This is a genomic window from Faecalibacterium sp. OF03-6AC (genome assembly GCF_003478175.1).
In the GTDB taxonomy this organism is placed as follows: domain Bacteria; phylum Bacillota; class Clostridia; order Oscillospirales; family Ruminococcaceae; genus Faecalibacterium; species Faecalibacterium taiwanense.
Map to the genome: position 1 here is coordinate 237,691 of NZ_QUEN01000002.1, position 100,521 is coordinate 338,211.

A 100,521-nucleotide genomic window follows, 5' to 3' on the forward strand; every position below is an offset into this window, starting at 1 on the left:
TGTGCGCTTTGATTAAACGTAGCGTACAAGCAGAAAACATAGAAGCTGATTTTTGTAATACCGGAAAAGAGGGCTTACAAAAATTAAGAGAGCACGAATACCAGCTTGTGGTGCTGGATGTGATGATGCCCGGCATGGATGGTTTTGAAACGCTGGAAGAAATTCGCAAGGAGTACAGCTTACCAATTTTGATGTTCACATCTAAAAATGACAGCATTTCTAAAGTACGGGGCTTACGGGCCGGAGCGGACGATTATCTTACAAAACCGTTTGATATGGATGAACTGATTGCCCGTATTGCGTCTCTTATTCGCCGCTACACTCGCTTTAATCAGCAAGCTGGAGCCATACAAAAGCTAAATTTTGACGGATTGCAGATTGACCTTGAAAATCGTTCTGCTACTACATCAAACGGCACTTTTGAACTGCCCCCAAAGGAATTTGATTTGCTCCTGTACTGTGCAAAACATCAAGGGAAAATTTTGACCAAACAGCAGATTTATGAGGAAGTATGGGGCGAAGAATATTTCTATGATGACAGTAACATTATGGCGATTATCAGTCGGCTTCGTAAAAAATTAGAAGTCAATCCTTCAAGCCCAAAGTATATACAAACGGTCAAAGGGATTGGCTACCGGTTTAATAAGGAGGTGTAGTCAACATGGAAATTATCGTATTCTTGTCCATTGTGATTGCTGTTGTGGCTGTATTGACTTCCATCGTTCTCGTTCGGCGTGTAAAAAAACAAATAGCAGAAATGACCGATGTGCTGGTTGATGTAAAAAACGGAAATGGCAACCGGCGTATTCTATCTGCAACAAATGAACTGACAGCACCTCTTGCCTATGAAATCAATGAGATCGTTGTGGCCTATGAAAGCAGACTTTCAACTGTACGGCAGACAGAAGAAACCAACCGCCAGCTTATGACGAGCCTTTCCCATGACGTGCGAACGCCCCTTACTACTCTGCTTGGGTATCTTGACGCTACACACAAAGGACTGGTCACAGGAAAAGACCGGGATGATTATATTGAAACCGCCCGTCGGAAAGCCCATGATCTGAAAGAATACATTGATGTACTCTTTGACTGGTTCAAGTTAAATTCCAACGAGTTTGCTTTGGAGATTCAGAGCGTTGAGGTCGCAGAGCTGACAAGAAATATTCTGATCGACTGGATACCGATTTTTGAGGATAAACAGGTTGATTATGACATTGATATTCCTGAACAGCCCGTCCGGGTAAGATTGGATATGGATAGCTATATGAGGATCATCAATAACCTTATTCAAAATGTAATCGCTCATAGCCATGCGGACAAAATTAAAATTTCCCTATCGAAGAAGGAAAACAGCATGGAGCTGTTGCTGGCGGATAATGGAGTGGGCATTGAAAAAGAAGATTTGAAACACATATTTGAACGGCTTTATAAGTGTGATAAAGGACGCTCTGAAAAAGGCAGCGGACTTGGTCTTTCTATTGTCCATCAGCTTGTAGAAAAGATGGGTGGAAGCATAACAGTTGAAAGTTTTCCGGGAAAGGGAACTGAATTTGCGTTGCGTTTTCCTTTGGATATTTAAGCGGGTTCCCGTCCTTACGGCGGGAACTCTTGTCATTTTAGCCGAATTTCAAATTGCAAGGTTAATGCAAGGTTGCGGCAAGGTTAATGCAAGGTTGGCGTGATAGAATACCTTACAGAACAGGAGGTTTTGAATATGGATTCAAATTATATTATTGAAACAAAAAATCTGACAAAGCAATACGGCTCACAAAAGAGTGTGGCTGACTTAAATATCCATGTGAAGCGTGGGAGAATTTATGGTCTGTTGGGTAGAAACGGAGCCGGAAAAACCACAACTATGAAAATGCTGTTGGGTTTAACGAAGCCTACTTCCGGTGAGGTCAAAATCTGGGGAAAGTCTTTGCAAGGAAATGAAAAGAAGTTGCTGCCCCGCATTGGCAGTTTGATTGAGTCCCCTGGTTTTTATCCCAATCTGACCGGTACGGAGAACCTGCGTATCTTTGCTACCCTGCGTGGAGTACCAAACAATCATGCCATCAAAGACGCTCTGGATTTAGTCGGGCTACCTTACAAGGATAAAAAGCTGTTTTCGCAATACTCTCTTGGCATGAAGCAGCGGTTGGCGATTGCCCTTGCAGTCATGCACGATCCGGAGCTTTTGATTTTGGATGAGCCGATCAACGGCCTCGATCCCATCGGTATTGCAGAAGTGCGATCCTTTATCCGTGAGCTTTGCGACACAAGAGGAAAAACCATTTTAATCTCCAGTCACATTCTTTCGGAGATTTCCTTGCTGGCTGACGATATTGGAATTATTGACCACGGTGCATTGCTGGAAGAAGAAAGTCTTGCTGAGCTGGAGCAAAAAAGCAGTAAACATATCCGGTTCACGCTCTCTGATACTGCACAGGCGGCAAGAATTTTGGAACGCAATTTCCATGAAACCAATTTTTCCATACAAGACGACCACAATCTGCGTCTACACAATATGGAGCTACCCGTGGGGAAAATTGTAACTGTTTTTGTAGAAAACGGATTGGAGGTATCAGAAGCACATACCTGTGAAGAAAGTCTTGAAGATTACTTCAAGCGTGTGACAGGGGGCGAAGGAATTGCTTAAACTAATCAAATGCGAATTTTTGAAATTGAAACGGAAGCCATTGGTATTTATTTCCCTACTGCTTTCTGTTTTCATGCCATTGGCTTATGCTTTCTTTCTGGCAGATGTAAACACTGATGTGGATGCTGTAAATGGAGTGATGTCCAGCCTATTCCAGCTTAGTGCATATTTGCTTTTGATGCCGCTTCTTGTGATACTGGCTTCGAATCTGTTGTTTGAGGAACTTGATAATGACACACTGAAAAACCTTGTTACCGTACCGGTAAATAGAACCAAGCTGGTGCTGTCCAAGATGCTGGTTTTACTGTTGTTTGCCGTTGGCTTTATGGCAGTTGGAGGATTGGTAAATCTTGCGGTTTTGCTGTTTCAGGGCTGGGAGCCGGTTGGGTTTTGGATCTTGTTTGGCGTTGGGATAGAAGAAGGGCTGATTATGTGGGTAGGCGCACTTCCATGTATCCTGCTCGTTGTTCTTCTTAATAAAAACTATATCGTGTCGGTCGTGATTACCTTTTTCTATACGACTGCAAATTATATCCTTTCGATGAGCGATGCGTTCCTCACACAGCCTTTTGGTTTGAATATCGGAACCCTGTTTCCGGGACCGCTGGCTTTCCGCTGGACCTTCCAATTTTATGACCAAAGCCAGACCAGTGCGGAATTGGCAGACTTGTTGGAACGGATCAGTCCGTATTTTCTGAATGGTGTTCAGGTGTTCGGTGTGATTGTTGTGGAAGCCGTTGTATTTCTTGCGCTGATTGCGTTGGTTTACCGGCGCCAGGAAATCTAAGGGGGTGTAATTATGTGGGATTTATTAAAAGCAGAATTGCTCAAGCTACGCCGGTGCCAAATACTTTGGGTGGGGCTGGTGGCGCTTGCACTCTGTCCGTTGGTGCAATATGGGAGCCAGCTGATTGTGGAGGCGGAGTACCGAAATCCAAACTATGATTTTTCCACTCTGTTTGAGAATGTTGTCTGGGGCAATACGCAGATGTTTTTTCCGATTTCACTGGTGATGATTGGCAGCTGGCTGATTGACAGAGAATCCACCCATGATACGCTGAAAAACATCATGACAATTCCTGTTTCCATGCCGAAAATGCTGGGAGCTAAGCTCTTTTGGGTCGGGATTTTTGCAGTCCTGCTGGGAATATACAGCGTTGGCGTTACCTTGATTACTGGATTGACGGTTGGATTATCGGGACTGACAGTGGAAGTGTTTTTTCATGGAGGTACACAGATCGTGTTGGCAGCTCTGACGACCTATTTGGTCTGTATGCCGCTGATCTTGATTTTTGGGCAGATCCGAGGGGCATATCTGGGAGGTTCCATTCTGGCGTTTTTCCTTGGATATAGCATGCTGTTCTTCAAAGGCGGTATCCTTGCCAGCATCTATCCGTTTTCTGCTGCGCTGATTTTAGTGGGCTTTGACATGAGTGGATATGCCGGAACAACCACAGCCCCGAATCCTTTGCTGGCAGTCATTGGGGTTGGCATCATGGTTCTCTGGGCGGTGCTGTTGTTACTGATGTCCAGTAACAAAAAAGAAATAAAATCCCGTAAACAGGCAAATTCCAAGGGAAAAGGAAAGCGTGCTGTACGCAGGAAAGGAAGGTGATACCTGTGAAGAAAATAGTTCTATCATTATGCTTGATACTGTTGGGCGCTTCTGTGCTTTCCGGTTGTACAAAAGATGAAGTTCTCGATCAGTATAACAATATTGTTCAGTCTGCTGGTTCCATAGCACTTACCGGAAATTCATCCTTACAAGGTACGAAAGAAAAAGGAATTGATGATTATACAGGAAGCTATACAGCCAACTATGAGGATTTTTCAGATACAGAGTATTTGTTCGGCGGAACTTCCATAAAGCGTGAAGCGGGTAAGGATCTGTCTATTGACTGCGCGCTGGAGGTTACGGATGGAACTGCAAAAGTATTTTGGATTTCTGGAGCTGATGAAGAAGTCACTTTGCTTGAAACAACCGGAACATATAGTGATACAATTACACTCCCTGAAGGTGGAAACTATATCGGCATTGAATGTGAAAATTTCACTGGAAGCATTGAATTGAATATGGAGTAACATTCTGCCGGACGACGGCAAAAGAAAAAAAGCCGTCGTAAAGCAGACACATTTCCACGCGCCTATGAAGCGGCGGCTTTGATTTGCAGAGCCGCCGTTTCTTTTCGTTTATCCTAAACCAACGACGACCTAACACCGTGTAAATCCACGGCGGCACATAGGAGGATTGCCGCCGTGTCTATTTTTGCCTTTTTTCACAGTGCCCGTGATCTGCACCAGCTAAAAAAAGCCTGTTCCCAGCAGCGGAGCAATGCGGTCAGCAGTATGCACTATACCATGTAACTGAACAACAAAATATACTCTATTACGCTCGTATGGCTTTATGCCGTCCGGGCGCTTTTTTGTCCTTATGGAGCCGGAACATCGGGTCAGCATGGCCCGAACTTTATCCCCGGTGCCGCTCCCCGCCGCCTCATTCAGATTTACCCAAAAAATCTGAATGGAGGAAAGGCAGATGGAAGTTACCATCAATTATAACGGACAAGTTGTGGCCGTGGAGGTCACGCTGGAAGTCTATGAATTTCTTGACCGGGCCGATCACAAAACGGAGAACCTGTTTCATGAACAGCGGCGGCATTGGGATGGCCGGGAGTTTGACGAGTACATCATTACCACCGAGGGTGTAGGAGCCTACGGTGAAACGCCGGAAGAATACCTTTGCCGCATGGAAACGCTGCATGAGCTGATGGCGGTTCTGGACACCTGTACCGAGGCTCAGCGCCGCCGGTTCCTGCTCTATGCGCTTGACGGGCTGAGCCTTGCAGAGATCGGTGTGCTGTGCGGCTGCTCCAAAGTGGCTGTGTATCAAAGTGTGGAGGCGGTCAGAAAAAAATTTATAAATTTCTTTGAGAACAGGCTTAACGAATGACCTGTTTTCTGGCTACCAAGTGAAAGGGATCATTTCCCTTATCTCAGCGAGGGGCGGACAGCGGACGAGCTGCCCGCCTCTCCGATTTTCAGGAGGTAAGCCTATGAAAACAATCAATCTGCGGTGGATGTATCCCCACTACCGGCATGACGAGTTTGTGGATGTTACGGACGAGGTATGGGCAGCGATGTATCAGGCCCAGCGGGAGATGGAGAACTATGAGCGTCGGAAAGTCTACCACCGCGCCTACTACTCTCTGGACGCATACAGCTGGCTGGAAAATTACGCACTGGAACACAGCAGATCGCCGGAAGATATTTTGCTGGAACGAGAAGAAATGACCACCCGCCTGCACCTGATAGCAGCTCTGCTGGTGGCTCTGACTCATGCCACTCCGACACAGGCCCGCCGTGTTCACGCCTACTACATTGCCGGTATCAAGCAGCCGGAAATCTCCCGGAGAGAGGGCGTCCACAGCAGCAAGGTCAGCGTTTCCATCCGTCGGGGTCTGCGGAATATGCGCCGCTGCTATGATGACCTTTTTCAAACAGAGTGAGGGCGTGCCTATGCAGACCATCAATCTCAAACAATATTATCCATTTTGCAAAGAGGACATTTTTGTGGAGGTGTCCGATGAGATCGTCGAAGCGTTTCTTCTGGATAAGAGAGCCGAGGCCGCCAGAGAGCGCAAGATGTTCCGGTATAAGGCGTTTTATTCCCTCGATTGTAACGACGGAATCGAAAATGCCGCAATCGGCTGGGCACAGCCATCGCCGGAGGATCATCTGATAGAAAAAGAAGAATTAGCCGAATACGAAGAACTGATACGGCGATTGTATGAAGCCATTTCTTCCCTGCCGCCTATGCAGGCCCGCCGTGTCCACGCCCGCTATATGCTGGGTATGAAAGTGAAAGATATTGCCGCAATGGAGGGTATCACGCCATCACAGGCGGGAAAATCCATCCATGCCGCACTGCGGAGGCTGCGCCGGTACTTTGTGCGTCAGAAATGGACGGTCAATCTATGAGTATTTCCAAAGAAAAGAGGTGCATGACATGAACGAACAGAATACAGCCCAAACAAAAAGTGAGGAACAAGAGGAAGTTCTGAAGGAGATTCGGCAGCTTGAAAACCGAAAGAAGATTTTGGAGAACAAGCAGCGAAACGAAGAACGCAGGGTTCGCACCCGCCGCCTGATTGAGCGCGGAGCCATTTTGGAGGGGATTTTTCCGCTGGCTCCCAACCTTTCCGGCGCAGAGGTCAAAGCATTTCTAATTGCCCTGTCCCATCTTCCAGGGGCTGTGGAATTGACTGCAAACCTGCCAAAATCCGGGGACACGCCATAAGTCCCTTGTTTACAAGGGCGCACTTATACACCGTTGCCGGTGCTGTGCGCCCTGCCGGGGGGCGTTGCGTACTTCGTCCGCGATGGGAAGCTACGCTCCCCAAACCCCTTGTGCGCTCTGCGTAGCCGGACACCCGCTTTGCGTTTGTCCGGCTCCACAGAGCCTGTTATCCCTCACTGAAAGGAGGTGTTCCCCATAGATTTCTGTCATATCCCCGTCAGTATTATCAAGCGCAGTGCAGGCCGTTCAGCCGTTGCCGCAGCTGCTTACCGCAGCGGAACCAAGCTGACAAATGAATGGGACGGAATGCCCCACGACTACACCCGGAAAGGCGGCATTGTCCATGCGGAGATCATGCTGCCTGCCCACGCCCCGCCGGAATTTGCAGACCGTTCTATCCTCTGGAACAGCGTGGAGCAAATTGAGAAAGCAAGGGACAGCCAGCTTGCCCGCGAGATCGAAGCAGCCCTGCCCCGTGAACTGTCCGGCGAACAGCAGCTTGCCCTTGTGCGTGCCTATGTGAAGGACAACTTTGTAGACAAAGGAATGTGCGCCGACTTTGCCATCCATGACAAGGGAACCGGCAATCCTCATGTCCATATCATGCTGACGCTCCGGCCTCTGAAAGAAAACGGGCAGTGGGGCGCCAAGTGCCGCAAGGCATACGATCTGGACGAAAATGGACAGCGTATCCCGGATGGGAAAGGCGGCTGGAAAAATCATCGGGAGGATACGACCGACTGGAACGATAAAGGAAATGTGGAGATTTGGCGGGCAGCGTGGGCGGCCTACACCAACCGGGCACTGGAATCTGCCGGTAGATCGGAGCGTATTGACCACCGCAGTTACAAGCGGCAGGGCATTGATAAAATCCCCTCTGTCCATCTGGGGCCAGCCGCCAGCCAAATGGAAAAGCGCGGTATCCGCACCGACAAGGGAGAAGTAAACCGGCAGATCGCCGCCGACAACAAACTGCTGAAAGAAATTAAAGCCCGCATTACCCGTCTTTATCGCTGGTCGAAAGACGAAGCGGAAAAACCACAAACACAGCAAAGCAGCTTGACCGCTTTGTGGGAGGCTCAGCAGCAGTTGAACACTCCCCGCACCCGCACCGGAAAAATCCGGGCTTTGCAGGAAAGCGCTGCACTATTCAGCTTTTTACAGGCAAATGGCATCCAGTCTATGCAGCAGCTTCATGAAAAAATCGCTGATATGAACAGCCGTTACTATGACCTGCGGGGAAAGATCGTCAAGGCTGAGCGCCGGATCGCCACTCTTACCGAACGCGGGGAGATGTGGGAACAGTACAACCAGTACAAGCCCATCCACAAACAGCTTGCCAAAGTAAAGCCGGAAAAGCGGGAACAGTTTGAGCAGCGCCACAGCCGGGAACTGATCCTGTATGACGCAGCAGCCCGGTATCTGAAAGAACTGAAAGACAGCGGCGAGGGGATCACCCCGAAGGCATGGCAGCGGGAGATCGACCAGCTGACCGCCGGAAAGCAGACGGACACGCTTGCCATGAAATCCATGAGGGAGGAGTTGAAAGCAGTGGAACGGCTCCGCAAAACCGCCGAGCAGCTGTCCCGACAGGAAAGGGACAAGTCTCACGACCGTGGGCCGGAGCGGTAAAGGCTACCGCGTTTTGGCGTACCCCTGTCAAGTGTGTCGCGTTTCACGACATACCTTTGCATACAGAAAAACCGCCGTACAGGTTTCCCCATACGGCGGCAGACTGTTTATTTGCCGAACAAGTCGCTGTGTGTGCCGGTGCGGGCCAGCGTCAGCACCAGAACATCATCCTCTATGCGATAGACAAGCAGCCAGTCCGGGAGAATATGACATTCCCGATGACCTGCCCAATCGCCGGACAGGTCATGGTCACGGTTCTTATCCGGCAGCGGTTCGCCCATTGCCAGCAATGCTACGACCTGCTCCAGCAGCTCAATCTTCAAGCCACGCTTTATGGCTCGTTTGTAGTCTTTTTTGAAACTGGTCGTGTACTTGACGGTATATTTGGTTTCTTTCATCTTTTCAGGTCAGCAAACAACTCGTCAAGGTCATTGTAGCCCTTTACAGACGGGTCTTTTGCAATCCTTTCCGCTTCCAGCATGGCAGCAACCGTTTCTTTGTTCGGCTGTTCCAGCCTTACCTCAAAGGGAATGCCGCCTTCACGAAGCGACTGACGCACAAAGATGTTAAACGCCGTAGTCAGGTTCATGCCAAGTTCAGTAAACAGTGCGTCCGCCTGCGCTTTCAAATCTGCGTCCATGCGGATACTGATGTTTGTGGTATTTCCAGCCATACGATCAACCCCTTTCTGCTGGCAATCATAGTATATGCCATTTGCACGAAGAAAACAATACTTTGCACGAATATTTAACAATAAATTCATTCAAGGAGGTTGCCGGCTTTATGAAAGAAATCATTTATGAAGAACAACAAGACTGAACCTATCCCTGTCATGGATTACCGCCAGTACCGCAGAGCGCGGAGGCTGGTGCATGAGTGCTGCAACTACATCGACGGAAACTGTATCGCTCTGGACGATGGGGAGGAATGTGTCTGTGTCCAGTCTATTTCCTACTCCCTGTTGTGCAGGTGGTTTCGGGCGGCGGTATTACCGCAGGATAAGGAACTGGAAACGGCACTGTTCCACCGGCTGAATGCTAAGAAATGTGCCGTATGCGGGGCGCTGTTTACTCCCGGCTCCAACCGAGCCAAATACTGCCCGGAATGTGCCGCGCGCATGAAGCGGATCAACGCCGCAAAGCGCAAGCGGAAACAACGAGAGAAATGTCACGCTTTAGGGGCTGAAAAACCCTTGTAAATCAAGGCTTTTTTCGAGGGTGTCAAAGGCAGGCTGATAGATTTATCCTCTGACCCCTAAAACGGCCTTAAAATGCGTACAGAATCCCAAGAGAACCCCAAAGGAGGAACCCTATGTCAGACAATCGAAAATATTATTACCTGAAACTCAAAGAAAACTATTTTGATGATGATTCCATCGTGCTGCTGGAAAGTATGCAGGACGGTGTGCTGTATTCCAACATTCTGCTCAAGCTGTATCTGAAATCGCTGAAACATGGCGGGCGGCTCCAGCTTGACGAGGACATCCCTTACACGGCGCAGATGATCGCCACCATTACCCGCCAGCAGATCGGCACTGTGGAGAGAGCCTTGCAGATCTTTTTGAAGCTGGGTCTTGTGGAAGTGCTGGACAGCGGCACATTCTACATGAGCAACATCGAACTTTTAATCGGCCAGTCCTCTACCGAGGCCGAGCGAAAGCGGGCTGCAAGGCTTCAAAATAAGGCTCTTTCTGCGCTACGGACAAGTGGCGGACATTTGTCCGACATTCGTCCACCAGAGATAGAGATAGAGTTAGAGAAAGAGATAGAGAAAGAGATAGAGATAGAGAAAGAGATAGAGATAAAGAGAGAGATAGAGAAGGTACGCCCCGCCCACACCTATGGCCGTTACCAGAATGTTTTCCTGACGGATGAAGAACTGGCAGACTTGCAGTCCAGCTTTCCTGCTGTATGGGAACAGTACATTGAAAAGCTGTCCGAGTACATGGCTTCTACCGGCAAGCGTTATCAGAGCCATGCAGCAACCATCCGGCGCTGGGCTGGTGAGGACGCTAAAAAAACTGTCACACCCTCACGCAACCGGGATTACAGCGTAAAGGAGGATGAAACTGTATGATTGAGATTACCGCAGAAATCCGGGCGTTCATCGACAAGGCAGCTGCCGGTGTGGAATTGGCTGAGGACGAGTATATAGACCCGTCAGATGGTCTCATTCACTGTAAGAAATGCGGCGGCCAGAGGCAGACCGTTGTGCCATGCTTTGGGAAATCCGGCTACTTTATGCCGCGTTGCATCTGCCAGTGCCAGCGGGAGGCTGAGGAGCAGCGCAAGGCTGCTGAAGAACGGCAACGCCGTATGGAGCGTATCAAACGCCGAAAGGCACAGGGCTTGCAAGACCGTTATCTGTACGACTACACCTTTGCCAACGACAACGGCCAAAATCCTCTGATAGACAAGGCCCGCGCCTATGTGGAGAACTGGAAGGAGGCATGCCGAAACAACACCGGCCTGCTGCTGTTCGGGGATGTGGGAACCGGCAAGTCTTTCTTCGCCGGATGTATCGCCAATGCTCTACTTGACCAAGATGTGCCGGTGCTGATGACGAACTTTCCCACCATTCTGAACCGCCTGACCGGGATGTTCTCTGAGGACAGGTCGGAGTTTATTGCCAGCTTTGATGAGTACGACCTGCTTATCATTGACGATTTGGGTGTAGAGCGCAGTACCGAATATGCTATGGAGCAGATGTTTTTCGTCATCGACAGCCGCTACCGCAGCCGCAGGCCCATGATTATCACAACAAACTTGAAACTGTCCGAGCTGAAAAACCCGCCTGATCTGGCCCACGCCCGTATCTATGACCGTATTCTGGAACGGTGTGCGCCGATTCTTTTTAACGGGAAGAATTTCCGGGAAGAAAATGCCGGTGCTACCCGACAGACAGCAAAAGACATTGTAAACAGTAAGCAAGACTGATTTTTTACCGGGCGGCACAGACCCGTTCGGAGAAAGGAGCGCCATGAACAGAGAACCCCGTACTATGCAGGTGGCAGACGCCGCTACTGCGTCCAGAGCGCCGGAAAACACGCCAGCGATGGTAAAGAAAATCGGCAAGACAACCTACAAGGTTCATGTCCATTTCAGCAATACCAGCACAGAAACCATGAGCGATAAAATCAAGCGTATGCTCAAAAATGAAATTCAGCAGATGTGACAGACTGATAAACGAAGCCGCCTTGTGCTAAACTGATGATGGTACGCACCAAAATTTTTGTCAAGGAGGACACGAAAATGCTTTACACAGAAAAAGAGAAGCATGAAATTGAACGAGTAAAGGAGGTCTTTGCGGAACATCTGCGGCAAAGCCCTGATTTTGAACTGTTCTGGTCGGACAAGGTAGGCTATGTCTGGCTGGCGATTGGCGTAAATCCAGTCTATGTGGATACCGGTATCAGAATCGAATCTGCCGCCGATCTCTGTTACAGGTGTTTGGACGATGTAGCTACGGATGTTTTATATATGACGGGCAACGATCACGCGCTGGAAGCAGCCGATCCGCTGGAATTGGCCGAAATCAAGCGGCGCTGGGAACCATATATCAACCAGCTGCCGGAATATGCGTATATCTGCGACGATTTACTAAGTGGACGCCAATAATTCACATGCAAACGTGCCAGAAGCAATAAAATGCTTCTGGCACGTTGTTACGAATTTTAGAGCTTTCTATGGTTTCGATACTCTATTATTCCCCAAAACAGTCCGAGAATAAACAGCGTGACCACAATAATAAAGCTGTATTTGAATGGTACACCAAAATGTGCTTCTATGACATCAAGAGTTCCGATAGCACTGAGTAAAGAAATAATGTATAGCAGAACATTCAAAATCGCAGAGTTTCTGCTTTTCTTTAGTTCATTTTGTGCAGTCAAATAGGATATTTTTAGGTGAAGAGCTTCTGCATGTTTTTTGTAAGGCTCGCTTTCCTTAATGTAGTTCAATAAATTATGAGTTTCAATTGGAAGATTAGGAGAGCAAAAAAGATTCTGCAAGTAAATATCATTTCGTACCGACCGCCGAAGATCTGTTTCATTTTCAAGGTTAGAGTTTTGAAAAATATGAATATAGAGTTTTAGCGATTCCAATATAATGGCCGAATATAAAATTGGTTGAAAGTTATCACAATCAAAGTCAGAAACTACACTACAACCAGCTTGTGGATAATATTGGTATATTTCCACTGTACTAATGTCCTTAATTGGTTCAGCAGGCGCTTTCGTATCAATGAGTTTGCAAAAGTAATCTGAAATATTTTCAATATTATTCGAAAAGACCAATGTGTCATGCACAAAGAAATATTCTTGGGAACGATAACACTTATTTGTCAATTCCCAGATAAACTCAGAAATATTTTCATATATTATTTCAGAAATTTTCATTCCTGCCTCGACAGGTTTCTCTTCATCAAAGAATTGATATTTCTCCACAGACAGTAGGTTGTAGTTTTCTGCTTTTGCCCCGACATCATCTTTGGCAAGTGGTTTTCCTGTTTTGTAGTTTATGACTTCAAAAACAATGAACAAAACACTGTTCATCATAAAGGCACCGGCATCAATTTGATACATCTGACCATTTATCCAAACTAAAAATGGCTCTAGCCAGAAAGTAAATTCGATTTTGAAATATCGTTCATCAACTAAGATAGATTGTGCGTGCCTAAGATTGATATAGAAACCGGAATCTTTCAAAGAGTCACTTGCATTATTTTCTTTTTCAGCTGAATCTTTTGATTTGAAGGAAAATGTAGTCGCTTGATGTACATAATCATATTGGGCCGTTACCTCCATTTTCCCATCAACAGAAGTAATAGTCTCGTCTGTTGCCACGAAAGAAAGATGATGCTTTTCCAGTAAGGATTGCATCTGCTTCTTTTTGTGCGGGATAACATTACGAAGTTTTCGTAAAAACCAGTTTGTCGCTTTATACTGTGTCGAATTATATGCGCTTAAAAATAAAACAGTATCATCCACTTGCAATGACCTCCGATCTCGTCAGTAAAATTTATATTATTAATTATACAGCCAAATGACATACACAACAAGCATAGTGCAACAGATAATACTGTTGCTTATTTTTTTGATAAAAAGTCCTTGACAACTCGTTTCGGGCAAGACAGCCAAAAGCATTTTGATTTCCTGCGGTGCAAGGCTGGCTCCCTTTGATATTCCCCAACTTCGGGAGATCATGTCTTATGACGAGCTGGAGCTGGATAAGCTGGGGGATGAAAAATCGGCGCTGTTCTTTCTTATCAGCGACACGGACACCACCTACAATTTTTTGGTTGCCCTCGCTTTTTCGCAGATGTTCAACCTTCTGTGTGAACGGGCTGACAACACCTATGGCGGGCGTCTGCCCTACCATGTGCGGGTGCTGTGGGACGAGGCAGCCAATACCGGACAGGTGCCGGGGCTGGAAAAGATCGTGGCCGTCATCCGCTCCCGTGAGATCAGCCTGACGCTTTTTTATCAGGCAATGAGCCAGTGCAAGGCATTGTACAAAGACCATTCCGAAACCATCATGGGCAACATGGACAGTATCGTATTCCTCGGAGGCCGGGAGGCTTCCACCCTAAAGGATATTTCGGAAAACTGGCTGGGCAAGGCCACCATCTCTATGCAGACCGAGGGCCGAAGCCGTGGACAGTCTGAAAGTTACAGCCAGAATATGCAGCGGCTTGGCCGGGAGCTGATGACCACCAGCGAGATCACCACCATGCCCGGGGATAAATGTATCTTGCAGCTTAGGGGGCTCCCGCCCTTCCTGTCCCCGAAGTATGACTTGAAAAAGCACCCGAATTACAAGTACACAGCCGAATTTGATAAAAAGAAAAACGCCTTCCGCTTGGAAAGCCTGTTCCGCCACCGGCCATTGAGACTAAAGCCAGAGGACGAATACACGGTGTACGAAGTGGACGGCTCTGACACGGACGAAGAAGCTGACCTGTTGAACTTCGATGATCTGGACAGCGACGAGTTTGTGTAACTTCGGGCCATGATGACCCGAAGCGCCGCCGATGTGGGCGGCTTTTTTTGTACCCAAAACCATCAAACAAAATGGAGGAACGTATATGGAATTTTTCAATCAGGCAATCGACATTCTCAAAATTCTGGTCATGGCTCTTGGCGCCGGTCTGGCGGTATGGGGCGTCATCAACCTTCTGGAAGGTTACGGGTCGGACAACCCTGCGGCAAATGCTCATGTACGGTAGAGAAGCACAAAGCAAAACAAAGACAGCCAGCCCTGCCACTATTCCGAAGTCAGGGGAACGCAATAGAAAAATTCATAGCTGTGTGCTATACTTAATTAGCATTTGAACATATCAAGCTGACACAGCAATCTCTTTGCTTGCCGTTAATGCGCGTCTACCAATAGTCCGCAGAAAGCAAGAGTATCGTAAAGGTATAAAAATTTCAAACTTCTTTGTAACGAAATTCCGATTTCTCCGTCTAACCTATGAAGCTGAAGGAGGTGATGACAAGTATGGACTATGAAAAGCTCTATAAAGCCTACTATTTACAGGTATACTCGTATACTATTTCTCTTGCCAAAAATCGTGAGATAGCAGAGGAAATCACGCAGAACACATTCTATAAGGCTGTTTCTACAACATCACAATTCAAAGGTAAGTCAGATGAATTGACATGGCTCTGCTCCATAGCAAAAAATCTTTACCATGATGAAATGCGAAGCCGTCAGCGAGTAGCTGATGTGAGTGAAATCAATGACTTGCCATCAAATGAAAATGTTGAGAACTCAGTTGCAGATTCTGACATGGCGTTCCGCATACACCTCGTTCTTCACCGTTTGGAAGAACCATACAAAGAAGTCTTTCAGCTTCGCGTATTCGGGGAACTATCTTTTTCACAAATCGCTGCAATTTTTGGAAAAACAGAATCATGGGCGAGAGTTACTTATCATCGTGCAAAGCTAAAAATTCAAGAAAGGATGGATGAAAAGCATGAGTAAACAATGCGATATTGTTCGAGATATTCTTCCGCTGTATGTTGACGGTGCTTGCAGCGAAGCAAGCGCAGAGATGGTAAAAGAGCATTTGAACGCCTGTGCTGACTGTAACGCAATTTATCAGAAATTGCTTTCTCACACGAACGAAGATGTTCTTCACGAAGAAAGCGAAAGCGTTATTATGCGCCATGAGGCAAAAGAAAAGCAGAGAGGCAAAAAAAAGATAACGATTGCTGTTCTCGTTTCCATCGCTCTTTGTATCATTGCAATTTTTGCAGCTCTCTTTCTGTTACCTATAAACATTGCTTATGAGCCTGTCAAAATCGACTTCCCATTTGAGGTTGAAGATGTCGAAAGCGTTGAAATGTACCACTATGACGAAGTGCCTGCATCAGCAGAAAAGAAAGTAGTTGTTGCTGAAAATGATATAAAGACCCTGTATGATAAGTTCAAGGGCTTATCCTTAAAAGACAAAACAACTGAGGAAACTGCCGGAGCAGCTGTGACCAGCTTTAGATTTAACCTCTCAGATGGAACAAGCTACGATTTGATTTACGCCTGCTATGGAGTTAAAAACGGCGAATTGAAGTCAGCAGCAGGCGGTTTTAAGTATTTCACAAGTGCGGATATCGGCTCTTATTGGAACAATTTGAATACGGAACTTGAAGCAATTCCTATCAATGAGAGTGAATTGCCGTGAGCAGATAGCAAACCCAGCCGAGCCTGTCAACGGTCAAGATGAACGGCGGAAATGCGCCGCTGTTGACAGCCCCGCCCGTCTTTGCTGTTCGGTAATCAAGAGGGCGACAGCACAAGATGCTGCCGCCCTCTGCCATTATTCAGAAAGGGGGATTTTCCATGACCGAACACGAAAAGTATCAAGAACATATCCGGCATACACACGATGCCTTTTGCAAGACTGTTATTCGCCACGCTGCCATAGACGCAGCCCGGAGCATACGGAGCCGCCGCAAGCGGGAAATCTCGCTTGAATATCTGATAGAAGAAAAACACTATCCATTCAGTACCACAGATAAATACTTTGCGGAGCAATCCGGCATGACCAGCTATCCGCTTTTCGTCTGTGGTCAGATGGTGCTTTTGGAAAGCCCAGAGCTTGCCGCAGCCCTGTCCGCACTATCACAGATGGAACAGGAAATCATTTTCTTGTACTACTTCCAACGATTGACGCATAGGGAGATTGGACGGAGATATGGACGGGCTGGCAACACAACCGGGCGGCGTATTCAGATGATTTTACGGCGGCTACGGGCAGAGTTGGAGGGTTTGTCCTATGAGCCAGCTACTTCCCTATGAGACAATCGTTAAGGCAAGCGAGGGCGACCCGGAAGCTGTTGCCGCCGTCCTATCCCATTATGCGGGATATATCCGCTCTTGTGCGAAAATGGACGGACAGATTAACATGGATATGCAGGAGCATATCGTCAGGCAACTGATAGAAAGCCTGTTGAAGTTCCACTTTGACCGCTAAACAGAAAAGTTGTATAATTAGAGCCTAACAAATTAAACTTCAATGAGGGTAGAGCAAATGGAACAGATTATCAATTATAGAGACATACCCACAGATAAAAGGATTGACATATTAAATGCTCTTGAGCGAATAGGTTTTTTTCCGGCATACGGCGGCGTGAAAACAATGCAGCAAATTATGGAAAAGTCAGTTCCAGGTTCAGGCCCACAATTCTATTTCGTTTTCCGTGAAAATGAGTTGATAGGGTACAATTTTCTCATTGGGGACACTAAGAAATATAAAGCGTTCCCATGGCTTGCTATTAGCAATATGGATGAGCAGAAGTTGACTGTTTGTGAAGAAATGATGAAAATACAAATTGCCTTTTTTGAAAAACTCGGAATGCAAAAGATAGCAGATCATTGCGTTAGGATTATGGAAGATTACAGAAAAGGAATTGGAAAGCAGAAAGAAAGCGATTGCAGATAAATTCCATTTGAAAAACGGCTGACAATTTAATACCGCCGCCCATCACAGCGGCAGATAAGCAGTAAATCTTGAAAAGGTTTACTGCTTTTTTTGCGCCCATTTTCAAAAATCTTTGGCAAACCACACCGCCGGATTGTTGTAGGGAGCAGACAGGGAAAATAAAAAAATTTTTGCTGCGTTTGCCAAAACGCCCCCTTTTCACCGTTGTAGTGGTGAACAGCGGGCAGAACACGCCGCCGCAATCGCTATATTGGTGGAGCAAGCCAGTATATCCGCAAACCAGAGCCGCCGAGGAAAGCGGTAGTTTTTTAGAGCAAGATTCTACCACGGTGCCAAAATCCGCATATCTGCGGTTTTGCCCCTTTGGTAAATCTTGTTGGGGAGTGCCTTCCCCAAACCCTGCTCATGCGCCCTGTCGGGCGAGAAAGGAGGTCAACGCTTGAAGAAAAAATACAACACACCCCACCGCTGCCATGTGGTCAAAACCCGCATGACCGAGGAAGAATACGCCGACTTTACCGAGCGGCTGAAACACTATGACATGAGCCAAGCCGAATTTATCCGGCAAGCCATTACACGGGCGACCATTCGCCCCATTGTTACCGTTTCCCCGGTCAATGATGAACTGTTGTCCGCCGTTGGCAGGCTGACCGCCGAATACGGAAAAATCGGTGGCAACCTCAATCAGATTGCCCGCGCCCTCAACGAGTACGGCACACCATACAACGCCCTGTCCGTTGAAGTCCGCGCCGCCATTTCTGACCTTGCTGCCTTGAAGTTTGAAGTCCTGCGAAAGGTAGGTGACGCTGTTGGCAACATTCAAACATATCAGCTCTAAAAATGCGGATTATGGCGCAGCCGAGCAGTACCTCACCTTTGAACATGACGAGTTTACCATGAAGCCCACCCTTGATGAAAACGGGCGGCTCATGCTCAGGGAGGACTATCGAATAGCCACGCTGAACTGCGGCGACGAGGATTTTGCCGTTGCCTGTATGCGCTCCAATCTCCGCTATGGGAAGAACCAGAAGCGGGAAGATGTAAAAAGCCACCACTACATTATCAGCTTTGACCCACGGGACGCGGTGGACAACGGTTTGACCGTAGACCGGGCGCAGGCGTTGGGCGAGGAATTTTGCCGGAAGCAGTTTCCCGGACACCAAGCCATTGTCTGCACCCACCCGGACGGACACAACCACAGCGGCAATATCCATGTGCATATCGTTATCAATTCTCTGCGGATAGAGGAAGTTCCGTTCCTGCCTTACATGGACAGACTGGCAGACACCCGCACCGGGTGCAAACACCGCTGCACAGACGCGGCGATGGAATACTTCAAAGCCGAAGTCATGGAGCTGTGCCACCGGGAAAATCTCTATCAAATCGACCTTTTGCATGGCAGCAAAAACCGCATTACCGAGCGTGAGTATTGGGCGCAGCGGAAAGGGCAGGCAAAGCTGGACAAGGAAGCTGCTGCCTTGCCAGCCGAGGAGCAGCCAGCCAAGCCCACGAAGTTTGAAACAGACAAGGAAAAATTGCGGCAGACCATACGCACCGCGCTGTCCTCTGCCGCAAGCTATGGCGAGTTCGCCGCCGTTCTCTTGCAACAGGGCGTGACTGTCAAGGAGAGCCGAGGGCGGCTATCCTACCTCACGCCGGACAGGACAAAGCCCATTACCGCCCGCAAGCTGGGAGATGATTTTGACCGCGCTGCCGTTCTTGCCCTTTTGGAACAGAACGCCCACAGAGCCGCCGAGCAGACCGCAACCGTACCCGAATACCCCCGCAACATAAGGGAGCGTTTGCAGGGTAAAAAAGCTGTCCAAACCACCCCGGAAAAGGACGGTATTCAGCGCATGGTTGACCGGGCGGCAAAACGAGCGGAGGGAAAAGGCGTGGGCTATGACCGCTGGGCGGCAGTCCACAATCTGAAACAAATGGCGGCTACCGTTGCCGCCTACGGGCAGTACGGCTATTCGCCGGAGGAGCTGAACGCAGCCCTTGTATCCACCAATGCGGATTTACAGGACAGCACCGCCAAGCTGAAAGCCCTGGACGCTGCTATCCGGGAGAAAAAGGAGCTTCAGACACAGGTGCTTGCCTATGCCAAGACCAAGCCTGCCCGTGACGGTCTGAAAGCGCAGAAAACGGAAAAAGCCCGCAGCGCCTACCGGGAACGGCACGAAAGCGATTTTATCATAGCGGACGCAGCCACCCGTTATTTTCGGGCGCATGGCGTTTCCAAGCTGCCAAGCCATAAAGCCCTGCAAGCGGAAATCGAGCAGCTTACCGCCGAAAAGAACGCCCATTACAACGAATACCGGGAGAAAAAAGCCCGTGTCAAGGAGCTGCATACCGTGAAAAGCAATCTTTCTCAAATCCTGCAAGGCGAGAAAGACAGAGAGAAAAAGCACAAACATGAGCGTTAAAAACCGCCCCGAAACGATACCAAAACGGGGATATGCCCTGCACCCTATCCGCAATACTGCCCACCTTTGAAACGGGGCGCACAGCGCAGGAAATCCCCGAAAATGACACCGAGAAACTACATTTTTACCGACCTATCCGCTTATACCAGCGGAAACGGCAGAAAGGAGCGAGAAATGCCACGCATGAGCAAAAAGCGGCGGTTGGAATGGAGCTTTTTCCTCAACCACCGAAACCGTATTACCTACAATGACCTTTGCCGGGGCTGCACACACGGCTGCAAGCAGAGCTTCCGGGCGATTATCGTCCTCTGCCCCCGGTATTTCTCTAAGAGATGGAAACACAGGGAGGACACCGCCAATGGCAGATAACCGCAAATATTACTACCTCAAACTGAAAGAAAACTTCTTCGACAGCGATTCCATTGTGCTGTTGGAGGACATGAAAGACGGGATTTTGTATTCCAATATCCTCTTGAAGCTGTACTTAAAATCGCTGAAAAATGGCGGCAGATTGCAGCTTGACGAGCATATCCCCTATACCGCCCAGATGATAGCCACGCTGACCCGTCACCAAATCGGGACGGTGGAACGGGCATTAGCCATCTTCCAGCAGTTAGGGCTTGTGGAGCAGCTTGACTGCGGGCTGCTTTATATGACCGACATTGAGCTGATGATTGGTCAATCCTCTACCGAAGCGGAACGGAAACGCGCCGCAAGGCTTGAAAATAAGGCACTTTTGCCGCCGCGGACAAATGGCGGACATTTGTCCGACATTCGTCCACCAGAGATAGAGATAAAGAAAGAGATAGATATAGAGTTAGAAAAAGAGGGAGAGTTAAAGGGACAAGCCCTCGCCCGCAGCTATGGCAGATATGAGAATGTATTTCTGACTGATACGGAGCTTTCCGAACTGCAAGCGGAGCTGCCCGAAAAATGGGCGTACTACATTGAGCGGCTTTCCGGCTATATCGCGTCCACGGGCAAGAAATATAAAAACCACGCCGCCACTATCCGCAGATGGGCGGCAGACGATACCGCAAAGGCTGCCCCGAAACAGGGCATACCCGAATACACCTGCAAGGAGGGCGAGAGCTTATGAGTAATCTGTTTACAGAACGAGTTTTGAATATGGCGGCTGTTACCCCACAGCCGGAGGACTACACGGGCGAGGACGGACTGCTTTACTGCGGCAAGTGTCACACTCCGAAAGAAGCCTACTTCCCGGAAAAGCAAGCCGCCCTGTTTGGGCGTGACCGCCACCCGGCAGAATGTGACTGCCAGAAAGCCCAGCGTTTGGAGCGTGAAGCCGCCGAACAGCGCAGAAAGCACCTTGACACCGTGGAGGACTTGAAGCGCCGGGGATTTACCAATCCTACCATGCAGGAATGGACTTTCGCCAACGACAACGGGAAATGCCCGCAAATGGAGATTGCACACTTCTATGTGGAGCATTGGGAAACCATGCGCGAGGAAAATATCGGCTATCTGCTATGGGGCAAGGTCGGCACAGGAAAAAGCTATTTTGCCGGGTGTATCGCTAATGCCCTCATGGAGCAGGAAGTCGCTGTCCGCATGACGAACTTCTCTGCGATTTTGAATGACCTGACCGCCAGCTTTGAGGGGCGCAACGAGTATATCGAGCGTCTTTGCCGTTTTCCTCTGCTTATCATTGATGATTTTGGAATGGAGCGCGGCACAGAGTACGGTTTAGAACAGGTCTACAATGTGATTGACAGCCGCTACCGCAGCCGCAAGCCCTTAATCGTTACCACCAATCTGACATTGGACAGCCTGCAAAATCCGCTGGACACCGCCCATGCCCGGATTTATGACCGCCTTTTGGAAATGTGCGCCCCTATCCTCTTTACGGGAGAGAACTTCCGCCGTGAAACGGCGCAAGCCAAGCTGAACAGACTAAAAGAATTGATGAAATGAAAGGAGTTGCCTATGGCAGAGAACAAGCAGAACACCACCCCGGAACGCCGCCCGGACTGCGTGACAGAGATCCGCATGGGCAACACCGTCCTTGTCGTTTCCGGATTTTTCAAAAAAGATACCACCGACACCGCAGCCGATAAGATGATGAAAGTGCTGGAGGCGGAAGCCGCCGCAGGACACAAAGCCCAGCTTTCGCCCTAACGCTACAAGCCGCACAGAAAAATCGTCATTTTACCGGGCGGTAAAGAAGCAGAAGCCGCTATACAGACAGCCGCCCCATGTGGTATAATCGAAATACGGAATAGTGGGGCTGGCTGTCGGAAACGGAGGATTTTATGTTAAGACAGACCACCCAGAAAATCACTGCCCTTTATCCAAGACTATCCCATGAGGACGAGCTGCAAGGCGAAAGTAATTCCATTTCCAACCAGAAGCGTATCCTTGAAACCTACGCAAAGCAGAACGGCTTTTCCAATCTGCGCTGGTACACGGACGATGGCTATTCTGGTGCGAACTTCCAAAGACCGGGCTTTCAATCCATGCTTGCGGACATTGAAGCCGGGAAAGTGGCTACCGTTATCGTAAAGGATATGTCACGGTTAGGGCGAAACTACCTGCAGGTGGGAATGTATACCGAGATGATTTTCCCACAAAAAGGCGTCCGCTTTATCGCAATTAACGATGGAGTGGACAGCGCACAGGGCGATAATGATTTTGCCCCTCTGCGGAACATTTTCAACGAATGGCTGGTGAGAGATACGAGTAAGAAAATCAAAGCTGTAAAACGGTCAAAAGGCATGAGCGGCAAGCCTGTTACGAGCAAACCCGTGTACGGCTACCTCATGGACGAGGACGAAAACTTCATCATTGACGAGGAAGCCGCACCCGTGGTCAAGCAGATATACCGTCTGTGCCTTGCCGGGAACGGTCCGACCAAGATAGCCCGTATGCTGACCGAGCAGGAAATCCCAACGCCGGGAACGCTGGAATACCGCAGGACGGGCAGCACACGCCGCTATCACCCCGGCTATGAGTGCAAATGGGCGACAAATACCGTGGTGCATATCCTTGAAAACCGGGAGTACATGGGCTGTTTGGTGAACTTCAAGACGGAGAAACCGTCCTACAAGACCAAGCACAGCATAGAAAATCCCATTGAGAAACAGGCAGTTTTCGAGAACCACCATGAGCCTATCATCGACACCCAGACATGGGAGCGTGTGCAGGAATTACGCAAACAGCGCAAGCGTCCGAACCGCTATGATGAAGTGGGCTTGTTCTCTGGTATGCTCTTTTGCGCGGACTGCGGCAGCGTCATGTATCAGCAGCGTTACCAGACCGATAAGCGGAAACAGGACTGCTATATCTGCGGAAACTACAAGAAGCGCACCCATGACTGCACCGCACATTTTATCCGCACCGACCTTTTGACTGCGGGCGTTCTCTCCAATCTACGGAAAGTGACGAGCTATGCGGCAAAGCATGAAGCCCGTTTTATGAAGCTGCTGATCGAGCAGAACGAGGACGGCGGCAAACGCCGGAACGCCGCCAAGAAAAAGGAACTGGAAGCTGCCGAAAAGCGTATCGGTGAACTTTCCGCTATTTTCAAGCGGCTGTATGAGGACAGCGTAAGCGGTCGCATTTCTGACGAGCGTTTCACGGAGCTTTCGGCAGACTATGAAGCCGAACAGCAGGAATTGAAAGAGCGTGTTGCCAGAATACAGGCGGAGCTTTCCAAAGCACAGGAAGCTACCGTAAACGCAGAAAAGTTTATGAACATTGTCCGCAAGCACATGAACTTTGAAGAACTGACCCACACCCTCTTGCGTGAGTTTGTAGAGAAAATCGTTGTGCATGAGTGCAGCTACGATGAAAACGGCACACGCAGACAGGATATTGAGATTTACTATTCTTTCGTCGGCAAAGTGGACTTGCCCGAATGACCGCCCGCCCTATCCGATATCAAAGGCAAGTATCGGATAGGAAAGGCAAAATTTTTTACACTTCTATTACTTCTTTATCACACATAAGCAAAAAGCCAGGGCATTAAGCAGCTCATGGCGGGCGGCGGTGTCGTTCTGATCGGCCTTCAGCTTATCCCTCTGCTGTCCGGCCTGTTCAGCTAAGTGTCACCCGTTGTCCCTTTTTCCAGAAAAGGAGCTGATGTATGGACTTTATCATCGACGCAATCGTTGAATGGCTGAAAGGTCTGCTCGTCGATGGTATCATGGGAAATCTGGACGGCCTTTTCGATAACGTCAATCAGAGCGTTGGCGAGATCGCCACACAGGTAGGCACGACCCCGGCGGACTGGAACGCCGGGGTCTTTTCCATGATACGACAGATCTCCGAAACTGCCATTCTGCCAATCGCCGGGGTCATCCTCACTTTTGTTATGACCTATGAACTGATACAGATGCTCATAGAACGCAACAACCTCCATGAAGTTGACACATGGATGTTTTTTAAGTGGGTGTTCAAAACCTTTGTGGCTGTGATGATCCTGACGAATACCTTCAATATCGTGCTGGCGGTCTTTGATGTGAGCCAGTATGTGATCCAGCAGTCAGCGGGCATTATCCAGAACGGGACAGAAATCACGCCGGATGTGCTGGACAGTCTGCGGACAGAGCTTGAGGCGATGGAGTTAGGCCCTCTGTTCGGACTCTGGCTCCAGTCCTTCCTGATCCAGCTTACCATGATTGCCTTAAACATCGTGATTTTCGTCATCGTATATGGCCGTATGATTGAAATTTATTTACTCACAAGTTTAGCGCCTATCCCGTTTGCCACAGTCCCCAACAGGGAAACCGGACACATGGGGCAGAACTATTTCCGCTCCCTCTTTGCGGTGGGCTTTCAAGGTCTATTGATCTTAGTCTGTGTTGCCATCTATGCGGTGCTGATCCAGAGTATCGCCGCCGACGGCGACCCCATCGGGGCGATCTGGGGATGCGTGGGATATACGGTGTTGTTGTGTTTTACCCTGTTCAAAACGGGCAGCCTTGCAAAATCCATCTTCGGCTGCCATTAAGAGACTTCGGGCCATGCTGACCCGAAGCGGAAAGGAGGCGGTATGCCCCGGCGTTACAAACAGGGTGCGGACGGACAGTCGCACCCGGCTTTCTACGGAAAGCTCCCCGAAGAATTTTCTAAAGCAGACACCATGCGCTTTATGGTGGAAACCGATCTGAAACTGTCCGGGTGCGTATCGGCGGACACGCTGGCGGCACTCCGGGCGGAAGGCTATGACTACAAGGACGGGAACCTTGTTCCCGCCGGAAAGGAGGAAACCATGCAGGAAAAGGTTGCAAACACCACCCCGGCCGCACCGTTGAAGCTGGATGTAAGCGTGCGGGTCATCGAACCTGTGAAAAACCTCATGGGCTTTGCCAGCGTGAAATTCAATGACTGCTTTGTGGTGGAAAATCTGAAAATCGTACAGGGCAGCAAGGGGCTCTTTCTTGGGATGCCCAGCCAGCCAGACGGCAAAGGCGGCTACCGGGATATGGCCTACCCTGTCACAAAGGAGTTCCGGGAACAGCTCAACACCGCTGTTCTGCAAGCCTATGAGGCAAAGCTGGAACAGATGGCGGAGCGTGGCTCTGTGGGGCGTGCGTCCATCAGCGACCAGCTCAAAGCCGGGAAAGCGGCTGCCGAACAGGCAAAGGCAGAACGGCCTCCGAAGGAAAAGCCCAGCCGCAGCGCAGAGCGTTGACCTCGGGCCATGCTGGCCCGAAGCAGAAAGGAGGCGGGAACCATGCCACGCAAACGGACGGGCTATGACGCGGCCTGCTATTACGACGGAAAACTGCTGGGCCGCTGTACCAAAGCGGACAGCGACGCCTATACCCTGTTGATGAACGCCTGCGGCGGGGAGGCCGCCCGGGTCCTGCGGGAATATGCCTATTTTTCCCCGGAACTGAAAGCCATCTTAGAAAAGGCGGCGCTCATGCAGGCGGACCGGAGCCGGACGGGCGGAATGTTCCATGCGCCGAAAAGTTCCCCGTGGGGCGAGGTGCAGAGCTGTGAAACCCTCTGTCCGGGGGTGTTTCTGGTATCTACCGCCAGCCACGGCGGAACGATGGTGGCAAATGAGGTAGCCGCCGTCCTCTCCCCAGCGGCGAAAAAGTGCGGCTTCAAGGATAAGGGCTATATCTGCTATGAGGAGGACGCACAGGAAAGCGTAGTGCTCCGGGAGCTGCTGGACAAAAAACTGTGGAACATCCCTGACCGCATTAAGGACAAAGGACAGTTTGAAGAAAAGCTCAATCAGTCCATCCGGCAGTATAACCCCGAATACTGGCGGGCAAGGCAGAGCGGACGAGAAGCCGTCGAAGCTGCCCGCAGCACAACCCCGGCCAAAGAAGCCGCAAGATAACCTCGGGCCATGCTGGCCCGAAGCAGTAAAGGAGGTGTACCAAAATGGCCTATGTGCCAGTACCAAAAGACCTTTCCAAAATCAAGACAAAGCTGGCCTTCAACCTAACGAAGCGCCAGCTTGTTTGTTTTTCCAGCGCGGCGGCGGTGGGCCTCCCGGCTTACCTGTTTTCCCGTGGCAGTATCGGGAACAGTGCCGCCATGTTCCTGATGATCGGCCTCATGCTCCCGTTCTTCTTTCTGGCTATGTATGAACGAGACGGTCTGCCGCTGGAAAAAGTGCTGAAAAACATCATCCGCACCCGGTTCCTCTATCCCCGTGTGCGGCCTTACAAAACCGAAAACTTCTATGCGCTGCTTAGCGCCAGAAAGGAGGCGCAGCCGATTGCGAAACAGCAGAAGGGCCGGAAAGCCCGCAGGCAAAAAGCCTGAAAAGCAGAGCCTTCTCGGCCTGTTCACAAAGGGAAAGAACATTCCCACCACCGCCCAGCAGACCCTCCCTTACCGGGAAATGTACCGGGACGGGGTGTGCCGGGTAGCGGACCGCTATTACACCAAAACCATTGAATACGAGGACATCAACTACCAGCTCGCACAGTCCGAAGATCAGGCAGCCATCTTTGACGGGTGGAGCGCCTGCCTCAACTACTTTGACAGCAGCCTTCCGTTCCAGCTTTCCTTCCTCAACCACCGGAGCCGCCCGGGCAGCCGGTACAGCGTGAACATCCCCATGCAGGACGATGATTACAACAGCGTCCGGTGTGAGTATGTGGAAATGCTGGAAAACCAGATCGCCAAAAGCAACAACGGCATTGTCCGCACAAAGCTCCTGACCTTCGGCGTGAACGTGGACGACCTTCCCACCGCCAGGGCAAGGCTGGAACGTGTAGAGGCGGACATTTGCGGGAACTTCAAAAAGCTGGGCGTCAAGTGCCGTTCCCTTTCGGGGCTGGAACGGCTGGAGCTTCTTCACGGGCAACTCCACCCCGGCAGCGGCTCCCCCTTCCGGTTTTCATGGGATATGATCCCCAAAACCGGGCTTTCCACCAAAGACTTTATCGCCCCGGACAGCTTCGATTTCCGTTTCAGCCGACTGTTCCGGGTGGGGACGACCTGGGGCGCTGCCTCCTACTTGCAGATTTTGGCCTCGGAGCTCTCGGACAAGCTGCTGGCGGAGCTTTTGGAAATGGATGCGGAAATGACCATCACTCTCCATATCCAAACCGTCGATCAGGCCGCCGCCGTAAAATCCATCAAGGCCAAAGTCTCTGACATTGACAAGATGAAGGTGGAGGAACAAAAGAAGGCAGCCCGGTCAGGGTACGACATGGACATACTTCCACCCGACCTTGTAACGTACAGCAACGACGCAAAGACCCTCTTGGAAGATTTACAGAGCCGGAATGAGCGAATGTTCCTTCTGACCTTCCTTGTGGTAAACATGGCCCCGACCCGCCGGGAGCTGGACAATGACCTGTTCACGGTGTCGGGTATCGTCCAGAAATACAACTGCACCTTGAAGCGGCTGGACTTCCAGCAGGAGGATGGTTTTCTTTCCAGCCTTCCGCTGGGCCATAACGGCATTGAGATCAAGCGCGGCATGACGACCAGCTCCACGGCCATTTTCGTTCCCTTTATGACGCAGGAGCTCCGCATGGATGGCGAAGCCGTCTATTACGGGCTCAACGCACTTTCCCATAACGTCATCATGGCAAACCGGAAAAAGCTCAAAAACCCCAACGGCCTGTTCCTCGGCGTGCCGGGCTCCGGCAAATCCTTTGCCGCAAAGCGGGAGCTTGTGAACGTGTTCCTTGCCACCCGTGACCGGATCATTGTGGTTGACCCGATGGGCGAATATTCGCCCCTTATCAAGAGGCTGGGCGGTCAGGTCATCGAGATCGCCCCGGACAGCCCCCACCACATCAACCCGATGGACATTGATTTGAGCTTCGACGAGGAAAACCCGATGGCGCTGAAAGCCGACTTTATCCTGTCGCTGATGGAGCTGATCGTCGGCGGCAAGGACGGCTTGCAGCCGGTGGAGCGTACCGTCATTGACCGCTGTGTGCGCCAGATGTACCGGGAACACTTGCAGGACCCGGAAACAAGCAAAATGCCGACCCTCCAAACCCTGTATGACCTGCTCTGTTCCCAGCCGGAGGGCGAGGCGGTACGGCTGGCAACTGCCCTTGAAATCTATGTGTCGGGTTCCCTTAACGTGTTCAACCATGAAACCAATGTGGACCTGAACCGCCGTCTGGTATGCCTTGACTTAAAAAAGCTGGGTGCCGGGCTTCGGACGATTGCCATGCTCATTATGCAGGACTTGGTAAACTCGCAGGTGTCCATGAATTTCCTGCGCGGTATCGCTACATGGTGCTACTTCGACGAATTTCATGTGCTGCTCCGTGACCGTCTGACGGCAAGCTATTGTGTGGCGATCTGGAAAATGCTGCGAAAAAAAGGGTGCGTTCCCAGTGCTTTAACGCAGAACGTGAAGGATTTTCTGGCAAGCCCGGAGATCGAGAATATCTTTGAAAACTCGGACTTCCTTGTGCTGCTCTCGCAGGCACAGGGCGACCGGCAGATTTTAGCCAAACAGCTTGGGATCAGCCCCCACCAGCTTTCCTATGTGACCCATACCAATTCCGGCGAAGGGCTGCTGTTCTTCGGGAATACCACCATCCCGTTTGTTGACCGCTTCCCGCAGAATACCGAGCTGTACGCCATTATGACCACCCGCCCGGAGGACAAAAAACAGGAAATGAACCGGGCATAACGCACTTCGGGCCATGCTGGCCCGAGGTTTGGAAAGGAGGGATACATCATCGGAAAGAAACCGGATAAATGGAATTTTCAAAGGCCGGGGCCGACGGAGGATACCGGGAGCAATCGCCCCGGACCGGCTGAACGGGAAAGACCTTCCCCCGCACCATCCCGACGTCTGCGGTTTGAGGACGAGGATACCGGGCAGGACAGTCCTTCGGGCCATGATGGCCCGAAGTCCAAAAGCGGCAAGTTTCAAGAGGACAGACGGAAAAGCCGTCCCTCTGACCGCATGAGGCAGGAAGATGAAGCGGACGGGCCGCAGGATACCGGCAAGGCACAGGAGCCGGAGGGCTCCGCCGAGAAGGCCGGGAGCAAAAAGGACAAGTACCAGAAAGCACAGGCAAAAGCGGAACACGCCGGGGAAAAGCTGGGAAAGGCCCGGGAGAAACTGGACAAGACCGAGGCAAAACGGGCAGCGAAGAAGCCGCCGAGGCTTGCAAAAAAGGCAGTCCGGGGAGTCCGTACAGAAGCATGGTTCTATGTCCACAACAAGATACACGAGGTCGAGCATGAAAATGTGGGTGTGGAAGGAGCCCATAAATCCGAGCTGGCCGCAGAGGCCGGAACCCGGAAACTGACCCGCTATGCCAAACGCCGCTGGCAGGAACACCCGGCCCGGAAGGTGGCAAAGTGGGAACGGAAGGACATAAAAGCCCGGGCCAATGTGGATTTTCAGAAGATGGCCTCCGAGTACCCGGAGCTTACCAGCAATCCGCTTTCCCGTGTGCAGCAGAAATGGAAACTGAAACGCCGGTATTCCAAAGAGGCAAAGGCGGCTGCAAAACAGGGTGCAAAGGCCGCAAAGAAAACCGCTGCCGCTTCGGGAACTGCGACCCGTCGGGCGGCGCAGTTTGTGACCCATCATCCCGTGGCGGTGCTGGTCCTGCTCCTGCTGTTGCTGCTCTGTTTTCTTGTGTCGGCGGTAAGCTCCATCTTCCCCACGCTTGGCAGCGGCCTTGCCAATGCGTTATCCGGCACCTCCTACGCCTCGGAGGATACGGACCTGCTGGGGGTGGACGAGGACTACACAGCGCTGGAAAACGAGCTGGCGCAGACGGTAGCGAACATCGAAAGCACCCATCCCGGCTATGACGAGTACCGCTATTCCGTGGACGAGATCGGCCATAACCCCTATGAGCTGGCGTCCTATCTCTCGGCAAAGTACCATGTGTATTTCCGTGAACAGGTGCAGGACGAGCTGCGGGAGATTTTCGAGGCACAGTATGAACTGACCTTGACGGAGGAAGTCGAGATACGCTACCGCACCGAAACCAGCACCGACCCGGAGACCGGGGAAACCACCACCGAGGAAGTCCCCTATGAGTATTACATTCTCAATGTGACCCTCACAAACAAGACGCTGCCCGCCGTGATCCTGCCGAGGCTTAACGAACAGCAGCGGGAAATCTACACCGTTATGCAGCAGCTCAAAGGCAACAAGCCCTATCTGTGGGAAGGGATTTACAACGGCGGCGAAGATACCGGTCCCAGCTATGAGATACCCGGCGAGGCGCTGGATGACCCGGCTTTTGCGGCGCTCATGGAAGAAGCCACAAAGTACATCGGCTGGCCCTATGTATGGGGCGGCTCCAGCCCGTCCACCTCCTTTGACTGTTCGGGTTTCGTCTGCTGGGTGTACACGGCCAGCGGCGTCCACAACCTGCCCCGTACCACGGCGCAGGGCATTTATAACCAGTGCGCTATCATTTCCCCCTCCGAGGCAAAGCCCGGCGACATTATCTTTTTCACGGGAACCTATGACAGCCCCGGCCCTGTGTCCCATGTGGGGATTTATGTGGGCGACGGGATGATGCTCCATTGTGGTTCGCCCATCCAATACGCAAACATCAATTCAAGCTACTGGCAGACACATTTCTATGCCTTCGGGCGTTTGTGAGCCAGAGGAAAGGAGTCCTTGCATGAACAAAATCGACAAGCTCGATAAGGAACTGGAAAAAGCCCGGGAGAAGGCTGCCGAGTGGCAGGCCAAAATCCGGGAGCTGGAAAAGCAGAAACAGGAGGAAGAAAACAGCCAGATCGTGCAGGCGGTGCGCTCCCTTAAACTGACGCCCGCCCAGCTTATGGCTTTTCTGAATGACCCCAAAAACAGCCTTACCGCTTCGGGCCATACTGACCCGAAGCCGGAGGCACCCGAAAAGGAGGACACGGCCCATGAAGAAAACTAAATTTCGCAGGCTGGCGGCGATGGCTGCCAGCCTTTTGTGTTGCCTGATCTTTACAGTCCCGGCTTATGCACAGAGCAGCGAGCCGCAGCCGGAGACAGCTCCCTCCCCGGCAGAAACCGAAGCAGAGCTGGAAACCCAGAACCCCTTTACCACGGACGGGACGGGAACCGTGGTGGACAACGCCACCGACGAGGATGGAAAGGAGTTCTACACCATCACCACAGCAGACGAGAGCGTGTTTTATCTGGTGATCGACAAACAGAAAACCAGCGAGAACGTCTATTTCCTCAATACCGTTACCACAGACGACCTTCTGCCTCTTGCTGAACAGGGCAAGGAACCGCCCAAAGAAGTGACCCCTGAGCCAGAGCCAAAGCCCACCGAACCGGTGGAGGAAGTACCGGAACCCAAGCCGGAGAAAAAGGACAGCCCCCTTCTCTCTCTGCTCCTGATCGGTGCGGTGGTGCTGGCCGGCGGTGGGATTGGTTACTATTTCAAGATTTACAAGCCGAAGCATGAGGCCCCGGATTTGGAAGATGATTACTGCGAATATGAGGACGGGGAGCTGGAGGAGATCGCAGAGGAACCCGAGGACGAAAATACCCCGCCGTGGGAGGAAGATACGGAGGAATGAGAATGAATTTTACAAGCAGCCCTTTTGAACGAATGATGAAGGAAGTACCGCACCCCGGCTGGGACAATGACGACCCTTGTAAGGGATGCCGTTATTACAAGGAGTGCAAAGGAAAGAAAAAACAGTGCCGGAAGAAGTTCCGGGCGCTGATCGTGGAGCCCCGCCCTTCGGGCCATCGTGGCCCGAAGTCTTAAATGGACGCCCGGGAGCTGACCCGTGACGAGAAGAAAAAAATCCGTTCTCTGGTCACGGGGATATGCGCCAACTATGACCGGGAAAGCGGCCTGTGCCTTCCTCTTGACTGTGCCTGCTATATGCTGCACAAGTGCTGGACAGGGGCGTACTGCCGTTATTTCCGTGAGGCTGTCCTGCCTCTTAACCCGGAGCTTCAAGCGTCGTTGACAACGGAAGGCATCTCCCCGGAGCTGCGAGCCTGTGCGGTCTGCGGAAAGGCGTTTTTGCCCGAGGGGCGTCAAGCCTACTGTTCCGACGCCTGCAAGGCCGAAGGGAACCGCCGAAAAAGCCGGGAACGCATGAGGAAAATGCGGAAGAAAAGGCCGGGCGGCTGTTACGATTTGCCGCCTCCAAAGGCTTGACATTCCGGGCTTTTTTGAGGGTGTTTCCGGGGTGGGAATATCTTATTACATTTCTCCCCGGTCTGCCCTCTTATTTCGTAACATCCAGCACTTCGGGTCATGTTAGCCCGAGGCACAGAAAGGAGGTATCTCTTGGAGACAGTACAAGGATATGTGATTTTGAAAGCTGCCACCTTTGAAACCGGACACGGCTTTGCGCTGGGGCATAATCCGGGAGCGCCGAGCCCCTTTGTGACCTGGCAGTTTACCGAGGGGGAAAACGGCCATCGGGATTACTACTGGGGCCGCTATGGAACCAGTCAAGCGTGGGCGCAGAGGGACTTTGACCGCCGGGTGGACGACTATCAGCAGCTTTACCATGCGGCGGTCAAGCATACCGAGCTGGAACCGGAGGGCGTTTACCGCTATTATTCCACCCAGCGGCCCGTGGACATAGGCACCTACCCGAAGCCGCCGGATAACCAGCCTCTTTCCATCGTCAACTACGATGACGACAGGAGGCGTCCTGTGGCTGATGGCAGGCTGATGGCATGGGGCGAACTGACCTACGCAAAGCCGCTGACCGAAAAGCAGATGGAGGATTATGAGCTGAAACCAGCACCGGGCAATCCTGACCGGGTGCGCCCATCCATTACTGCACGGCTCAAAGAAGGAACCAGAGGGCAGGAACCCCAAAAGGAGCCCGGTCAGAAGCGGAGCCATAAAAACCATGAGGAACGATAAAGGAGGATCGCCATGCACGAAAAAGACAACTATCTGAAAACCGCCGAGCTCTCCACGGAGCAGAACTGCAATATGATCGACGGCGTACCCAACAACACGCCCATCCAACCCACGCCCCCGGAGCTGGACGCAAAACCGCTTGATAAGGTAAAAGAGCCCAAAGAGCGCCGGAAAGGCCGGGAGCTGGAACGCTGATGGAGAACCGCAAGCGGAATGTCCATCTGCACGTCATGGTAACGCCGGACGAGCTGGCAGCCATCCATGAACGGATGGCCGAGGCGGGCATTTCCAACGCCGGGGCTTATGTACGGAAAATGGCTCTGAACGGGTATATCCTGCACATCGACCTTGCGCCCGTAAAAGAACTGATTTCTCTGCAACGGCGCTGTTCCAACAATCTCAATCAGGTCGCCGTACATGCACACACCTATGGCGTGTACCCGGAGGAAATCGACGGATTGAAGCGGGACTATGAAAAGCTGTGGGGCGAGGTGTCAAAGGTACTGCGGGAGCTCTCCGAGCTGGTGGCAAAGTAAGACGAGGGCGGCAGGCTTCCGTTGTGTGGGGCTTGCCGCCCTGTTCTTTTTTTTACCACTTCGGGCCAGCATGACCCGAAGTTTTGGGACAGGATTTACTAATCTTTCGCAACATTTATGTCCCCGGGCAGGCATGATAAAATAGAGATAGCAAGAATAAAGGAGGTTTTGAAGATGAAGATACTGCTGAAAATATTGGCTGCTCCCGTTGCTTTAGCGTTGTCCCTTCTGGCGGCTCTGCTGGTGTTCCTGTTTGATATTTGTACCGTCCTGCTGACGATTGCCTCTGTGATCCTGGCGGTGCTGGGTGTCGCTCTCTTTTTCACGCCGACGCCCATAGGCGGGATTGTATTTCTGTTTCTTGCCTTCCTTCTTTCGCCGTATGGACTGCAAGCGGCGGCTGGCTCCCTTCTCTGGGCGCTGGACGGAGGCAAATCCGCTCTGTATCGGTTCCTGGCAAGTTAAGCAGCCTCGGGCCATACTGGCCCGAAGTCGGGGCGGTCTGAATGGGCCGCCCCTTTCTCATGGAAAGGAGGGATGATTTCTGGCTACCACAACTTTGTTACAGCGCCATGCGGGCGAAGGCGAAACGATTGCTGAGGCTATCCGGGATTGTCTGGACTATGGTAAGGACCCGGAGAAAACAGAAAGCGGTAAGTATATCTCCGCTTATGAATGTGATCCGGCCACCGTGGCGGACGAGTTCCTTTTGGCAAAGGCCAGCTATGCCGCTATGACGGGCCGGGAACAGAAGAAAGAAAATGATGTGCTGTGCTATCAGATACGACAATCCTTCTATCCGGGCGAGATTACCCCGAAGGAGGCAAACCGTATCGGCTATGAGCTGGCTATGCGCTGGACAAAGGGGCGGCACGCTTTTATCGTTACCACGCACACCGATAAGCAGCACATCCATTGTCACATTTATTACAACTCCACCACCCTTGACTGCACCCGGAAATTCCGAAATTTTTGGGGCTCCAGCTTCGCCCTTCGGCGGCTCTCTGACAGGCTGTGCCTTGAAAACGGGCTATCCATCGTGGAGAACCCGAAGCCCCGGAGCAAGGGCAAGTATCGGAACTATGGAGAGTGGCAGAAAGACCGAAAAGGGCCGCTTTCCTATCAGGACAGGCTGCGCCTTGCCATTGATACTGCGTTGGCGGAACGCCCCGCTGATTTGGACGAATTTCTCAATTTGATGAAGCGGGCCGGGTATGAGGTCAAGACGGTTCGGGGCGGCGGTATCAGCTTCCGGCTGACCGGGCAGGGACAGGAACGCTTCACCCGTCTGCGTGCCTCCACGCTGGGGGACGGCTACGACTTGCAAGATGTTCTGTCCGCCATTGAGGGCAAAGAAAAACGCCCCGGGCGCTCGGAGCGGAAAATCAGTCTGGCGGTGGATATTCAAGCAAAGCTGGCTGCCGGTAAGGGGCCGGGATATGAACGCTGGGCGAAGGTATTTAACATTAAGCAGATGGCCGCCGCTCTTGCTTATATACAGGACAATGGCCTGACCGATTATGAGCAGTTGGCACAGAAAGCCACCGAGGCAGCAGACCGTTTTCATACCATTTCCGAGCAGATCAAGCAGACGGAACAGTCCATGAAAACCAATGCCGGGCTAAAGGCCGCAACGGTTCAGTATGCCAAAACCCGTCCAGTCTTTGAGCAGTATAAGGCGACGAAGTACAGCCGGAAATTCCTTGCGGAGCATGAGGCCGACCTTGAACTGTACCGGGCTGCACAAGCGGTAATGCGCTCTCTGCTGGGCGGGGCGAAGCTCCCCAAAATGGATGTGCTGAAGGAAGAAGGCCGTAAGCTCACAGCAAAGAAAAAACAGCTCTATGGAGAATATCAAAAGGCACGACGGGATATGCAGGAGATCGTCACGATCAAAGCGAACATTGACACTCTGATGGGCTACACCGAACCGGGAAGAAAGCAGGAAAAGGAGCGTTAAGGTTATGAAAACAAGGAGCAAAGCGACGCTGACACTTCGGGCCATGTTGGCCCGAAGATATGGGTTTGGGGCGAGCCCCAACAAGCCGCCTTTGTGCCACTTGTGGCCACAGAGGCATTGCTTGCCACTTAGCGGCACCCCCGAAAATGGCGCAAAAAAACAGAGGCCCTTATTCTGGAACCTCCGTTTCTCTGGCTTTCTTGAGCCCTTCGGCTGTGGCCTCCATGACAACAAGCTCTTTCTCGTTCATGGAGTTTAGGAGCACATCAATATGCTTTCTGCAAGGGCTTTCCTGTTCGCCTCCGTCCGTATGAATAAACTGGTCAACCGAAATGTCAAACATGGTAATGAGCTTTACAAAAAGGTTGAAACTCGGATACTGTCCTTTGTTCTCGATATTCATAATGGTACGGGAGTCACGGTCTACCAATTCCGCAACATAGGCTTGCGTCCAGCCCTTTTCTTCTCTGGCCCGTTTGAGAGCCGCCCCGAGGCCGTGAAAGTCAAACCTTCTTTCATTTTGGTTCATTCTCATATCACCCTATATCATTGTACATTTCGGGTTGGATTATGAGAATGTAATGAAATTTTACATAAAGTAGTATTTCATTTCATCAATGTGCAGCCTCCAACTTGTACTATTCGAGGTAAAGAACTATAATGTATTCTGTGGAGGCGCGAAATGGACTATATGACATTGAAAGGGGCCGCCGAAAAGTGGGGCGTGACACCTCGTAGGGCAAATTATTATTGTGCTGGTGGACGTATCCCCGGTGCTGTGAAAATGGCTGGTGTTTGGCTGATCCCTAAAGCTGCGGAAAAGCCGATTGATGGCCGGACAAAACAAGGGAGGTTGCTGAAACATGAATAGTGTTTTGATTATAGACGATGACAAGAAACTTTGTGCCTTGATGAAAAAATGTGTGGAACAAGAAAATTTATCTGCGGTAGTAGCACATGGCGGCTTAGAGGGTCTGAGGCTACTGGAAAAAAACAAGGATACCTGTTCACTAATTATTCTGGATGTGATGATGCCAGATATGAACGGGTTTCAAGTATTGCAGAAAATCCGAGAGAAAAACAATGTGCCGGTGCTGATGCTGACCGCCAAAAGCGACGAAGAAGATAAGGTTTCTGGTCTGCGGCTGGGAGCGGACGATTATCTGACAAAGCCGTTTGGAATTAACGAACTAATGGCTCGTGTCAATTCTCTAATCCGGCGCTATACCACCTTAAACCCTGTGACCGGAAACGAAGCCGCCACCATGCTTCTGAAAGATATGGTAATTGATAAAATCAACCGAACCGTAACGGTTCAAAATCTCCCGGTAGACTTGACCGGCAAAGAGTTTGATTTGCTTCTATTTTTGGCGTCCAACAAGGGTCGGGTCTTTACTAAAAAACAACTTTATACGCAGGTGTGGACAGAAGAATATGATTTTGACGACAATAACCTCATGGCATTTATCAGTAAACTGCGAAAAAAAATCGAGCCAAATCCAGAACAACCTTTTTATATTCAGACTGTCCGCGGTGTAGGGTATCGCTTTAACAAGGAGGCATGAGCATGGAAATTAACCTTTATCTATTGTTGTCCTTATTGATTGCTTTGCTGGTAATCAGCTATCTTTTGGGAAAACTTCACCGCGTCCGTGGTCAGCTTTTTCTTATTAGGGATGCCCTAAACGATATAAAAGCCGGGAATTTGAACCGCCGTGTATTGGTGCGGGAAAGCGACCTGACAAAACAAATCTGTTATGATATTAACGAGATTGCCATGAGCAGCCAATCTCGGCTTATACAGCAAAAGCAATCCGAACAGGCTTATAAACGGCTTATGACAAGCCTTTCCCATGATGTAAAAACCCCTCTTGCTTCTCTGGTTGGATATTTGGAGGCTGTGGAAAGCAAGATGGTAACAGGAGCTGAGAAGGAAGAATACATTCGGGTGGCTATGGAAAAAGCCCACCACCTGAAAGATTTTGTGACCGCCCTGTTTGAATGGGTGAAGCTGGATGCCGGGGAACAGATTTTTCATTTTGAGGTCTGCGACCTGAATGAGCTTTCCCGTGACATCATGGCTGATTGGGTGCCGCTGCTGGAAAACCACGATCTTAGCTATGAAATTGAGATACCCGAAACAGAATACATGACACGGGTTGACTCTACCGCCTACACTCGTATTCTCAATAATTTACTGCAAAATATTCTGACGCACAGTGATGCAAGCAAAGTTTTCCTGACCGTGACTGAAACTGAGCAGCAGGCAAAAATCGTTGTTGCTGATAACGGCAACGGGATTGCCGCCTCTGATCTCCCGCATATCTTTGAACGGATGTATCAATGCGATCACTCCCGTTCTGCCAAAGGGAACGGGCTGGGCCTTTCGATTGCCAAAGAGTTAGTCAGTATTCATAAAGGAACGATTACAGCCGCTAGTGTTCCCGGAAACGGAACAACCTTTATCATCATACTTCCGAAAGCTCTGTGATCCCACGGAGCTTTTTTTGAAAAAATTTTATCTCGGCAAGGTTATGGCAAGGTTTGCGTTTTATAATTGGAACCATGAAAGGAGGAAACCGTATGACGATTATTACAACTGAAATCCAGAAATGGAAACGGAATAAAATTGTCTGGTGCATTTTGGCTCTAACACTTCTGCTTGGAGCGTTTGCGATTGAAAGGGCTTGCAGCATTTCAAGGAGCAGTCCCTTTATGGATAGTTTTGGCGACCTTTACACACTGGCCTTTAAGAATCTGTCCAGCCTGTTTCTGCCGATTGTGCTGGGAATGTTTGCAACGACACTGTTTTTCGATGAACACAAAAATGACACGATGAAAGAACTGCTTATCATCCCTATTACAAAAGCACAGCTATACTTTTCAAAAGTCGCTGTGGTTATTCTGATGTCCGTAGGACTGTGCCTGATTACTTTTCTTTTGTGTGTTGTCGGTGGGCTGATTGCCGGAGGCTTTCCCGATCTGAACGCCCAAACACTGATGGACGCTGGTCTTTTGTATCTGGCAGGTGGTATTCTGATTCCCATAGCCATGCTTCCGATTGTGTTTCTTTCCACGCTGTCAAAGGGATATATCCTGCCCATTGGCGCAACGCTGCTTTATCTGATTCCCGTAGTCATTGCCCCGGCTTATCTTACGGGAATACACCCGCTGGCAAGCGTGATGGGGATTTATCCCCATATTTCCGAAGCGGCCGCAGCTATGGTAGAAAGCCTGATGCAAGGCGTTTTATTCAATACTTCGCCGCTTGTTTGTGTCGGTTCGCTGCTCTTGATCGGTGCTACATTTGCCGCCGCATCCGTAGTGGCTCTAAAAAAGCAATCTTACTGAAAGGAAAGACCTATGAAACGATTGAGTTGTTTATTACTCGGTATTCTGCTTGTTTTTTCTCTTTGTGCCTGCCAGCAGGCCGCTCCATCTTCCGGCGAGGCTCCCGACCAACAGGCCATTACGGAAGAAGCAACCGAATACTTTAACCAAATGATGGATGGAGATTTTGAAACTTTCTTCAATGCGTTGCCGCAGGGCGTACAGGACAATATTTCTGCGGAGACGATACAGGAAACATGGGAAGAAGAAGTCGATAAGCTGGGCGGGCTGCCGGAGAACACTTCCCCGGATGTGTCCTGCTATGTGCCGGAACACTCTGACCAAATCCGTGTTGAATTTGTCATTCCTTGTGGCAAAGGCAATTTCAAAGTATTCATCAACTATTTCCCGGATGGCAGCCTTTACAACTATGTTATCTGGAAGAACGAAACAAAATGAGAAAGCGAGGCATTTTTATGAGTGATCTTGTGATTGAAACCAAAAAGCTGACAAAGATTTACGGGGAACAAACTGCCGTTAATTCTGTGAATCTTCATGTAAAACCGGGCCGGATTTATGGACTTTTAGGACGCAACGGAGCCGGTAAAACCACAATTATGAAAATGATTTTGGGCCTTACACCAATCACTTCCGGCGAAGTAGATGTGTTCGGACAGAACATCAAAGGCCATGAGAAACGCATTTATCCCCGTATTGGAGCCATCATCGAAACTCCCGGTTTTTATCCGAATCTGACCGGCACAGAAAACCTTGAAATTTTTGCGAAGTTACGAGGGACACCCCAGCCCAATGCCGTCAAGAACGCGCTGGAAGTTGTGGGATTGCCCTACAAGGACAAAAAGCTGTTCAGTAAGTATTCCCTCGGCATGAAGCAGCGCCTCGGTATTGCCAACGCTATTCTGCATGACCCGGAGCTTTTGATTTTGGACGAGCCGACCAATGGACTTGACCCTATCGGTATAGCCGAAGTGAGGAACTTTATTAAGAATTTAAGTGTGGAGCGTGGCAAAACCATCCTAATTTCCAGCCATATACTTTCCGAAATTTCACTGTTGGCAGATGACATAGGCATTATCGACCACGGGGTTCTGCTGGAAGAAAGCAGCATGGAAGAATTAGAAAAGAAAAATCGGAAATACATCCAGCTTCAAGTGTCGGATATTCCAAAAGCCTCTTTAATTTTGGAAAGGCAATTCCATGTGACCGATTATGCGGTGCAGGACGAACACAACCTGCGGCTTTATGACACCGCACTGGATATGGCGGCAATCAACAAGGCCCTTGTGGTGCAGGATGTAGCTGTTATCAGCTCCCAAATCTGCAATGATACCCTTGAGGATTATTTCAAACAGATCACAGGGGGAGAGGGAATTGCTTAAACTGATACAAGTTGAATTTCTAAAACTGCGCCGGAGAAAGTTTATCTGGCTCATGCTGCTGGCGGCGCTCTTTATGCCACTGGCTGCCGTATTTTACTTTTCAAGTGTCAAAGGAACCGGTGTGGACCCCATTATGTTTTACAAATGGACAGCGTTCAGCTATACCCCGTGGATCATCCTACCGGTAGTGCTGGGAATGTTGTGTACCATGCTGATGTATAACGAAAACCAGTATGATATGCTCAAACAGCTTTGGATTGTACCGGTCAATAAAATGGCATACTTTTTCAGCAAGTTTGCTGTGGTGCTGGTGTATTCCATTTGCTTTATGCTAGTTACCGCAACGGCGTCCATTCTGACCGGCATACTATCCGGTTATATTCCCTTTGACAGTGAAAGTGTCCTTTATCTTTTGCGGAAGTGTATGGAAATTTCTCTGTTGACCGCCTTTGCGGTGTTACCACTACTGGCGGTTGCCGCAGCGCAAAAGGGCTATATTCTCCCTGTTTGCCTGACGCTGATTTATACATTCCTCGGCTTTATCCTCTTGATGGTGAATATGTACCTACATCCGCTGTCCAGTATGACCGCTATTGTTATGTATGATATTCCGGGTGTTGTATTCGATCAGCCATTAAATATTCCAGCCGCATTTCTGTGTATTGGTGTATGGGCTGCTGCTTCGGCTGTATTGGCGAATGTGGCTTTGGTTCGGAGAAAGTGAGGTGCAAAAAATGATGAAAGATTTGCTTTGGGCGGAGAGCCAGAAACTCCACCGTTCCAAAATACTCTGGATTGCTGGGTTTGCAACAGTCATGGTAGGGTTGATCGTCTTTGCACAGGGACAGTTTACATTCTATGACCGCCGATATATTGACGGGGCTGGATGGTTTATGACAGCGGCCCAATCCCTTGCTACCTTTTATGTTCTGCCTGCTGTAATTGCCCTATTGGGAAGTTATATGATTTGCCGGGAGGAACAGGAGGATACCTTAAAATCTCTGCGGCTCATTCCCGTAGATGAAGTGAAACTGACACTTGCCAAAATGATACTTGCCTTTGTGTTCAGCGTTCTGATTTACCTTTTACTTTTTGCAATTACCTTTCTTGTCGAGGCAGTTTTGCATTTAGAAGCACTTTCCGTTGGCCTTGTGTTAGAAAATCTGAAAATATATTTTCTGGATGGGGTAGGCGTATTCTTTGCAATTTCGCCTATTATCGCTCTGGTAGCGCGGATGAAAAAGGGGTATTGGCTGGCTCTGGTATTTGCAGAAATTTATTCGTTTGCTGGATTATTTGCGAGTATGTCCCAGCAGTTAAAGACGGTATATCCCATGACAGCCGTTTTCAATATCTCTGGTTATTATAATGCAAATATGTTTCAGGTTTTAATCGGTGTTGTAATTCTGATGGTTTGTGTGATTTTGTCATTGTTAATTTTGAAAGGATTGAACCGCAAGACTAAATAAATGCAATATATCTAATGATCTGCCGGACGACGGCAAAAGAAAAAAAGCCGTCGTAAAGCAGACACATTTTCACGCGCCTATGAAGCGGCGGCTTTGATTTTCAGAGCCGCCGTTTCTTTTCGTCTATCCTAAACCAACGACGACCTAACACCGTGTAAATCCACGGCGGCATATAGGAGGATTGCCGCCGTGTCTATTTTTGTCTTTTTTCACAGTACCCATGATCTGCACCAGCTAAAAAAAGCGTAGCTCCCCCTCCGGGTTATTCCGGCTATGTATGCGAAATTTGTTGGAACCTTAACTATTATGTCATTTCATGCGTCCGTGTGGCTTCATGCCGCCCGGGCGCTTTTGTGTTCTTATGGGGCTGCTTCGGGTCATGTTGGCCCGAAGTCATTCCCCGGTGCCGCTCCCCGCCGCCTTCGTTTCGGTCACTCGTCAACCAACAACCGAAACGGAGGTCAATATGGCTATTATCAATTTGCGGGACTATTACCCATTCTATACATCGGATTGCTTCATGGAAGTATCGGAAGAAGTTGCAGAAATGTTCAAAGAGTTTGATCGTAAAGAGGCTGCTTATCGGCTGCGTACATACCGCCACAAAGCCTACTATTCCCTTGATCGGGATGACGGGCTGGAGCATGAGGCTGTCTTTGTCGCTTTATCTCCCCATGAACTGTATGAGCGGAAAGTGACCATGCAGGAACTTCACGCAGCGATTACCAGTCTGCCAGACAAACAGGCAAAACGGATTTACGCCCATTTCATTCTCGGCATGACCAAACAGGACATTGCCCGGGCAGAGGGCGTCCATGAAAAAGTAGTTCGTGTCGCAATCGAGCGAGGTCTGCGTCGCTTAGAAAAAATTTTGAAAAATTCTTTGTAAGGCGTACCGATTTAGGCCGGAAAATGAAATGGTTTATGAGAGGCAAAACACTTCGGGTCACAATGGCCCGAGGTTCAGACAAGCCTCATGCAGATTGAAAATTGAATAAAAAGACACCCGGATACGAAGGGGAACGCGCTGTGTGACAGACCCGCCATGACCTCAGATTTCAGAGAATACAGTCTTTGTAAAACTGAGCGAGCGAACAGGTCCATGCCATAGGTGGGGCAAGGCTGGCTCCACCGGAACAGGCGCAGAACCCGGATACTTGCGTTTAGTCACAGTCCGAGCGTTGAAGCGGTCTTGCAAGCCGTGAGCCGTCGCAGGCAATGAGAACGCCTTGCCATCAGAATGGGGAGAGTTGAAATACTATGGGGCATGAAGCCTATGTCCGTCCGGTGTGTCTGAAATGAAATGAAAACCTATGGGGAGCCCCCGGCAATGCTGTCTGATGATAGGCCAACCGATCCGGCGTGGCTCCCCATCTTTTCAAAAGAGGAGCACTTTATGGGAAATGCGTTTGGAATGATCCCCGGCTTGGAACCGGACGAATGGAGCAATGACGCCTGCCGTGGTTATGTCATTATGGCAATGGAGAACTGCGGATTTTCAAAGAAGGATATACGGCGAGTTGTGGGGCAACTTTATGAAATATTTGACCTCAACAGCGTGGAGGACGCCAAAGAAAAGTACCTTTCCAGTCCTTGCTGACCTCGGGCCACATTGACCCGAAGTGGAGAAAGCTCAAAGGGCGGCACCTGCTGGGTGCCGTCTTTTGACATTTCCCCACAGGACAAGCGGGAAAGGCTGGCATATACACGCACTTTCGCAAAGGAGGTTTTCAATGACGCAAGCTGTCACTTATGAACGAGAAACAAAGTCTGTCGCATTTCAAGGGAAGATCATTGTGCTGGAAAGCCTCACGCCGGTGCTTCCACCGAAGGAGAAAGAACAGCGCAAAAAAGAAATTGAGCGCTGCCTTTTTGAGGTGTTCAGCAAATATGGGGACAGGTTTCCCTAATCATTCGCAACATTGTTGTCCGGGGCTGCTGATGGTATAATATAGTTGTAAGGTTGGTAGCTCCATTCCAGCAAGGAAAGGAGCCCAATATGGAATTTATCAGAGAAGATTGTATTTACGCAAGACAGTCAGTAGACCGCAAGGACAGTATCAGCATTGAAAGTCAGATCGACTTTTGCAAGTATGAATTGAAAGGCGGGAGCTGCCGGGTATTTAAGGACAAAGGCTATTCCGGTAAGAATACGGACAGACCGGAGTTTCAAAAGCTGCTGGGCGAGATCCGCAAAGGAAAGGTCCGGCGGGTCATCGTGTACAAGCTGGGCCGTATAAGCCGCTCTATTCTGGACTTTGCAACGATGATGGAGCTGTTTCAAGAGTACGATGTGGAGTTTGTATCCTCCACGGAAAAGTTTGATACTTCGACCCCGATGGGCCGGGCCATGCTGAATATCTGCATTGTATTCGCCCAGCTTGAACGTGAGACAATTCAGAAGCGTGTCACAGACGCCTACTATTCACGGTGCCTGAAAGGCTTCCACATGAGCGGGCAGGCGCCATACGGTTATCAGTTAGAGCCTACTGTGGTAGAGGGTATCCGCACAAAGAAAATGGTTGCCGACCCCGTAGCCGCCGACCATGTTCGGCTGATGTTTGAAATGTACGCTGAACCGGAAACCTCCTTCGGAGATATTACCCGATACTTCGAGGAACATGACATAAAAATTTATGGAAAATCCATGTTCCGTACATTTCTTTCCCAGCTTTTAAGAAACCCCGTTTACGCACAGGCCGATTTGGAGCTGTACGAATTTTTCAAGAGTCAGGGTGCAGCGATTGTCAATGACGCTTCTGACTTTGCCGGAACAAACGGCTGCTATCTCTATCAGGGGCGGGATGTGAAGGAGGACAAGGACAGGTGCTTAAAAGACCAGATACTTGTTATCGCTCCCCATGAAGCACTCATTTCCTCTGACACATGGCTGAAATGCCGGAAAAAACTTATGGCAAATACCACCTTCCAGCAGGGACGGAAACCGAAGAACACTTGGCTGGCCGGAAAAATCAAATGCGGGCATTGTGGGTATGCTCTGAAAGCCACCCATGTACCAAACAGCACCGGATATTTCCGCTGTACCAAACGGACGGAAAACAAAGGCTGTCCGGGCTGCGGGAAAATCCGCAAAGAAGCATTTGAGCAATTCATTTTCTCGGCCATGCAGGAAAAGTTCAAAGACTTTCAGATACTCCACGGCAGAGAGGAAAAAGTCAATCCGAAACTGACCGCCTATCAAGTGGAGCTGGCACAGGTGGAGGCAGAAATTGAAAAGCTGCTGGATATGCTAACCGGAGCCAATGCGACCTTGCTTGCCTACGCTAACAAAAAAATTGAAGAACTGGACACCCGACGCCAGACCATTTCAAAGGCAATCGCTGAATTGAGCGTTGAAACCATATCTCCCCAGCAGATAAAGAAGTTATCCTATTATCTCGACAACTGGGACAGCATAGATTTTGACGACAAAAGAAAAGCCGCCGATGGTTTGATCTCTACGATCAAGGCCACCAGCGACCGTGTTCAGATCAGTTCACGAAGTTCCTCAATCCCTAAAGGGTCAAGGCCGTTAGTCGGTTCATCCAGAATCAAAAGCTGGGGACTGTTCAGCAATGCAATAGCAATACCAAGCCGCTGCTTCATACCAAGAGAAAACTGCCCGGCCCGTTTCTTGCCGGTATTCGTGAGATGGACAATTTGCAATACCTCGTTAATTCGTGCATCGTCCAGGCCGAGCAATGTAGTTCTGACTTTGAGATTTTCGTATGCAGTCAGATTTTCGTAAAGCGGGGGCATCTCAATCAAAGCACCGATATGCTCCAGATCATTCCGCTTCCACGGGTGGCCGTCAAACTCGATGCTTCCCGATGTGGGGCGCAAAATGCCGGTGACCATTTTTAAGATCGTGGATTTGCCAGCCCCATTCGGCCCCAGCAGACCATAAACCGAGTTGCGCCGGATGTTCAGTGACACATTGTTTACCGCCATTTGCCCCTTGAAATTTTTGCAGAGGTCAGTCGTTTTCAAAATCATATCCATATAATCAAGTCCTTTCTTTGATTTTACGGATAGCATACCGGGCAATTTTGAAGATTTCATAAAGATTCCCGAAAACAGAATATGAACAATACACCGTAACCGTGGAGCATATCGCAACAAAGCACCAACCTACGCATTTAGGGCCTTAAAAAGCCCTATATTTCAAGGTTTTTCCCGCATAGTCGGCGGGGTATGTGAGTGTTTTATCCTATCCCCGCCATAGTGCCGCTCTAAATGCGTAGAATTTACCAGCAGAAAATCGCCGGTTTCTCTGGCTCCATACTCCCAGATATGGTATCATGGAAAAAATCAATCTGACGGGGGTATCAGGATGGACGGACAAGAAAAGCTGCTGGACTATGAAACAATCAAAGCCGCCGTTGCCGGTGAGAAGTGGGCCACAGAAAAGGTGCTGGCCCACTATGCGGACTACATCGACGAGCTTTCCACGGTGGAGATCAGGCAGCCGGGCGGCAAAGTGAAAAAAGTCATTGACGAGGATGCTCTTAATATCTTCCAAGCATGAAAAGCACCCCTGCCAATCTATGTGTCATCGCACATTTCATTGGCAGGGGTGCTTGTGTTTATTGTAGGCTGCTTTCCGTTTTACTGATGCAAATTATCAAATTTGGTGGTAAGTTGGTGGTAAATCCACGTTGTTCCAGTATCGAACACCACAATTTCAAACGAAACAAAGCCATTTTTTACGTTTTACTGCTCAATCGGCTTCATCGTGGGGAACAGCAGCACATCGCGGATGGAGGCGCTGTCGGTGAGCAGCATCACCAGACGGTCCACGCCGAAGCCCAGACCGCCCGTGGGGGGCAGGCCATACTCCAGTGCGTTCACGTAGTCGTAGTCCACCTGTGCCTTGCAGTCGGGCTCGATGGCCTTGCGCTCGGCTACCTGACGCTCGAAGCGGCCCTTCTGGTCGATGGGGTCGTTCAGCTCGCTGAAGGCGTTGCCGTATTCGGTGCAGTCGATGAAATACTCAAAGCGCTCGGTGAAGGCGGGATCGTCCGGCTTGCGCTTTGCCAGCGGGCTGATCTCCACGGGGTAATCGTAGATGAAGGTGGGCTGGATCAGCTTGTCCTCCACGAAGGCATCGAAGAACTCGGCCAGAATGGAACCCTTGGTGGGCACCTCGGGCAGCTCCACGTGGTGCTCCTTGGCGGCGGCGATGGCATCCTCGTCGGACTTCCAGTCGTTGAAGTCTACGCCGGAATACTTCTTCACGGCTTCCACCATGGTCAGGCGCTCCCAGTGGCCCATGTCGATCTGCTTGCCCTGATAGGGGATGACCATGCTGCCGCAGATCTTCTGGGCAAGGCGCTTGTACAGCTCCTCCACCAGATCCATCATGCCGTGGAAGTCGGTGAAGGCCTGATACAGCTCGATGCTGGTGAACTCCGGGTTGTGCTTGGGGTCCATGCCCTCGTTGCGGAAGATGCGGCCCACCTCGTACACGCGGTCCATGCCGCCCACGATCAGACGCTTGAGGTACAGCTCGGTCTCAATGCGCAGCACCATGTCCATGTTCAGGCTGTTGTGATGGGTGTAGAAGGGGCGTGCGGATGCGCCGATCTCGAAGGGGGTCAGGATGGGGGTGTCCACCTCCAGGAAGCCCTTTTCGTCCAGATAGGCGCGGATCTCCTTCAGGATCTGGCTGCGCTTCACGAAGGTGTCCTTCACCTCGGGGTTTGCAATCAGGTCCACATAGCGCTGACGGTAACGCATCTCGGTGTCGGTCAGGCCGTGGAACTTCTCGGGCAGGGGACGCAGGCTCTTGGCCAGCAAGGTCAGCTCGGTGGCGCGCACGCTCAGTTCGCCGGTCTTGGTGCGGAACACCTCGCCCTTCACGCCGATGATATCGCCCACGTCCAGCTTCTTGAAGGCGGCGTAAGGCTCTTCGCCCAGCTCATCGCGGCGGACGTACAGCTGAATGTCGCCCTTATCGTCCCGCAGGTGGGCAAAGCTTGCCTTGCCCATCACGCGCTTGGACATCATGCGGCCTGCCAGCGCCACGGTTTTGCCGCTGTCGGTCTCGTTGGGCAGGTCGGCAAACTCGGCCTTCAGGTCGGCAGAGTAGGCATCCTGCGGGTACTTGGTCAGGGTGAAAGGGTCGTGGCCTGCAGCCTGCAGGTCGGCCAGCTTCTGGCGGCGCACCTGCACCTGCTCGCTCTCGGACAGGCCCTGCGCCGGGTTCTTCTTTTGTTCTTCCATGGTTTCTCCTATTCGTTTGGCCTGCTCAGCCTGCAGCGTGGGTAATGTTCAGCACGGTGTACTCCACGGTGTGGCCGGTGGGCAGAAGCACTTCGGCCTTGTCGCCCACAGCCTTGCCCAGCAGAGCGTGGCCCACGGGGCTTTCGTCGCTGATCTTGCCGTTCAGGGGGTCGGCTTCGGTGCGGCCCACAATGTCGTACTCCTCGTTCTCGTCCTCGCCGGTCATGAGGATGGTGACGTGGGTGCCCACAGAGACATTGTCCACGCTCAGCTCGCTCTCATCAATGATGACGGCGTTCTTGATCATCTGCTCCAGTTCGGTGATGCGGTTCTCCACCAGACCCTGCGTATTCTTGGCCTCGTCGTACTCGCTGTTCTCGGAAAGGTCGCCGTGGCTGCGTGCTTCCTTGATCTCTTCGGCCAGCTCCTTGCGGCGCACCGTTTTGAGGTATTCCAGTTCCTCCTGCATTGCCTTCAGACCGGCAGCGGACATCTTGATCTCTTGTGCCATTTGAGAATCTCTCCTTGTCTATTTGTTTTGCACAGCCGCAAAGCCGCACAATAATGCCATTTTGACTACATTATTATAATAGCAGGCGGCTGCTTTGTCAACAAAAAAGGCGGTGCTGGGGAGGAAATCCTGCCGTAATGCGCGCCGTCGGCGCGCAGATGATGTGCCTGCGCAATGATGTGCCGCTGGCGCGGCAAAGGCTGACCCGCCCGAGAAGTGATACTTTTGACGATTCACGCGCTTTTCAGGGCGATTCACGCAGGTTTGCTTCCAAAATCCGGTAAAGTGTGAGATAATCAAAGTACTGTAATACATACCCCCCCCCCGTAAAAATACGAGGGAAAAAAGGAGGCAATCTGCATGAAACTACGCAAGCTTGCAAGACAGCTGGCCGCAGCGGCGGTGGCAGGGGCCATGGCCCTGAGCCTTTGCATGCCCGCACTGGCCGAAACGTGGAACATCAGCAATGGCAGTCATGGCTTCAGCAAGGTCGATTCCGTCTGCGTGACGGGCACCACAAGCGGGCGCACCGTGGAGCTGTTTGGCGTAGATGCAAGCAATGACGGCTCTTCGTCCGAGTACACGGAGACCGACGAGACCGTCCTCTCCGGCAGCGGTGCCATCTACACCAGCCTGAACGGGCACAGTGCGCCGGTGAGCGTGGCGCTGAACGAGTTGGACATCATGTTGGAGGATATTTCCGGCAGCGGTGCCTGTATCCGCACCTACGGTGACGCGTCGGTGGACCTGCGCGGCACAAACATTCTCACCATCCCGGGTAATTACGGCATCTGCTCGGATGACGGCAGCCTTACCCTTGGCGGCACCGGCACGCTGAACATCCGCAGCGGCATCGGCATCCGGGTGGGTGGCAGCTTTACCCTGAACAGCGGCATCGTGGACATCGCCGAAACCGAAACGTCCACGAAGGCCCTGCAAAGCGGTGTCACGGCGGACACCATCACCCTGAACGGCGGCCGCATCCATGTCTCGATCGCGCCACCCACTTCGGAAGATTACCACAACGATGCACTTTCTGCTCGCAAAGGCATTTTCATCCACGGCGGCAGTGTGGTAACAAAGACTGCCAGCACCGTCTCCGGCGCCGATACCGTCCAGCACCGCGCCCTTTACAGCCGCGATGGCGACATCGTTATTTCCGGCGGCAGTGTGCAGGCGGAGGGCGGCGAGCTCTACGCCGAGAGCGGCAGCATCCGCATCAGCGGCGGCGAAGTGAAAGCGCATACTTTGTGCGGCACAAAGGGCCTGAACATTTCCGGCGGCAAAGTGACCACCAAGGGCTTCAATGTGTCGGGCCCCATCGTGCTGTCCGGCGACGCAAAGGTGACCTTTGATGGCTATCTGGACGAAGGACCGCTGAGCCGGTTCGACCTTAGCGGCCTGACCACCGACGGCTACCTGCGCTATCAGCCAGACCCGCTTGATACCGATGCAGAGAAAGACAGCGAGGGCTACGTTGTCATTCACGGTACGCTGGAGCCCCAGCCCGGCGGCGACGCGGGCAATGCTTCCGGTGACGCAGGCGGTGCCATTGCCGCCGTGGTCCTTGGCAGCGCAGCCGTGTGGGGCGGCTACGAGGTGGTGACCCGGGTGATCCTGAATGAACTGCTGCCCGAGGGTGCAGCCATCCCCGCAAACCGCGGCCAGCTGGCATTGCTGGTGTGGAACAATGCAGGCAGGCCCGAACCCGCCGCACAGCCCGCGTTTGCGGATGTGGCCGACGCTGACATGGCAAAGGCTGCACAGTGGTGCGTGGAGCAGGGCATTATGGAAGCCAAGAGCGCAGACACCTTCAAGCCCGAAGGCTGGACACCGAAGTTCAACGTGATCGAGACTTGGAATAAGGCATTCCCCAAGGCAAAGTAAATTGTAAATTTTCTCGTACATCCTTGACTTTTGCGCCAAAGTGCATATAGTAGAGATAGATAAGGTGATGAGAACTTATCCATAGGGTTCATGCAATGAACAAAGCAAAGCCCCCCGGTAGTCGGAATACCGGGGGGCTTCGTGTTTAGTGCTTACTGCCCTTGCACATCAGGCTGTCAAGCCACTTACAGAGATAGTATGCAACGACCTCTGCTGCAACAGTCTGGAAAAAGGTGATGAAATTTTCCACAAGGTTCACCTCCTTTCCGCGACAGGGGGATCGGAGAAGGGCCGCAGGCCCGGTATAACATAAGTTTCGACGCAATACAACAAAAAAGCCCTCCCGGAGCTCCTACTCCGAGGGGGCTTTTTGCCCGCAAAAACCCCCGCTGACAGAGGGAAAAGTGTCAACGGGGGTCGGGGTGATGTCGTATTTCGGTGGGAACTCCTTCAGTCAGAACCTGACGGCTCTGACAGCTCCCTCGGTGAGGGGGCTGTCTGCGCAGCAGACTGGGGAAGTTGACGTTTGCCGTTTAATCGTCTGCGCTCTCGTCCAGATTGCCCAGCTTCTTGGCCTGCTCCACAACGGCAGGCACCAGCATCTCGGGCAGAACCTCGTAGCGGGCAAACTCGGTGGTGAACCAGCCGCGGCCCTGCGTGGTCTGCCGGATGAAGGTGGTAAAGTTTGCAAGCTCTGCCAGCGGCACTTCAGCGATGATGGTCTGCAGGCCGTCCTCGTCCGGCTCCATGCCCAGCACGCGGCCGCGGCGCTTGGTCACATCGCCCATGATATCGCCGGTGTTGTCGTTCGGCACATGAGCCTTCAGGGTGTGGATGGGTTCCAGAATGACCGGGCCGGCCTCCGGCATAGCGGCCTTGTAAGCCAGCTTTGCGGCCATAATAAAGGCCATCTCGGAGCTGTCCACCGGGTGGTAGCTGCCGTCCAGCAGGGTGGCTTTCAGGCCCACCACGGGGTAGCCTGCAAGCACGCCCTTTTCGGCGGCAAGGCGCACGCCCTTTTCAACAGCCGGGAAGAAGTTCTTGGGCACGCTGCCGCCGAACACCTTCTCCTCGAACACCACCTGTTCGCTGTCGCAGGGCTCAAAGTTGATGATGACATCGCCGAACTGGCCGTGGCCGCCGGTCTGCTTCTTATGACGGCCCTGCTTCTGGCAGGCCTTGCGGATGGACTCGCGGTAGGCGATGCGGGGTGCTTCCAGCCCGATCTCCACGCCGAACTTGTTCTTGAGTTTGGCCTTCACCACGTCCAGATGCTGCTCGCCCAGACCGCCGATCACCTGCTGATGGGTCTCGGCATTGTTCTCGTAGCTCAGGGTGGGGTCTTCTTCCATCAGGCGGGCCAGCGCGCTGCTGATCTTGCCCTCGTCGCCCTTCTTGGCCACAGTGACGGCCATGAACAGGCTGGGCTTGGGGAACACGGGGGCGGGCAGCTTGACCACGCGCTCAGCGTCGCACAGGGTGTCGCCGGTCTTGGCGCTCACCAGCTTTGCCACTGCGCCGATGTCACCGGCAATGATGCCGTCGGAGTCCACCTGCTTTTTGCCAATGACGGTGAGGGGCTTGGAGATCTTCTCCACATCGCCGGTGCGGGCGTTGGTGAGGGGTTCGCCTGCAGTCACCTTGCCGCTGACCACGCGCAGGTAGCTCAGCTTGCCCACGAACGGGTCGGCCACGGTCTTGAACACGTAGGCGGCGGTAGGCTCTGCTTCGGTGCAGTGCAGCTCCACCGGCTCACCGGCGGCATCCTCGGCCAGCACAGCAGCGTCATGCTCCGGGCTGGGCAGGAGCTTGTGCATGTTGAACAGCAGCATATCCAGTGCCTGCTGGTTCACGGCGCTGCCGCAGAACACGGGGGTGATCAGGCCGTCCTTGACGCCCTTGCGCATGCCTTCCACGATCTCCTCGGTGGTGAAGGCTTCGCCGCCGAAGAACTTTTCCATCAGCTCATCGTCGGTCTCGGCAATGGCTTCGCTCATGGCCTCGATCAGGCCCTGAAAACGGTGGCCGATGTCCGGCAGGTCCACCTGGATCTGCTTGCCGCCCTCGTACTTGAAAGCCTTCTGGCTGAACAGGTTGATGTACACGGGGGTGCCGTCGTCCAGCTTGGCGGGCACCACACAGGGGCAGATGGTGGAGCCGAACTTGATCTTCATATCCTCAAGGATCTTGAAGTAGTTGGCATTCTCCAGATCGCACTTGGAGACGAACACCATGGTAGCCTTGCCATTCTTGCGGGCCAGCTGGAACGCCTTTTCCGCACCCACAGTCACGCCGCTGCGGCCGGACACCACCACCAGTACGCTCTCGGCGGCACGGATACCCTCGTACTCACCGGCCTCGAAGTCGAACAGGCCCGGCGCATCGATCAGGTTGTACTTGATGCCCTCGTACTCCACCGGCACTACAGATGCCGACAGGCTGGCCTTGCGCTTTGCTTCCTCGGGGTCAAAGTCCGAAACAGTAGTGCCGTCCTCAACACGGCCCATACGCTCGGCAGCGCCCGAAAAATAGACCAGCGCCTCGGTGAGCGTGGTCTTGCCGCTGCCGGCATGACCGGCAATCAGGATATTGCGGATGTTGTTGCTTGCGTATTTCATATCGGTTTTTCCCTCATTTCCGCCGCACGGAGCATTCTCTCCGCTTTTGTGGCATATTTTACAAAGATAATACCACACTCAAAATGATTTTTAAATATTTCGTTTGAAAATTCTGACGAATCAAGCGCCAAACTTCGGGGCAAGGTTTTGTGCAAGTTGCACGGCAGTGCCAAAGTTTATTGTAAAACCCACAGCGATACGCTATAATAAAAGGCAGAATACAGGCACAAGGAGCATACCAAAATGAAACGTACCGATTACATCAACTGGGATGAATATTTCATGGGCATTGCGCTGCTCACGGCCATGCGCTCCAAGGACCCCAACAGTCAGGTGGGCGCGTGCATCGTCAGCTCGGAAAACAAAATTCTGTCCTTGGGCTACAACGGTATGCCCATTGGCTGCAGCGACGACGAGATGCCCTGGGAGCGGGAGGGCGCACCGCTGGACACCAAGTATATGTACGTGTGCCACGCCGAGCTGAACGCCATCCTCAACAGCGCCCACAATAACCTGAAAGGTGCGCGGGTGTACGTGACGCTGTTCCCCTGCAACGAGTGCACCAAGGCCATCATCCAGTCGGGCATTGCCGAGGTGGTGTACTACGGCGACAAGTACCACGACAGCGATTCAAGCGTGGCGGCGCGGTTCATGTTCAAAAAGGCCGGCGTGAAGCTGACTGCCTATCAGTCCACCGGACGGAAGGCAGAGCTGGAGCTGTGAACTTTTTTCATAGCATCTTGACTTTTGTGTGGGATTGCATATACTAAGGGTAGGAAGTTGGTTAGAACATTCCATTGTATCCACGCACAAAAAAGAGCCCTCTCAGAGTTGCAGCTCCGAGAGGGTTCTTTTTGTGCTTACTTGCCCTTGCGGTGACTCTCAAGCCACTTGCACAGGAAGTGTGCAGCTACCTGTGCTGCGCAACCCGTACAGGATGCCAGAAGGGCAGCACAGCCAGTATAGCATATCCGACAGGGTATTGCAATTTTTTCAGAATCCCAGTATAATATATAATATAAGTATAAATATACAATGAAATTTGCATAGAGAGGGAAATATACAATGAGTTTGAAGAACCGCAGCTTTTTGAAGCTATTGGACTACACCCCTGCCGAGATCGAAGAACTGCTGGACCTTGCCGCAGACCTGAAGGCAAAAAAGAAGGCCGGCATCCGCCACAATGACCAGCTGGCAGGCAAGAACATCGCCCTGATCTTTGAAAAGACCTCCACCCGCACCCGTTGCAGCTTCGAGGTCGCTGCCCACGATCTGGGCATGGAAGTGACCTACCTTGACCCGTCCGGCAGCCAGATCGGCAAAAAGGAGTCCATTGCCGACACTGCCCGTGTGCTGGGCCGCATGTTCGACGGCATCGAGTACCGCGGCTACGGCCAGCAGATCGTGGAAGACCTTGCCCACTACGCCGGTGTGCCGGTGTGGAACGGCCTGACCAACGAGTTCCATCCCACCCAGATCCTGGCCGACTTCCTCACCATCCGGGAGCACTTTGGCCATCTGAAGGGCATCAACTTCGTTTACTTCGGCGATGCCCGCTACAACATGGGCAACAGCCTGATGGTGGGCTGCGCCAAGATGGGCCTGAACTTCACCGCCTGTGCACCCAAGAAGTACCAGCCGGACGCTGCCCTCGTGGCCGAGTGCCAGAAGATCGCTGCCGAGACCGGTGCCACTCTCACCTTTGAGGAGGACCCCGCCAAGGCCGCCAAGGGTGCCGACGTGCTGTACACCGATGTGTGGGTGTCCATGGGTGAGCCGGTAGAGGTGTGGGCTGAGCGCATCAACGACCTTGCCGCCTACCAGATCAACCAGCAGCTGATGGACATTGCAGGCCCGCACGCTGTGTTCATGCACTGCCTGCCCGCCTTCCACGACCACAAGACCACCGTGGGCAAGGAGATGGGCGAGCGCTTTGGCCGCGATGCCATGGAAGTGACCGATGAAGTGTTTGAAGGCCCCCAGAGCATCGTGTTCGACGAAGCCGAGAACCGGATGCACACCATCAAGGCCGTGATGGCTGCGACCCTTGGCTATGTAAAATAACGGATCACAAACAAAAAAGGGAGGCTGCGTTTGCAGTCTCCCTTTTGCTTTGCCTGTTAGGCTTCCTTCAGCTTCAGCACGCCAGCCTGTACCAGACGCTTGCGCAGCAGTGCACCCACGATGCAGCTCACCACGATCTTGGCGAGGTCCAGCGCAATGAACGGGTACACGCACACCGAAAGCGCATAGCCCAGCTCGCACTGCATCTGGAACACGAACCATGCGGTGCCCAGCACGTAGCAGGCGGCATCGCCCAGCACAAGGCCGATGCCGGAGATCACCGGCTGGCCCTTGCTCTTTTCGATGAACAGACCGCCGATGAAGGCCAGCAGCAGGTAGCCCACCAGATAGCCGCCGGTGGGGCCTGCCAGCTTGGCAATGCCCGCGCCGTAGTCGGAGAACACCGGCACGCCCACAAGGCCGATGAGCAGGTACACCGCCACGCTCAAAGTGCCGAACTTGGGGCCGAGCAGCCATACGGTCAGGCAGATGACAAAGTTTGACAGCGAAATGGGAATGGCCCCGATGGGCACGCTCAGCGGGCCAAGCACGCACAGCGCGGCGGCCATCAGCGCAGTGACAGCCATCTGATAGGTGGTCAGTTTTTTGTTTTTCATAGAATAGAATTCCCCTCTGTTAAAAATTTACAAGGCATCTGTACCCGAGTATAACGCGGCAGAGGGAAGACGGTCAACAATGAAGTTGCAGCAGGGTTTACAATAGGGCGTGTTGTAATGCGTCGTAGAATATGGTAAGATGATAACAAAAAAGATTGACCGCCCTGCTTCCAAACTGTGCGGTCAATCTTTTTGACAAACGGGATGGAAAGCTGACCCTTGCAGTCAGCGCCCTTCTATGTTTAGAATACCGCATCAGCGTTATTTATCAAGGAGGTTCCCCATGGGTGGAGGACATGTTTCGCGGCCGGACTTCGGGATGCCGCAGCCGGACCCGGCCTACCCACTGACCGAGTTCTACCTGCTTTTGCAGCACGCACTGGACAAAGCGGGCCGCTTTGCGCTGCCTGCGCTGTATGCCCGCGTGCAGGCACCGGCCCGGCACATCTATCTGGACGAGGCGCGGGAATATTTGAGCCTTTCGCCTACCGGGCGGGAGGGGGATATCCGCCTGCTGGCCGAGGGCAGTCTGCAGCTGCTGTACAGCACCCTGCACGTCCAGCCGGACGGCACGCCTGCAGCCCTGCTGCTCACCGAGGAGTGCACCCGCGCCACGGTGGCGGTGCAGCTGCTGCCGCCCTTTGTGTGGGAGGACCCGCTGCCGCCGCTGCCGGACACCCCTGCGGCGCTGACGCTGCAGCTGACCATGCAGGATGTGATGCAGGCCGATACCGACCCGGCAGCGCTGGGCAGAAAGCTGGCTGGCACAGCGGCGAACAAGCGCTGGCTGCACCATCCGAAGGCCGAGACCTTCCTTGCAGAGCGGGTGGCCCTGCTGCAGAGAGTATATAAAAGGTGATTTTCATAAATTTTTCCAGCAATGCAATCTTCGGGGGCGTTCAGCCGTGTATAGGGTGAATGTCCCCCGTGGAATACGAATTCCACCAGCCCTGTACAGGCGGTAAAGGAGAGCTTGAAACTATGGGACAGCTGACCAGAAACGAAGTATTTACGCTGGCAGTGCAGAAATACAGCGATGCTGTTTACCGCGCTGCCATACACAACAGCCGATGCACAGCCGATGCCGAGGACGTGGTGCAGGATGTCTACGAGAAGCTCCTGCATTATAATGGTACGTTTGAGAGTGAGGAGCACCTCAAGGCGTGGCTGCTGCGGGTGGCCATCAACCGCTGCCGGGACCTGACCCGCGCAGCCCATCAGAAGGACACCGAGCTGGACGAGAACCTGCCCGCGCCCGATGCGTTTGAGGACGGCAGTGTGCTGGACGCAGTGCGCGCCCTGCCGGAAAACTACCGCAATGCCATCTATCTGCATTACTACGAGGGGTACACGGCGGCGGAGATCGGCCGGATGATGGGCGCACCATCCAACACGGTGCTGAGCTGGCTGCGGCGTGCCCGGGCGCAGTTACATACGATGCTGAAGGAGGAGATCGAAGATGAGGTGGTATGAGTACAAGATGGAGACGGACGACCTCTACGCCCCGGACGATCTGAAGGCAAAGCTGCTGGCCATGACAGACCAGTTGACCGAAGAAGAAAAGGCCCAGCCCATGATGAAAACCGACGCACCGGTACCGGCTCAGTCCGCCCCGGTGCAGCCGAAGAAGAAACTGATCCGCTTCCCCGCAAAGCGGGTGGGCGCACTGGCGGCCTGCCTTGCTGTGTGCGTGGTAGGCTATGGTGCTTTTGCCACCGGACAAATCGGCCTTGGCGCAAAGAGCAGCAGCCCGGCGGTCTATTATTCTGCGGACAGCACTGCGGCGGTGATGGCGGCAGGCGGCGCGGACCGTGCCGCTGTGGACAGCCCCATGGCAGCCGATTACAGTCTGAACACCATGGCGCTGGAAAGCGGCGCAGACAATGGCACCGCTGTTTATTCGGAGAACGACGCGGCAGCAGCGGCCCACAGCACCGACCACGCAAAGATCATCTACACCGCGAACCTCAGCCTGGAAAGCAAGGACTACGACGCAGCCCGCGCTGCTCTGGATGCTGCCCTTGCTGAAGCGGGCGGCTATCTGGAATCCAGCAGTGAATACTCGGATGCCGGTGACAGCCGCAGTGTCAGCCTGACCTACCGGGTGCCGCAGCAGAACTACGAGACCTTTCTTGCCGCCGTGGCCGAAGCAGGCAACGTGACCTACAAAAACCAGCAGGCCGACGACGTGACCGCCCAGTACATGGACGTGGAGACCCGGCTTGAGAATCTCAAGAACCAGCGAACCCGCTTGCAGCAGCTGCAGCAGCAGGCCGACAACCTCTCCGACCTGCTTGAGATCGAGTCCAGCCTGACGGATGTGCAGAGCCAGATCGAGAGCTGGCAGAGCCAGATGGACTGGTACAACGATCAGGTGGAAGAGTGCACCGTGTGCGTGAGCCTGAGCGAGGTGAGCACCTACTCGCCGCCCAGCGAGGGCTTCGGCAGCCGCTTTGTCAGCGCCCTTTCCGCTGGCTGGCAGAACTTTGTGGATGGCCTGCAGCAGGTCATCGTTGCCCTTGCCGGTGCATGGCCGGTGGTGGTGATCGCAGCCGCCGCCTGCGCAGGGTTCGTGGTTTGGAAAAAGAAGAAAAAATAAATCAAAAAATACTTGACATCCGCCCGCCCTTGTGGTATTATACTTGAGCAGTCAGAGAGAACCGCTGAGAGCACAAAGTAAATATCGCGGGGTGGAGCAGTCTGGTAGCTCGTCGGGCTCATAACCCGAAGGTCGTTGGTTCAAATCCGGCCCCCGCAACCACCAAGCGTTCTGAGATATCTCAGAACGCTTTTTTGTTGTCTGTATCCGATACGAAGAAGGGGCTGCGCTCGTTCAATGATGGCGGCAAAATCGTACTGCGCAGCGGTGCTTCTTCTATATTTACCGTTTACAACCTGCCGTCCTCCACGGCACGGGCGTGCTCGGCGAGAGCAAGGGCCTTTAGTGTCTGGATCTCGGGCCGGGTGTCGCCCCGGCGGGTGAACAGGCAGGTGGGCATGGGCGGGAAGGGGAACATGAGGGCATGGAACCACTCTCTCGGGGAGCCATGCCCCCGCACCGGACTGAAGAACAGGCACTTGCCTGCCAGCATCCGAACATACTCCTTCTCGAAGCTGGGCACCATCAGCCAGCGCATAGGCACTTCCTCCATGCAGCGGCGAACGATGGAGACAAAAACGGCATCGCAGCTCTCAAAGCAGACGGTCTGCCCGGTGAGCTGCGGCGGTGTGAGGAAGCTTTCGGCACTGAGGGGGTTGTTGGGGCTTGCCAGCAGGTAGCACCGGGTATCGAACAGGCTCATCACGTCCACGGCACTGCCCACCGGCTCAGCAAGCAGCTGCACCAGTGCATCCACGCCGCTTTGCAGTACTTCCTCCGGCGGGCGAAAGGTGGAGTCGGTGACGACTTCCAGATCGCAGTCCGGCAGCTCCCGGCTCAGAGCCAGCAGCAGGTCGTGATAGAGCGGGTCGCGTGCGGCCATGGTGGCGGGTACCTGCAGCACCAGCTTTTCCCGCTGGCGCTGCCCGGCCGCAAGAGCAGCCTGAAAAGCCTCGTAGCCTTTGCGGGTGCTCTGGGCAAACTCGGCAAACAGCTGGCCGGCCTGCGTTGGCTCCACCCGGCAGGTGGTGCGCACGAACAGCGGGGTGCCAAGCTCCTCCTCCAACGTGCGGATCTGGTAGCTCAGCGTGGGCTGGGTGAGGAACAGCTGCCGTGCGGCGACAGAAAAGTTCAGTGTTTCGTACAGCGCCAGAAAGCAGCGCAGCTGGCGGTCGGTCACAGCAGAAGCCTCCCTTCGGGCAAAAGTGATACGCCAATTGTAACAGCGGGCCGGGAAAAGGTCAAGATAACTGATAGAAAAACTGAATAACTGCAAACGGGAAAATTGAATTTCTCTTTTGGTAAAGATTTAATTATAATGAATATCGTCAAAAAAACATCAAACTGTGTCCTGTGCAGCAAAATGTTTTGAGAAAAGAAGACAAGAAGAGAAAAGAAAGGGTTCCGCACTATGAACAAGATCTCGCGCAGAAACTTCATCCGCGCATCGGCTCTCAGCGCTCTGGGCGCTGCCGCTGCAGGCGCACTGTCCGGCTGCTCCATCAGCGCAAGCAGTGCTGTTGCTTCCTCTGCAGCAGGCAGTGCCGCTGCTTCCGAAGCACCGGCTGCTGCCGCTTCCACCATTACCTGGGACGACATCTTTGCCACCAGCTACTGCCAGTCCAACCGCGGCTCCAACCCGGATGCCAAGGCTCCCGAAACTCCTGAGGAGTACATCGAGCAGAAGGGCAACGGCGACATCATGGGTTCCATGATGGTGGGCATGGTCGATCCTCTGAACATTCCGGAAGAGCAGTTCATGAACAACAAGCCCGCATGGCTGGGCGACGAGCCGCAGCTGGCCGATAAGGTGGAGTACACCAAGGACTGCGAGGTCCTGGTCATCGGTGCTGGTCAGGCTGGTACTGCCGCTGCCCTGCGCTGTGCAGAAGAGGGTCTGGACACCATCTGCTGCGAGGTGCAGACCTGGGAAGAGTACGACAACTACGCCTGCGACCTGACCACCTACAACTCCAAGTTCTTCCTGGACAAGGGTGCCGAGAAGTACGACCCCATGGACATCTTCACCGAGTACATGGTCAAGGCTCTGGGCCACGCAAACCAGAAGATCGTCAAGGATTACGCCACCCGTTCCGGCGAAGCTCTGGACTGGATGCTGGCTGAGCTGGATCCCGACTACGTTGCAAAGTACGCACACGCTGTGAACTACAAGGGCAACAAGCACTTCCAGAACCCCTGCAGCCACAGCTACTACTATGTGGGCATGACCCAGTGGCGTGATACCGGCACCGAGACCAACACCAACAACAATATGTGGCCGTACACCGTCCGTCTGCTGCAGCAGAAGGCTGTGGAGAAGGGCTGTGAGTACATCTACGGCGCACAGGGTCTGACCCTCGTGCACGAGAACGGCAAGGTCACCGGCGCGATCTTCACCGATATCGACGGCAAGTACTTCCAGGTCAATGCCGATGCTGTCATCGTGGCAGCCGGCGACTTCGGCGGCAACCCGGATATGCGTCTGGATCTGTGCGACACCCTGCGCAACCTGGCATGGTCCTACGGCAAGGACCGCACCGACGTGAACAACATTTCTTCCATGGGCCGTGACGGTTCCGGCATCCGCATGATGCTGTGGGCAGGCGCTACCATGGAGGCCGGCCCCCGTGCAGGCCAGGCAGCCGGCATCAACAGCCGCCCGTCCTTCCCCTTCGGCGGCATCTGGCCCATCTTTGGCAACGACGGCAAGCGTTTCTTCAATGAGACCATCACCCGCCACGGCTCCGTGGGCTATCTGGATATGATGCCCGAAGGCCAGAAGATGGTCTGCGTCACCGACTCCAACTGGGATGCATACTGCGAGTATCAGGCCTACGACCATCAGGCCATGGATCGCAGCAACGAGTACATGCTGGAGAAGGTCCGCAAGGATATGGCCAACTACAAGACCGGCCCCGACGGCTTCTCCGTGCAGGCATTTGCCCGCTACGGCAACGACCCCACCACCCTGTATGCTGCCGACACTCTGGAAGAGCTGGCCGACATCATGGGCTATGAGGGTGACGCAAAGCAGGGCTTCCTGGACGAAGTGAAGCACTGGAACGAGATGTGCGATGCCGGTTACGACTCCGACTGGGGCGCAGACGCATCCATGATGCACTTCAAGATCCAGGATCCTCCCTTCTTCGCAGCTTCTGCCGTTACCGGCGGCAACCCCTCCGGCGGCCTGTGCCAGCATGCTGCTGTCTGCACTGACGGTGAGTACCGCGTTCTGACCGGTGCCAAGGCACCCATCCCCGGCCTGTACGCTGTCGGCAACTGCTGTGGCCAGCGCTACGGTGTGCAGTACCACACCCCCACCGCAGGCAACAGCTGTGGCAGTGCATTCGTGACCGGTTACCTGGCTGCTGAGTATGTCAAGAACGATCTGGACAACGGCATTGGCGGCGAGAACTCTGCCGAGGAGCGTACCACCAACGGCAAATACTATGCCGGTACCTACACCTCCTCCAAGAACTCCAGCTACAGCACCGTCACCGTTACCATGACCTTCAGCGAGGATGCCATCACCGACTGCAAGATCACCTCTTCCGGCAACGAGGACCTGATGAAGGACGACCTGCGCTCCAGCATGGCAGCTGCCGTTGTGGAGAGCCAGGGCGATACCAGCGTGGATGCCATCACCTCTTCCACTCTGAGCTTCTCTGTCAAGGCTGTGCAGGAGGCTGTGGCCGACTGCATCGCACAGGCAAAGGCATAATTTCTCTTGCCAAACGGGCTGCTGTCCGATAGAATAAAGCTGTCGGTACCGCAAGCCCATCCTAAACGGTTTTTTCTTTCTTCTCGGTGCCGCGCCGGGGCAGGGCAAACCTCTGCTTCCGGTGCGGCATTGCTGTTGACGGAGGTCATATAATTATGGAAACTACCCCGCTTCACCCGGTGGTGATGAAGCTGAATTTCCCCTTCATCACCCGGAAGCCGTCCTTCAACGGACGCACCCTGATCGAGGGCCGCAACACCGAAATGCTGCATGAATATGTGCTGGCCATGGCGCTGGAGCTTAGGGCCAACGCTGCTGACTTTGCCGACTGCGAGGTGCAGGCCATCCGTCTGGGCGGTGGCTCGGCTTCCATTACCAACGGCAGCGATATCGACCACCTGCTGCGGCTCATCCGCAACTGTTACCATGTGGCCGAGAACGCGCCTGTCACCATGCGCACCTGCCCGGCGGACATCAACGGCGCGAACATGCCGTTCTACAACCGCTCCCACATCACCCGGTACGATCTGGAGCTGTACTCGCTGGAACCGCTGGATTTCTGCACGCTGGATACCCTCAACTATACCCAGCAGATGCCCTACATCACCCACGGCTTCCTGCGGGCGGACAGCCGCAACAGCATGGGCTTCATCCTGCTGTACGGCAAAAAGAACGTCTCCCGCTACGGTTTCCGCCACTCGGTGCTGGAGGCCACACGCCGCCCGGTGTGCCATGTCATCCTGCAGCGCTGCGCGGGCAGGGATCTGCTGGACGATGCCGCTGCCGAGGCCCAGCTGGCCGAGGCGGATGAACTGTTGACGGCTGTGGGCTTTGTGCAGTATCTGCCGCGGCGCTGGGCAAAGCCCGGCTGCGAGGATAAATTCTGGCAGGGCGCTGCTGCCGGCATGGATGTGCTGGCCTTCGGCCTTTGCGCCTGCACAAAGCTGGACGGCATGGAGACCACCAACACCGGTGACCTGAGCGTTTATCTTGCCCACAGTGCGGATTATGAGCAGATCACTGTGTCCACCGTCCCGGCAGAAAAAACCGAATAACAGCTGCAAAGCACAGCTTTTCCCAGCCAATGGGAAGGGCTGTGCTTTTTGTTCCGATGGGTGGAAAGTTCTTCCGCTTTCTTGTGATCGTGAAGATTTTTGCCGGATTTTGTTTACGCACCCGGAAAAAGGTGGTATGATAAACTAGGTATAGTCGGGTGATATGGCAGCCGGAACGTCCTGCTGTGTGAGCGCCCTCAGGGGGGATTTGATGAAAAAATATCTCAAAGCGGTCGTGTCCGGGCTGTGCGCCGCGGCACTGGCCCTTGGCTGCGTGGGCTGCGGCAGCAGTGCCCAGAATGCAAAGACCACGCAGGTGACTAACATTACGGTGTGGACTTATTATAACGGCGACCAGCTGGAATGCTTTACCGATCTTGTGGACAAGTTCAACGAGACCGTAGGTGCCGAGAAGGGCATCGTGGTGTCCACCGAGAGTCAGGGCAGCGTGAACGATCTGGAACAGAGCGTGATGGATGCTGCCGAAGGCAAGGTGGGTGCGTCCGCCATGCCCAACGTGTTCTCGGCTTATGCCGATACGGTCTATGCGCTGGATCAGATGGGTATGGTGGTGGATCTTGCACCCTACCTGACCGATGACGAGAAGGCCCAGTTCATTGACGGCTACCTCTCTGAGGGCGACTTTGACGACAACGGCAGCGTAAAGATCTTCCCGGTGGCAAAATCCACCGAGGTGATGCTCTTCAACGACACCGACTGGCAGCCCTTTGCCGAGGCCACCGGTGCCAGCTACGACGACCTTGCCACCGTGGAAGGTCTGGTAGACACCGCTGAAAAATACTACAACTGGACCGATGCCCAGACCGCTGCCCCGGACGACGGCAAGGCCCTGTTCGGCCGCGATGCTATGGCAAACTACATGCTGGTGGGCGCACAGCAGCTGGGCGGCACCATCTTTGAGGTGAAGAACGGCAAAATGACCGTCAACTTTGAGCACGATGCGGCCCGCAAGCTGTGGGATAACTACTACGTGCCCTTCGTCAAGGGCTGGTTTGCCGCCAGCGGCCGCTTCCGCAGTGACGATATCAAGGCCGGCAACGTGCTGGGCTATGTTGGCTCCTGTTCCAGCGCTACCTTCTTCCCCGCGCGGGTGACGAACGATGCCAACGAGAGCCACGATATCAGCATGAAGGCGCTGCCCAGCCCGGAGTTTGCAGACGGCGAAAAGGTTGCCGTGCAGCAGGGTGCCGGCATGGTGGTGACTGCTGGCAAGGAGGAAGAGATCGAAGCTTCGGTGGAGTTCCTCAAGTGGTTCGTCCAGCCGGAAAACAACATTGCCTTTGCGGTGGGTTCCGGCTATCTGCCTGTTACCAGGGAAGCCAACAGCATGGATACGATCACCTCCAGCGGCCTGACCCTGAACGACAGCATGGAGCAGATCCTGACCGCTGCCGTAGATACCGTGAACGGCAACCGCCTGTACACGCCCCACGCCTTTGCAGGCGGCAGCAGCGCCCGCAAGGTGCTGGAATACGGCCTGAGTGACCTTGCCGCTGCGGACCGCGAGACCGTGGAGCAGCGCATCGCCGAGGGTCAGAGCGCTGCGGACGCAGAAGCCGAGTTCCTGACCGACGATCACTTTGAGACATGGTATCAGGATATCTGCAGCCAGCTCAAACGGTACGAGGGCTGAGCCGACGGAACACGCTGAGGAAGAGAGGTGATGGTGATGCTGTGCAGACAGAAGGATACGGATGCCGCCCGGCGCAAAAAAACGGGCAGGCCTATCTTCCGCACCATTTTTAGCGCCATGATGCTGGTGATGCAGGTAGAGGTGGTGCTGCTGGCAGTCAGCATTACCATTACCAATGTGGACGGCAGGCTGAACCAGAACGCCAAGGACATGCTCAACATGCAGGTGCGCAACCGCGTCAGCTACGTGCAGGACCTGATGCAGGATGCACAGAACCTGACCGATCTGTCGGAGCACATCAACAATACCGTTCTTGCCATGCAGGAAGAAGGCCAGCTCGATCTGGCCGAACTGAACACGAGCCGTGAGAAGAGCGACGCACTGCTCACGGCCATTGCGCCGGAGTTGGTGAGCACCCTGCGAGCAAAACCGGTCAGTGGCATCTTTGTGGTACTGAACACCGTGAATCTGTACAACCTTGATGTGGGCTGCGGCCTGCCCGGCATCTACCTGCGGGATCTGGACCCGGATGCCCGCCCTTCGGGGGACAACGCCGATCTGATGATCGAGCGCGGCAGCTCGGCGGTGGTCAAAAAGCTGAGCATCACCACCGATAAAAGCTGGCAGCCCACCTTGCGCTACTACGGCCTGAAGGGCAACGGCTTTTTCAAGACTCCCTTCCAGACCGCGTGGGAGGACGGCGCAAGGCTGAACGCCGAGGATTACGGCCGCTGGACCACCAGTGTCTATAAGATAGGCGACGACAGCCGCACCGCCATTGCCTACTCCCAGCCGCTGATCCTGCCGGACGGCACAATCTACGGTGTGGTGGGTGTGGAGCTGCTTACCAGTTACCTGCAGACAAAGCTGCCTTACAGTGAACTGCAGGACGGCAATACCGGCACCTACTTCTTAGTCTCCACCACTGCTGATGAGAAAGATACCTCCTTTATCGTCAGCAAGGCGGTCACTTCCAGCGAGGACGTGACCGCTTTGGAAGCACCGGCCGGCATGATGAACTGCGAACTCCGGGCGGACGAGTGCTGGCTGACGCTGCGGAATAAAGACTATTATGCCGTGGCCCTGCCCATTACCCTGTACAGCCGCAACGCGCCGTTTTCCAATGAGCGCTGGCTGCTGATCGGCACCGTGAACAGCAAGGTGCTGTTTGCCTTTGCAGACAATGTGCGCAGCGTGATCGCCATTGCCATTGCGTTTACGCTGGTGCTGGGCGCGCTGGGCAGTCTGGTCGTTGCCCGCAATCTGGCCCATCCGGTGGAGCTGCTGTATCACGAAGTGGTGGACGGGCAGGAGAAAAAGCAGTTCCCGCAGCTGTCCCATACCAACATTCGGGAGCTGGACCGTCTGGCCGATGCACTGACCAGCTTGAACAGCGAGCTGCTGAACAACTCCACAAAGTTTTTGCGCATCATGGACATGGCCAGTGTGGAGCTGGGCGGCTATGAGCTGCGGTTCGACACGGGCAGTGTGTATGTTACCGATAACTTTTTTGCGCTGCTGGGTGCCCCCCAGCCCAAGGATTGCTTCCTGAGTGTGCGCCGCTTTGAGGAAAAGCTGAGCCACATCCAACTTTCCCATCCCTGCACCACTACGGCAGAGGGGGACAAGATGCTCACCATCCGCAAGGAGGGCGAGACCCGCTACATCATGCTGCGCGTCACCAACGACCAGACCACGCAGGTGGGTCTGGCTGAGGACGTTACCGCCGCCACGCTGGAGCGCATGCGTATTGAGCACGAACGCGATTACGATATCCTGACCGGCCTGTATAACCGTCAGGCCTTCCACCGCGTGAGCGAAGAGCTGTTCCGCAATCCGCACCAGCTGGGCGTTGCAGCTCTGCTGATGATGGATCTGGACAACCTCAAGCACATCAACGATACCTACGGCCACGACTGGGGCGACCAGTACATCCACCGCACGGGTCGCTGCCTTGCTGAGAACACGCCCAACGGCACTGTGGTGTCCCGCCTTTCCGGCGATGAGTTCGTGCTGCTGTTCTACGGCTATTCCAGTCAGGATCAGATCCGTGAGAAGATCCGCACCCTGAGCAGCGCTATGCAGAAGAGCGTTGCCATCCTGCCCAGCGGCAATGAGCTGCGTATCAGCATTTCCGGCGGTGTAGCATGGTACCCGGCCAGCGGCACCGATATGGACAGCCTGAAAAAGTATGCCGACTTTGCCCTCTATCAGGTCAAGCGCACCAACAAGGGACATCTGGAAGAGTTCAGCATGGAGATCTACCAGCAGGAAGCACAGGCCGCACAGCTGAGACGCGACTTCCAGCAGCTGCTTACCGAGGAGCGGGTGTACTATGTATTCCAGCCCATCTTCTCGGCCCGCACCGGCAAGGTGATGGCCTACGAAGCCCTGATGCGCTCCGATAGGGAAGCGCTGCGCTCGCCCGCTACCATCATGAAGCTGGCGCGGGAGCAGGGCGCACTGTGCGAGATCGAGCGGCTGACCTTCTTCAAGTCGCTGGAGACCTTCGACCACCTGCGCAGCGAGGGCCTTGTGCGCAGGGACACGATGCTGTTCATCAACTCCATTGCAAGCGTCTGCCTGCCCAGAGAGGACAGCGAGTATATGGAAAGCCGCTGGCATGAGCTGTGCCGCCAGATGGTCATTGAGATCACCGAGGAAGAGGAGATCGACCACGAAGCACTGGAGGCCAAGCGCCATGCGCCGGGCTTCTCCGGCATGTTCGCGCTGGACGATTACGGCAGCGGCTTTGCCAACGAGAACAGCCTGCTGGAGCTTTCGCCCCGGTTCATCAAGGTGGATATCGCCATCATCCGCGGCATCGATACCGACCCGGACAAGCAACAGATCGTGCAGAACATCGTGGCCTATGCCCACCCGCGCAGCATGCAGATCATTGCCGAGGGCGTGGAGACCGCCGCCGAACTGCGCAAGGTTATAGAGCTGGGCGCGGATGCGCTGCAGGGCTACTTCCTTGCAAAGCCTGCCGCCGTACCGGCCCAAATGGCACCTGCCGCCCGCAAGGTCATTGCCGAGTACAGCTCTGCATCCGACAGCGGCTGAATACGAACATAAAAAGGCCCGCAGAAATGCGGGGCTTTTGCATCTGCCACTGGCGTATTGCAGTTTGCTGCGGTATACTGGAATCGGGCAAACAACAGCACAGGGGGTGCTTTTTTATTATGGTACAGGTAGACCTTATCACCGGCTTTCTGGGTGCAGGCAAAACCACCTTTCTGCGCCGGTATGTCCGATATCTGGTGGCACAGGGCCACAACGTCTGCATTCTGGAAAACGACTTCGGCGCGGTGAACGTGGATGCCATGCTGGTGCAGGACCTTCTTGGCCCGAACTGCGACCTTGAGACCATCAGCGGCGGATGCGACTGCGACACCCATCAACGCCGGATGCGCACCAAGCTTATTGCTATGGCCATGCGCGGGTTCGACCGGGTGGTGGTGGAACCCAGCGGCATCTTTGATGTGGACGAGTTTTTTGATGTGCTGCGGGACGACCCGCTGGACCGCTGGTATCACATCGGCAATGTGATCGCCATAGTGGATGCCATGCTGCCGGAAACGCTTTCGCCGCAGGCTGAGTACGTGCTGGCATCCGAGACGGCCAACGCGGGCCGGGTGCTGGTCAGCCGTACCCAGCTGGCCGGGCAGCAGCAGACCGCTGCCGCCGTGGCTCATCTGACCCGTGCGCTGGAGGGCTGCAAGTGCTCCCGCCGCTTTGCGCCGGAAGAGATCATCACCAAGGACTGGGCACGGCTTACCGATGCCGACCTTGCCGTCATTGCGGCCTGCGGCTGCAGGCAGGCCAGCTGCGAAAAGCTGCATTTTGATGAGCACGAAGCCTTCAGCTCTCTGTGCTTTCTGGAGCAGCACCTGACGCTGCAGCAGCTGCAGGCCGCTGCCGACCACCTGTTTGCGGATGCCGCCTGCGGCCATGTGCTGCGGGTGAAGGGCTTTGCACCGGACCCGCAGGGCACCACCGGCTGGCTGGAACTGAACGCCACCGCTGTCGGCAGAACACTGGAACCCATCCCGCAGGGGCAGGATGTGCTCATCGTCATTGGCGAAGGGCTAGACAGGGCAAGGATCGAAACGCAGCTTCACCGCTGAGCTTTCAACGAACGTTGTAAAACTGGTGCAAAAAAAGGAGAACAGAATCATGAAAAAGAACCCGCAGATGCCCTCGGCGCGGCGCATCCTCGGCATGGTGGTCGGTATTGTGATCATCGGGCTGGGCATTGCACTGTTCAAGCAGTCTCACCTTGGCAACGACTCCATCAGCGCACTGAATATGCGTCTGGCCGAGATGCTGGGCATCTCGCTGGGCGTGCAGAACCTGTGCACGAACATCCTGTTCTTTGCACTGCAGTTCTGGTTCGGGCGCAAGTACATCGGCCTTGGCACCTTTGTCAACGGCATTGGCGTCGGGTTCATTGTCACGGCCTTCTACGACCCCATTGCAGCCCACTTTGGCCCGGCCGAGGCGCTGGGCCTGCCGGTGCAGCTGCTGTGGGTGGCGCTGGCGGTGCCGGTCACGGCGCTGGGGGCTTCGCTGTACCAGACGGCAGATCTGGGCATCGCCCCGTACGATTACCTTTCGCTGGGCCTGCGGGACTACACCCCGGTGCCGTACTTCGGCTGCCGCGTGTTCACCGATGCACTGTGTGCGCTGCTGTGCTGGCTGCTGGGCGGCCTTGTGGGCATCGGTACGCTGATCTGTGCCTTCTGCCTGGGGCCCTTCATCCAGTTCTTCAACGGGCTGGTGTCGGAGCGGGTGCTGCACTACAAGCCGGGCGGCCAGTAAGATCGGGAAATCAAAAAGGCGTGCACCTCCTTTGCGGAAGTGCACGCCTTTTGCTGTGCAGAAATCAGAACTTGAACAGCGGAGTGCCGGCCAGAACATCGCCCTCGGCCAGCATCTTCAGCTCGCCCATGTCATCGCCGTTGGTCACGATGATGGCCGTTGCGGTGGGATGGCCTGCAGCCTTGATGGCGTCCAGATCCACTTTCAGCAGCGGGGTGCCGGCCTTGACCTTGTCGCCCACCTTGACCAGTGCCTTGAAGCCGTTGCCGTTCATCTCCACGGTGTCCATGCCAACATGGATCAGGATCTCCATGCCGTCCTCGCTGGTCAGGCCCACGGCGTGCAGGGTGGAAGCCACCTGTTCCACGGTGCCGTCAAACGGAGCATACACGGTCTTGCCGGTGGGCTCGATGCCACAGCCGGGGCCAAGGATGCCCTGTGCAAAGGTCTCGTCGGGGATGTCGGCCTGTGCCAGCACCTTGCCGCGGATGGGGGTCAGAACGGTCTTGCTCTGACCAAAGAATTTAGCGGTCTCTTCCTGCTCGGTCTTGCCGCCGAACAGCTTATCAAAAAAGCCCATGTTAAAATACCTTCTTTCCGATTATTTCATAGAGCCAGCCGGCCGAAACGCTGTCCTGCAAGGCCCACCGGCTCCAACCCATTGGTCTACCCAAAAGATACCACATTGTGAAAGAAATTGCAATTGGTATCCCGCATAAAACCGCCAAAAATCTTTGGCGGCATCACATCAGGTCGATCAGCTGCTCGATCTCCTCCATGCGGGTGGCCCAGCTGGTGGCAATGCGCATCACGGTGTGGGTGTCGTCGTACTTCTCCCAGAAGCCGAACTTTGCCAGTGGCTCCAGCGCTTCCAGCTGGCTGTTTTCCAGAATGGGGAACACCTGATTGGTGGGCGACTCCATATAGAAGCGGTAGCCCTTGGCAGCAAGGCCCTCCTTCAGACGGTCGGCGGTCTCGATGGCGTTCCGGCTGATGCGGGTGTACAGATCATCGGTGAACAGCACATCGAACTGCAGGCCCATCAGACGGCCCTTGGCAAGCAGCGCGCCCTGCTGCTTGACCATAGTCATAAAGTGGGCCGGTGCGCCGTGGGGGAACACCACGGCCTCGCCGCACAGCGCGCCCACCTTGGTGCCGCCGATGTAGAACACATCGGTCAGGCGGGCGATATCCTGCAGGGTAACATCGGTGCCCTTGGCCATCAGACCGTAGCCCAGGCGTGCGCCGTCCATGAACAGGGGCATGTGGTACTCCTGACACACAGCGTGCAGCTCTTCCAGCTCAGCCTTAGTGTACAGGGTGCCGTACTCGGACGGGTGAGAGATATATACCATGCCGGGGAACACCATGTGGTCGTGGTTGGCATCGGCATAGAAGGTGGCGCACCAGTCGCGCACATCGGCGGCGCTCACCTTGCCCTCGTGGGCGGGCAGGGCAATGACCTTGTGGCCGGTATACTCAATGGCACCGGCTTCGTGTGCAGCCACATGGCCGGTGGCAGCAGCCATCACGCCCTGCCAGCGCTGCAGCATGGACGCAATGACGATGGCGTTGGTCTGGGTGCCGCCGGAGATGAAGGTCACGTCTGCATCCGGGCAGCCGCAGGCAGCGCAGATCTTTGCTTTGGCGCTGGCGCAGTAGGGGTCGGTGCCATAGCCGGGCACCTTTTCAAAGTTGGTCTCGGCCAGCTTTTGCAGGATGGCAGGGTGTGCACCCTCACAGTAGTCGTTCTCGAAATACAGCATATCGTTACTCCTGATCCAGTGAGATAAAGTGTTGATAAGGCTATTCTACTACGGGGGAGAGGGAGTGTCAAATCACGTCCCTCTTTACGGCAAAGGATTTTTACTGTATCTTTAGTTTTTCTATGGTATAATGCGGGAAACGGAATATATTATTTGGGAAGGGGAATGTGCATGAAAAAACAGACGCTTGTGCGGGATGCCACCGTAATGCTGCTGGCTCTGTTCGCCGCCTATGCCATGGTGATGCTTACACAGGCCGTTATGGGCCGCATTGAGGGCGTAGCAATGCTTATCTTTATGCTGGCGGTATTCGTCACCTCTATGTATACAGAAGGTTATGCGTGGGGCGTGGCGGCTTCGCTCATCAGCGTGCTGGCTGTGAACTTTGCCTTCCTCTCACCGTATTTCGCCTTCAACTTTACCCTGTCGGAAAACCTGTTCTCCGGCCTTGTGATGCTGGTGGTGTCCATCATGACCAGCACTCTCACCACCCGCATCAAAAAGCAGGAACAGCTGCGTATGGAGAGTGAAAAGGAAAAGATGCGCGCGAACCTCTTGCGCGCGGTTTCTCACGATCTGCGCACCCCGCTCACCTCCATCTACGGTGCCTGCTCCACTGTGATCGAAAATTATGACTCGCTGGATAAGGAAAAGACCATTAAACTGCTTGGTGAAGCCTGCAGCGATGCCCAGTGGCTGACCCGCATGGTGGAGAATCTGCTTTCCGTCACCCGCATCGACAGCGAGAAGGTGACGGTGCAAAAGACCCCCACTGTGCTGGACGAACTGCTGGATACGGTACTGGTCAAGTTCCGCAAGCGCTACCCGGAGATCCCGGTGGAGCTGGAAACGCCGGATGCCTTTATCGTGATCCCCATGGATTCCATGCTCATCCAGCAGGTGCTGATGAACCTGCTGGAAAATGCCGCTCTGCACGCCGAGGGCATGACAAAACTGACCTTGAAGGTGTTCACGGTGGGCAATCGTGCGGTGTTCGAGGTGACGGACAATGGCTGCGGCATCCCCAGAGAACGGCTGAAAACGCTGTTCTCCGGCACCGACCCGGATGTACCGGCAGACAGCCGCAAGCACGGCATGGGCATCGGCCTTTCGGTGTGTGCGGCCATCATCAAGGCGCACGGCGGCGAGATCAAGGCCGAGAGCCGTCTGGGTGAGGGAACGACCATCCGCTTCTGGCTGGAGACCGAAGAAATTGAAATGGAGGATGCAGAAGATGAGCAATAACAAATTCAAGGTCCTGATCGTAGAGGATGAGGCAAATATCTGCAGCTTTATCGAAACGCTGCTCACCACCAACGATTATCAGGCTCTGGTGGCTCATACCTGTACCATGGGCCTGACTCTGTTCGCCTCCCACAACCCGGATCTGGTCATTCTGGATCTGGGCCTGCCGGACCGGGACGGGCTGGAATTCATCCGCACCGTGCGGCAGAAGTATATGACCCCCATCGTGGTGCTCTCGGCCCGCACCGACGAGATGGATAAGATCGAAGCGCTGGATCTGGGTGCCAATGATTACATCACCAAGCCCTTCGGCACCGGCGAACTTCTGGCCCGCGTGCGCGCTGCCCTGCGGCTGAACCGCTACAGTGCCATGCACGGCGGCAATGCCCCGGCGGGTGAGTTCCGCGCACAGGGAATGCGCATCAACTATGACCGCCGTAAGGTGTTCGTGGACGAGCAGGAGATCAAGCTGACCCAGACCGAATACAACATCGTGGCGTTCCTTTCCCAGCACGCGGGCCGCGTGATGACCTATGCGGCCATCGTCAAGGCCATCTGGGGCGATACCGACATCGGCAGCACCAAAAAGCTGCAGGTGAACATGGCCAATATCCGCAAAAAGCTGGGCAGCCGTCCGGGCAGCAATGCCTATATCCTCAATGAGCTGGGCGTGGGCTACCGCATGATCGACGAGGATGCCCGCAGCGGGGAGATCAACGAATGATACTTGCACTGATCCTGTTTGCTGTTACCTATGTATTGATGCTGCGGCTGCAGCAGTACCGCCCGTGGGTGGCACTGTGCAGTGCGGTGCTCTTTATTGTGCTGGGCGAGGCAGGGGTCTACGAGTTTTCACTCCGCGCCGCGCTGCAGGCCGTGGATTATAATGTGTTGCTCATGATGGCGGGCACCATGGGTACGGTGGCACTGTTCATCGAGAGCAAAATGCCTGCCCGCCTGGCGGAAATGCTTATCGTCCGTGTGCCGGATGTCAAGTGGGCGGTGTGTATGCTGGCGCTGTTCGCCGGTGTCATCAGTGCTTTTGTGGACAATGTGGCCACGGTGCTCATGGTAGCACCGGTGGGCCTTGCCATTGCCCGCAAGCTGAAGATCTCGCCGGTGCCGGTGCTCATTGCCATTGCGGTGTCCTCCAACCTGCAGGGCGCGGCCACGCTGGTGGGCGACACCACCAGCATCCTGCTGGGCAGCTTTGCCGACATGAATTTCTTCGATTTCTTCTGGATGCGGGGCCGTCCGGGCATCTTCTGGGGCGTGGAGCTGGGCGCACTTGCTTCGCTGGCAGTGCTGCTGTGGCTGTTCCGCCGTGAGACCCAGCCTATCGCCGCAAAGGTGGAGACTGAGGTGGAGGACGATGTGCCCACTGCCCTGATGCTGCTCACGGTGGGGCTGCTCATTGCGGCATCCTTCCTGCCGGAGCCTGCAGCCGGGCCGCTGCACACGGTGTACGAGCTGCGCAGCGGTCTTGTGTGCATGGGGCTGTGCCTGTTTGGTGTGGCGCGCGCCTGCCTGCGGGCAGGGTCGGCCAAGCCGCTGGCGCATGTGCTGGGCGAGCTGGACTGCGACACCCTGCTGCTGTTGTTCGGCTTGTTCATCGTGATCGCGGGCATCCACGCGGCGGGTGTTATCGACGCAGCAGCCCGGCTGTTCCATGCCGTGGCAGGGGAAAGCCCCTTCCGGCTGTTCACCCTGCTGGTGGTGGTGTCGGTGGTGCTTTCGGCCTTCATCGATAACATCCCTTACGTGGCCGCCATGCTGCCGGTGGTGCAAAGCATCGCCGCCCTGATGAACGATGGCGTGGGCGTGGAACCCTATGTGTTTTACTTCGGCCTGCTCACCGGTGCAACGTTGGGCGGCAACCTGATCCCCATCGGTGCTTCGGCCAATATCGCGGCCATTGGCATTCTGCGCAAAAACGGCGAGACCGTCACCACCCACGACTTCCTGCGCATCGGCGTGCCCTTTACGCTGGCTGCAGTGCTGGCAGGCTATGCGTACCTGTGGCTGGTGTGGGGCAAAGTCTGATCTGCTGGCCTCCGGCACGGCTGCCTGCTGAAGAAAAAAACAAAGAAACTCCGACCCTCTGCACCGCCGGAAAATCGGCCTGCAGAGGGCTTTTTTCGCGAAAGTATGACGTTTTGCAGTGAGGGAAAAGTTTTTTCGAAAAAATGCTTGACAATTCTGCCATATCTGGTATAATAACTATCGTTCCGAGCAACACAGCTCACGAACAAAACAGAATATGCGGATATGGCGGAATTGGCAGACGCGTTAGATTCAGGTTCTAATCGGGGCAACTCGGTGGAGGTTCAAGTCCTCTTATCCGCACCACAAAAAAGACAGCTTTTGATAGCTGTCTTTTTTGTTTTACATGACCGGTTCCCTTTAGCTGCAACAGCGGATAAGAGGACTTGAACAGGGCGGCGGCGCACAGCGGTCTGAACTGGATTATCTCATCTACAATGACCCGCTGGGCTACGCGGATTTGATTCTGAACGGCGAGCCGGAGGAATACTTGAAGAATGTGGCTGGAAGCCATGGGTTAGAAATCTGAATGAATGCTGGACATTACCGTTTATTGCGCTGGTGATGTCCGGCATTTGTTATTTGGTGTTGATCGATCAATTTTAATGGAATCTTTATACTTCTACAATTTTCTTTACGGCTCTTTTATTTATTCCATGCTAATCTTTATGCACACGGATAGGTAAAGGAGCTTTTATGATTCAATATCCTCGTTACAGGCAGCACCGTTTTTCTTCTTTTCAGGTCATTATTGCAGGTTTTGCGGCAGTCGATCTGGTGGGCGCATTGCTTCTGATGCTCCCGATCGCTGCACAGCAGCGGTGCGTCACACCGTTCCATGAGGCACTGTTTACCTCCACCTCCGCCCTTTGTGTGACCGGACTTGTGGTTCAGGATACCGGCAGCTACTGGTCGGCTTTTGGGCAAAGCGTGATCCTTCTTCTGATCCAGATCGGAGGATTGGGTGTCATTACGGTGGGCGCTGCCTTTGCGCTGCTTTCCGGGCGAAAGATCTCCCTCAAGCAGCGCAGCACGATGCAGGAAGCTACTGCTGCCCCGCAGATGGGCGGCATCGTGCGGCTGACAGGCTTTATTCTGCGGATCACCGCCCTGTTTGAATTGGTCGGTGCTGCACTGCTGCTGCCGACGTTCTGCGCCGATTATGGACTGCGCGGAATCTGGTACGCGTTGTTTCATTCCATTTCGGCGTTCTGCAATGCCGGCTTTGACCTGCTGGGAACAGAGGGGGCAAAATTTGTTTCGCTGACACGGTATGCAGGTGACCCATTGCTTACCACAGTGATCGCGGCCCTGATCGTCTTTGGCGGACTTGGCTTTCTGACATGGGAGGACATTTGTACATATCGCCTTGATTTTCACCGTTACCGGATGCAGAGCAAGGTGATCCTTGTCACAACGGCATTTCTTCTGGTACTGCCGACGCTGTACTTTTATTGCTTCGAGTTCACGGCAGGCTCTGCCCGGCAGCGCATTTTATTGTCGATGTTTCAATCCGTTACTCCCCGTACTGCCGGTTTTAACACCGCCGATCTTGCTGCGATGGGCAGCACTTCACAGGCGTTGATGGTGGTTCTGATGCTGTTGGGCGGTTCGCCCGGCTCCACGGCAGGCGGCATGAAAACCACAACATTCGCCGTTCTGCTGGCCAATATGTGGGCGACATTCCGCCGCAGAGAAGATGCCGAATTTTTCGGGCGGCGCATAGATGGTTCCGCGGTCAAGAATGCTGCCACGATTGCAGGAATGTATTTAACGCTGTTCTTCCTCGGAGCCTTTGTCATTGCTGCGGCCGAGCAATTGCCGATGTCAGTCTGTCTGTATGAAACTGCTTCGGCTGTGGCAACGGTAGGTCTGACATTGGGCATCACGCCGCAGCTGGGGGTCCTTTCGCAGGGGGTGCTGATCGCACTGATGTTTTTGGGACGTGTTGGTGGATTGACGTTGATCTATGCGGCATTTGGCAGCAGCCCTGCCCACTCTCGTCTGCCGCAGGAGAAAATCGCGATCGGATAAAGGAGACAAGTATGAAATCGATTCTTTTGATTGGGCTTGGCCGTTTTGGCCGCCATATTGCGCAGGAACTGAATGAGCTGGGTCATCAGGTCATGGCGGTCGACAGCAACGAAGACCGTGTGAACGCCGTGCTTTCCTATGTGACGAATGCACAGATCGGTGACAGCACCAGCGAATACTTTCTGCGCTCCCTTGGTGTTGGCAATTTTGATGTGTGTATCGTAACCATCGGCGGCAATTTTCAGAGTTCGTTGGAAACAACATCGCTGCTCAAGGAGCTGGGTGCAAAGCTTGTGGTCTCGCGTGCAGAGCGGGATGTACAAGCCAAGTTTCTGCTGCGCAACGGTGCGGATGAAGTGGTCTACCCGGAAAAGCAGCTGGCAAAGTGGGCAGCGATCCGATACAGCTCCGAACACATTCTGGATTATATCGAGCTGCAGGACGACCACGCCATCATGGAAGTGACCATTCCGCCGGAATGGACGGATCGCACGATCGGTGAGATCAATATCCGAAAAAAGTATAACATCAATATTCTTGCGCTGAAAAAAGACGGAAAGCTTGATATGAACATCACGCCGGATACGCAGCTGTGCCGGGATGAAAGTATGCTGGTTTTGGGAAAATACGCATCGATCCAGAAGTGTTTCCGGCTTTAAAAAGGATAGGACGGATCATATGGATGTCGTTTTGTTGTTGATGGTTCTTGGAGTCATGTTGAGTGGCTTTTGGGCAGCAGATGCGTTGGATCACATGAGGAAGGAGATCCTTCGACAGGAAGGAAAAAGACGTGGCTGGTGGTCGTGACCATCAAATTGTGCTATACTGTGGGCAAGGCAGGTGATTTTTATGAATCAGAACGACCCACCCACTGAACATATTCTGGCGTGTCTGTCGTCCTCTCCCTCCAATGCAAAGATCGTGCGGACGGCGGCAACAATGGCAAAGGCATTCGGCGGCTCTTTTACTGCGTTGTATGTCAAAACACCGGATGCCGACTGGATGAGTGCGCAGGACAAACAGCGCTTGCAGCAGCATATCCACATGGCGGAACAGGCGGGCGCAGATATTACGACCCTCTACGGCGATGACATTCCACAGCAGATCGCAGAGTTTGCCCGGATCTCCGGCATTACAAAAATCGTACTGGGGCGCTCCAGCGTACATCGCCGCCATTTCTGGAGTGGACCGTCACTGACTGAAAAATTGACGCTGACTGCGCCCAATCTGGATATTTATATCATCCCGGATGCAGCAGTGGAGCAGGATTACGGCTCTGGCAGAAGGCTGTTTGCCCGTTCCATCGTCCCATCGTTCCGTGACCTGCTGATTACGGCAGGGATTCTAGCCTGCATCACGGTGATCGGCTTTTTGTTCCTGCAACTGGACTTTGCGCGCTACAATATCATTATGTTCTACATGTTGGGTGTTTTGCTCACGGCTCTTACAACATCTGGCTATTCCTGCGGCGTTTTGGGCTCGATCGCCAGCGTTGCGCTCTATAACTTCTTCCTGACGGAGCCAAGACTGACATTCCATGCCTATGATCCGGGGTATCAAATCACCTTTGTGCTGATGCTGACTTCTGCCATCGTCACCTGTACGCTGACGACCCGGTTGAAAGATCAGGCAAAAATGTCTGCACAGGCGGCGTTTCGGACGAAGGTGCTGTTTGATACCAGCCAGCTTTTGCAGAAAGCGACCAACGAAGACGAAATTTTATCCCTGACGGCAGCGCAGCTTACCAAACTGCTAAACCGGAACCTGATCGTGTATCCAGAGCAGGATGGTTCTCTTGGACAGGGGCAAATTTTTAACACAGTGGAAGAAAGCAGCCGACTCAGTTTTGATTCTGCGCCGGAACGCAGTGCCGCTGAGTGGTGCTTTGCAAATAAGAAGCGTTCGGGTGCATCAACGGATTACTGTACCGATGCAAAAGGACTGTACCTTGCGATTCGTACAGGCAGCGGTGTGTTTGGTGTTATCGGCATCGACCTGTCGGAACGCTCCATGGATGCGTTTGAAAACAGCGTCCTGCTGTCGATCCTTGGTGAATGCGCATTGGCAGTGGAAAACCGTCGCATTGCGCTGGAAAAAGAACGAGCTACCATGCAGGCGCAGAATGAACAGCTTCGGGCAAACCTGCTGCGCACGATCTCGCATGATCTGCGCACCCCGCTGACCTCCATTTCCGGCAATGCCAGCAATCTGCTTTCCAACGGAGAAACGCTGGATACAGAGACCCGGAACAAAATCTGCACCGATATTTTTGATGATGCACAATGGCTGATCGGTCTGGTGGAAAATCTGCTTTCTATCACCCGCATTGAGGATGGGCGGATGAATCTGCAGATCTCACCGCAGCTGATGGACGAAATGATCGAAGAAGCACTGCACCATGTCAACCGGAAAAGCTGCGAACACACCATCACAACACAGTATGGGGACGAGATCCTCCTGGTCAATGTGGATGCGCGGCTGATCATGCAGGTCGTTGTCAATCTGGTGGATAACGCCATCAAATATACCCCTGTGGGCTCGGTCATTCGGATTTCGGCTTACCGGAAAGACCATCAGGTCGTAGTGGAAGTTGCAGATAACGGCCCCGGTATTCCGGATCGCGCAAAAGCACAGGTGTTCGAGATGTTTTATACCGGGCAGAGCCGTATTGCAGATAGCCACCGCAGCCTTGGCTTGGGCTTGCCCCTCTGCCGTGCGATCCTGACGGCTCACGGCGGAACATTGACCCTGTGTGACAACATTCCCAATGGCAGTGTCTTTTCCTTTGCATTGCCACAAAGTGAGGTGAACATTCATGAATAAGCCGTCCATTCTGGTCGTAGAGGATGATGTTCCTGTACGGTGTCTGATCACAACGACCCTGAAGACCCACGGCTATAAATATCTGACTGCTTCCAATGGGGAAACGGCGATCATGATGGCCACCAGCCACAATCCGGACATCATGCTGCTGGATCTTGGGCTGCCCGATATAGACGGCATCGAGGTCATCCGCAGCGTCCGCACATGGTCGAACCTGCCCATCATCGTCCTGAGTGCCCGGAGCGAAGATTCTGATAAGATCGAAGCACTGGACAACGGCGCAGACGATTATCTGACAAAGCCGTTTTCCGTGGATGAGCTGCTGGCAAGACTGCGTGTAACGCAGCGTCGATTGAATCTGCTGGCTTCTGACGGCATAAACAGTCCGGTTTTTGTCAATGGTCCTTTAAAGATCGACTTCTCGGCCGGGTGCGTCTGGCTGGGTGAGAATGAATTGCATCTGACCCCCATCGAGTACAAACTGCTGTGTGTGCTGGCGCATAATGTGGGCAAAGTGCTGACGCATACATCCATCACACAGCAAATATGGGGAAGCACGCAGGAAAATGATATTGCCTCCTTGCGTGTTTATATGGCAGCCCTGCGCAAAAAACTGGAACGATGCCCGAATGCGCCGCATCTGATCCAGACCCATGTTGGTGTCGGATACCGGATGCTTCGTGTGGAAAACGATGAAGCATAGTAAAAAAACAGGGTGCGCCCCCGAATAGAACGCACCCTGAAAAATCCATATACGATAGCGATATGTACAACAGGGAGTTCCCCAGAGCAGAGTTCCCATAAAACAGTATTTGCAAAAGTTCCCTAAATGGGGAAGATTTGGCGTGACTTCGGTCACGCCTTTTCTTTTGCTTCCAGTTCATCCAGAGGGATGTACCCCAGCCCGTCGTACTTGATATGGATGTGCTGCACCCGCTTTCCGCTGGACTTATCCGGGGCATCTACATAGATAGCCGACACCAGTTCACGGAGAGCATAGGGAGTGAGTTCTTCAATATGAACGTACTTGTGCGCTTTCTGGACGAATTTTTCAATATTCTCGATCTGCTGTTCCTGTACTTCGATTTCCTGTTGGATAGAGAGGGATTCCTCTTCCAGCTGCTTCTGTTCGGCATCGTAGCTCTGGCTCATCATGTCGAAGCGGTCATCGCTCAGCTTTCCATTGGCGTTGTCCTCGTAGATTTTCATGAACAGCCGTTTGAGGTCTACAATCCGCTTCTCATTCCGGGCAAGCTGCTTCTTCAGGACGGTCAGCTTTTCGCTGCTTTCCACACGAAGCTGCTCCTCCATGACCTTGCGGAAGTAGTTTTCATGACGGAGAATGTAGTCCGTCACCCGCTGAACATGACTCAGCACACGTCCTTCCAGAACCTTTACCCGGATGAAATGTCCCTTGCACTTGCTCCCGTTCTTCTTGTGCAGAGAGCAATCAAAGAAGTCTTGACTGAAGTCCCTGTTATTGGACGAACCATATTGCATCTTGGAACCGCAGTCAGCGCAGTAGACCATACCGGAGAAAATGCTGCTCTTGCCTGTTCGGGTCATACGGTGACGCTGGCTGCGAATCTCCTGAACCTTTTCAAACACATCATCGTCAATAATGCGCTCATGTGTATCCGGGAAGATAGCCTGATTTTCCACAGGATTCAGATGTCTCTTTTTATCCCAGATAGAGTTAGTATAGGTCTTGAAGTTGACTGTGCAGCCAGTGTACTCCCGGCGTTCCAGAATCAAACTTACTGCTCTTTTATCCCAGCGATAAGGGTCTTCCGGGGCAGGTGCGTTTGTGCTCCGGCCATGGCTCAACTTGTAGGCGGTAGGAGTCAGAACTTTATCTGCCCACAGTTGGTTCGCAATTTGGGTCGGCCCACGTCCCTCCATGCACATGGAGAAGATGCGCTTCACAATCGCAGCCGCTTCCGGGTCAACAAGCCAATGCTTCGGGTTCTCCGGGTCTTTTACATAGCCGTACGGAACATTAACCGTCAGCGGTACTCCACGCTCTCCCTTGGCCTTCTGAACGGCCCGAATCTTGCGGCTGGTATCGCGGGCGTAAAACTCGTTGAACCAGTTCTTAATGCCCGCAAAATCGTTGTTTACGCTGTTCGGGTCAATGGTGTCGTAGTTGTCGTTAATGGCGATGTAGCGAACGCCATACTGGGGAAAGGTGAAGTTGGTGTACAGACCAGTCAAGGCAGAATTGCGCCCCAGTCGGGACAAATCCTTCGTGATAACGATTCCTACACGCCCTGCTTCGATCTCGACCAGCATACTCTGAAAGCCGGGACGGTCATAGTTCGTGCCGGAGTAGCCATCATCCACAAAGAACACCGGGTTCGGGAAGTGGTTCTTTTTGGCGTATTCCAGAAGGATGACCTTCTGGTTCTCAATGGACAGGCTTTCGCCGAGCCGTGCGTCCTCTTGCGACAGTCGGCAGTAAAGTGCGGTGATTTTATTCGTTGCTCCAGACATTGTTGTGTCCTCCTTATTCTGTGGAGCAACTGTCAGTACAGGATTGGTTACCGGATCAAGTATAGCAGAATTGGACGCAGTTGTCATTCGTCTGCACCCTCATCTTCAAATTTTTGCTGGGCGTTCTTGGCAACAATGCGCTCCAGTTTCTTCAAAAAGGATTCCTTGCCCTCATAGCTGCCGGTCACGGTGTAGGTGGTGTGACCGACTTTCTCCGTGGTGGTCAGTTCAGGAATCCAGAATGCAGACAGGTTCTTGACATGGAGATTGCCGTTCTCATCTACATAGGAGCCGTGCTTCTTCTGCTCTTCGGTCAAGGGCTGCCGCTTGAAATAGATTTCGTTTTCGGAGATGCTCACGGTTTCGCTGGCTTGCTCCTTCGGGGCATCGTCATACAGCTGGGCAAAAAATGCCAGTGCATCTTCGGGTGAGTCTTCCTCCATGAGCTGCTCGAAAACTCGCTGTTCCTCTGCCGAGAGGTTATTCCATGCGGCTTCCAACTCCTGCTCGTTGGCTGCGTTGACGAAGGCTTCGATCTCTTTTTTCATGGTGCATCCTCCTTTGGCTGCGAAAAGCGGATTTTCAAAAAGTATGGGTTTTCGTGAGAGCAAGAATCGTCCCGTGGCCACAAATTTTCAATTCTTGAAAATTCTTGCCCCTTTGGGACAGCTTCTTGTTGGGGCGTGCCTGCCCCAAACCCTGCTTAGGAGTGAGTGCGATATACTAGGAATTTATTTATTGCTTGCATCGGTTTTGTCGTTTCCCTTTTTCTTACGAGACAAACCTAAACAAAGATGCGTCGAGCCAAGGCAAAGAAATGATGAACCAAGACACAACCATACAACAGCCATAGAATTATCATTTCCACTTATGAAGCTAATAAGTGAAGCCATATATAACAGAGCAGAAGCTGCATAGAATAAGATAGATTTCTTGGTTTCTTTTTTCATAAATAATCGCCTCCACAAATCGATTTGTTGAGTCAATTATACCACGTTCTTTATCGAAATTACACCCTCTACATGGGAGAACTTGGCCGATTTACTGCGTACGTGCGTACCCATCTTCCGTATACACGTATGCGGCGATTTGCCCGAAACGCACTCTATACAGCCGTTCCCCCTCGGAGAGCCCACTACACTTTGCAGACCACAGGGATGAAAGTGTCATAGTGGGTTATTACACTTCCGCAGAAGTGCCTTCTCCTCGCCGCAGACAGCCGGGTGTGCCTTTTGTGAGAGCTTTCTGTGCGGCGAATCTACATCGCCCACAGGCGATGTAAGCAGGGATTCCAAAGGGGCGCAGCACCCTTGGCACACGACTTTGGTACAAAGTCTAGTGTGTTACACCTTTCCAGAGGTGTATACGTTCCTGAAATGCAAAAAGCCCCATACCCAACACCTTAACGGTGCGGACATGGGACTTGATGCTTCCTCGGCCTAGCCGGGTACTCCGTAACCAATCCTGACAGGCAGTTGCCGTGTCATTTTTCGAAAACTGTTTTACGGATACCCAGCAAGCGGGAACTTCCTGTTTTTCGTTGTTTGCATGATGAGCCTGTTCCGCTGTTTATAATATGACTGTCTTTGGACTGAACAATTTGCACAAAGAAATAGCGCAAAATCAGAAACCCGGAACCCTTTTTGAACCATTTTGGCCCCGAAAAGGTTCCGGGTTTTATGCATGATTTCTTCAGGGAGCTATTTTGCAACAGCCCCTCTCTGCCGTTAGCGGTTCTTATAAAGTTTCAGGTGCGGTCAGCGCGCTTTTTGCCGAGGTATGCGGCCTTGACCTGTTCATTGGTCAGCAATTCAGCACCCGTGCCGGAAAGGGTCAGGGTGCCGGTCTCCAGCACATAGGCGTAATCGGCCACCTTCAGGGCCATGTTGGCGTTCTGCTCGTTCAGCAGCACGGTGATGCCCTGCTGGTTCACGGTGCGGATGATATCAAAAATTTCCCGTACCACGATGGGCGCAAGGCCGAGGCTTGGCTCGTCCAGCATGAGCAGCTTCGGCTTGCTCATCAGGGCGCGGCCCACGGCCAGCATCTGCTGCTCGCCGCCGGAAAGGGTGCCGGCGCTCTGCCAGCTGCGCTCCTTCAGACGGGGGAACAGACTGTACACCCACTCAAGGTCTTTCTCGGTTTCGGCCTTATCCTTGCGCAGGTATGCGCCGATCTTCAGATTTTCCAGCACAGTCAGGTCGGCAAACACCCGGCGGCCCTCCGGCGACATGGCAATGCCGCTGGAAACGATCTGGTCGATGGGCTTGCCCAGCAGTTCCTGCCCGTTCCACAAAATGGAGCCGCTCTGTGCCTTTACAAGGCCGGAAATGGTGCGCATCAGGGTGGACTTGCCTGCGCCGTTGGCACCGATCAGGGTAACGATCTTGCTGTCCGGCACGTTCAGCGACACACCGCGCAAGGCCTGAATGCCGCCATAGGAAACATGTAAACCCTTGATCTCAAGCATCTTCGTCCACCCCCAGATAAGCGTCGATCACCCGCGGGTCGTTCTGCACCTCGGCGGGCGTACCCTCGGCGATCAAGCGGCCAAAGTCCAGCACATAGACCCGGTCGGAAATATCCATCACCAGATCCATGTGGTGCTCGATCATGAACACGGTCAGTCTGAAATCGGTGCGGATGCGGTCAATAAAGGCGGTCAGTTCTTCGGTCTCCTGCGGGTTCATACCGGCAGCAGGCTCATCCAGCAGCAGCAGCTTCGGCTCGGTGGCAAGCGCGCGCGCGATCTCCACCCGACGCTGCAGGCCGTAGGGCAGGCCGGTAGCCAGTTCATTGCGCACATCCTCAAGTCCCAGCACATGCAGCAGGTTTTCGCACTCCTCGCGCTGGCGCTTTTCCTCGTCTGCGTTCAGCCGGAAGGTGGCGCTCAGCAGGTTGGCCGAGCGACGGCAGTGCTTGGCGATGAGCACGTTCTCAAACACGGTCTGGCTCTTCCATAGACGGATATTCTGGAAGGTGCGGGCAATACCCATCTGGGTGATCTTATCGGGCGTGGGGACGATCATGTGGGAATACCTGCCCGCGTTCTGGCCCTTATAGAGCTTTTTCATCTTGCCGTGGGGCGTGTTCTCAATGATCTTGCGTCCCTCGAACCACACCGCGCCGTTGGTGGGCGCATACACGCCGGTGACAACGTTGAACGCGGTGGTCTTGCCGGCACCGTTGGGGCCGATGAGGGAGACGATCTGATCTTTATCCACCTTCAGGTTCAGATTGTCCACAGCCACCACGCCGCCAAACTGCATCGTGGCGTTTTCAATGGTCAATACGTTTTCACTCATTTGGAACGCGCCTCCTTTTTGGCAGCTTTTGCAGTGGATGCGGGCTTTTTCTGGAACAATTCACGGTCGCCCATGATGCCCTTGCGGAAGAACAGCACCACCGCCATAATGATGATGCTGAACACCACCATGCGGAAGCCGGAACGCAGCAGCGGCACACGGAAGCCGCCGATCCAGGTCTCGTTGTCGAGGAAGCGCAGCAGCCACTCGGAGCTGGCGATGAACAGGAAGGACGCGATGATGGAACCGGACACCGAGCCAATGCCGCCAATGACCACGATCAGCAGGATCTCGTAGGTCATGCTGGATTTGAAGGTGGTGGCCTGCACGCTGGCCTGATACATGGCAAGCATTGCGCCGGAGATACCGGCAAAGAAGCTGCTGATGATAAAGCTCATGCGCTTGTGGCTGGCAAGGTTGATGCCCATGGCTTCGGCAGCGATCTCGTCATCACGGATGGCTTTGAAGGCACGGCCATAGGTGGAGTTGATGAGCAGCAGAATGATGGCGATGCAGATGCCGGAGAAGAGGAAGGGCATCACGGTCTCCAGATGCAGGGTCGTGCCGCCCAGCGAAAGGTGGAAGCTGGCAAAGCTGGTAAAGCCGTACAGAAGGTTTGAGCCGTTGGTCAGCGGGCCAAAGCCCTCGTAAACCACGGCGGCACGGATGATCTCGGCAAAGCCCAGTGTAGCAATGGCAAGATAGTCGCTCTTGAGCTTCAGCACCGGCAGGCCGATGAGGAAGGCGAACAGCGCTGCGATAAAACCGGCCAGGATCAGGCAGAACACAACACCCAGCAGCAGGCCGAAGCCGCCCAGAGGTTTGGAGAGCAGTTCCGGGATGGAGAAACCGATGCCGCCGTTTGCATAGCGCTGATAGATGGACTTCTGCGAAGCGGCGGGAATGGTGAGGATGGCGTAGGTGTAGGCACCCAGCAGCATAAAACCTGCCTGACCCAGACTGAACAGGCCGGTAAAGCCGTTCAGCAGGTTCATGGAGACAGCCACCAGTGCATAGATGGCACCCTTGCGCAGCACGGTGAGCAGCATGGAGGGCACAAAGCTCAGGTTATCCAGTGCCAGCAGCACCACCAGCAGAGCGGCCAGCGCCAGTGCGGCCCGGAGATAGATGCGTTTTTTCTCTTGTTTCATGGTCATCACACTTTCTCGGTCAGGTTTTCACTGAACAGGCCGGTAGGCTTGACGGCCAGCACCACGATCAGCAGTGCAAAAGTGAACGCATCACTGAAGGTGGTAGCGCCTGCACCTTTAATAAGGCTCTCGCAGATGCCGATGATGAAGCCGCCGATCACCGCACCGGGAATGGAGCCGATGCCGCCGAACACCGCAGCCACAAAAGCTTTCAGGCCGGGCATCGCACCCACAGTGGGGGTGACTGCCGTGTAGTTGGAAAAATACATCATGGAGCCGATGGCCGCAAGAAAGCTGCCCACCGCAAAGGTAAAGGAGATGACATTGTTGATCTTGATGCCCATGAGCTGGGCGGTCTCAAAATCGCGGGAAGCTGCGCGCATGGCCATGCCGATCTTGGTCTTCTGGATCAGGGTAACAAGTGCTGCCACCAGCACAATGACAAGGAACGGCGTTACCACCGTCACCCGCTTGGTCTGGCAGCCCAGCACCGTGACGGTGTCGCTGATCCACGGCAGAGCAGGGTACTGCTTGGCCAGACCGCCGGTGACATACCACATGGAGTTCTGCAAAAGGTAGGACATACCGATCGCGGAGATCATTACCGACATGCGCGGTGCAGTGCGCAGGGGCTTGTAGGCGATCTTTTCCACTGCGATGCCCAGCAGTACCGTTGCCACCACCACCAGCGGGATGGAAATGGTCAGCGGAAGGGAAGCAGTAGCGTACACCATCAGAAAACCGGCTACGGTAAAGATATCGCCGTGGGCAAAGTTGATCAGGCGCAGGATGCCGTACACCATCGTGTAGCCAATGGCGATCAATGCATACTGGCCGCCCACCGAGATACCTGCCAGCAAATAGGGCAGAAACTTTGCAGCCATAAGGGGGACCCTCCATTTCTTACAACATTTATTATCTTTTTTATGGGATGGAAACTCCCCCAGTCACCTTCGGTGACAGCCCCCTCCCAGAGGGGGCCAAACCTGCCGGAAAGCTATAAAAAGGCTCCCTCAATGAGAGAGCTGGCAACGCCGTCAGGCGTTGACTGAAGGAGTTTACAGGTTTTATCAGCCTTCCACGCTCTGAGTCTTGACGAACTCAAATGCGCCGTCGGTAGCTTTCTTGATGTAAGCCATATCCTTGTTGGCATCACCGGTGGTCTGGTCAAAGGTGATGTTGCCGGTCACGCCGTCGTAGTTTACGCCGTACAGAGCATCGCGGACGGCGGTGCCGTCGGTGCTGCCTGCTGCCTTGATGGCTTCCAGAGCCACCATGTAGCCGTCGTAGCCCAGTGCAGAAACAGCTGCCACGATGTCATTGCCGCCGTTGTTGGTCAGCTTCTGGCTGTCGGCGTTCAGCCACTCCTTAAAGCCGGTCACGAACTCCTTGGCTGCGCCGGAATCATCGTTCTCATCAAAGAAGGTGGAGCAATACACCTGCACGCTGGTGCCCTTCTGGGCATCCAGAATAACGCTGGACTCCCATGTGTCGCCTGCGGTAATGGGTTTGTCAAAGCCTGCAGAAGCAGCCTGTGTGATGATCTGGGCTGCGTAGGTGGTGGCGCAGGGAGCAAAGATCACATCTGCACCGGCGTTGATGGCGTTCTGGATGTAGGCGGAGAAGTCCGAGGTGCCCTCGGGGAACTGCTCGCTGGTAACAGTGCCGCCCAGATCCTCAAAAGCGTTGACGAAGTAGGTGGCCAGACCGGAGCCGTAGTCCTCGCCCAGCATGCTCAGCACGTAGGCGTTGGCAGCACTGAACTCATCCTTTGCAAAGTTTGCCATGACCGAGCCCTGGAACGGGTCAAGGAAGCAGACACGGAAGTAGTAGGGGTTGGCCTCGGTCACGGCGGGGTTGGTGCAGGAGCAGCCAATGGCCGGGATGGAAGCGGACTGGAAGGTGGGAGCGGCTGCAATGGAAACACCGGAGCCGTAGCTGCCCAGCACGATGGAGACTTTCTTGGAGACCAGCTCCTGTGCAGCAGTCACGGCCTTATCGGTGCTGGACTGGTTATCCACTTCCACCAGCTCCACGTTATAGGTCTCACCGCCGATCTCCACGGTGGGAGCAAGGCTGTTGGCATACTCGACACCCAGCACTTCCTGCTTGCCGCCTGCGCCGTTATCACCGGAAGCCGGTTCAAACACGCCGATCTTAATGGTCTTGCCGCCTGCAGAAGAGCCGCTTGCGGAACCGCCAGAAGAAGAGCAGCCTGCCAAAGCTGCTGCTGCGGCGGTGATGCCTGCCGCTTTCAGGAAATCACGACGAGAAATGAATGCTTTCATAAGAATTGCCTCCTCTATTATTTCTTAACACTTTCCCAGATAAAACAAGAAAAACCCGCAGCGGCGCAGTGATCCTCAGATCCTGCATCGTTGCGGGTTTCTTAGCATTGTTTTAGCACATGAAAAGGAACTTGTCTAGGCTGAATATGAATTTTTTTAAATTTTCGTCAGATGATAAAAAGAAACTGTATTTGAACAGCGTGCATTTTGGGCGGTTTTGATACAGACTGTCTTTTGGCTAAATACAGATTTGCCGTAAGGGTCATACTTTAATCCGCTGCACGTCCCAGCCGCATCTTGAAATCGCTGTAGCCGAACTTCACCAGCTCCCGGCAGGTGCCGTTTTCGTCCATTGCCCAGATGGGCGGCAGCGGCATCCCGTTGAAGGTGTTGTTCTTGCAGGTGGTGTAGATGGCCATATCGCCGAAAATGAGCCTTTGCCCCTCGGTGAGCGGGGAGGCAAAGCTGTAGTCGCCCACCACATCCCCGGCAAGGCAGGTGGGGCCGCCAAGGCGGATGAGGTACGGCTTTTCGCCGGGATCCCCGGCATCCAGCAGCGGCGGGCGGTAGGGCATCTCGATCACATCCGGGGTGTGGCAGGCCGCAGACATGTCCAGAATGGCAAGGCTCGTCTCGCCATTTTGCAAAGTATCCAGCACAGTGGTAACAAGATACCCGGCGTTCAGCGCCCATGCCTCGCCCGGTTCCAGATATACCTGAACGCCGTATTTTGCCTGCATCCCGGTGATGCATTTTTCCAGCAGGGACAGGTCGTAATCCGGGCGGGTGATATGGTGCCCGCCGCCGAAATTGAGCCACTTCATCCGGGGCAGAAGACCCCCGAACTTTGCTTCCACCGCCGCCAGCGTTAAGGCCAGTGCATCGGCATCCTGCTCGCACAGGGTGTGGAAGTGCAGTCCGTCCAGTAATTCGGGCAGGGCCGGGTCTGCCTGCACGGCGGCATCCCACTGGGCGCGGGTGGTGCCAAGGCGGCTGCCCGGGGCGCAGGGGTCGTAAATTGCATGGCCTTCCTGCGTGGAGCACTCCGGGTTCAGCCGCAGGCCCACGCTCTTGCCCGCCGCCTTTGCTGCCGGGCCGAACTTTGCCAGCTGGCTGGGCGAATTGAACACGATGTGGTCGGCGTACTGCAGCAGCTCCGCGAACTCGTCTGCCCGGTAGGCCGCGCAGAACACATGGTTCTCTTTTTCCGGCAGCTCTTCTTTGCCAAGGCGGCTCTCGTACAGGCCGCTGGCCTCGGTGCCCGCCAGATAAGGAGCCAGCACCGGGTAAACATTAAAGTTGGAAAAAGCCTTCTGCGCCAGCAGAATTTTGCAGCCGGTGCGCTGCTGCACCCCCAGCAGAAGTTCGCCGTTGCGGCGCAGCTGCCCTTCGTCCAGCAGGTAGCAGGGGGTGGGCAGAGAGGCAAGCGCTTCCCAAGAAAGGTTTGCAAGGCCCGCAAAGGGCGGGCGGGTATCGGCCAGCCGCATCAGTCCACCAGCGCCGGGCTGTGGCTCTCGGAACGGGGCAGGCCGTACTTGTCCAGAGCGTCCAGATACGGGTCCGGATCAAACTCTTCCACAGTGTGCACACCCTTGGTGGTCCACTTGCCGGTGAGCAGCATCAGTGCGCCGCACATGGCCGGTACGCCGGTGGTGTAGCTGATGGCCTGAGAGCCGACCTCCTTGTAGCACTCCTGATGGTCGCACACATTATAAATATAGTAGGTCTTTTCCTTGCCGTCCTTCTTGCCGGTGAAGATGCAGCCGATGTTGGTCTTGCCCTTGGTGCGGGGGCCAAGGCTGGCGGGGTCCGGCAGCAGAGCCTTGAGGAACTGGATGGGCACGATCTCCTGCCCGTTGAAGTTGACCGGGGTGGTGGACAGCATGCCCACATCCTCCAGACAGCGCATGTGGTCGAGATAGCTCTGGCCAAAGGTCATGAAGAAGCGGATGCGCTTTGCCTCCGGGATGTTCTTGGCAAGGGACTCAATCTCCTCGTGGTGCAGCAGGTACATATCCTTGTCGCCCACCTGATCGAAGTTGTATTCCCGCTTGATGCTCATAGCCGGGATCTCCACCCAGTGGCCGTTCTCCCAGTAGCTGCCGGGGGCAGACACCTCGCGCAGGTTGATCTCCGGGTTAAAGTTGGTGGCAAAGGCATAGCCGTGGTCGCCGCCGTTGCAGTCCAGAATGTCGATGGTGTCAATGGTGTCGAACTCGTGCTTTTTGGCGTAGGCGCAGTAAGCCTGGGTCACGCCCGGGTCGAAGCCGCTGCCCAGCAGGGCGGTCAGGCCGGCTTCCTCAAACTTCTTTGCGTAGGCCCACTGCCAGCTGTAATCAAAGTAGGCGGAGAAGCCTGCTTCCTTGCAGCGCTTCTCGTAGATGGCACGCCACTCCGGGTCGTCGGTGTTCTCCGGCTCGTAGTTGGCGGTGTCCATGTAGTTTACGCCGCAGGCAAGGCAGGCATCCATGATGGTAAGGTCCTGATAGGGCAGGGCAATGTTCATCACGAGGTCGGGCTGATAAGCCTTGATGAGGGCGATCACCTCGTCCACCTTGTCGGCATCCACCTGTGCGGTGGTGATCTTGGTAGCGGTTTTGGGGGCCAGCTCTGCAGCCAGCTTGTCGCACTTGGACTTGGTACGGCTGGCGATGCAGATCTCGGTGAACACCTCGGGTACCTGACAGCACTTGTGGATGGCAACGGAGGCCACGCCGCCGCAGCCGATGATCAGAACTTTGCTCATGATTTTTCTCCTTTATGTCAATGTGTGCAAATTCGGTCAGACCTGAAAGCCGGGCCAGCCCTTGTCCAGCGCGATCAGCGTTTCGCGCAGCACCTTGCAGGCGGTGGCGGTGGAAACGCCGGTGGTATCCAGCGTGGGAGCCAGCTCGTTGAGGTCTGCGGCTACGATGTTGGCTTTCGTCACGGTGCGGATGGCATCCAGCAGCTGCAAAAAGCTCATGCCGCCGGCTTCGGGCGTGCCGGTGCCGGGGAAGCAGGAGGGGTCCAGACAGTCGAGGTCGATGGTCAGGTAGACGGGCACCTTGCTCTCGCACAGCTGTTCCGTCAGCTCGGCAAGGCCGGTAAAATCGAATTTGTGCATCTCGGTGTGCTGGGCTGCAAACTCGAACTCGGCGCGGTCGCCGCTGCGGATGCAGAACTGATGGATGCGGCCATCACCCACCAGCTCATGGCAGCGGCGCAGCACGCAGGCGTGGCTCAGCTTTGCACCAAGGTAGTCGTCCCGCAGGTCGGCGTGGGCATCAAAGTGCACGATGTGCAGATCCGGATATTTCTTCACAGCAGCCCGCACGGCACCCAGCGTCACCAGATGTTCACCGCCCAGCAGCAATGGGAACTTGCCATCCTGCAGGATCTCCTCTGCGCGGGCTTCGATGTCCGCAAGGGCGCTCTCGCTGGAGCCGAAGCACAGCTCCAGATCGCCGCTGTCGAAGATGTCAAAATCGGTCAGGTCGGCATTCTGGTAGGGGCTGTAGGTCTCCAGACCATAGCTTTCGTGTCGGATGGCCGCCGGGCCGAACCGTGCGCCCGGGCGGTAGCTGGTGGTGGAATCGTAGGGCGCACCGTACAGCACGATGCTGGCGGCGCGGTAGCTGCTGTCACAGCCGATGAAGTTTTCAATGTTGGGTTGCATCAGTGTTCCTCCACTTCCCGCAGCATTTCCTCAAGGAATGCCGGCAGGTAAAATGCGCCGACATGCAGCCGGGCGGTGTAATAGCGGGTGCGCATGTTCAGCGCCTTCCATGCGTCTGCATCCAGATCATCGATGGGATGATACTTTTTGCTGGCAAAGCCGAACAGCCAGTACCCAGCCGCAAAGGTGGGAATGTGTGCCTGATACACTCGGCTGATGGGGAAAGTGGACGCAATGCGCTTGTGGCTGCGCTGCATGGCGCTGGCATCCTCGGCATAGAAGGGGCTGCCCTGCTGGTTCACCATGATGCCGTCCGCTTTCAGGGCATTGAAGCAGCTGCCGTAGAACTCGCGGGTGAACAGACCCTCGGATGGGCCGAAGGGATCGGAGGAGTCCACGATGATGAGGTCGTACTCCTCCTCGCAGCGGCGGATATACTTGAGGGCGTTCTCAAAATAGATGTGCACCCGGCGGTCATCCATGCGGCAGGCGTTGCTGGGCAGGAAGGCGCGGCAGGCTTCCACCACCTGCGGGTCCATCTCCACAAGATCGATGCGCTCCACCCGGTCGTAGCGGGTCAGCTCCCGCACCACGCCGCCGTCACCGGCACCGATGACAAGGATGTCTTTTGCCTGCTTGTGCACCGCCATGGGCACATGCACGATCATCTCGTCATAGATGAATTCGTCGCGCTCTGTCAGCATCACATTGCCGTCCAATGTGAGCACCCGGCCAAACTCCGGCGTTTCAAAAATATCGATGCGCTGGTAATCGCTCTGCTTGGAGTAGAGCTGTTTGTTCACCCGGATGCTGTGCTTCACATCCGGGGTGTGAAACTCGGAAAACCAAAATTCCATCTGCATTCCCTCCTTATGCCAGAACGTTCAGCCGCTCGATGTCCGGGTCCTCGGGGCCGGTCATGCTGCAGCCCTTGGCCTTGGCGTACTCGATGTAGTTCAAAATTTCCTTGGTGATGCGCTCGCCCGGGGCCAGAATGGGAATGCCCGGCGGGTAGCACATGACGAACTCGCTGCACACCATGCCCTCGGTCTCCCGGAGCGGCAGGCTCTTTTTGGGCGCATAGAACGCTTCCTGCGGGCTGGCGGCCACAACGGGGTCGATGTATTCCTGGCTCAGCAGGCCGGAGCCGTCGGTCTGGTAGCGGCGCTTGATCTCGGCCAATGCGCTGACCAGACGCTCCACCTCCTGCGGGCGGTCGCCGATGGAAAGGTAGGCCAGAATGTTGCCAATGTCGCCGAACTCGATCTGGATGTCGTACTCATCGCGCAGGATGTCGTACACCTCAATGCCTGCAAGGCCGATATCCAGCGTGTGGACGCTGAGCTTGGTAGTATCAAAGTCAAAAACGGAGTCGCCGTTGCACAGCTCCTTGCCAAAGGCGTAGTAGCCGCCCACGGCGTTGATCTCCTCGCGGGCATACTCGGCCATGTCGGCCACTTGGTGGAATACCTGCCGCCCGCGCTGCGCAAGGTTGCGGCGGGAGATATCCAGACTGGACATGAGCAGGTAGCTGCCGGAGGTGGTCTGGGTCAGGTTGATGATCTGCCGCACATAGCCCGGGTGCACATTGGGGCCGATGAGCAGCAGGCTGGACTGCGTTAAACTGCCGCCGCTCTTGTGCATGGAGACGGATGCCATATCAGCCCCTGCCGCCATGGCAGACACCGGCAGGCCGCCGCCAAAGTAGAAGTGGGTGCCGTGGGCTTCGTCCGCAAGGCAGAGCATCCCGGCATCGTGGGCCATTTTTACGATGGCGCGCAGGTCGGAGCAGATGCCGTAGTAGGTGGGGTTATTCACCAGCACAGCCACAGCATTCGGATGCTCTTTGATGGCCTTTTCCACCTGTTCCCGCTTCATGCCCAGCGAAATGCCAAGGCGCTTGTCCACCTCGGGATTCACGTATACCGGCACTGCGCCGCACAGCACCAGTGCGTTCAGCACACTGCGGTGCACGTTGCGGGGCAGAATGATCTCATCGCCGCGCTTGCAGGCGGTGAGCACCATGCTCTGCACGCTGCTGGTGGTGCCGCCCACCATGAGGAACGCGTGGGCAGCGCCAAAGGCATCTGCGGCCAGCTCCTCTGCTTCCCGGATGACCGATACCGGGTGGCAGAGATTATCCAGCGGCTTCATGCTGTTCACATCCACGCCCACGCACTGCTGGCCCAGAAAGGCGGTCAGCTCCGGGTTGCCGCGGCCCCGCTTGTGGCCGGGCACATCAAAGGGCACCACCCGCATTTTGCGGAACTGTTCCAGCGCTTCATAGATGGGCGCACGGTTCTGGTTCAGCCGGAACCGTGTTCGGTTCTCACTCATGTTTTTCCTCCGTCCCTGATCCCGATGCAAACAAAAAAGCGCAAGTACCGCACAAAAAGTGCAGACTTGCGCTTTGAAAAGCATTTGAATGCGCCGCCAAAGACCCCCGGAAGAAACACCAGAGTACAAAGGCCGCTTCGCATGATTCAAAAAAGACGGGATTATGAGAGTCTATATAGCAATTCTGCTTTTACTGCTCTTTATTGACCGTTTCACAAGTCTGCACACTGACTGCGCAATTTCATGGTTGTAAAGGAACCAACTTATAAAATTTGAACTGCTACGCTCAATCAATAATGGCGGCTGTGCCGCCGGTCGGCAGTGGACCCGGCTGTCCGTATGGCCTTAGCCCCGCTGGGCGGTCCATGGTAAATTGCTTTGAAAAGACGCTGACACGCTTTGTCTCTCAAAATCACATGTGATTTTATCATGCACAGAAAGCGTTGTCAATGTTTTTTTTGAAGAAAAATTAAAAAAATCATTGCACAGAGTACCAACCTGAATACCGTTGCAAAATATTATGATGCACGGTACACTATGGTTACTACGGTTCTTATTGTTCTGCTGATCCTTGCACTGCTGGAGATCGTCCTGCTGAACGGTGCCGCAGCTGTTCGAATCCACCCGCCCGATGAGTTTAGCCTTATCGCAAAATAAAAACCTCAGCGTACTTGCATACGTTGAGGTTTTTTGGTGGAGCGAAGCAACCCAAATCCGAACCATTGCCCTCTGAGGCATCTTTGGCGGCGATTTCATCGAAAGTGATGGTTTTTGTGCCGTCTTTGTAGTTGAATGTAATCAAAACTTTTTCATCATAGAGATAAACAGCGTTCACAAACGTATTGATGAGCGTTTCCCGGTGGCTTTTCACATTCGGGTCGAGCTTGCGGAACCGGGTCAGCCAGAACCGAACCTGATTTTCACTCAACCGAGGCCGAGCGATTTTTTCTTCGGCGATCCGAACCTCAAGTTCTTTCTGCTGGGCTTCCAGCTTTTCCAAACGCGATTTGGTGGAGTTGGTCAGCACACCTGCTTGAAAGGCGTTCAGCATATTTTCAATGCCGTTCTCCACCTCGCGCATCTGCTTTTCCAGCAAAGGTAGCGTGGTGTTTTCCTGATCCTGCAACTCCATCACTTCCGCAACGATGGCATCAATCACGGCATCGTCCTGAATCAGCTTCATGGTTTCAGCTATGACCAAATCTTCCAGCCACTCTTTACGGACGGTCTTTTTCTTGCAGGTCTTGAAACGCTTCGCGGTGGCGCACTTATAATAATGATGAACGATCTTGTTTCTACCCGTACCGCACTCGCCGAACATCATCGCGCCGCACATTCCGCAGAACAGCTTGGTGGTGAGCAAGTAATCGTCCTCGGCTTTGTGACGGGCAGGAGCGCGGCTGTTCTTCTTGATTTTTTGCTGCACTTCTTCAAACAAGTCCTTGTCCACGATGGCAGGGATGCTGTCGGGCATCACAATGTCCTTGAAGTGGTTTTCACCGATGTACCGTTTGTTCGTCAGCAGCGTCTGAACACTGTTGTAGGTGAACTTCTGATTGCGGTTGGTGGTCACGCCACTGTCGTTCAGCCAGTTCATCAGTTCTTTCATGGTCGCGCCCTCATTGTACCGCTGAAAGGCTTCTACCACAAAGGGAGCTTTCAGCGGGTCGATTTGAAAGAACTTCTCCTCATCCACCTTAAAACCAATGGGAATCGTGCCGCCGTTGTACTTGCCTTTCAGCACATTCTCAGTCATGCCGCGCACAACTTTTTCAGAAAGCTCTGCCGAGTAGTATTCAGCCATGCCGGTGAGCATACTCTTGACCATGATACCCGCAGGGCTGTCAGAGATAGGCTCCGTGGCAGATACCAGCTTGACATGATTTCGTTCCAGCAGATACTCATAGTGTGCCGAATCATAACGGTTTCGGGCAAAACGGTCGAGTTTCCAGACCAGCACGATATCAAACAGCCGCTTTTCGCTGTCCTTGATCATCTGCTGGAAATCCGGGCGGTTATCGGTTTTGGCGGAAAGGGCTCGGTCAATGTAGTGTTTGACCACAGTGATGCCGTTCTTTTCGGCGTAGGCCGTACATTCACGAATCTGACCTTCGATGGATTCCTCACGCTGGTTATCGCTGGAATAGCGGGCGTAAATCACGGCAGTCATGGCTGCACCTCCTTACTTCATTCTCCGCAGACGGCGCACAAGGTCGGATGCACTGTACAGCACACGGGCTACCGACACCGCATCCTCGCTCACGATGTAGAACACCGAGTAGTTGTCCACCAGCATTTGCCGCAGTCCTTGGGTGCGCTCCGGCTCACTTTCCACCAGCGCACAGCGCTCCGGCAGGGTGTTCAGCGACTGGATAGCTTCTGCAATGCGGTTATACTGCCCCATGGCCGTGTCAGGCTCCAGCAGACGGTCAGCAATGTAGCTGTAAATCTGCTCCATATCATTGAGGGCTGCATGGGAAATTTTTACGTCATACTGCTTCATCTGTGCTGTTCCCTGAACTGTGCGAATGCGCTTGCAGCATCCACGGTATCACCGTTCTGAATCTCCTTAATGCCCACCTGCAAGGCTGCATGAAGCTGGTCATCGGTCATGGTGTCAGCGTTCAGAGCCGCAGGAGCCTTCGGCAGGGACAGCGAGAAGGGGATGCCGCCAGTCAGGGTGATCTGGCGCAGGTACATATCAATGGCTGTTGCCATCGGGATACCCAGCTGCTTCAGCACGTCTTCGGCCTGCTGCTTGACGGTAGGGTTGACACGAAGATTGAGTGTCATCGTTTTTTCCATGGTTATCACCTCAGCTTTATTGTAACGTATTTTGCGTTGCATTTCAATCAAGTGCGAAGTCGCAATTGAAATTCTCTATATTGCACAATATATTTGTCGTTAAATTGAGCATTATCTCTCACTCAGCTGTGACCATAGCAGATTTAGAGGATTGACCTTTAATTAGAATATACAGATAAAACCGACAGCCATCTACTTGCGACTTGCAAATAGATGGCTGTCTATTATTAACTACGCATTTTAACAATGATTTTTCTTTTCAACAAGCATTCCGATAATAAACGAAAGTAGGAAAACGAGTAGCCAAATCAAAACTCCGTAGTGTGCCTTGAGCTGCCATACTTTTCCTATATACATATCCGGCGTGATTTTTGTGGCGTTTATTTTGATAATAAAATCGCCCAACACTTGTCCGATCAAAATTCCTGTCCAGTTTCCAGCTGTTGTGATAAGAGCTGCTCTATACATTTCCAGAAAACAGAAAGTAACAGATGCAACCCATAAACACAAATAATAATGGGCTGCTGTCCATTCAAACAAGTAGACTTCATGAAACACTGTTTGAGAAAGAAGATAGCACACCACATATGCTAAAAATACGATCAGCAAAAATCCGAGACAAGTTTTCTTTTTTGATGCTGTGTTCTTCATACGGCTTTTGAATCCTATTCCAATGTGTACCGCCATCTTTGCGTTTCATTATAAAACAGCTTGGCTGCTTACTTCGATACTATTTCGACAGTTGGCATCTTTCCTTCCAATCCGAGTTCGTCATCTTCTGCAACTCTATAATTGGTAACATTTATTGAATACATATAATCTGAAATATTTGGATTTTCTTCATCGTCTGGAAGTTCAACTTCAAAAGTCTCAAACTCAAACACATAAGCTGTTCCTTCAATAAGTTCACCAGTTAAGTCTTTCTGGAAATGAAGCAAAAATGGTCTGTCCTGAAAGAAGTGAACAACCGCAACCGTTTTTCCCGGCAGTGCATAGTAATCGGGCAAGATCTGCTCAACAGTGGCCGTAAAAGAACCCGAAAACCGTGCAAAATGTTTTTCATTTCCGGTTGCTTGCTCTTCTCCGTCATGATACCCGGCCTCGTAGCCAGCGGTATAGCCTTCTTCGTATTCTGCATTGTGCTCATCTGAACTTTGAACATTATTTCCACAGCCAATCAATGTAAGTACCAGCGCAAGGCAAAGAACTATTATAGCCTTCTTTTTCATACGGTTTCCTCCTTCCATGTTTTTCTTCACATTTATCGGACTTTTCCACAGTTTTTGCAAAAACGTTCAGAAGAAGCATTTAATGTTCCGCAGTCCGGGCAATACCATCTTCCGTCTGGCATCGGTTCAACAGGCGAGGGCGTTTGGTGTGCTTTTGCTGGAGTTTGAACGGGTGATGCAGTAAACAGCGGCGCAATATTCACATCTCTACGGCCAACACCAGCAAGGCTTCTAAAATCCAACGATTTAACTTCTTGCGCCAATGTCCGTTTGGGCTCAATGTATTGACCACACCGCTGACAATATCGAACACCCAGCTTGTTTTCATAACCACAATTTTTACAAGTCATCAAAGCTCCCTCCTTGCTTTTTGTTTATATAACGAAATTTAAGCCTGATTTATTTCGTTTGTTTACAAAATTTTCCAAAATCGTATAGATGCACATAAATTTTCTGAAAATTTGTAGCACAATCGCAATCTTCTTTTAAATAAACACGCTATAAGGACAAATTTTTTGTTTTACCTCGATTGAAAGCTATCTTTAGCTTTCTGGTTTGAGAACTGTACTTCGGGCCGGATTCTTTGGGTCTACTAGAATTTTTATTGGTGCCCCTTTCGGAATACATGGATTGAACCAAAACCACTGCGACTTGCCATTATAGGTTTCACCTTTAACTTTATACTGATAATGTACCACATATGGATAGATTACATCCTCATCGGCAAGGTGGTAGGTACTCATATGAAATTTTATATGTACCCGTTTTGTTGCTGTAACCTTTCCGATGATTCTTGTTCCATTTTTCAAAAGTTCTGCCTTTTTATAGTCAGAAATAATCGCCAATCCGATAATTATACCTGCTACAATCCATGCTAATATCGCAGCCACCCAAATACCAGACTTACACGCTCCAACCGATATAATTGCCGCCACGAACATTCCGACATATGCCATTGTATGAATAAGATCTTTTGAAAAAAACATTTTATCTCGTGTAATTTTCATAAAACGGCATCCTCCTCAAATCCTACAGTCGGTAATCAGCGGCTCCGTGAAATCAACGTTCCTTAGATACTTAGATTTAATCCTATTTTGTTTCATCCGTCTACAAAATTTCTCAAAATCGTATAGTTGCACATAAATTCCCATAAAGCTTGTAGCACAATCACGATTTTTTCTTTTCATTCAGATAAACCACCACGGCAGTTCCAGCCACAGGTTATCCATGGCCTGTTCCTCGGTCTTTTTGGCGCGGCTCTTTGTCAGGTGGAAGTATATCGCCGTGCCGATCAGCGGATGTTCCTCGCCATCGGTGAAGCCATAGCGGTACAGCAGGTAGGTCTGTTCCCGCTGGGTCAGCCGTTTCAGGCCATCGTACAGTTCCTGGCGCAATTCCTGTTCCTCCATAATGGTCTGCGGCTGCATGGCGTAGGGGTCGGCTATGGCTTCGATGCGCCGCAGTTGTTCCTCTCCCGGCAGAACATCATCCAGCGAAACCCGCTGGTAATAGATGCCGTCCTTGTCCTCCGTTACCATCCGCTGCTCAAAAGCAGTAAAGGCATCCCGAACCATATCCATCATGGCGTTGCGGATGGCCGGAGCTGCGTAGGTCAGGAACTTCATGCCGCGCGCTGCATCGAACTTCGG

General features: G+C 53.5%; 107 protein-coding genes, 2 tRNA genes and 6 pseudogenes (1 of these 115 only partly in view). 81 read left to right on the forward strand and 34 right to left on the reverse strand.

Annotated features, from left to right (window positions below; all coding sequences use genetic code 11):
- The 11 genes from DXA66_RS03340 to mobQ all read left to right on the forward strand — a co-directional run.
- A protein-coding gene (locus DXA66_RS03340; protein ID WP_025543454.1) for a response regulator transcription factor crosses the window boundary here: on the forward strand, positions 1-656 show its 3' portion. The gene continues 37 nt to the left of window position 1, outside the view; only the last 656 of its 693 coding nucleotides appear in the window; its start codon lies beyond the left edge, outside the window; it ends in the stop codon at positions 654-656.
- A 5-nt stretch (positions 657-661) separates the two neighbouring features.
- Positions 662-1,579, forward strand: a complete 918-nt coding sequence (locus DXA66_RS03345) for a sensor histidine kinase KdpD (protein ID WP_117982205.1) — start codon at positions 662-664, stop codon at positions 1,577-1,579.
- 135 nt (positions 1,580-1,714) lie between these two features.
- On the forward strand, positions 1,715-2,641 hold the full coding sequence (locus DXA66_RS03350) for an ABC transporter ATP-binding protein (RefSeq protein WP_025543457.1): 927 nt from the start codon (positions 1,715-1,717) through the stop codon (positions 2,639-2,641).
- Complete coding sequence (locus tag DXA66_RS03355; protein ID WP_118526811.1) at positions 2,634-3,428, forward strand: ABC transporter permease; 795 nt, start codon at positions 2,634-2,636, stop codon at positions 3,426-3,428. Before DXA66_RS03350 ends, DXA66_RS03355 begins: the two co-directional genes overlap by 8 nt.
- 12 nt (positions 3,429-3,440) lie before the next feature.
- Positions 3,441-4,256 (forward strand): ABC transporter permease, encoded by an 816-nt coding sequence (locus DXA66_RS03360; RefSeq protein WP_014080233.1) that lies wholly within the window; start codon positions 3,441-3,443, stop codon positions 4,254-4,256.
- A gap of 5 nt (positions 4,257-4,261) precedes the next feature.
- Complete coding sequence (locus tag DXA66_RS03365) at positions 4,262-4,723, forward strand: hypothetical protein (RefSeq protein ID WP_038259777.1); 462 nt, start codon at positions 4,262-4,264, stop codon at positions 4,721-4,723.
- A gap of 454 nt (positions 4,724-5,177) precedes the next feature.
- On the forward strand, positions 5,178-5,591 hold the full coding sequence (locus DXA66_RS03370; RefSeq protein WP_014080230.1) for an RNA polymerase sigma factor: 414 nt from the start codon (positions 5,178-5,180) through the stop codon (positions 5,589-5,591).
- Between the two features lie 103 nt (positions 5,592-5,694).
- Complete coding sequence (locus DXA66_RS03375; protein ID WP_014080229.1) at positions 5,695-6,147, forward strand: sigma-24 (feci); 453 nt, start codon at positions 5,695-5,697, stop codon at positions 6,145-6,147.
- Positions 6,148-6,157: 10 nt separating this feature from the next.
- Entirely contained in the window at positions 6,158-6,619 is a 462-nt protein-coding gene (locus DXA66_RS03380) for an RNA polymerase sigma factor (RefSeq protein WP_014080228.1), read from the forward strand.
- Positions 6,620-6,647: 28 nt separating this feature from the next.
- On the forward strand, positions 6,648-6,938 hold the full coding sequence (locus tag DXA66_RS03385) for a DUF3847 domain-containing protein (protein ID WP_118526813.1): 291 nt from the start codon (positions 6,648-6,650) through the stop codon (positions 6,936-6,938).
- 186 nt (positions 6,939-7,124) lie between these two features.
- Complete coding sequence (gene mobQ, locus DXA66_RS03390) at positions 7,125-8,570, forward strand: MobQ family relaxase (protein WP_118526815.1); 1,446 nt, start codon at positions 7,125-7,127, stop codon at positions 8,568-8,570.
- Positions 8,571-8,677: 107 nt separating this feature from the next.
- Here the strand turns inward: mobQ and DXA66_RS03395 are convergent, their stop codons facing one another.
- Both DXA66_RS03395 and DXA66_RS03400 read right to left on the reverse strand, forming a co-directional pair.
- Positions 8,678-8,968, reverse strand: a complete 291-nt coding sequence (locus DXA66_RS03395; protein WP_002596328.1) for a type II toxin-antitoxin system YafQ family toxin — start codon at positions 8,966-8,968, stop codon at positions 8,678-8,680.
- Positions 8,965-9,243: a type II toxin-antitoxin system RelB/DinJ family antitoxin gene (locus DXA66_RS03400; RefSeq protein ID WP_005924829.1), complete on the reverse strand. Its 279-nt coding sequence runs from the start codon at positions 9,241-9,243 to the stop codon at positions 8,965-8,967. Before DXA66_RS03400 ends, DXA66_RS03395 begins: the two co-directional genes overlap by 4 nt.
- 126 nt (positions 9,244-9,369) lie before the next feature.
- Between DXA66_RS03400 and DXA66_RS03405 the strand changes: the two genes are divergently transcribed.
- From DXA66_RS03405 to DXA66_RS03425, 5 genes are all read left to right on the forward strand, one after another.
- Entirely contained in the window at positions 9,370-9,768 is a 399-nt protein-coding gene (locus DXA66_RS03405) for a cysteine-rich VLP domain-containing protein (RefSeq protein ID WP_015536523.1), read from the forward strand.
- Positions 9,769-9,881: 113 nt separating this feature from the next.
- Positions 9,882-10,646 (forward strand): phage replisome organizer N-terminal domain-containing protein, encoded by a 765-nt coding sequence (locus tag DXA66_RS03410; RefSeq protein WP_118526817.1) that lies wholly within the window; start codon positions 9,882-9,884, stop codon positions 10,644-10,646.
- On the forward strand, positions 10,643-11,506 hold the full coding sequence (locus DXA66_RS03415) for an ATP-binding protein (RefSeq protein ID WP_118526819.1): 864 nt from the start codon (positions 10,643-10,645) through the stop codon (positions 11,504-11,506). Before DXA66_RS03410 ends, DXA66_RS03415 begins: the two co-directional genes overlap by 4 nt.
- Before the next feature lie 43 nt (positions 11,507-11,549).
- Positions 11,550-11,744 (forward strand): transposon-encoded TnpW family protein, encoded by a 195-nt coding sequence (locus DXA66_RS03420; protein ID WP_015533371.1) that lies wholly within the window; start codon positions 11,550-11,552, stop codon positions 11,742-11,744.
- Between the two features lie 77 nt (positions 11,745-11,821).
- Complete coding sequence (locus DXA66_RS03425; protein ID WP_117541254.1) at positions 11,822-12,187, forward strand: hypothetical protein; 366 nt, start codon at positions 11,822-11,824, stop codon at positions 12,185-12,187.
- Positions 12,188-12,243: 56 nt separating this feature from the next.
- Here DXA66_RS03425 and DXA66_RS03430 read toward each other — a convergent pair whose 3' ends face one another.
- The gene (locus DXA66_RS03430; protein ID WP_101874392.1) at positions 12,244-13,557 is read right to left on the reverse strand and encodes a hypothetical protein; all 1,314 of its coding nucleotides are present in this window, start codon (positions 13,555-13,557) and stop codon (positions 12,244-12,246) included.
- Positions 13,558-13,681: 124 nt separating this feature from the next.
- Here DXA66_RS03430 and DXA66_RS03435 point away from each other — a divergent pair.
- From DXA66_RS03435 to DXA66_RS03590, 30 genes and pseudogenes are all read left to right on the forward strand, one after another.
- A pseudogene (locus DXA66_RS03435) lies at positions 13,682-14,569 on the forward strand (VirD4-like conjugal transfer protein, CD1115 family); the annotation flags it as partial.
- A gap of 85 nt (positions 14,570-14,654) precedes the next feature.
- Positions 14,655-14,783 (forward strand): annotated as a pseudogene (locus DXA66_RS03440) (Maff2 family mobile element protein); the annotation flags it as partial.
- A gap of 257 nt (positions 14,784-15,040) precedes the next feature.
- A complete protein-coding gene (locus tag DXA66_RS03445; protein WP_003533443.1) occupies positions 15,041-15,553 on the forward strand; it encodes an RNA polymerase sigma factor in 513 nt (170 codons plus the stop codon).
- Positions 15,546-16,250 carry a zf-HC2 domain-containing protein gene (locus DXA66_RS03450; RefSeq protein ID WP_006573567.1) on the forward strand — a complete coding sequence of 235 codons (705 nt, stop codon included), beginning with the start codon at positions 15,546-15,548 and terminating at the stop codon, positions 16,248-16,250. The genes DXA66_RS03445 and DXA66_RS03450 overlap by 8 nt, the downstream gene beginning before the upstream one ends.
- A gap of 116 nt (positions 16,251-16,366) precedes the next feature.
- On the forward strand, positions 16,367-16,867 hold the full coding sequence (locus tag DXA66_RS03455) for an RNA polymerase sigma factor (RefSeq protein WP_004853592.1): 501 nt from the start codon (positions 16,367-16,369) through the stop codon (positions 16,865-16,867).
- Entirely contained in the window at positions 16,845-17,042 is a 198-nt protein-coding gene (locus tag DXA66_RS03460) for a helix-turn-helix domain-containing protein (RefSeq protein WP_006573566.1), read from the forward strand. Before DXA66_RS03455 ends, DXA66_RS03460 begins: the two co-directional genes overlap by 23 nt.
- A 42-nt stretch (positions 17,043-17,084) precedes the next feature.
- On the forward strand, positions 17,085-17,510 hold the full coding sequence (locus DXA66_RS03465; protein ID WP_006573565.1) for a hypothetical protein: 426 nt from the start codon (positions 17,085-17,087) through the stop codon (positions 17,508-17,510).
- Between the two features lie 439 nt (positions 17,511-17,949).
- Positions 17,950-18,348, forward strand: coding sequence for a plasmid mobilization relaxosome protein MobC (locus DXA66_RS03475; protein ID WP_040647222.1), 399 nt, complete (start codon positions 17,950-17,952; stop codon positions 18,346-18,348).
- On the forward strand, positions 18,320-19,939 hold the full coding sequence (locus DXA66_RS03480) for a relaxase/mobilization nuclease domain-containing protein (RefSeq protein WP_165858285.1): 1,620 nt from the start codon (positions 18,320-18,322) through the stop codon (positions 19,937-19,939). Before DXA66_RS03475 ends, DXA66_RS03480 begins: the two co-directional genes overlap by 29 nt.
- A 174-nt stretch (positions 19,940-20,113) precedes the next feature.
- Positions 20,114-20,308, forward strand: coding sequence for a hypothetical protein (locus DXA66_RS14510; RefSeq protein ID WP_006573562.1), 195 nt, complete (start codon positions 20,114-20,116; stop codon positions 20,306-20,308).
- Positions 20,298-21,038, forward strand: coding sequence for a phage replisome organizer N-terminal domain-containing protein (locus DXA66_RS03490; RefSeq protein WP_005946141.1), 741 nt, complete (start codon positions 20,298-20,300; stop codon positions 21,036-21,038). Before DXA66_RS14510 ends, DXA66_RS03490 begins: the two co-directional genes overlap by 11 nt.
- Entirely contained in the window at positions 21,035-21,874 is an 840-nt protein-coding gene (locus DXA66_RS03495) for an ATP-binding protein (RefSeq protein ID WP_117528307.1), read from the forward strand. Before DXA66_RS03490 ends, DXA66_RS03495 begins: the two co-directional genes overlap by 4 nt.
- Positions 21,875-21,886: 12 nt before the next feature.
- The gene (locus DXA66_RS03500; protein WP_005946147.1) at positions 21,887-22,078 is read left to right on the forward strand and encodes a transposon-encoded TnpW family protein; all 192 of its coding nucleotides are present in this window, start codon (positions 21,887-21,889) and stop codon (positions 22,076-22,078) included.
- Positions 22,079-22,212: 134 nt separating this feature from the next.
- On the forward strand, positions 22,213-23,820 hold the full coding sequence (locus DXA66_RS03505) for a recombinase family protein (RefSeq protein ID WP_006573559.1): 1,608 nt from the start codon (positions 22,213-22,215) through the stop codon (positions 23,818-23,820).
- An 87-nt stretch (positions 23,821-23,907) separates the two neighbouring features.
- A pseudogene (locus tag DXA66_RS14515) lies at positions 23,908-24,003 on the forward strand (Maff2 family mobile element protein); the annotation flags it as partial.
- Between the two features lie 41 nt (positions 24,004-24,044).
- The gene (locus tag DXA66_RS03515) at positions 24,045-24,911 is read left to right on the forward strand and encodes a VirB6/TrbL-like conjugal transfer protein, CD1112 family (RefSeq protein ID WP_055650126.1); all 867 of its coding nucleotides are present in this window, start codon (positions 24,045-24,047) and stop codon (positions 24,909-24,911) included.
- Between the two features lie 42 nt (positions 24,912-24,953).
- The gene (locus DXA66_RS03520; RefSeq protein ID WP_158576283.1) at positions 24,954-25,595 is read left to right on the forward strand and encodes a septation protein SpoVG family protein; all 642 of its coding nucleotides are present in this window, start codon (positions 24,954-24,956) and stop codon (positions 25,593-25,595) included.
- A gap of 42 nt (positions 25,596-25,637) precedes the next feature.
- The gene (locus DXA66_RS03525; RefSeq protein ID WP_371682331.1) at positions 25,638-26,258 is read left to right on the forward strand and encodes a hypothetical protein; all 621 of its coding nucleotides are present in this window, start codon (positions 25,638-25,640) and stop codon (positions 26,256-26,258) included.
- A 44-nt stretch (positions 26,259-26,302) separates the two neighbouring features.
- Complete coding sequence (locus DXA66_RS03530) at positions 26,303-26,689, forward strand: PrgI family protein (protein ID WP_003500106.1); 387 nt, start codon at positions 26,303-26,305, stop codon at positions 26,687-26,689.
- Positions 26,607-29,036: a VirB4-like conjugal transfer ATPase, CD1110 family gene (locus DXA66_RS03535; RefSeq protein WP_371682332.1), complete on the forward strand. Its 2,430-nt coding sequence runs from the start codon at positions 26,607-26,609 to the stop codon at positions 29,034-29,036. Before DXA66_RS03530 ends, DXA66_RS03535 begins: the two co-directional genes overlap by 83 nt.
- A gap of 279 nt (positions 29,037-29,315) precedes the next feature.
- Entirely contained in the window at positions 29,316-30,983 is a 1,668-nt protein-coding gene (locus DXA66_RS03545; RefSeq protein WP_118526825.1) for a CD1108 family mobile element protein, read from the forward strand.
- Positions 30,984-31,005: 22 nt separating this feature from the next.
- The gene (locus tag DXA66_RS03550) at positions 31,006-31,272 is read left to right on the forward strand and encodes a DUF4315 family protein (protein WP_005927622.1); all 267 of its coding nucleotides are present in this window, start codon (positions 31,006-31,008) and stop codon (positions 31,270-31,272) included.
- Positions 31,259-31,906 carry a DUF4366 domain-containing protein gene (locus DXA66_RS03555; RefSeq protein ID WP_118526827.1) on the forward strand — a complete coding sequence of 216 codons (648 nt, stop codon included), beginning with the start codon at positions 31,259-31,261 and terminating at the stop codon, positions 31,904-31,906. The genes DXA66_RS03550 and DXA66_RS03555 overlap by 14 nt, the downstream gene beginning before the upstream one ends.
- A complete protein-coding gene (locus DXA66_RS03560; RefSeq protein WP_005927616.1) occupies positions 31,903-32,100 on the forward strand; it encodes a hypothetical protein in 198 nt (65 codons plus the stop codon). Before DXA66_RS03555 ends, DXA66_RS03560 begins: the two co-directional genes overlap by 4 nt.
- Positions 32,101-32,502, forward strand: coding sequence for a cysteine-rich VLP protein (locus tag DXA66_RS03565; protein WP_118526829.1), 402 nt, complete (start codon positions 32,101-32,103; stop codon positions 32,500-32,502).
- 99 nt (positions 32,503-32,601) lie between these two features.
- Positions 32,602-33,225, forward strand: coding sequence for a hypothetical protein (locus DXA66_RS03570; protein ID WP_118526831.1), 624 nt, complete (start codon positions 32,602-32,604; stop codon positions 33,223-33,225).
- A 12-nt stretch (positions 33,226-33,237) separates the two neighbouring features.
- Positions 33,238-33,420: a DUF4316 domain-containing protein gene (locus DXA66_RS03575; RefSeq protein ID WP_023042373.1), complete on the forward strand. Its 183-nt coding sequence runs from the start codon at positions 33,238-33,240 to the stop codon at positions 33,418-33,420.
- Positions 33,420-33,761, forward strand: a complete 342-nt coding sequence (gene mobC / locus DXA66_RS03580) for a plasmid mobilization relaxosome protein MobC (protein ID WP_015553878.1) — start codon at positions 33,420-33,422, stop codon at positions 33,759-33,761. Before DXA66_RS03575 ends, mobC begins: the two co-directional genes overlap by 1 nt.
- A 174-nt stretch (positions 33,762-33,935) precedes the next feature.
- On the forward strand, positions 33,936-34,226 hold the full coding sequence (locus tag DXA66_RS03585) for a CD1845 family protein (protein WP_118526833.1): 291 nt from the start codon (positions 33,936-33,938) through the stop codon (positions 34,224-34,226).
- 79 nt (positions 34,227-34,305) lie between these two features.
- The gene (locus DXA66_RS03590; RefSeq protein WP_118526835.1) at positions 34,306-35,721 is read left to right on the forward strand and encodes a relaxase/mobilization nuclease domain-containing protein; all 1,416 of its coding nucleotides are present in this window, start codon (positions 34,306-34,308) and stop codon (positions 35,719-35,721) included.
- Between the two features lie 169 nt (positions 35,722-35,890).
- On the opposite strand, the gene DXA66_RS03595 is transcribed toward DXA66_RS03590, so the two are convergent.
- On the reverse strand, positions 35,891-36,256 hold the full coding sequence (locus DXA66_RS03595) for a helix-turn-helix transcriptional regulator (protein ID WP_005945181.1): 366 nt from the start codon (positions 36,254-36,256) through the stop codon (positions 35,891-35,893).
- A 147-nt stretch (positions 36,257-36,403) separates the two neighbouring features.
- On the opposite strand from DXA66_RS03595, the gene DXA66_RS03600 reads away from it, so the two are divergent.
- From DXA66_RS03600 to DXA66_RS03650, 12 genes and pseudogenes are all read left to right on the forward strand, one after another.
- On the forward strand, positions 36,404-36,592 hold the full coding sequence (locus DXA66_RS03600; RefSeq protein WP_005945178.1) for a hypothetical protein: 189 nt from the start codon (positions 36,404-36,406) through the stop codon (positions 36,590-36,592).
- Positions 36,585-37,286 (forward strand): response regulator transcription factor, encoded by a 702-nt coding sequence (locus DXA66_RS03605; protein WP_005945175.1) that lies wholly within the window; start codon positions 36,585-36,587, stop codon positions 37,284-37,286. Before DXA66_RS03600 ends, DXA66_RS03605 begins: the two co-directional genes overlap by 8 nt.
- Before the next feature lie 2 nt (positions 37,287-37,288).
- Complete coding sequence (locus tag DXA66_RS03610; protein ID WP_044945291.1) at positions 37,289-38,212, forward strand: sensor histidine kinase KdpD; 924 nt, start codon at positions 37,289-37,291, stop codon at positions 38,210-38,212.
- Between the two features lie 92 nt (positions 38,213-38,304).
- A complete protein-coding gene (locus DXA66_RS03615) occupies positions 38,305-39,072 on the forward strand; it encodes an ABC transporter permease (RefSeq protein ID WP_005945168.1) in 768 nt (255 codons plus the stop codon).
- 12 nt (positions 39,073-39,084) lie between these two features.
- On the forward strand, positions 39,085-39,510 hold the full coding sequence (locus tag DXA66_RS03620) for a DUF3887 domain-containing protein (protein WP_118526837.1): 426 nt from the start codon (positions 39,085-39,087) through the stop codon (positions 39,508-39,510).
- A gap of 17 nt (positions 39,511-39,527) precedes the next feature.
- A complete protein-coding gene (locus tag DXA66_RS03625; RefSeq protein ID WP_118526926.1) occupies positions 39,528-40,451 on the forward strand; it encodes an ABC transporter ATP-binding protein in 924 nt (307 codons plus the stop codon).
- A complete protein-coding gene (locus DXA66_RS03630; RefSeq protein WP_118526839.1) occupies positions 40,444-41,175 on the forward strand; it encodes an ABC transporter permease in 732 nt (243 codons plus the stop codon). The genes DXA66_RS03625 and DXA66_RS03630 overlap by 8 nt, the downstream gene beginning before the upstream one ends.
- A gap of 13 nt (positions 41,176-41,188) precedes the next feature.
- Positions 41,189-41,920, forward strand: coding sequence for an ABC transporter permease (locus tag DXA66_RS03635; protein WP_179148991.1), 732 nt, complete (start codon positions 41,189-41,191; stop codon positions 41,918-41,920).
- Positions 41,921-42,386: 466 nt separating this feature from the next.
- Positions 42,387-42,809: an RNA polymerase sigma factor gene (locus DXA66_RS03640; RefSeq protein ID WP_172679366.1), complete on the forward strand. Its 423-nt coding sequence runs from the start codon at positions 42,387-42,389 to the stop codon at positions 42,807-42,809.
- A gap of 507 nt (positions 42,810-43,316) precedes the next feature.
- Positions 43,317-43,520, forward strand: a complete 204-nt coding sequence (locus tag DXA66_RS03645; protein WP_238078031.1) for a hypothetical protein — start codon at positions 43,317-43,319, stop codon at positions 43,518-43,520.
- A 133-nt stretch (positions 43,521-43,653) separates the two neighbouring features.
- On the forward strand, positions 43,654-43,830 hold the full coding sequence (locus tag DXA66_RS14345; RefSeq protein ID WP_167541534.1) for a hypothetical protein: 177 nt from the start codon (positions 43,654-43,656) through the stop codon (positions 43,828-43,830).
- Positions 43,831-43,919: 89 nt separating this feature from the next.
- Positions 43,920-45,413, forward strand: a pseudogene (locus DXA66_RS03650) (recombinase family protein); the annotation flags it as partial.
- Here DXA66_RS03650 and DXA66_RS03655 read toward each other — a convergent pair.
- Positions 45,410-45,922, reverse strand: a pseudogene (locus DXA66_RS03655) (ATP-binding cassette domain-containing protein); the annotation flags it as partial. The pseudogenes DXA66_RS03650 and DXA66_RS03655 overlap by 4 nt on opposite strands.
- Before the next feature lie 331 nt (positions 45,923-46,253).
- On the opposite strand from DXA66_RS03655, the gene DXA66_RS03660 reads away from it, so the two are divergent.
- The gene (locus DXA66_RS03660; protein ID WP_118526843.1) at positions 46,254-46,448 is read left to right on the forward strand and encodes a helix-turn-helix domain-containing protein; all 195 of its coding nucleotides are present in this window, start codon (positions 46,254-46,256) and stop codon (positions 46,446-46,448) included.
- A 185-nt stretch (positions 46,449-46,633) separates the two neighbouring features.
- Here the strand turns inward: DXA66_RS03660 and lysS are convergent, their stop codons facing one another.
- From lysS to DXA66_RS03675, 3 genes are read right to left on the reverse strand one after another with little or no spacing between them, the layout of a single operon-like run.
- Positions 46,634-48,145: a lysine--tRNA ligase gene (gene lysS / locus DXA66_RS03665; protein WP_005945010.1), complete on the reverse strand. Its 1,512-nt coding sequence runs from the start codon at positions 48,143-48,145 to the stop codon at positions 46,634-46,636.
- A gap of 25 nt (positions 48,146-48,170) precedes the next feature.
- A complete protein-coding gene (gene greA, locus DXA66_RS03670; RefSeq protein WP_005945007.1) occupies positions 48,171-48,656 on the reverse strand; it encodes a transcription elongation factor GreA in 486 nt (161 codons plus the stop codon).
- Positions 48,657-48,674: 18 nt separating this feature from the next.
- A complete protein-coding gene (locus DXA66_RS03675) occupies positions 48,675-48,971 on the reverse strand; it encodes a hypothetical protein (protein WP_118526845.1) in 297 nt (98 codons plus the stop codon).
- A 45-nt stretch (positions 48,972-49,016) separates the two neighbouring features.
- Between DXA66_RS03675 and DXA66_RS03680 the strand changes: the two genes are divergently transcribed.
- A complete protein-coding gene (locus DXA66_RS03680; protein WP_118526847.1) occupies positions 49,017-50,543 on the forward strand; it encodes an S-layer homology domain-containing protein in 1,527 nt (508 codons plus the stop codon).
- A gap of 533 nt (positions 50,544-51,076) precedes the next feature.
- On the opposite strand, the gene DXA66_RS03685 is transcribed toward DXA66_RS03680, so the two are convergent.
- On the reverse strand, positions 51,077-53,161 hold the full coding sequence (locus DXA66_RS03685; protein WP_118526849.1) for an elongation factor G: 2,085 nt from the start codon (positions 53,159-53,161) through the stop codon (positions 51,077-51,079).
- 243 nt (positions 53,162-53,404) lie between these two features.
- Here DXA66_RS03685 and DXA66_RS03690 point away from each other — a divergent pair, with 243 nt between their 5' ends.
- Both DXA66_RS03690 and argF read left to right on the forward strand, forming a co-directional pair.
- The gene (locus DXA66_RS03690; RefSeq protein ID WP_005944992.1) at positions 53,405-53,884 is read left to right on the forward strand and encodes a dCMP deaminase family protein; all 480 of its coding nucleotides are present in this window, start codon (positions 53,405-53,407) and stop codon (positions 53,882-53,884) included.
- Between the two features lie 342 nt (positions 53,885-54,226).
- Complete coding sequence (argF, locus tag DXA66_RS03695) at positions 54,227-55,225, forward strand: ornithine carbamoyltransferase (protein WP_097777271.1); 999 nt, start codon at positions 54,227-54,229, stop codon at positions 55,223-55,225.
- Between the two features lie 56 nt (positions 55,226-55,281).
- Here argF and DXA66_RS03700 read toward each other — a convergent pair whose 3' ends face one another.
- On the reverse strand, positions 55,282-55,842 hold the full coding sequence (locus tag DXA66_RS03700; RefSeq protein WP_118526851.1) for a biotin transporter BioY: 561 nt from the start codon (positions 55,840-55,842) through the stop codon (positions 55,282-55,284).
- Positions 55,843-56,125: 283 nt separating this feature from the next.
- Here DXA66_RS03700 and DXA66_RS03705 point away from each other — a divergent pair, with 283 nt between their 5' ends.
- The 4 genes from DXA66_RS03705 to DXA66_RS03720 all read left to right on the forward strand — a co-directional run bounded on the left by DXA66_RS03705 (position 56,126) and on the right by DXA66_RS03720 (position 58,603).
- Positions 56,126-56,701, forward strand: a complete 576-nt coding sequence (locus tag DXA66_RS03705; RefSeq protein ID WP_118526853.1) for a hypothetical protein — start codon at positions 56,126-56,128, stop codon at positions 56,699-56,701.
- 122 nt (positions 56,702-56,823) lie between these two features.
- Complete coding sequence (locus tag DXA66_RS03710; protein ID WP_044954130.1) at positions 56,824-57,315, forward strand: RNA polymerase sigma factor; 492 nt, start codon at positions 56,824-56,826, stop codon at positions 57,313-57,315.
- A complete protein-coding gene (locus DXA66_RS03715; protein WP_118526855.1) occupies positions 57,302-58,441 on the forward strand; it encodes a DUF4349 domain-containing protein in 1,140 nt (379 codons plus the stop codon). The genes DXA66_RS03710 and DXA66_RS03715 overlap by 14 nt, the downstream gene beginning before the upstream one ends.
- A gap of 85 nt (positions 58,442-58,526) precedes the next feature.
- Positions 58,527-58,603, forward strand: a tRNA-Met gene (locus tag DXA66_RS03720).
- 127 nt (positions 58,604-58,730) lie between these two features.
- Here the strand turns inward: DXA66_RS03720 and DXA66_RS03725 are convergent.
- Entirely contained in the window at positions 58,731-59,621 is an 891-nt protein-coding gene (locus DXA66_RS03725) for a LysR family transcriptional regulator (protein WP_133300983.1), read from the reverse strand.
- Positions 59,622-59,852: 231 nt separating this feature from the next.
- On the opposite strand from DXA66_RS03725, the gene DXA66_RS03730 reads away from it, so the two are divergent.
- The 6 genes from DXA66_RS03730 to DXA66_RS03755 all read left to right on the forward strand — a co-directional run bounded on the left by DXA66_RS03730 (position 59,853) and on the right by DXA66_RS03755 (position 69,695).
- A complete protein-coding gene (locus tag DXA66_RS03730; RefSeq protein ID WP_118526859.1) occupies positions 59,853-62,162 on the forward strand; it encodes an FAD-binding protein in 2,310 nt (769 codons plus the stop codon).
- 155 nt (positions 62,163-62,317) lie between these two features.
- Positions 62,318-63,217, forward strand: coding sequence for a hypothetical protein (locus DXA66_RS03735; RefSeq protein WP_118526861.1), 900 nt, complete (start codon positions 62,318-62,320; stop codon positions 63,215-63,217).
- A 211-nt stretch (positions 63,218-63,428) separates the two neighbouring features.
- A complete protein-coding gene (locus tag DXA66_RS03740) occupies positions 63,429-64,871 on the forward strand; it encodes an extracellular solute-binding protein (RefSeq protein WP_118526863.1) in 1,443 nt (480 codons plus the stop codon).
- A gap of 36 nt (positions 64,872-64,907) precedes the next feature.
- Positions 64,908-67,937: an EAL domain-containing protein gene (locus DXA66_RS03745; RefSeq protein WP_243089019.1), complete on the forward strand. Its 3,030-nt coding sequence runs from the start codon at positions 64,908-64,910 to the stop codon at positions 67,935-67,937.
- A gap of 119 nt (positions 67,938-68,056) precedes the next feature.
- Positions 68,057-69,001 carry a GTP-binding protein gene (locus DXA66_RS03750; RefSeq protein ID WP_118526867.1) on the forward strand — a complete coding sequence of 315 codons (945 nt, stop codon included), beginning with the start codon at positions 68,057-68,059 and terminating at the stop codon, positions 68,999-69,001.
- 49 nt (positions 69,002-69,050) lie between these two features.
- A complete protein-coding gene (locus DXA66_RS03755) occupies positions 69,051-69,695 on the forward strand; it encodes a YitT family protein (RefSeq protein WP_097777278.1) in 645 nt (214 codons plus the stop codon).
- Positions 69,696-69,759: 64 nt separating this feature from the next.
- On the opposite strand, the gene DXA66_RS03760 is transcribed toward DXA66_RS03755, so the two are convergent.
- Positions 69,760-70,275 (reverse strand): PTS glucose transporter subunit IIA, encoded by a 516-nt coding sequence (locus DXA66_RS03760; RefSeq protein ID WP_118526869.1) that lies wholly within the window; start codon positions 70,273-70,275, stop codon positions 69,760-69,762.
- Positions 70,276-70,438: 163 nt separating this feature from the next.
- On the reverse strand, positions 70,439-71,461 hold the full coding sequence (locus DXA66_RS03765; RefSeq protein ID WP_005944946.1) for a low specificity L-threonine aldolase: 1,023 nt from the start codon (positions 71,459-71,461) through the stop codon (positions 70,439-70,441).
- Between the two features lie 171 nt (positions 71,462-71,632).
- Between DXA66_RS03765 and DXA66_RS03770 the strand changes: the two genes are divergently transcribed.
- From DXA66_RS03770 to DXA66_RS03805, 9 genes and pseudogenes are all read left to right on the forward strand, one after another.
- Positions 71,633-72,706, forward strand: coding sequence for an ATP-binding protein (locus DXA66_RS03770; protein ID WP_097777280.1), 1,074 nt, complete (start codon positions 71,633-71,635; stop codon positions 72,704-72,706).
- A complete protein-coding gene (locus DXA66_RS03775; protein WP_118526871.1) occupies positions 72,696-73,430 on the forward strand; it encodes a response regulator transcription factor in 735 nt (244 codons plus the stop codon). The genes DXA66_RS03770 and DXA66_RS03775 overlap by 11 nt, the downstream gene beginning before the upstream one ends.
- Entirely contained in the window at positions 73,427-74,749 is a 1,323-nt protein-coding gene (locus DXA66_RS03780) for an SLC13 family permease (RefSeq protein WP_118526873.1), read from the forward strand. The genes DXA66_RS03775 and DXA66_RS03780 overlap by 4 nt, the downstream gene beginning before the upstream one ends.
- Before the next feature lie 219 nt (positions 74,750-74,968).
- A tRNA-Leu gene (locus tag DXA66_RS03785) sits at positions 74,969-75,055 on the forward strand.
- 97 nt (positions 75,056-75,152) lie between these two features.
- Positions 75,153-75,278, forward strand: a pseudogene (locus tag DXA66_RS14520) (DUF6061 family protein); the annotation flags it as partial.
- A gap of 167 nt (positions 75,279-75,445) precedes the next feature.
- Complete coding sequence (locus DXA66_RS03790) at positions 75,446-76,783, forward strand: TrkH family potassium uptake protein (protein WP_118526875.1); 1,338 nt, start codon at positions 75,446-75,448, stop codon at positions 76,781-76,783.
- 11 nt (positions 76,784-76,794) lie between these two features.
- Positions 76,795-77,442 carry a TrkA family potassium uptake protein gene (locus tag DXA66_RS03795; protein ID WP_118526877.1) on the forward strand — a complete coding sequence of 216 codons (648 nt, stop codon included), beginning with the start codon at positions 76,795-76,797 and terminating at the stop codon, positions 77,440-77,442.
- A 280-nt stretch (positions 77,443-77,722) separates the two neighbouring features.
- The gene (locus tag DXA66_RS03800) at positions 77,723-79,606 is read left to right on the forward strand and encodes a DUF4118 domain-containing protein (RefSeq protein ID WP_118526879.1); all 1,884 of its coding nucleotides are present in this window, start codon (positions 77,723-77,725) and stop codon (positions 79,604-79,606) included.
- A complete protein-coding gene (locus DXA66_RS03805; RefSeq protein ID WP_118526881.1) occupies positions 79,599-80,309 on the forward strand; it encodes a response regulator in 711 nt (236 codons plus the stop codon). The genes DXA66_RS03800 and DXA66_RS03805 overlap by 8 nt, the downstream gene beginning before the upstream one ends.
- A gap of 152 nt (positions 80,310-80,461) precedes the next feature.
- Here the strand turns inward: DXA66_RS03805 and DXA66_RS03810 are convergent, their stop codons facing one another.
- The 21 genes from DXA66_RS03810 to DXA66_RS03910 all read right to left on the reverse strand — a co-directional run.
- Positions 80,462-82,099: a recombinase family protein gene (locus DXA66_RS03810; RefSeq protein WP_223474817.1), complete on the reverse strand. Its 1,638-nt coding sequence runs from the start codon at positions 82,097-82,099 to the stop codon at positions 80,462-80,464.
- Between the two features lie 83 nt (positions 82,100-82,182).
- On the reverse strand, positions 82,183-82,647 hold the full coding sequence (locus tag DXA66_RS03815) for a hypothetical protein (RefSeq protein WP_005924522.1): 465 nt from the start codon (positions 82,645-82,647) through the stop codon (positions 82,183-82,185).
- A 183-nt stretch (positions 82,648-82,830) separates the two neighbouring features.
- Positions 82,831-83,049, reverse strand: a complete 219-nt coding sequence (locus DXA66_RS03820; protein ID WP_080545308.1) for a hypothetical protein — start codon at positions 83,047-83,049, stop codon at positions 82,831-82,833.
- 797 nt (positions 83,050-83,846) lie between these two features.
- Positions 83,847-84,569 carry an ABC transporter ATP-binding protein gene (locus DXA66_RS03825; protein WP_118526883.1) on the reverse strand — a complete coding sequence of 241 codons (723 nt, stop codon included), beginning with the start codon at positions 84,567-84,569 and terminating at the stop codon, positions 83,847-83,849.
- On the reverse strand, positions 84,562-85,404 hold the full coding sequence (locus tag DXA66_RS03830; protein WP_118526885.1) for an ABC transporter ATP-binding protein: 843 nt from the start codon (positions 85,402-85,404) through the stop codon (positions 84,562-84,564). The genes DXA66_RS03825 and DXA66_RS03830 overlap by 8 nt, the downstream gene beginning before the upstream one ends.
- The gene (locus tag DXA66_RS03835; protein ID WP_118526887.1) at positions 85,401-86,561 is read right to left on the reverse strand and encodes a branched-chain amino acid ABC transporter permease; all 1,161 of its coding nucleotides are present in this window, start codon (positions 86,559-86,561) and stop codon (positions 85,401-85,403) included. Before DXA66_RS03835 ends, DXA66_RS03830 begins: the two co-directional genes overlap by 4 nt.
- On the reverse strand, positions 86,561-87,439 hold the full coding sequence (locus tag DXA66_RS03840) for a branched-chain amino acid ABC transporter permease (RefSeq protein ID WP_005943319.1): 879 nt from the start codon (positions 87,437-87,439) through the stop codon (positions 86,561-86,563). Before DXA66_RS03840 ends, DXA66_RS03835 begins: the two co-directional genes overlap by 1 nt.
- A 186-nt stretch (positions 87,440-87,625) precedes the next feature.
- Entirely contained in the window at positions 87,626-88,843 is a 1,218-nt protein-coding gene (locus DXA66_RS03845) for an ABC transporter substrate-binding protein (protein ID WP_118526889.1), read from the reverse strand.
- 269 nt (positions 88,844-89,112) lie between these two features.
- Positions 89,113-90,330 (reverse strand): carboxynorspermidine decarboxylase, encoded by a 1,218-nt coding sequence (locus DXA66_RS03850; protein ID WP_118526891.1) that lies wholly within the window; start codon positions 90,328-90,330, stop codon positions 89,113-89,115.
- On the reverse strand, positions 90,330-91,589 hold the full coding sequence (locus DXA66_RS03855) for a saccharopine dehydrogenase family protein (RefSeq protein ID WP_005943308.1): 1,260 nt from the start codon (positions 91,587-91,589) through the stop codon (positions 90,330-90,332). Before DXA66_RS03855 ends, DXA66_RS03850 begins: the two co-directional genes overlap by 1 nt.
- A 36-nt stretch (positions 91,590-91,625) precedes the next feature.
- Positions 91,626-92,501, reverse strand: a complete 876-nt coding sequence (gene speB, locus DXA66_RS03860) for an agmatinase (RefSeq protein ID WP_118526893.1) — start codon at positions 92,499-92,501, stop codon at positions 91,626-91,628.
- Positions 92,501-93,358 carry a polyamine aminopropyltransferase gene (gene speE, locus DXA66_RS03865; protein ID WP_044953854.1) on the reverse strand — a complete coding sequence of 286 codons (858 nt, stop codon included), beginning with the start codon at positions 93,356-93,358 and terminating at the stop codon, positions 92,501-92,503. The genes speB and speE overlap by 1 nt, the downstream gene beginning before the upstream one ends.
- Positions 93,359-93,371: 13 nt before the next feature.
- Positions 93,372-94,838, reverse strand: coding sequence for an aminotransferase class I/II-fold pyridoxal phosphate-dependent enzyme (locus tag DXA66_RS03870; RefSeq protein WP_097775018.1), 1,467 nt, complete (start codon positions 94,836-94,838; stop codon positions 93,372-93,374).
- A gap of 643 nt (positions 94,839-95,481) precedes the next feature.
- A complete protein-coding gene (locus DXA66_RS03875; protein ID WP_118526895.1) occupies positions 95,482-97,008 on the reverse strand; it encodes a recombinase family protein in 1,527 nt (508 codons plus the stop codon).
- Positions 97,009-97,020: 12 nt separating this feature from the next.
- Positions 97,021-97,341 carry a type II toxin-antitoxin system RelE/ParE family toxin gene (locus tag DXA66_RS03880; RefSeq protein WP_118526897.1) on the reverse strand — a complete coding sequence of 107 codons (321 nt, stop codon included), beginning with the start codon at positions 97,339-97,341 and terminating at the stop codon, positions 97,021-97,023.
- On the reverse strand, positions 97,338-97,643 hold the full coding sequence (locus tag DXA66_RS03885; RefSeq protein ID WP_035393314.1) for a type II toxin-antitoxin system RelB/DinJ family antitoxin: 306 nt from the start codon (positions 97,641-97,643) through the stop codon (positions 97,338-97,340). Before DXA66_RS03885 ends, DXA66_RS03880 begins: the two co-directional genes overlap by 4 nt.
- Before the next feature lie 240 nt (positions 97,644-97,883).
- Positions 97,884-98,294 carry a hypothetical protein gene (locus DXA66_RS03890; protein ID WP_015537810.1) on the reverse strand — a complete coding sequence of 137 codons (411 nt, stop codon included), beginning with the start codon at positions 98,292-98,294 and terminating at the stop codon, positions 97,884-97,886.
- Positions 98,295-98,362: 68 nt separating this feature from the next.
- A complete protein-coding gene (locus DXA66_RS03895) occupies positions 98,363-98,872 on the reverse strand; it encodes a hypothetical protein (protein WP_118526899.1) in 510 nt (169 codons plus the stop codon).
- A gap of 32 nt (positions 98,873-98,904) precedes the next feature.
- The gene (locus DXA66_RS03900; RefSeq protein ID WP_118526901.1) at positions 98,905-99,222 is read right to left on the reverse strand and encodes a zinc-ribbon domain-containing protein; all 318 of its coding nucleotides are present in this window, start codon (positions 99,220-99,222) and stop codon (positions 98,905-98,907) included.
- A 192-nt stretch (positions 99,223-99,414) separates the two neighbouring features.
- On the reverse strand, positions 99,415-99,879 hold the full coding sequence (locus tag DXA66_RS03905) for a DUF3592 domain-containing protein (RefSeq protein WP_015538140.1): 465 nt from the start codon (positions 99,877-99,879) through the stop codon (positions 99,415-99,417).
- Positions 99,880-100,059: 180 nt separating this feature from the next.
- A partial coding sequence (locus DXA66_RS03910; protein ID WP_118526928.1) for an RNA polymerase subunit sigma-70 occupies positions 100,060-100,521 on the reverse strand: 462 nt, incomplete at its 5' end.

Bases quoted from the DNA above. Each gene is read 5' to 3' on its own strand.
- DXA66_RS03790 (WP_118526875.1), top strand. From the start codon at position 75,446: ATGATTCAATATCCTCGTTACAGGCAGCACCGTTTTTCTTCTTTTCAG.
- DXA66_RS03825 (WP_118526883.1), bottom strand. From the start codon at position 84,569: ATGCTTGAGATCAAGGGTTTACATGTTTCCTATGGCGGCATTCAGGCC.
- DXA66_RS03660 (WP_118526843.1), top strand. From the start codon at position 46,254: ATGGACGGACAAGAAAAGCTGCTGGACTATGAAACAATCAAAGCCGCC.
- DXA66_RS03350 (WP_025543457.1), top strand. From the start codon at position 1,715: ATGGATTCAAATTATATTATTGAAACAAAAAATCTGACAAAGCAATAC.
- DXA66_RS03770 (WP_097777280.1), top strand. From the start codon at position 71,633: ATGAAAAAACAGACGCTTGTGCGGGATGCCACCGTAATGCTGCTGGCT.
- DXA66_RS03740 (WP_118526863.1), top strand. From the start codon at position 63,429: ATGAAAAAATATCTCAAAGCGGTCGTGTCCGGGCTGTGCGCCGCGGCA.
- DXA66_RS03755 (WP_097777278.1), top strand. From the start codon at position 69,051: ATGAAAAAGAACCCGCAGATGCCCTCGGCGCGGCGCATCCTCGGCATG.
- DXA66_RS03700 (WP_118526851.1), bottom strand. From the start codon at position 55,842: ATGAAAAACAAAAAACTGACCACCTATCAGATGGCTGTCACTGCGCTG.
- DXA66_RS03505 (WP_006573559.1), top strand. From the start codon at position 22,213: ATGTTAAGACAGACCACCCAGAAAATCACTGCCCTTTATCCAAGACTA.
- DXA66_RS03570 (WP_118526831.1), top strand. From the start codon at position 32,602: ATGTTAGCCCGAGGCACAGAAAGGAGGTATCTCTTGGAGACAGTACAA.
- DXA66_RS14345 (WP_167541534.1), top strand. From the start codon at position 43,654: ATGACGCAAGCTGTCACTTATGAACGAGAAACAAAGTCTGTCGCATTT.
- DXA66_RS03560 (WP_005927616.1), top strand. From the start codon at position 31,903: ATGAGAATGAATTTTACAAGCAGCCCTTTTGAACGAATGATGAAGGAA.
- speE (WP_044953854.1), bottom strand. From the start codon at position 93,358: ATGGAATTTTGGTTTTCCGAGTTTCACACCCCGGATGTGAAGCACAGC.
- DXA66_RS03775 (WP_118526871.1), top strand. From the start codon at position 72,696: ATGAGCAATAACAAATTCAAGGTCCTGATCGTAGAGGATGAGGCAAAT.
- DXA66_RS03605 (WP_005945175.1), top strand. From the start codon at position 36,585: ATGAATAGTGTTTTGATTATAGACGATGACAAGAAACTTTGTGCCTTG.
- DXA66_RS03845 (WP_118526889.1), bottom strand. From the start codon at position 88,843: ATGAAAGCATTCATTTCTCGTCGTGATTTCCTGAAAGCGGCAGGCATC.
- DXA66_RS14510 (WP_006573562.1), top strand. From the start codon at position 20,114: ATGCCACGCATGAGCAAAAAGCGGCGGTTGGAATGGAGCTTTTTCCTC.
- DXA66_RS03415 (WP_118526819.1), top strand. From the start codon at position 10,643: ATGATTGAGATTACCGCAGAAATCCGGGCGTTCATCGACAAGGCAGCT.
- DXA66_RS03730 (WP_118526859.1), top strand. From the start codon at position 59,853: ATGAACAAGATCTCGCGCAGAAACTTCATCCGCGCATCGGCTCTCAGC.
- DXA66_RS03380 (WP_014080228.1), top strand. From the start codon at position 6,158: ATGCAGACCATCAATCTCAAACAATATTATCCATTTTGCAAAGAGGAC.
- DXA66_RS03685 (WP_118526849.1), bottom strand. From the start codon at position 53,161: ATGAAATACGCAAGCAACAACATCCGCAATATCCTGATTGCCGGTCAT.
- DXA66_RS03745 (WP_243089019.1), top strand. From the start codon at position 64,908: ATGCTGTGCAGACAGAAGGATACGGATGCCGCCCGGCGCAAAAAAACG.
- DXA66_RS03585 (WP_118526833.1), top strand. From the start codon at position 33,936: ATGAAGATACTGCTGAAAATATTGGCTGCTCCCGTTGCTTTAGCGTTG.
- DXA66_RS03715 (WP_118526855.1), top strand. From the start codon at position 57,302: ATGAGGTGGTATGAGTACAAGATGGAGACGGACGACCTCTACGCCCCG.
- DXA66_RS03780 (WP_118526873.1), top strand. From the start codon at position 73,427: ATGATACTTGCACTGATCCTGTTTGCTGTTACCTATGTATTGATGCTG.
- DXA66_RS03840 (WP_005943319.1), bottom strand. From the start codon at position 87,439: ATGGCTGCAAAGTTTCTGCCCTATTTGCTGGCAGGTATCTCGGTGGGC.
- DXA66_RS03635 (WP_179148991.1), top strand. From the start codon at position 41,189: ATGAAAGATTTGCTTTGGGCGGAGAGCCAGAAACTCCACCGTTCCAAA.
- DXA66_RS03495 (WP_117528307.1), top strand. From the start codon at position 21,035: ATGAGTAATCTGTTTACAGAACGAGTTTTGAATATGGCGGCTGTTACC.
- DXA66_RS03595 (WP_005945181.1), bottom strand. From the start codon at position 36,256: ATGAGAATGAACCAAAATGAAAGAAGGTTTGACTTTCACGGCCTCGGG.
- DXA66_RS03795 (WP_118526877.1), top strand. From the start codon at position 76,795: ATGAAATCGATTCTTTTGATTGGGCTTGGCCGTTTTGGCCGCCATATT.
- DXA66_RS03800 (WP_118526879.1), top strand. From the start codon at position 77,723: ATGGCAAAGGCATTCGGCGGCTCTTTTACTGCGTTGTATGTCAAAACA.
- DXA66_RS03760 (WP_118526869.1), bottom strand. From the start codon at position 70,275: ATGGGCTTTTTTGATAAGCTGTTCGGCGGCAAGACCGAGCAGGAAGAG.
- DXA66_RS03880 (WP_118526897.1), bottom strand. From the start codon at position 97,341: ATGAAGCAGTATGACGTAAAAATTTCCCATGCAGCCCTCAATGATATG.
- DXA66_RS03345 (WP_117982205.1), top strand. From the start codon at position 662: ATGGAAATTATCGTATTCTTGTCCATTGTGATTGCTGTTGTGGCTGTA.
- mobC (WP_015553878.1), top strand. From the start codon at position 33,420: ATGGAGAACCGCAAGCGGAATGTCCATCTGCACGTCATGGTAACGCCG.
- DXA66_RS03400 (WP_005924829.1), bottom strand. From the start codon at position 9,243: ATGGCTGGAAATACCACAAACATCAGTATCCGCATGGACGCAGATTTG.
- DXA66_RS03520 (WP_158576283.1), top strand. From the start codon at position 24,954: ATGCCCCGGCGTTACAAACAGGGTGCGGACGGACAGTCGCACCCGGCT.
- DXA66_RS03555 (WP_118526827.1), top strand. From the start codon at position 31,259: ATGAAGAAAACTAAATTTCGCAGGCTGGCGGCGATGGCTGCCAGCCTT.
- DXA66_RS03445 (WP_003533443.1), top strand. From the start codon at position 15,041: ATGAAGCTGAAGGAGGTGATGACAAGTATGGACTATGAAAAGCTCTAT.
- DXA66_RS03895 (WP_118526899.1), bottom strand. From the start codon at position 98,872: ATGAAAAAGAAGGCTATAATAGTTCTTTGCCTTGCGCTGGTACTTACA.
- DXA66_RS03765 (WP_005944946.1), bottom strand. From the start codon at position 71,461: ATGCTGTATTTCGAGAACGACTACTGTGAGGGTGCACACCCTGCCATC.
- greA (WP_005945007.1), bottom strand. From the start codon at position 48,656: ATGGCACAAGAGATCAAGATGTCCGCTGCCGGTCTGAAGGCAATGCAG.
- DXA66_RS03750 (WP_118526867.1), top strand. From the start codon at position 68,057: ATGGTACAGGTAGACCTTATCACCGGCTTTCTGGGTGCAGGCAAAACC.
- DXA66_RS03565 (WP_118526829.1), top strand. From the start codon at position 32,101: ATGGACGCCCGGGAGCTGACCCGTGACGAGAAGAAAAAAATCCGTTCT.
- DXA66_RS03535 (WP_371682332.1), top strand. From the start codon at position 26,607: ATGCGCTGCTTAGCGCCAGAAAGGAGGCGCAGCCGATTGCGAAACAGC.
- DXA66_RS03640 (WP_172679366.1), top strand. From the start codon at position 42,387: ATGGCTATTATCAATTTGCGGGACTATTACCCATTCTATACATCGGAT.
- DXA66_RS03815 (WP_005924522.1), bottom strand. From the start codon at position 82,647: ATGAAAAAAGAGATCGAAGCCTTCGTCAACGCAGCCAACGAGCAGGAG.
- DXA66_RS03370 (WP_014080230.1), top strand. From the start codon at position 5,178: ATGGAAGTTACCATCAATTATAACGGACAAGTTGTGGCCGTGGAGGTC.
- DXA66_RS03850 (WP_118526891.1), bottom strand. From the start codon at position 90,330: ATGCGGCTGGCCGATACCCGCCCGCCCTTTGCGGGCCTTGCAAACCTT.
- DXA66_RS03455 (WP_004853592.1), top strand. From the start codon at position 16,367: ATGCTGCCGCCCTCTGCCATTATTCAGAAAGGGGGATTTTCCATGACC.
- DXA66_RS03705 (WP_118526853.1), top strand. From the start codon at position 56,126: ATGGGTGGAGGACATGTTTCGCGGCCGGACTTCGGGATGCCGCAGCCG.
- DXA66_RS03615 (WP_005945168.1), top strand. From the start codon at position 38,305: ATGACGATTATTACAACTGAAATCCAGAAATGGAAACGGAATAAAATT.
- DXA66_RS03710 (WP_044954130.1), top strand. From the start codon at position 56,824: ATGGGACAGCTGACCAGAAACGAAGTATTTACGCTGGCAGTGCAGAAA.
- DXA66_RS03395 (WP_002596328.1), bottom strand. From the start codon at position 8,968: ATGAAAGAAACCAAATATACCGTCAAGTACACGACCAGTTTCAAAAAA.
- argF (WP_097777271.1), top strand. From the start codon at position 54,227: ATGAGTTTGAAGAACCGCAGCTTTTTGAAGCTATTGGACTACACCCCT.
- DXA66_RS03575 (WP_023042373.1), top strand. From the start codon at position 33,238: ATGCACGAAAAAGACAACTATCTGAAAACCGCCGAGCTCTCCACGGAG.
- DXA66_RS03465 (WP_006573565.1), top strand. From the start codon at position 17,085: ATGAGGGTAGAGCAAATGGAACAGATTATCAATTATAGAGACATACCC.
- DXA66_RS03890 (WP_015537810.1), bottom strand. From the start codon at position 98,294: ATGAAGAACACAGCATCAAAAAAGAAAACTTGTCTCGGATTTTTGCTG.
- DXA66_RS03830 (WP_118526885.1), bottom strand. From the start codon at position 85,404: ATGAGTGAAAACGTATTGACCATTGAAAACGCCACGATGCAGTTTGGC.
- DXA66_RS03835 (WP_118526887.1), bottom strand. From the start codon at position 86,561: ATGACCATGAAACAAGAGAAAAAACGCATCTATCTCCGGGCCGCACTG.
- DXA66_RS03905 (WP_015538140.1), bottom strand. From the start codon at position 99,879: ATGAAAATTACACGAGATAAAATGTTTTTTTCAAAAGATCTTATTCAT.
- DXA66_RS03405 (WP_015536523.1), top strand. From the start codon at position 9,370: ATGAAGAACAACAAGACTGAACCTATCCCTGTCATGGATTACCGCCAG.
- DXA66_RS03620 (WP_118526837.1), top strand. From the start codon at position 39,085: ATGAAACGATTGAGTTGTTTATTACTCGGTATTCTGCTTGTTTTTTCT.
- DXA66_RS03820 (WP_080545308.1), bottom strand. From the start codon at position 83,049: ATGAAAAAAGAAACCAAGAAATCTATCTTATTCTATGCAGCTTCTGCT.
- DXA66_RS03735 (WP_118526861.1), top strand. From the start codon at position 62,318: ATGGAAACTACCCCGCTTCACCCGGTGGTGATGAAGCTGAATTTCCCC.
- DXA66_RS03675 (WP_118526845.1), bottom strand. From the start codon at position 48,971: ATGTATTACAGTACTTTGATTATCTCACACTTTACCGGATTTTGGAAG.
- DXA66_RS03690 (WP_005944992.1), top strand. From the start codon at position 53,405: ATGAAACGTACCGATTACATCAACTGGGATGAATATTTCATGGGCATT.
- DXA66_RS03375 (WP_014080229.1), top strand. From the start codon at position 5,695: ATGAAAACAATCAATCTGCGGTGGATGTATCCCCACTACCGGCATGAC.
- DXA66_RS03490 (WP_005946141.1), top strand. From the start codon at position 20,298: ATGGCAGATAACCGCAAATATTACTACCTCAAACTGAAAGAAAACTTC.
- DXA66_RS03530 (WP_003500106.1), top strand. From the start codon at position 26,303: ATGGCCTATGTGCCAGTACCAAAAGACCTTTCCAAAATCAAGACAAAG.
- DXA66_RS03610 (WP_044945291.1), top strand. From the start codon at position 37,289: ATGGAAATTAACCTTTATCTATTGTTGTCCTTATTGATTGCTTTGCTG.
- DXA66_RS03875 (WP_118526895.1), bottom strand. From the start codon at position 97,008: ATGACTGCCGTGATTTACGCCCGCTATTCCAGCGATAACCAGCGTGAG.
- DXA66_RS03500 (WP_005946147.1), top strand. From the start codon at position 21,887: ATGGCAGAGAACAAGCAGAACACCACCCCGGAACGCCGCCCGGACTGC.
- DXA66_RS03900 (WP_118526901.1), bottom strand. From the start codon at position 99,222: ATGACTTGTAAAAATTGTGGTTATGAAAACAAGCTGGGTGTTCGATAT.
- DXA66_RS03460 (WP_006573566.1), top strand. From the start codon at position 16,845: ATGAGCCAGCTACTTCCCTATGAGACAATCGTTAAGGCAAGCGAGGGC.
- DXA66_RS03805 (WP_118526881.1), top strand. From the start codon at position 79,599: ATGAATAAGCCGTCCATTCTGGTCGTAGAGGATGATGTTCCTGTACGG.
- DXA66_RS03525 (WP_371682331.1), top strand. From the start codon at position 25,638: ATGCCACGCAAACGGACGGGCTATGACGCGGCCTGCTATTACGACGGA.
- DXA66_RS03680 (WP_118526847.1), top strand. From the start codon at position 49,017: ATGAAACTACGCAAGCTTGCAAGACAGCTGGCCGCAGCGGCGGTGGCA.
- DXA66_RS03810 (WP_223474817.1), bottom strand. From the start codon at position 82,099: ATGTCTGGAGCAACGAATAAAATCACCGCACTTTACTGCCGACTGTCG.
- DXA66_RS03385 (WP_118526813.1), top strand. From the start codon at position 6,648: ATGAACGAACAGAATACAGCCCAAACAAAAAGTGAGGAACAAGAGGAA.
- DXA66_RS03410 (WP_118526817.1), top strand. From the start codon at position 9,882: ATGTCAGACAATCGAAAATATTATTACCTGAAACTCAAAGAAAACTAT.
- DXA66_RS03420 (WP_015533371.1), top strand. From the start codon at position 11,550: ATGAACAGAGAACCCCGTACTATGCAGGTGGCAGACGCCGCTACTGCG.
- DXA66_RS03425 (WP_117541254.1), top strand. From the start codon at position 11,822: ATGCTTTACACAGAAAAAGAGAAGCATGAAATTGAACGAGTAAAGGAG.
- speB (WP_118526893.1), bottom strand. From the start codon at position 92,501: ATGCAACCCAACATTGAAAACTTCATCGGCTGTGACAGCAGCTACCGC.
- DXA66_RS03550 (WP_005927622.1), top strand. From the start codon at position 31,006: ATGAACAAAATCGACAAGCTCGATAAGGAACTGGAAAAAGCCCGGGAG.
- DXA66_RS03855 (WP_005943308.1), bottom strand. From the start codon at position 91,589: ATGAGCAAAGTTCTGATCATCGGCTGCGGCGGCGTGGCCTCCGTTGCC.
- DXA66_RS03645 (WP_238078031.1), top strand. From the start codon at position 43,317: ATGGGAAATGCGTTTGGAATGATCCCCGGCTTGGAACCGGACGAATGG.
- DXA66_RS03515 (WP_055650126.1), top strand. From the start codon at position 24,045: ATGGACTTTATCATCGACGCAATCGTTGAATGGCTGAAAGGTCTGCTC.
- DXA66_RS03360 (WP_014080233.1), top strand. From the start codon at position 3,441: ATGTGGGATTTATTAAAAGCAGAATTGCTCAAGCTACGCCGGTGCCAA.
- DXA66_RS03600 (WP_005945178.1), top strand. From the start codon at position 36,404: ATGGACTATATGACATTGAAAGGGGCCGCCGAAAAGTGGGGCGTGACA.
- DXA66_RS03885 (WP_035393314.1), bottom strand. From the start codon at position 97,643: ATGGAAAAAACGATGACACTCAATCTTCGTGTCAACCCTACCGTCAAG.
- DXA66_RS03545 (WP_118526825.1), top strand. From the start codon at position 29,316: ATGAGGCAGGAAGATGAAGCGGACGGGCCGCAGGATACCGGCAAGGCA.
- DXA66_RS03625 (WP_118526926.1), top strand. From the start codon at position 39,528: ATGAGTGATCTTGTGATTGAAACCAAAAAGCTGACAAAGATTTACGGG.
- DXA66_RS03450 (WP_006573567.1), top strand. From the start codon at position 15,546: ATGAGTAAACAATGCGATATTGTTCGAGATATTCTTCCGCTGTATGTT.
- lysS (WP_005945010.1), bottom strand. From the start codon at position 48,145: ATGGAAGAACAAAAGAAGAACCCGGCGCAGGGCCTGTCCGAGAGCGAG.
- DXA66_RS03870 (WP_097775018.1), bottom strand. From the start codon at position 94,838: ATGAGTGAGAACCGAACACGGTTCCGGCTGAACCAGAACCGTGCGCCC.